The sequence below is a fragment of the Flavobacterium sp. KY-23415 genome, assembly GCF_055384985.1.
The window spans coordinates 922,747-1,038,089 of the sequence record NZ_AP044001.1; the positions used below are offsets into that span (position 1 = coordinate 922,747).

The following is a 115,343-nucleotide window of genomic DNA, read 5'->3' on the forward strand; positions in this document are numbered from 1 at the left end:
AATGAAGGCCGAACCTATTAGCAATAGAAAAACAATTACTAAGTTAATTAGTAATTCAAAATTTATTGCATTTAAATAACTGGAAGGATCTGGATCCAATTTAAAAAAGTATTAGTTAAACATTAAAAAGGTAAATCATCATTCAGACTATCCTCTTTTGAGGCATCAAAATTAGTATTTTTTAGTGACTCTGAACCATCAGATTTAAAATTTTGTTTATTGCTCGATTCTAAATCTTTTTTTGTAGATAGAAATGTAAACTCTGTTACTTGAATCTCCGTAGTATATTTAGTAGATCCATCTTCTGCTTGCCATTGTCTAGACTTAATTCTACCTTCAATATAAATTTTATCGCCTTTAGTGAGATACTTTTCACAAATCTCTGCGGCTTTATTTCGCACCACTATATTGTGCCATTCTGTTGACGTAATTTTTTCTCCAGTTGATTTGTTAATATAAACCTCATTTGTTGCTAAAGGAAATCTACCAATACAGTTACCTCCATCAAAGTAATGCATTTTCACCTCATCTCCCAAATGTCCTATTAAAAGAACCTTATTTAATGTACCGTTCATGGCGTGTATTTTTTTAGTAAATCAAATATACTATTTTTAGACGTATTACAAATAATTTGATTCAATAAAATTATGAATAACGATAGGGAAAGGCAATTTCATCATGTCCTCTAAAGCTACTGCATTCTCTAACACCTCATTAAACTGCAATTCAAAAAAACGAATATATAAATGTTGGTGCGATAATTTATGAATGATTTCGGTATCATTTTTAACAATTAGCATCGAGGGGTTAAACTCAGCCTGCAGGGCCACAACAACTTCATCTATTTTTTTGGGTTGCTCCAGTTCATATAATTTAAACTGATATAGATTTAACCAAATTCCTTTATCTTTTCTTTTCTCTACAAGGAAACGCCCTTGCTTGTCTCGAATTACAAGGTAATTAAAATACCTTTTTTTAACCGCTACTTTCTTTAACTTGACAGGCAAATCGGCTACTTTATTTTTTTGCAATGCAACACATTTGGTATTAAAAATACAAATTGTGCAATCGGGATTTTTAGGCACACATTGCATTGCTCCAAACTCCATTATAGCCTGATTAAAATTGGCCGCTTGATCTAATGGTAATAATTCTTGAGCTAATTCTTGAAATTCTTTTTTTGCATTTGTTGAAGCAATATCGGTAGCAATACCAAAAAAACGAGCTAAAACCCTAAAAACATTTCCATCTACCACCGCTACAGGCTCATCATAGGCAAAAGAAGCAATGGCAGCAGCAGTATAATCTCCTACTCCTTTAAGACGTTGCAACTCCTTATAATTAGGTGGAAAAACGCCATTAAGTTCATTAACTATATATTTCGCTGCCGCATGGAGGTTTCTCGCTCTAGAGTAATACCCCAAACCTTGCCACAATTTTAGCACTTGTTCTTCAGAAGCATTTGCTAAATCAAAAACAGTTTTAAACGCCGAAGTAAATGCCTCAAAATAAGGCAATCCTTGCGCTACTCTAGTTTGTTGAAGGATAATTTCAGACAACCAAATATGATAAGGGTCTTTCGTATTTCTCCAAGGCAAAGAACGTTTATTTTGTAAATACCAATCTATTAAGAGGTTAGAGAAAGTCATTTTTATAAATTAAAAAACAAAAATAAAATATTTAGAGGTTAAAAATTAATTAATTATGATTGATTTATTGTTTTTTAAATTCATATATTTGCAAACTCAAAAAAAGAACACAAAATCATTAATACGAAAGAAAATGACGAAAGCAGACATTGTAGCTAAAATTTCTGAGAAACTAGGTCTTGAAAAAACTGATGTTCAAGCTACTGTAGAGTCTTTTATGGAAGAAGTAAAAAACTCATTAGAAACAGGAGATAATGTTTATTTAAGAGGCTTTGGAAGTTTCATTATCAAAACTAGAGCGGAAAAGACTGGTAGAAACATTTCTAAGAATACAACAATCAAGATTCCGGCTCACAATATTCCGGCTTTTAAACCAGCAAAGATATTTGTTGAGAGCGTTAAAACTAAAACTGAAGTAGCAGTATAAATCATTTATTAATCTAAACCAACAACGTTATGCCAAGTGGTAAAAAGAGAAAAAGACATAAGGTAGCGACTCACAAACGTAAAAAGAGAGCTAGAGCTAACCGTCATAAAAAGAAAAAGTAGTTTTAAACTACTTTTCTTTTTTTAAATGTTCTTTGAAATTAATCAGTAATTTCACTGATTATCGGGTAAAATACCTGTAAAATATTGTTTAATCCATCTGTACTAAAACAGTAATTAGCAACTAGCAACTAGTAATTGACAATTATATTTTTGATTAATTACTAATGGCTAATCACTAATCACTATACAGTATAGATAAAAATGTACAGCGTGAACAAAGAGTTAATTATTAGATCGGGTTCAGAAGCAGTAGATTTTGCCTTATTAAAAGATGGAAAACTAATAGAATTACACAAAGAAGAAGAGAAAGGAAACAATTTTAGTGTGGGCGATATTTTTATTGCCAAGATAAGAAAGCCAGTTGCAGGATTGAATGCTGCATTCGTGAACCTAGGTTACGAAAAAGATGCTTTTTTACATTATCACGATTTAGGCCCTAATCTACCTTCATTGTTAAAATTTATTAAACTTGTAAGCGCAGGTAAACTAAAAGATTATTCACTCAAAAACTTTCCTTTTGAAGCTGAAATCAATAAAGATGGCGTTATTACTGATATTCTTAGTGCCAATCAATCGGTTTTAGTACAAATAGTTAAAGAACCCATTTCTACCAAAGGTCCCAGAATTAGTTCTGAAATTTCCTTAGCAGGAAGATATGTCGTTTTAGTCCCTTTTTCAGACCGTGTTTCAATTTCTCAAAAAATTGAGTCTAAAGAAGAAAAAGACCGACTAAAAAGATTGGTTCAATCTATTAAACCAAAAGGTTTTGGAGTTATTGTGAGAACAGTAGCTGAAGGCAAAAAAGTAGCTGAACTAGACAAAGACCTACAACTATTATTAGACAGATGGTCTGCCATGTGTAAAAGGCTACAAACCGCTCATCATCCCTCTAAAGTATTAGGAGAGCTAAACAAAGCCTCTTCTATTCTAAGAGATGTTTTTAATGATACTTTTACAAGTATTCATATAGATGATGAAGAATTATTTATTCAAACAAAGGACTATTTGCAAGAAATAGCTCCAGACAAAGTGTCTATCGTAAAACACTATCAATCTAAAGATCTTCCCCTTTTTGAGAAATATCATATAGAAAGACAAATTAAAACTTCCTTTGGAAAAACTGTATCCATGAGCAAAGGTGCTTATTTGATTATTGAACACACAGAAGCGCTACATGTTATTGATGTGAATAGCGGAAACCGTTCAAACAAAGCATTAAGCCAAGAAGATACTGCACTAGAAGTAAACTTAATTGCTGCTGGGGAAATAGCAAGACAATTACGTTTGCGTGACATGGGAGGTATTATTGTTATCGATTTTATCGACATGCAAAATGCCGAAAACAGAAAAAAATTATATGATTTCTTAAGAGATGAGATGAGTGACGATAAGGCCAAGCACAAAATCTTGCCTCCTAGCAAATTTGGATTAATTCAAATTACTAGACAACGTGTTAGACCCGAAGTTAATATTAAAACAAGAGAAGAAGATCCTAATGAAAATGGTGAAATTGAAGCTCCTATATTAATTATTGACAAAATAACGGCTGACCTAGAAAGAATTTTAAAAGTCCATAAAAAAGTAGTGTTAAACGCACATCCTTTTGTGGCAGCATACCTTGAGAAAGGTTTTCCATCAATACGTTCAAAATGGTTTTTTGAACATAAAAAATGGGTGAAAATTATACCTCGTGACGCTTACACGTATCTTGAATATCATTTCTATGATAAACAAGGTAATCAAATTAAATAACACTCAACAAGTGTAAAGACAAAAACCGCTAAACTTTACTGATTAGCGGTTTTTTTTGTTTTTAAATATCTTATTTATTCTTTAATAAATTTCTTCACACCTACTTCATTCTGATTTGAAGTTACTTTTATAAGATATAATCCATTTTGCAAATCACTTACATCTATTTTATCCTCATTGGTTTTTAGCACCAATTTCCCTTCTAAAGTATAAATTTCTAACGAAGTTATTCCCTCTGGGGTCACAACATTTATACTATTTATAACAGGATTAGGATAGATTTGAAAATTAGTAAAGTTTTGAAAAGAGGCATTCCCTAAAACGGTAGAGCCAAATTCATATACGCCTCTATCCACTGTTGTATTAAAAATTCTTTGATTCCCTAATAAATCTGTAGTCCCTATCACACTTGCATTATCACCAGAATCAATAGCTGGCGAATTATTATTTAATGTAAAATCTCCGTTTAGTGCATCTACAAATAATGGGTTGCTGTTTAAAACATTTGTTACGCTCCCACTTGGCACATTTGAAAAACTGTCTGGACTAGTTGCGTTTTTAACCGTAATATTTTGACCTAAATTATCTACTACTTGTGCAATTGATTTAGCCGTAGCTCCTCCTGCGGTAGTATTGTTCCAAAAAATACTATTGGCAACAGTTGCATTAAGGACACCACTCGCATATCCTAATCCAACTGTACATCTATTAAAATTATTTAATCCAGACCATGTTCCTGTATCTATATTTCCATAATAGGTATTATTAATTAAAGAAATATTCAGCACAGAAGACGTTCCATAGGCTCTAAACCACCCAGCACTTCCTGCATATCCCAATGAAGAGGCATTGTCCTTTGCTGTGTTATTATTAAAAAGTGAACTTACAATTTCTATAGTTGCATTAATATTATTATCAGTATAACTATATATGCATGTTCCAAATTTTGAAACATTATTAGAAAAAATAGTATTATGTATTCTTAAAGTTCCATTAGAACTAAATCTAGAAAAAATAGCCGAAGCTCCCTCATGAGCAACATTATTTCTGAAAGTACAATTTTTTATTTCTAAATTACCAACTGAAGGTGTTTTATAGATAGCCGCACCTAATTTTTTCTCTATTACTGTACCATTAGCATGTCCGTTTGCTATAGTAAAACCATTTATTTCAGTATTATTTGCATTAATAGTTATAATATTATAGGAATTATCGTTTCTAGTGGTATTTACAAAATCTATTGTTGCGTTATCATTGTTCTGTAAATCACCCGACAAAATAGTTTCATTAGCCAAAACATCTCTTTCACTTCTATTTATTTCGGTTCCTACAAAACCACCATACAATTTAATCGCTTCTTTATTTATTGCAAAAGTAGCCTCTCTTTTGTCGATACTTGGCACATAGACACCAGCTGCAACCCAAATTTCTTCATTCTCATTAGTTGCTATTAATGCATCTTGAAGAGAGTTGTAAGCATTTGCCCAATCCGAACCTATATTAGCTCCACTAGCATTTGCATTAACATAGATAGTCCCTTTAGTTCTGAAATTAAAAGCCGACGACCAATCAGAATCAAAACTTGCAGTACATTCTTTTCTTAGGAAGAACTCATAACTTGTTGAAGACGACAATCCCGTTAAAGGAACAGTTGCTCCAGCCGCTATTGAAAAAATTTGCCCCGTATTAATGGGTTGTCCTTTCTGCACTACTACATATTCAAATGTTCCACTTGCTGTTGCGTTCAAGGTGATTGAAGCTGTCGTTTCTGTAATGCCATTTACAGACAATAATGTATTACTAGGTGCGAAACAATAACTATTTTCTGTTACAATGCTTGCAATATCTGTCGTTGTTAAAACCCTATTATAAATTAAAATATCATCTAAAATATCTTCATATTTATTAATAGAACCCAAATTATAATTACGATTATTTGATACTACAAAACTCCCAACGCTATCAATTAATCGATTGAGATAAAATTGAGGATTATTATTTACACCTGTCGCTTCTAATTGTCCATCAATATAGACCTTAGCGACACATTGATCTAACACCGCAATCACATTATGCCAATTACCATCTGCAATGAAATTGGATTGAGCTGTAGAAGTTTTGTAGCTAGAACCTAGAGATGCAGTATGAGTTAAGGTAATTTTACCGTCTTTAAGATAAATGTGATACCCTACTGGGAAAGTACCTCCATAATCGAAAAAGATAGTTTTTGTATCAGTCGTATTAGTCGCTGTCTTTACCCAAAAACTTATTGAAAAATCGTCATAAGTAGATGCATAATCTATATCTGCTCTGCTTAAATGATCGCCATTTAACTGTATTGCCTGAGATGCAGTATGAAATCGATCATCAACTGCAATTAATGCGCTTCCTGTTTGTGCAAAGTTGATGCCGTTAGCTCCATCAACTAAACTTCCATTGTCAAATCCATATTGAGCCAATAATCCATTAGTTGGAATTTGAGCCATTGCAAAGATTGGTAAAAAAATAAATAGTAGTAATTTTTTCATGATTATAGTGTTTTTTATTGCTACAAAATTGGGAATAAAAAAAAGCCATTCTAAAATGACTTTCTGAAAATGAGATTTGACTTGCTAAAGCTATTAGCCAATATTTTGAACGATGGTTAAAAACTCTTCCTTTTTATCGTTGGCTATAGAAACAGAAACATCATTATCCATAACAATATAACCTCCATCTTTTTTTATATATTCTTTTATAAATTTTAAATTTATCAAATAGGAACGATGCGGTTTATAAAAATTGGGAATATGATGTAGGGCGTCTACAAAATGACGTAACGGTTTACAAACTAAAATTTCAGCCTCATTAATTGTGCTCACTTTAGTGTACATTCCATCGGCTTCGAATAAAATAATAGCATCAAAGTTCACAAACTTGAAACCATCTGCAAAAGGCAGTCCGATTTTATTGAAATTAGCCGATTTTAAACTCTTTTTTAATTCTTCTAGTTTGACACTTATTTCGGATTTACCAATTTGATGAATCGCTTTTTCTATAGCTTCTTTTACAGTTTCGGCTCTCAAAGGTTTTAATAAATAATCTATGGCAGCTAGTTGAAACGCTTTGACGGCAAACTCACTATAAGCAGTTGTAAAAATGATTTCAAAATTTACTTCTTCCTTATTTACAAAATCTAATATTTCCAAACCCGAATGCTCAGGCATTTCAATATCTAAAAATACAATTTGTGGCTGTTCTTCTTTTATTAGTTGCACTCCAGAGAGCAAGTCTTCTGCTTGAAAAATACGATCAATTTTTGTTGTATTCTCTTTAATTAAAATTTCCAAAAGATTCCTCGCTTTTGGCTCATCATCAATTATTATTACTTTCATTTTTTTACCCCATTATAGGAATTAGCAAAGTTACTTGCGTTCCATTTGTTTTATTGTTTTCGTTTTTTAAATCATCAATAGCAACTCCTATCTTCTTTTCTTTACCAAAATTCAATAGCTCTAATCTATTTTGATTGGCTCTTGTTGCAAAAGAACTATGTTTTTTATTTCTTAGCTGAGCTGCTTTTTCCCTTCCAATTCCATTATCTATAATGACACACTGAATCGTTTGTTCTTGAGGCAACTTTACAAAATTTATTTTTAGAACTCTATTATCCTTTTTGTGCAATAAACCGTGTTTAATTGCATTCTCTACATAGGGCTGAATGAGCATCGTAGGAATTTTTATATCTACATTTTGAACATTATTCTGAATGAAATAATTAAACTTATCTTCAAATCGCAACTTTTCTAGTTCTAAATAGGTATTTAAACATTCAATCTCCTCTTTTAAAGAAATATACCCTTTAGAACTGTGCTCTAAATAAGCACGAATTAAATCGGCAAATTTTGCCAAATATGAACTAGCTAGTTGCCTTTGATTCAAAATGATATATTCTTGTATGGAATTTAAAGCGTTAAAAATGAAATGTGGATTCATTTGTGATTTTAAATTTTCTAATTTTAGGATAGCTAACTCGCTTTCAAAATTTGCTTTTTTTAAAGCCAATTCTTTTTCTTTTTCTTGTATGGCCAATTTGTTCCTGTAAAACAACACAATAACACCAAAAAGCGACAAAAAAACAAGCAACAAAAACCACCATCTTTTCCAAAACGGGTGTTGAATTTGAAAATGAATTTTATTTGAAAAGAAAGGGTTCTTACTGGAAGTTTCTGCTTTTATTTGAAATATATATGATTTGGGAGGCAAACTGGCAAAGCTCACTTTATCTGTCTTTGAATCAACAGGAATCCATTCATTACTAAAACCTTCTAATTTATAATAGAATTGTAATTCTCTCTCGGGATAATATCCATTGGTATGAAAAGTGAATTGAATTCTATTTTTATGATAGGGCAAATTATATCTTTCTTGCAGAATAGTATCTTTCTCATTTATAGAAATGGAGGAAAGTATAATATTATTCGGGTGGTATTTTTTAGTTTGAATTGCTTTATCAATTTCATAAATATTTTGAGAACTAATAAACAAAATACTTTTAGGATTTATAATGATATTCTTTATGTTTTTTTCAATATGGGAGGTATTGATTGGGTTTGAATTCATTTTTTTACTTATGGAATTATATTTTTGTATTCCTTTATCAGTAATAATCCATAAATCTTCTCCATCACTTTCAATTCTTTGAATAACATTCGAATGTAATCCCTGAGCTTTGTCAATTGTAGCCACAAGCTTATGGTTCTTAAAACCTAAAACTCCTTCTGTAAAAGTGCTTATCCAAATCGTTTGATCTTTTGTTTGACAAATGTCTTTAGCTGTAATACTTTGGTTTTTATATTTCAATGTTGTGGATTGAAACATTTTATCATAGCAAACAACCTCATCTACAAAAGATATGTATATTTCTCCCTTTTTTTCATCATAAAAAGAATAATAGGCTCTATGATCATTTAATAATTTAACCTCCTTCAATTTTTGATTCACAAATTCATTAACGGTAGCCCTATCAAAACCAGCATAGATGAACTTATTGGAACCTTTAATTTGTTTTATATCTTTTGCATTCGTAAATCCGAAAGATTTTATAAGTTCATGTCGATATAAATCATAGACATACGAATCATTTTCAACGCTAATTAATAATTTTTTTTGTGCAGAAAAATAGAGTAATGAGGCAATTTTTCTCTCGTTCTCTATTTCTATATTCTCTTTTTTACCTGTAATTAAATTGAAAATAAAAACATTACCTTTCGTAGTTCCTATAACTATTTCGTATGGTGTTATTTTTATTGATGCAGAGATTAACTCATCTGTTACAACTTGTTCATAGGATTTGATTTGCAAATTGGGTATGATATAGACTCCATTATTTAAAGTGGAAACCCATACTGATCCATTTTTATCAAAAATAGCATTCGTTATAAAGTTATTTTTTAAAAAAACATCTTGTAATTCAATATTTTCTCCGTTAAAGGTTGCAATGATGATACCGTTAGATGTGCAAAACCATAGTTTCTTTTGATATGATATCACTTTAATAATTCTAACATGTTGTAACACTTCTGGAAATGAAATTTTTTGAAGTTGCTCGTTATTTAACTTAAAGAAATAATTTTCATTTTTCAAATTATCATTTAGCAATAAAAATTGATTGTCTTGAAAATTAAAGAATTTTGGAAAAATCCTATTTCCAAATACTGCTAGTTTTGGCTTTTTAATGGTTACCAAATTTGATTTTGAGAGCGAACAAATAAAATCATTAGCTGTGAATCGAATACTATCTTTCACCAGATATGGAGACCTAATAATACTAGATTTCAAAGAAACAGGCAAATTAATTTCCCTTCTCACTTTGGTTTTCATATTAAAAGAAAAAATAGTATATGTTGAAAAAACATATAAGTTTTCGTCAAGAAAAAAAAATTCAGCCAATTCCCCTTTCAATTCATTTTTTAAATCTAAAAAGAGATGCATCTTTTGATCCTCCAAAAAAAAGAATTGCCCCGATATGGTATTACACCATAATCTATTTTTAGAATCGAATTTCAACCCAAAAACCGAAAAGCCTCTTTTCTCTGGGTGCGTAAACAAGACATATTCCTTTCCGTCAAAGCGATACAAACCCTTATCAGCAGCTAACCAGATATATCCTTTTGCATCTTCTATAATATCATAAAATTCTACATCTGGCAATCCTTCTTTTTCGGTTAACTTTATTGCAATAGGGTCTTGAGCAAACAAGAAGTTAGCTATAAAAAATAAAAAAAACCGATATGTAAACCCTGTTTTCAAGTATTCAAAAATAGAGTTTTGAAATGAGATAGTACTATAGTATTTCTGAAAATCGTTTTTGACTTGCTAAATCCGTTACTTTTGTTTTAGATAAAACATTAACGAATATGAATAACTATTCAATCTATAAAACACCTAACGAAACACTGTTTGAATTGGCTGAAAAGTTTTAAAAAAAATGAGACAAGCAAATCTATTTCTCAATACTAATCTTCCTTTTAATTTCATTACCAAATTCATCAACTACAGTAACAATATAAGTCCCTGTTGAAGCTATAATTTGTTTTTCATGGAATGTTTTTGTACTTCCTAAATATTTATCATTTAAATACCAAAAAACCTCAGCTTCCGAATTAGCATGAGCAACTTTAAAAACTACGGGTTGCACTTCCCCTTCAAAATTCTTAGTCAGAATAATTTTTGCACCTGAATTAGGATATATAAACCCCATCTTTGTTTCTTCATTGACCCCATTGCATCCTTGTTTATAATTTGGCAACGGCAAATAGTTCACATGTTTACTTTTATAATACATTTCCATTACAGGTGGCAATACAAACCAAGATTTTGTAATCATATCGCTTATATTTTCGCAAGTACTATTTACTCTAAATTGTTGGTTTTTATCCAGATGAATTAAAACATGATACGGGCAATTTTCTGTTTTTCTATTGCTCTTAGGAATCCATTGCAACTGTGCATCACAATTTTCCTGTGCTAAATGACCTGATTGTTTGCAAATTAATTTTTCTTCTAAATCATTATACGGAGCTTGAAACCAACTCGTCTTTGGAAATAATCTAAAAACATCAAATAAAATTGGAGCAGCACTTTCTACTCCTGTCAGTAAAGGTCTTCCTTCTCCTGTTGCATTACCCACCCAAACACCAACTACATACTCTTTTGTAGCTCCAACTGCCCAAGCATCTCTTCCTCCAAAACTTGTTCCTGTTTTCCAAGCAATCTTAAGCGAAGAATCATAAAATCGCCAAGCTTCATCCCCTTCAGGTCGGTTCACTTCCTTCATTGCATTAAAAGTGTACCAAATGGCTCCCGCACTAAACACATTTTTTTCTCTCTTTGGTTTTCCAAAATTGGTTACAAAAGCATTATCATAATTTAAATTAGCTAATTCATTACTTCTAAATTCGTCTTGAGTGTTCGTATAATTAGTCAATGTTGCAGACATATAGGCATAGGAACGGCAAAGATCCCATAGGTTTGTTTCTGCTCCTCCAAGAATTAACGAAAGACCATAATTTGAAGGATGACGATTCACATCTCGGAATTTAAGTTTCTGGAGCTGTTCATAAAATTTAGTGACTGAATATTGCTGCAACATCAAAACAGAAGGTATGTTCAACGACCTTGATAACGCGCTACTTGCAGGAACGGCTCCATCAAAACTAAAATCATAATTTTGAGGAGCATATCCAGAAATTTGAGTAGGAATATCTGGGATTAATGTATTTGGAAGTATCTCACCTTCGTCTAACATTGAAGCATAAAGCAAAGGTTTTAAAATACTACCTGTACTTCTTGGAGCTTCAATCACATCGACATCTTTTTGATGATTTTTATCTGTTGGACTATTCCCAACGTATGAAATTATATTTCTCGTTTTCACATCTACAACCAAAACAGCAATATTATATACTTGATTTTGTTTATACAAATTATAATATTGACTAACAATTTCATTTACTCGCTCTTGAATTTCAATTTTAATTGTAGTCTTAACTTTTTTTCCGTTATTTTCTTTAGCTATTTTCTGCAACAAATGAGGTGCGGTTTGAGGTACAGCAAAAGGTTTCTCTGGTAATAATTCTAACAATGAAAGCTCGTAAGTATCTTTGTCGATAGTTTTATCTAAATACAATTTTTTGAGTAATCTATTTCGTTTATCTAATAACAATTGCTGATTTTTACCTGGATATATTAAACTTGGTGCATTTGGCAAAACAGCCAAAGTAGCTGTTTCAGCCCAAGACAATTGATGTGGTTTTAATCCAAAATACCGCCAAGAAGCCATTTCCAAACCGACAACGTTACTCCCATATGGGGCATGAGCTGCATAGAGTTTTAGAATTTTTTCTTTTGAATAACGAAACTCAAGTCTTGTTGCTAAAATTATTTCAATTATTTTTTCAAAATAGGAGCGTTTTTTCCCTTCTCTATGCAATCGAATAACCTGTTGTGTTAATGTGCTGCCCCCTCTAACTACTTTATTCGCTTTTCTATTTTGCAAAAAAGCATGATACATAGACACGGGATTAAAACCAAAATGATAATAAAAATGCTGGTCTTCAAAAGCTAATATGCATTTTTCAAATTTTTTCGGAAGGCTGTCACTTTCTGGAAACCTCCACTGTCCATCATCTGCAATTTTCGCCCCAATAAATTGCCCTTCAGCACTTTCAATTACTGTTGTATAATTGGAGTTAAAAAGCGTTTTGGGGAGTGAAAAATAATAAACAACCATAAGTATAGCACCTATGGTTGTCTTGATTTTATGTTTTTTAAAAAAAACGATTAAAGATTTAAAAAGTTTTTGAAAACTATTAAAACTAAAAAGCTTTACTCTTTTATAATTCTTATCCATTGCCCTTTATCTCTTGCCACATAATTATCATCATACATTGCCTCACATTGAATACCAGGTAAATAATAATCTCCCAAATAAGAAGCATTTAATAGAAATGTAAATACTTTTGTTTCTCCAGCCTTTAAATCAAAATACATATTTGTTCTATCGTCTCGAATATCTATATAATCTGCTTTATTTTCGGCATAGCTACCGAAGTCTGTAAATCTGGAATTCATAATTTCAAATCCAGAAGGCACAATTTGCGTTAAGGCAACATTTTCGATTCTTTCATTAGAAGTATTTCTAATGACTACCTGAGCCACAATCTCTGTTCCTTGCTGCACGGCAGATAAATTTATTGACGCCCCAGTTTTTGCTTTATAAGTTGTAACTAATGATAAGTTTTTAAACAATTCTTTTTCTTCTCCAACTGGAAGTACTCCACTATTCAAAACTCTCACATAAAGCGTATTACTATTATTATTTTTAACTGTTACCGAATAGCTTCCTTTTTTCACAGACAAGTCTTTGTCTATAATTGATTTTTGAGTTGCTAAATTTTCAGTTTTCCCGTTAAAACTAATTTGTGTATTCACTCCTTTTCCACCATTTTTAACAGCAAATTTTGACATTGCATATAAAGAGTAAGCTGTTGTTTGTGTGCTCATGTATTGATTTGAAGATAGTGTTTTTGCCAATTTATTTGCCAACTGAAATGCTTTTGTTTTATCATCTATTAACAAATAGGTTTCAAGAAGCATTGCCTTGCTTCTATCCTCCGATCCATAGTAATAATATTTTCTAGAATTATAATCAAAAGATGAAACCGAGTTAATTATTTTTAAAGCAGCATTTTTTTGACCTATAACTGCGTATGCAGCAGCAAGACGTAACTTCGTTTCGTCTGAAATTCCAACTGTTTCTCTTAATCGATTCATAGAACCTAAATCTGCCGAACCTGCTAAGGCTAATGTATATAAACGATAGGCTTGTGCAAAATCATTTTGATAACTTCCATTAAACCTCCATTGTTTAGATTGATTTTTTTGATAGGACAACCATTTTTGTTTAAAACCTGAAGGCAAAACATATCCTTTTTTCTCTGCTTCAATCATGAAATGTCCTGCATAGGAAGTTCCCCAATCATCTGAATATACATTTCCTTGCCAATATGACAATCCTCCACTTGAGGTTTGAAAAGTATTCAATCTTTGAATTCCGTTGTTTACATTTTTCTGGATTTGCTGTTTTTTTGCATCATCAATGGCAACAACATCTGCCAAATATAATTGAGGAAAAACACTTGAGGTTGTTTGCTCAACACAACCATGAGGATATTGAATTAAGTATTTCAATCTTCTATTAAAATCGATTGTTGGGAATGACGAAATTTCCAATTGTGCTTTATTCGTTCCGTTCATTCCAAACGTTGTCCAATTGATGGATTTGGTTGAATTTGGTTCTAATACTATATCAACAAAGTCAGTTGTTTCAGGATTTGGATTCACAATATCTATTTCTACAGGAAAAGAAGCTTTTTCCGAACCAGAAGTTGCAATTACCTCTATTTTCCCAAGTCCTGTTACATCTCCTACTTCCAAATTAAAATAGATCATTTTTTCATCTGGTGAACTGAAGGTTACTTGCTTCTTAGACGATTCTAAAATTCTTATTCCATTATTTGTTTTTACCTGAACCGTAACATTCTTGATATTTTTCTCCATTGCAAAAACAGTAACTGGTAAGGTTATTTTTTCATTTGGTGAAATTTTTCTTGGCACTGATGCTAAAACCATCAATGGATTTCTTACTGGTGTTGTAACCTCTGTACTTCCATAGGCATTGTTTTTCAGCTCTCCTGCAACAACCATTGTTCGTACCGAACCCACATAGTTTGGCATATTGATAGTGTGCGATTTTGTTTGTCCTTTCTCCAATTTAAATGGACCAAGGTAAATGACTACAGGTTTAAAACGATTGGCTTTTTTAGCATTACTTCCACCCAAATCTTCATCTCCACCTATACTGAAAATTTGATTTATTTTTCCACCATATGCTCCAATAACATCATCATAAACATCCCAAGTTTTAACTCCTAATGCTTGTTTAGAATAAAACTTATCCCAAGCATTTGGAGTTTTAAATCGAGTTAAATCGAGCAAACCTTCATCAACAATTGCAATGGTATAGGTCATTTCTTTACCGTTTTTCTCACTAACCTTAATTGTAGCTTTTTGTTCAGGACGAAGCACACTTGGCATAGTTACTTTAGGTTCTAATACCGTGTTCTTATCAATTACTTCAATTGGAATAATTCCATACATTCTAATTGGAGTATCACTTATTGTACTAGCATGAGGTTTTAACAATGTAATGTTTACGTACACATTAGGAGCCATATCTGACGTTACAGGTATTTCTACTTTTGTTTCTCCTTTTATTGTATTTGTCCATACAGTTTTTACAACTTTTGAACCATTTTCTAAAGATATTAATGCTCTCCCTCCAGCAGTTGAAGGAAAGGAAACGATTGCTTTTTCTCCAACATTATATTTTTCTTTATCTGAAGCAAAAACCAACATATTCGCTGTTGTTCCGTCTCCTGATTTTGTTTTACCAGACCAATAAGGCCAATCAATTATCGATGTAATACTCGTAGCGTGACCATCGTTTGGATCTACCACTCTAATTAGGTAACGGCCCCAATCTCCTTCGGGTACAGAAAATTGGAAACTTCCTTTTCCTGAACTATTTGTGGAAATACTATATTGCTTATAAGCCGACGTGACATTATCTGAATTATATCTTGCTAAATCATCTCCATCTGAATTCCACCACCATCTCCATTCTACTTTATAAACATATACTTTTAGATTACGAACCGATTTTGGTTTGCTATTTTCTGAAAGTGTAACTACATCAAAACGGTTCATTTTATCAGTTTCTAACATTCCATACTTATTAGGCTCAGGGCTTTTTAATCCAACATAAGTTTTATATGGAGAGAAACTTGCCGTTACAACATCAGTACTAAAGTCACCACCATTCTCGTAGGCTTTTGTTTGCATGACAATTTTTAACTTCCCAGGAGCTTGGTTGCTCACCTCTGGAGTTAAATTAACATCTGTTTTTCCATTATCATCAAGCTTCCCAGAAAACACATTCACTTCTTCTGTATAAAATTTTCTAACATCATCATCAAAATCATATTTACTAAATCCTTTAAAAGTAGTTTGTTGTTGCATGAATTTTGCTTGCATTTCAACTTTTAAATTCTTTGCTATAGCACCGTGAAGCCAATTTACCTCTACCTTTCCTCTGTTCGTATTATTCCCAGAAATCTCTGCATCAGCAAAACTATTCTTAATTTTTAACCGATTGGGTTTAACTGTTTCAATCTTAATCGATTTAAAGAAATTCGCCCCTCCTACAGAAACTTTAGCTTCCCAATTACCGGTAATGTCAGTTTCTTTAGTATTTATAGTAAATACATAATGATTGCTTTCTTTATATTTTTGAACAGATTGATACATTAACTTTCCTCTTGGATCAGAAAGTTTTAGTTTTATTGGATGTGTCTTTTCAAGTTTACTTTCGTTATCATTTAACATAAATGCTAGATGCAAGGTGTCTCCAGGTCTCCAAACACCTCTTTCCCCATATATATATCCTTTTAGCCCTTTTTGAAGCACTTCTCCACTTACCTCAAAATTACTTACAGATAACGATTGCCCTTCGTCTAAACGAACGTAGGTAGTATTATTGTCTTTTGATACTATTGCAAAATAGGCGTATTTTTTAACATCTATAGTTGCAACCCCTTCTGCATTGGTTTTTGTTGTTGCCAATTTCTGCTGTTGAAAATCATATAAATCGATAGTAGCATCAGACACTGTATTAGTGGTAACAATATCATTAACCGCAAAGAAATAGGAACCATTTTCTCCTCTTTTTGCTATAACACCTAAATCGGTTGCGATAACATTTGTTGCAATTGTGGTTCTATAATAGTATGAATTGGTACATGGGTCTTCTCTTTCTTGCCAATTATAATCGTCATAATAATAGTAATCATCATAATAGTATCCGTCATTACTTCGCACTTCTTCATCGTCTAAACTTTCCTCTTCTTCGTTATCAATTTCATCGCTACTAGACGCAGGGCATTTGTATAGTGAATATTTCTTTTTAAAATCTATTTCGACTCTATAAATTGCCCCAGGTTCTGGATTAATAATTTTAGATAAATCTAAGGCATAAGCTCCCCACTTGCTATAATTAAATAGATTGTTCTTTTTGAGAACCACTTTTTGTTTTGCAATTGGAGTGGCCACTTTTCTTAAATTTTGATTTCCATTTATTTGATTATCCTGAAGAAATTGCAATATATTATTCTTGTGAATCTTATAAATTTTCACATCAATTGCTTTAAGATTCACCGCTTCGAAATTAATTTTAAGATTATTTGAACTAGGCAAAATAGTACCACTTTTTATAAATCGAATGGCAGGTTTTATTTGTTCAAAAGAAATTTTTTGAGAAAAGTTTTCTTTCATTTTAAATCCATCTTCACTTTGTATTCCTTGAAAAACTTCAACTAATAGTTCTCCTTTTAAAGACTCAGAAAAATAGACTTTTAATAAATTTCCAGCAGTAGAAAACTTTAAATCATTTGCAGATTCAACTGCAACCAACCCATTTAAATCTTGTCCTTTCTTTAAAGGGTCTGAAAAATTCAACAACAACACTTGATTATTATCTTCCTGAACTTCAGCACTTATTACTTTAAAATTATTTTTTCCTGGAATTTCATATTCTAACTCCCCTTTTTGTTCAATTCCTGAACTAGAGCCATCCCATTGAATCGTTATTTTACTATCATCAACAAAACGCTGAATACTATCAATAACAAATTTAAATTCTTTTTCATTACTTAAGCTCTTATCGATTTTCACCTTTAATTTTTTCCCGTTTTGATCAACAGTCACTAATTTTTGAGCTATCCCTATATCTAAAGCATCACTAGTCGAAATTACTCCATTTAAATAGGAATAATCTTTACTATAGGATTGTAAATCTAGAGTTGAAACAATAAAATCTTGTTTTATTGTTTTTATAGTAAAGTTAAATTCTTTCAATTTTTTCGGAACATCATTAATCTCTGAAAGATGCAATGTTACCTGATATTCTTTATTTGATTCCAAAGGTTTTGCAGGAACAAATGCTAAAGTATTGGTAGAGAGCGCAACAACTTTACCATCTACGCTTGGACTAATACTAAACAAATCTTCGTCTAATTCTTTTTTTGCTGCCCAATCAGCATTATCGAAAGCTAAAACCACTCGAACGTCGCTTTTTGCAGAAATTAATCCCGAACTGAAGTTTAATATATACTCTTTAAAAAGAGAATAATCAGAATTAAAATCCTTACTATCTTTTGAACAAGATACAATTAGAACTAAAATTAAAATATTTTTTAAATAGCGAAAAATTTTCATATTGGCAAAATTAAAATGAAATACAGAATATACTTTTGTACAAATATTCCTTAAAGATACTATTATTTTTTAATACTATAATGCTTTTTTTAACGCTTCATTCTAAAGAATGCTTTCATTAACAATGCACATTCTTTTTCTAAAACACCAGAAATCACTTTTGTTTTTGGATGTAATTTCGTTCCCATTGCAAGAAATCCTCTACTCTCGTCTGAGGCACCATAAACTATCTTAGAAATTTGACTCCAATATAAAGCTCCTGCACACATTTGGCAAGGTTCCAGAGTTACATATAATGTACAATCTTTTAAATATTTACCACCTAAATAATTTGCTGCACTTGTGATAGCTTGCATTTCTGCATGAGCTGTTACGTCATTTAGCATTTCTGTTAAATTATGACTTCTTGCTATTATTTTATTATTGACTACAACAAGGGCTCCAACAGGAATTTCTCCTTTTTCAAATGCTGCTTCAGCTTCAAAAAGAGCTTTCTTCATAAAGTACTCATCGGTAAAAATGTTTTCCATTTTTCAAAATTATTAATTATCTAGCTTGCTTCTTATTCTTCATAAAAAAAAACCATTCCAGCTTTAGTGAAATAGTTTTCTTCTTTACAATTTAGATTCAAATTATCATAATGCTTTTTTTTGCTTCTCTACAAACCCATCTGCTTGCAATCTTAATAATTCAATTGCTTTTTGTTTTTTATAATTATATAATTCTTTATCTTCTTTTATATCATCATAAATTCTATCATAAATAGTTGCATCAGTTTTCAGTTGAAGATTACTTTGGTGCTTATTTTGCGACAACATATTCAATAGTGCCATTTCAGAATCTTCAATCTTAAAATCATATTCCCCTTTTGGAGATAATAACTTAGCAATAATGGGGGAAGTTTCTATTGCTAAAAAAAGAAGCATTATAAAAAAAGAAGGCAACCACGGCAGTTTATCTAGTGCATTAATTCTTGCCATTAAACCGTCAAAACCTTCAATAATGGGTTGAGTTTCTAAAACTTTTTTATCTAAGTCAGTTTGCAAAGCTTTCGCTTTTATTTCTAAATCTGCAATCTTTGCTAAGTTAGTTTCTTTTAACAAGGCTAGATCTTTTAATGCAGCATCGTGCTTATCTCGTTTTTCTTTATAAACAGGCCCTTTACCCAATTTCTTTGTTCCTGAAGTTCCTTCTGCCTCTGTTATATAGACCGCATACAAATCATTAACCTCTTTTTCCTTTTTTAAAATATCAGATTTTAAGCTATCAATTTGAGCTTTATTTTTATCTAAATCTGTTTGGAAATAATTTGCCACTTCTTTCTTATTATTCAATGCCATTGCATTCTTTTCTTTTAATAAAACTGTATTTATTTCCTTCTCAAAAATTTTAATTTCTAAGGGTTTCGAAATAACAATCGCAATAATTATTGCTAATAAAATTCTTGGAGAAGCTTGCACCAATTCACTTTTAAAATTATCCCTTTTCTTTATCGTAGAAACAATAAATCGATCAAGATTAAAGATTAGCAAACCCCAAACTAAACCAAAAGCAGTGGCTAAATAAATATTATCAAAAACAGTATATAATGCATAACTTGCCGCGATGAAAGCCATTACTGCTGTAAAAAAAACTGTAGCTCCAATACCTGCATATTTGTTTTGTTCTCCATTAGAACATGATTGGATTAAATCCTTGTCGGCTCCAGAACAAAGAATAAAAAAATGTTTTATCATGATGATTGATTTTTTTACTGAAACAGATTCAGTATGATTGATTGATGATTAGTACAAATATAACACCAAATGTTACTTATTGTTTTAAATTAGTGATAATTAACATAATTTAAAAAAGCTTTATCACATTTTATAGTAATAAAGCTTTTTTAAATTTTATTTTTATTTTTTTTTAAAAAACAATTCCTTTTATAGAATCTCCATTTTTAAGCAAAGTAATAGCAGGTTGTGCAATTTTGTCTTTTTTTGAAAAAGCTTTCTCAAACCCGTCTTCAGTATATAAATTTACTTGGTATTCTTGTGGAAATTTTTTACTTCTTGCATTTTTATATACAAAACTGTTATAAAAACAAACAAAATCTCTCTCACTAAATTCATTTAACTTTGAATTCTTAACATGTTTTCCATCAATCCAAATTGCAAATTTCTTTGAATTTTTATAATCATTAAATTGAGTAAGAGATAGCTTCTCTTTTAGAACTGGTTTCATAGCGATTCTATAATAGAAATCTAATGTTTTCTTATCATTCTCGGTCAATTCAGAAAAACTACATTCTTTTATAATATCTTTTTCTTTATTTTTTATAATAAAAATTGTTTTTTTATAATATTCTTCCAAATCAGTTTTTGAGTAATATTCCTTTGCAGTTACATTCTCTACTTTATTATTTGAAAACTCATTTTTTGTTTTATTTTTTTCTTGAGCTAAGGTTGTTTTAAAACATAAAAAAAATACTAATCCCAAAATCAAAGGTGTAATTGCCATTTTCTTTAAAACTACATTTTTTTTAGATGTGATTTTTGTCATCATAATTAGACGTTTTTTGGTTACTAAATAATTAAAATTACTGGCCAAGTAATATGCTGTGTTGTCATTTACATTCAATAATAAAGATTGATAAAACGTAACATTTTTATATGTTTTTATTACATTTTCATCTGCAATAAATTCATGGTTTAGTTGAATAGCTTTTTTGTAGAAATAAAACATCGGATTAAACCAAAAAATAATTTTAAGAAATTCAATACCTAAAATATCATAAGTATGTTTTTGTTTTACGTGTATTAATTCGTGATAATATAACTCTTTTTCAATAGTTCTATTTAAATAAGATTCTTTATTAATAAAAATATAATTTAAAAACGTGTGGGGAATTATCTTTTCTTCCATCAAAACTAAAGTTGCATTTTTACAACTCACTTTTTCATTATTTTGAATAATCTTCTTGAAAGAATATATATTTTTCAAAAACCTTAGTAATAAAATTAGTAAAACTAAAATGTATAAACACCAAAAAAAGATATAATTATAATTTATCGTCTCTTCTTTTAGAATTATTGAATCAGATTTAATTTCTTCTGTATAATTTATTGGTATGAATACCGTTTCAATTTCTTTAACTACTTCTATGGTAATAAATGGGACTACCAATGAAAATAAAACGGCAAACAGCAAATAAAAACGTTTGAAATGATGCATCTTTTCATTTTCTAATAATAAATAGTAGAAAAACAATAATGCGATTAAACTAATGGTTGATTCTACAAGGAAATTTGTCATTTATTCTTTTTTTGAAGCTCCATATCAATTATTTTTTTCAATTCTTTTAATTCCTTTTCAGACAAGTTTGTTGCTTTTGTAAAAAATGAAGCGAACTGAGAAGCAGAATCATTAAAGAAGTTTTTAATCAAACCATTAACATGTTTTGAGAAATAATCTGACTTTTTAACTAATGGATAATATTCACGTGAATTACCCAATATATTATAACCAATAAACTTTTTATCTGTCATTCGCTTTAATAAGGTCGCAATTGTTGTAGTTGCTGGTTTAGGGTCAGGATATGCGTCTAACAAATCTTTCATGAAAGCTTTTTCGAGTTTCCATAAATGCTCCATTAATTGTTCTTCGGTATTAGACAATCTCATTTGTTTATTTTTAATCATTTCTACAAATGTAGAATAAAAAATAAATTCTACAAATGTAGAAGTGAAATTTAACAAAAAACCCTCACAAATAAATGTAAGGGCTTTTAAAATATTCTAATTTCTGAATTTCAGACTAGTATCTGTAATATTCTGGTTTGAAAGGTCCTTCAACTGGAACACCAATATATTTTGCTTGTTCATCACGTAAAACCTCTAATTCAACTCCTAATTTAGCTAAATGTAAAGCAGCAACTTTTTCATCTAAATGCTTTGGCAACATATAAACTTCATTTTTATAAGCATCTGAATTTGTCCATAATTCAATTTGTGCTAACGTTTGATTAGTAAACGAGTTACTCATCACGAAACTTGGATGCCCTGTAGCACATCCTAAATTCACTAAACGCCCTTCTGCTAAAATGATAATATCGTTACCGTTTACATTGTATTTATCAACTTGAGGTTTGATTTCATTTTTAGTGGCACCGTGGTTTTTATTTAACCAAGCCATGTCAATTTCATTATCAAAGTGACCAATATTACAAACGATAGTTTTATCTTTCATTGCTTCAAAATGGCGACCTACTACAATATCTTTATTTCCTGTAGTCGTAATCACAATATCAGCATTACCAACAACCGTATCTAGTTTTTTAACTTCAAAACCATCCATTGCAGCTTGCAACGCACAAATTGGGTCAATTTCTGTAACCGTTACAATTGAACCTGCACCTCTAAAAGAAGCCGCAGTTCCTTTACCAACATCACCATATCCACATACTACAACTCTTTTACCAGCTAGCATAATATCTGTTGCTCTTCTTACTGCATCGACCGCAGATTCTTTACAACCATATTTATTATCAAATTTAGATTTAGTTACAGAATCATTAACATTGATTGCTGGAATGTGTAATGTTCCGTTTTTCATTCTCTCATATAAACGGTGCACACCTGTCGTAGTTTCTTCAGACAAACCTTTAATATCTTCAATTAATTCTGGAAAACGATCAAACACCATATTTGTTAAATCTCCACCATCATCAAGAATCATATTTAATGGTTTTCTATCTTCACCAAACCACAAAGTTTGCTCTATACACCAATCAAATTCTTCCTCATTTAACCCTTTCCAAGCATAAACAGGAATTCCTGCAGCAGCGATAGCAGCGGCAGCGTGATCTTGAGTAGAGAAAATATTACAAGAACTCCAAGTAACCTCTGCTCCAAGTGCTACTAAAGTTTCAATTAGTACTGCAGTTTGAATTGTCATATGCAAACATCCTGCAATGCGAGCACCCTTTAGTGGTTGACTTGCACCATATTCTGCTCTTAAAGCCATCAAACCTGGCATTTCAGCTTCAGCTAATTCAATTTCTTTTCTTCCCCAATCTGCTAAAGTAATGTCTTTTACTTTATAAGGCACATAAGTTGTCGTATTTGAACTCATCTATTGTATATTTGTATTATTAATTTCAAAAAAGCAAAGGTACAAAAAGGAATTTTAATTATTTAGATTTATCAAGTATTTTATGATTTGTTTACGTATTCAAGCATCTGAATTTCAGCACTGTATTAAATGAGCCTGTTTAAAAAGATTAATTACCTAAAAGACTCAACTCTCTGGATCTGGAAAGTTGACGAAGAATATGACGTTTTATTTCAAAGCGTTACACTAAAAGAAAATTCCTTACAAAGACTCAAAGGCATGAAGTCGGAAAGTCACCAAAAAGGTTTTTTAGCAGTAAGAATGTTGCTCCAAGAAGCAGGATATTCCGATTTGGATTTATATTATGACGAACATGGGAAACCCCATTTAAAAGACGGAAAACAAATTTCAATTAGCCATTCTCATGCTTTTTCTGTAATTATAATAGGAGAAACTAAAATAGGAATAGATTTAGAGATTCTAAAAAGCAAAATCATCACTATAGCTCCGAGATTCATGGATACTAAACATTTAATTAATCTTGGAGAAGAAGACCAAGTTAAAAAGGCAACAGTAATCTGGGGAATTAAAGAGTCCATATTTAAAATAAAAAATGAGAAAGGAATTAGTTTTCCTGATCATATTTTTGAAAAAGAATTTAATTTAAATGATTTTACTGGATTTGCTCAACTAATATTTAACAATACTACAGAAGAATATTGCTTTTCGTTTGAATTTATAGAGAATTATGCTTTAGTTTGTGCTTTTCAAAACAATAAATGACCACAATTTATCAAGAAATAATAAGTGCTAAAATTCATAAAAGAAAACTTTTAGCCCTTCTTATAGATCCAGAAAAAACACAATTATCTACTATTAAGACTTTGTGCTTATCTATAAAAAAAACACCTGCCACACACCTTTTTGTTGGAGGTAGCACTTTTAATGGCCATAATTTAGACACAATTATTCATGAAATAAAAAAACATTGCAACTTACCAATTCTATTATTTCCAGGAGATTACAAGCAAATTTCTAATGAAGCCAATGCGATTCTTTTTTTAAGTTTATTATCTGGAAGAAATCCAGAATACCTCATCGAACATCAAATAAACGCTGTATCAGTTCTAGAAAAAACAAATTTAGAAATCATACCCACCGCCTACATATTAATAGAAAGCGGAACCGTTACAGCAGTAGAAAGAGTGAGTAAAACAAAACCCTTAAAAACAGATGACATAGAAACCATTTGCAAAACTGCAAAAGCAGGTGAATTTCTTGGCAATAAATTAGTTTATTTAGAAGCAGGAAGTGGAGCAAAAAATGCCATTCCCCTAGAAGTTATTAAAGCTGTTTCCAAACGAATTTCCTTACCTTTGATTGTTGGAGGAGGAATTCGTTCATTGACGAATATTGAAAAAACTTTTAGAGCTGGAGCAGATATTGTAGTAATTGGTACTGCATTTGAAAATGATAATACTTTTTTTCAAACATGATAGATTTTCTATTTTCACAATATAAAGAATATTCAACACTATTCATTTGGTTAGAGATAATAGCAGTTACTTTTGGATTGGCTAGTGTTTTTTTTGCCAAAAAAAACAATATACTTGTTTATCCTACAGGAATAATAAGCACGATTTTATATGTGTACCTATTGTTCCAATGGGAATTAATTGGCGACATGCTAATAAATATCTATTATACTTCTATGAGTTTTTACGGATGGTATCTTTGGTCTAAAAAAGAAAAGAACAACGAAATGCTAACAATTACAAAAATGAATACAACAGAAATGAAACAAGGACTAATTGTTTTTTTTATAACAATTCTGTTTGTAGTTGTTATTTATCATTTTTTTAATAAATTTACTACATGGGTAGCCTATATAGATACCTTAACAACAGGAATCTTTTTTTTAGGCATGTGGTTAATGGCGAAGCGTAAAATAGAAAACTGGATATTATGGATTATTGGTGATATTATATCAATACCTCTATATTTCCATAAAGGATATACGTTTACAAGTTTACAATACCTAATTTTTACAATTATTGCATTTTACGCCTACAAAGAATGGAAACAAAACTTAACGAACAAGATTTAATATTTATACAAAAAAAAGGCATTTCAATTGAAAACATTGAGCAACAACTTGATTTTTTCATTCATGGTATTGAGAAAATTCAACTTGAAAAACCAGCCATATTAAATGATGGTATTTGGAACGTTTCTTCAATTGAGCAAGAAAATTTCATTAAAGAGTTTGATGAAAAAAAAGATCAATTTGAAATCGAAAAATTCATTCCTGCATCTGGTGCTGCCAGTAGAATGTTTAAATTTCTATCTGAGTTTTTATCTGAATATAATCCAGAAAACGAAACTATAAATGCCTATATTAACAAAAAAAAGTGTAGTGAATTACCCCTTTTCTTAATTGGTTTAAAAAACTTTCCTTTCTATAATGAATTGCAAAATACTACTTTTTCAATTTACCCAGATTACAAAAATTATGACAGGAACACCAGAGATTACTGCCTAATAAAAACACTTCTCTCGACAGATTATTTGAATTATTCAAACAAACCAAAAGCAATTCTACCTTTTCACAATAGGGATGGCAAAAACTTCACTCCCATTGAAGAACATTTGAAAGAAACTATTTTTTACACAAAAAAAGACAAAAAAACAAAATTACATTTTACTATTTCAGAGGAGCATCTAGAGGATTTTAAAAAAATCACATCAAAAGAACCATCTTTTGATATTACGTTTTCATATCAAAAACAACATACAGACACCATTGCTGTAAACATAGATAACACTTTTTTCAGAGACAAAGACAACTCCCTTGTTTTTAGACCAGGCGGTCATGGTGCCTTGATTGAAAACTTAAACAATCTTAACTCAGACATTATTTTCATCAAAAACATTGATAACGTTTCCAACAATCATATAGACGAAGTAGTCAAGAGCAAGAAGCTACTTGGGGGAATTTTAATACATATTCAAAGCCAAGTTTTTGAATTCATCAAAAAATTAATTCAGCAAACATTTGAAGAATCTGAGTTAATAAAAACTGAATTTTTTGTTACAGAAAAACTTAATCATTTCTTGCCTAAAGATTATCCAAAGTTCGATAAACATCAAAAGAAAGAAATACTGTTAAACATTCTAAATCGTCCCATTAGAATATGTGGCATGGTTAAAAACGAAGGCGAACCAGGTGGAGGTCCTTTCTGGGTTAAAAACACAAATGGCAATCTATCGCTTCAAATTGTTGAAAGTTCTCAAATTGATTTAACAAATGAAAAACAACTAAATATCCTTAAAAATGCCACACATTTTAACCCTGTTGATTTAGTTTGTGGAATAAAAGATTATAAGGGAGACAAATTCAATTTAAACAACTTTATAGATAAAAACACTGGTTTTATTGTGCAAAAAACAAAAGAAGGAAAACCTCTAAAAGCGTTTGAATTACCTGGATTATGGAATGGAGCAATGGCTTTATGGACAACACTTTTTATTGAAATTCCTTTAGTTACCTTCAATCCTGTAAAAACCGTAAATGACCTACTAAAACCAGCACATCAATCTAAAAATGAATAAAGAGATCATTTTATCAGAATTAAAATTTAAAGCTGTTAGAAGCAGCGGTGCAGGAGGGCAAAATGTAAATAAAGTTTCCTCAAAAGTGGTTTTATCATTTGATTTAGTGAGCTCAACAGGATTATCTGAAGAAGAAAAAGAATATTTGAAAGAAAAAATTCCCCATAAACTTACTCAAGATTTTATTTTGATTATCAATTGTGACGAAGACAGAAGTCAGAAAAAAAATAAAGAATTAGCAATTAAACGTTTTATAGATCTGATTATATCTGGACTAAAAAAGCCAAAAGTTAGACAAAAAACAAAAATTCCAAGTGCAATAAAAGAAAAAAGAATTAAATTAAAAAAAAACATTGGAGACATTAAAAAATTAAGAAAGAGGCCTGACTTCTAAATGAAGTAAAATAACACTTTTTATAAGAATTAAATTTTTAATTTCAATAGTTTACTATCTTTGCAGCATCTCAAAGGGGTGCTTTATTTTTTTAATATTTAAGGCTGAGATTATACCCATAGAACCTAGAACAGATAATGCTGTTTAGGGAAAAGATGTAGTAACTATTAACAAATTAATTTTAAATTTCAGAATAATTACCCCTTTTATTCGTAGATTTTAACGAATGAAAAAAATATTCAGCTCAAGAAAAACTAAAAAATTCCTAGGTGTTTTTTTAGTTTTATGTACCACTTCAATTTACGCTCAAGAAAAACAACTAGATACAACAAAAGTAACTCAACTTGATGAAGTATTAGTAGCAGCAGTAAGAGCCAATTCAAAACAACCCGTTAGTTTTACAAATATGTCAAAGACAGAAATTGCTAAACGTAATTTAGGTCAAGATATTCCAGTTCTCTTAAACTACCTTCCTTCCGTTGTTACAACTACCGACGCAGGTAATGGAGTGGGATATACAGGAATAAGAGTAAGAGGTAGCGATGCAACAAGAGTAAACATTACTATTAATGGAATTCCATATAATGACTCCGAATCTCACGGAACTTACTGGGTAAATATGCCTGATTTTGCATCATCATTACAAAACATTCAAATTCAAAGAGGAGTTGGAACTTCAACAAATGGATCTGGTACATTTGGAGCAAGCATAAACATGTTAACTGATTTAGCAGCAGAAGAGGCTAATGGAGAAATTTCAAACTCTTTCGGAAGCTTTAACACAAGAAAACACACCGTTAAATTTAGCACAGGCAAGATGAAAAATGGCTTTGAACTTTCTGGTAGAGTTTCAAATATTCATTCTAATGGCTATATTGACAGAGCCTCTTCAGACTTAAAATCTTATTTCCTACAAGGAGCCTATTTTGAAGGAACGACACTCATTAAAGCATTGGCTTTTGGAGGTAATGAAAGAACATATCAATCGTGGAATGGAATTGACAGAGAAACTTTCAACACTAACCCTACATTCAATTCAGCAGGAATGTTTACTGACGAGTTTGGGAACACACGCTACTATGACAATGAGACCGACAATTACCAACAAGATCATTATCAATTACATTGGAATGAAAAATGGAGCGAAAACTGGAATAGTAATTTAGCAATTCATTATACTAGAGGGAAAGGTTATTATGAAAACTATAAAGAAGATGCAGACTTCTCAGATTATAATTTACAACCTGTTTTTGGAGTAAGCACAACCGATTTAGTACGCCAAAAATGGTTGGATAATGATTTTTACGGTACTACGTTCTCTACAAATTACAACAAAAATAATTTTGATTTAATTTTAGGTGGAGCATGGAACAAATATGAAGGAGACCATTTCGGGAAAGTAATATGGGCACGATATGCCTCTTCTAGCGAACTAGGAGACAAATATTATGATGATTATGGCATAAAAACAGATGGAAATATTTTTGCTAAAGCTAACTACGAATTACCTTTTGGACTTAGCATTTTTGGAGATTTTCAATATAGGACTGTTAATTACAAGGCAAACGGCGTTCAAGCTAACCTTTTAAATGATACTTTTAATTTTTTCAACCCAAAAGCAGGTCTTACCTATAAAATATCCAACAAACAAAAAGTTTTCTTTTCTTATGCAAGAGCTAATAGAGAACCTAACAGAACCGATTATGAAAATGGAAATCCAAAACCTGAACAATTAAATGATTTCGAATTAGGCTGGAAGTTAAATACTGAAAAAACGAAATTAAATATTAACACTTATTTAATGCTCTACAGAGATCAACTAGTTTTAACTGGCGAATTAGATGATGTAGGCGCACCAATTCGCAACAATAGTGGTGACAGTTACAGATTAGGGTTAGAAGTGGAAGCTACAGTAATGCTATCTAAAAACTGGATCATAGCTCCCAATTTCACACTTAGTAAAAATGAAAATTTAGATTTTTACACAGAGAATTCGGGTGCTTTAGAAAACATTGGCAACACAAACATTGCCTATTCTCCTGAAATTATTGTTGGTAATCAACTATTTTATACCGGATTCAAGAATTTTCAATTAGGCTTATTATCTAAATTTGTTAGCGAACAATACCTTAATAATACCAATGACAAAACAGGCATTTTAGCCGATTATTTTGTGAATGATTTCAACTTAATTTACACTCTACCTATAACAAAATTTGCTAAAGAACTTATCTTTATTGTAAATGCAAATAATATTTTCGATAAAAAATATGCTTCCAACGCAGCTGATTATGGTGGAGGTTACGTATATTATTACCCTCAAGCTGGTGCAAATATTATGGCAGGCTTAACTATTAAATTCTAACAAAATAACAACAACTCTAATAAAAAAAATCCGACTCAGGTATGAACTGAGTCGGATTTTTTTATATTCTAATCATTTTTCTACTTCACTAAACCTCTTGAAATTACAATACGTTGAATTTCTGAAGTTCCTTCATAAATTTGTGTAATCTTTGCATCACGCATCATTCTTTCTACGTGATATTCACTTACATAACCATTTCCACCGTGAATTTGCACTGCATCATTAGCCACTTCTAAAGCAATTTCAGAAGCATATAATTTTGCCATTGCACCAGAGTGAGCAATATCTTCTCCTGCATCTTTTTCGGCAGCAGCTTTGTGAATTAACAATCTAGCAGCAGTTATTTTAACATGCATATCTGCTAACTTGAAAGCTATTGCTTGGTGTTGAAAAATTGGTTTTCCAAAAGTAACACGCTCTTGAGCATATTTTAATGCTAATTCATAAGCTCCTTGAGCTATACCTAAAGCTTGAGAAGCAATACCAATTCTTCCACCGTTTAATGTTGACATGGCAAAAGCAAATCCGAATCCATCTGCACCAATTCTATTTTCTTTAGGAACTTTTACATCATTAAATAATAAAGTATGTGTATCAGAACCTCTAATTCCCATTTTCTTTTCTTTAGGTCCAACTTCAAAACCAGGCATTCCTTTTTCTACTATAAGAACATTAATACCTTTGTGACCTTTTGCAGCATCTGTTTGTGCAATTACTAAATAAGTAGATGCTGTTCCACCATTAGTAATCCAGTTTTTTGTTCCATTTAATAAATAATAGTCACCCTTGTCAATTGCAGTGGTTCTTTGAGATGTTGCGTCTGAACCTGCTTCTGGTTCTGATAAACAAAATGCACCAATAACATCTCCTTTGGCAAGTGGTGTTAGATATTTTACTTTTTGTTCTTCTGAACCATATTTTTCTAATCCAGCACACACTAGTGAATTATTAACCGACATAATTACAGCAGCAGAAGCATCAACCTTAGCAATTTCCTCCATTGCTAAAACATAAGAAATACTATCTAAACCAGCACCACCGTATTTTGGGTCAACCATCATTCCTAAGAATCCAAGATCTGCCATCATTTTTACTTGCTCCGCAGGAAATTTAGAGTGTTCATCTCTTTCTATAACCCCTGGTAATAATTCTGTTTGAGCAAAATCTCTAGCAGCCTGCTGAATCATTAATTGCTCTTCTGTTAATTTAAAATCCATATTATGTAAATAAAGTTCTAGTTTTTCTAAAAAAAGTTCCCAAATGTACTTATTTATTAGCAATTTTTCAATAACAAATTGTATTTTTAACCCATGTTTAAAGATAATTATAACGTCGTAGGTGTAATGTCGGGAACTTCACTTGATGGAGTAGATTTAATTTATGTTACACTCTCCTTTTCAAACAAATGGAACTATATCATACATTCAACTGAAACCATCCCTTACTCTGAATATTGGTTTTCAATGTTATCAAAATCAGTGTATTTTTCTAAAGAGGAACTTGAAAAATTAAACGAAGACTACACAAAAGAATTAGCTCGGATAATTACACATTTTATTGACAAAAATAAAATTTCTGACATTGATGCTATCTGCTCTCATGGCCATACTGTTTTGCATCAACCGCAAAACAAAATTACCTTACAAATTGGAAATTTAGAAAAGATTGCTAAGCTATTAAACAAAACGGTAGTTTGCGATTTCAGAGTCCAAGATGTACAACGAGGAGGTCAAGGTGCTCCATTAGTTCCTATAGGTGATCGTTTATTATTCCCTGAGTACAATTATTGTCTAAACCTAGGCGGTTTTTCAAATGTTTCTTTTGAAATGAACAACAGAAGGATTGCTTACGACATTTCACCCGTTAACACTGTTCTTAACTTTTATGCTAACAAAATAAATCTACCTTATGATAATAGAGGTTCAATTGCAAAGAGCGGAAATATTAATGAATCGCTTCTAGAAGATTTAAATTCAATTGACTTTTACAAAAAATCATATCCAAAATCTTTAGGGATAGAATTTGTACACGAAACAATATTTCCAATAATAATGAGATATGATATAGCTATAAAAGACATCTTAAAAACATTCACAGAACATATAGCTATACAAATTAACCATCAAATAACACAAAAAAGCGCATCACTTTTAATTACTGGAGGCGGTGCTTATAATGATTACCTTATTGACCGTATGCGTTTCCATTTGCCAAATATCAACATCGTAATTCCAAACAAAACTATTTTAGAGTTTAAGGAAGCTCTTGTTTTTGCATTACTTGGTGTTTTAAAATTACGCAATGAAAACAACACATTATCATCTGTAACTGGTGCAAATACAGACCATTGCTCAGGAAACATTTTCAACCCTTAAATACACTATACTGAATATCAATACTTTTAAATATTTAACAATTTGTTACATATTAATAAAAAATTTGAAATACACATAATTAATAAGATTATGTATATTTGTAAAATTCAAAACAACCATTTTAAATGAAAGATTTATTAAAAAAATTCGAAAATAAAGAACCTGAAATAGTATTTAATTGGAAAGATCCTGAAACAGATGCAGAGGGATGGACTGTTATAAATTCTCTTCGTGGCGGAGCTGCTGGAGGAGGAACAAGAATGCGAAAAGGATTAGACATGAACGAAGTACTTTCACTAGCAAAAACAATGGAAGTGAAATTTTCTGTTTCTGGCCCAGCAATAGGCGGTGCAAAATCAGGAATTAATTTTGACCCAAATGATCCTCGTAAAAAAGGCGTTCTTGAAAGATGGTATAAAGCCGTTTCTCCATTATTAAAAAATTATTATGGAACAGGAGGAGATTTAAATGTTGATGAAATTCACGAAGTAATACCAATGACCGAAGACTGTGGAGTATGGCACCCACAAGAAGGAGTTTTTAATGGCCATTTCAAACCTACTGAAGCAGACAAAATTAACAGAATTGGCCAATTACGTCAAGGTGTTATAAAAGTAATCGAAAACCCTAACTTTTCACCAGATGTAAACAGAAAATATACTGTAGCCGATATGATTACAGGATATGGCGTTGCTGAAGCTGTTCGTCATTTTTATGACATCTACGGTGGCAATGTGAAAGGCAAAAAAGCAATAGTTCAAGGATTTGGAAATGTAGGATCTGCTGCTGCTTTCTATTTAGCAGAAATGGGTGCTAAAATCGTTGGAATTATTGATAGAGAAGGAGGTCTTATTAACGAAAACGGATTTACTTTTGAAGAAATAACTAAACTATTTTTAAATAAAGACGGAAACAAACTTGTTGCACAAGACATGATTCCTTTTGAAGAAATCAATGAAAAAATATGGTCGATAGATGCACAAATATTTGCTCCATGTGCCGCTTCTAGATTAGTTCAAAAAAGTCAAATTGATCGCATGATTGCTTCTGGACTAGAAGTTATCTCATGTGGTGCCAATGTCCCTTTTGCAGACAAAGAGATTTTCTTTGGTTCCATTATGGAAGAAACAGATTCAAAAGTTAGTTTAATCCCTGATTTTATTTCAAATTGTGGAATGGCTAGAGTTTTTGCCTATTTCATGGAGAAAAAAGTACAAATGACAGACGAATCTATTTTTTCTGACACATCAAACATTATTAAAACTGCAATTCAAAAAACTTACGACTTGAATAGCGAAAAACAAAACATAAGTGCTAGAGCATTTGAAATTGCTTTAAAACAACTTATCAAATAAAAACTATTAATCAATGGAAATTTTATTAATTATCATATTTGTGCTTGGGTATTTAGCTATAGCAATGGAGCATACGTTAAAAATCGACAAATTAATACCTGCACTTGGAATGATGGCTCTTCTTTGGGCAATTATAGCAGTAACACACATGGATGTTTTTGAAGTAGATACTGCTACAAAATCATTAGTTCCACATCACATAGAAGGCATCCTACTGCATCACCTCGGCAAAACTGCCGAGATATTAGTTTTCTTAATGGGAGCAATGACTATCGTTGAAATCATAGATTATTTTGATGGGTTTTCAACCATAAAAGGATACATTAAAACAACGAATAAAGCAAAATTACTTTGGCTTTTTACAACATTAGCCTTTATTTTATCTGCAATTATAGATAACTTAACAGCTACAATTGTATTACTTACAATATTACAGAAAATTATAAAAGAAAGAGAAATCCGTCTATGGTACGCTGGACTTATAGTGATTGCTGCTAATGCGGGCGGAGCATGGTCTCCAATCGGAGACGTAACCACAACAATGTTATGGATTGCGAATAAAGTTTCTGCCTCTCAATTAATAATTCATGTTCTATTGCCATCTATTCTTTGCTTTGCAGTGCCAACATTAATCGCTTCTAGAATGTCCATATTTAAAGGTTTCATAGAACAAGACCTTAATGATGAAAAATCAAAATCAAAATACAGCGCTATAATGTTTTATATGGGATTAGGAGCAATTCTCTTTGTACCAATTTTCAAAACAGCAACACATCTTCCACCTTATGTTGGAATGATGTTATCTTTAGCAATTGTAGCTACTTTTGCCGAATATTTTAGTAACACCAAATTCTCTATGGGTGAAGCGTCAACAGATGGAGGACATCATAGCCCTGTTCATAAATCGCTTTCGAAAATAGAAATGCCTAGTATTTTGTTTTTCTTAGGAATTTTAATGGCTGTAGCCGCACTAGAGTCACTTGGAATGTTATTTAATTTCGCTGGAGTTTTAGAAAACACAATGCCTTGGCTTGGTACTGAGTTAGAATCTACAAAAATATCAGATTTAGTAGTTTTACTTTTAGGAGCTGGTTCTGCTGTTATTGACAACGTACCACTAGTAGCAGCAAGTATAGGAATGTTCTCTATTGGATCAGATGAACCTGCTTGGCATTTTATTGCCTATGCAGCTGGAACAGGTGGAAGCATGTTAATCATTGGCTCAGCAGCTGGTGTAGTTGCTATGGGAATGGAAAAAATAGATTTCTTTTGGTATCTTAAAAAAATTGGATGGCTTGCCCTAGTTGGATTCATAGCAGGAAGTATTGGATTCATTATCCTTAGAGATTTCCTATTAAACGTAGCTCATTAAAACAATTTATTTTCAATTCATTCGTTATATAATAAAATTAAAACATGAGTATATTTCTTCAAGCGGATAGCTTAGCTGTTGCTAATCAAATTTTAACAGAAGAGACACAACCAACCGAACAAACTCTTTCTATTTGGGAATTGTTAACAAGTGGAGGTATTGGTGGTCAAGCAATCATTTTAGTGCTGTTTATATTATTGTTTCTAGCACTTTTTCTCTATTTTGAGAGAATTATGGCTATAAATAAAGCTAGCAAGACAGATTCTAATTTTATGAATAATATAAAAATGAATATCATGTCGGGAAAAATTGATGCTGCAAAAATGCTTTGCGCACAGACAGACTCTCCTGTAGCTCGGTTAATCGAAAAAGGAATTTCTCGCATAGGCAAACCTCTTGAAGATATTAATACTGCCATTGAAAATGCTGGTAATCTTGAATTATATAAATTAGAAAAAAACACCAGTATGCTTGCAACTATTTCAGGAGCAGGCCCAATGATTGGATTCTTAGGAACGGTACTAGGTATGATCCTTGCGTTTCACAAAATGGCTAGTGGTGGCGGACAAATAGAAGTTGGCTCTCTTGCCGAAGGAATTTACACCGCAATGACTACCACTGTTGTTGGACTTATAGTCGGAATTGTAGCATTCATGGGTTACAATCATTTGGTTGTTAAAACCAATAAAGTTGTGAACCAAATGGAAGCTAATGTTGTAGAGTTTTTAGATTTACTAAACGAACCTGTATAATGAAGTTAGGCAAAAACAAAAATAAAGTATCAACAGAATTCAATATGTCTTCTATGACAGACATTGTATTCTTACTATTGATATTTTTCATGCTTACTTCAACCATGGTTACTACTAACGCATTAGATTTAGTATTGCCCAAAGGAAAAGGAAAGACGGACAGTAATAAAAGTATTTCTGTGAGCATAGACAAAGACCTAGTTTTTTATATCGACAAAGATAAAATTGACGAATTACAGCTCGAAACACAACTCTTAGCCTTAATGGCTAATACAGAAAACAAAGCAATTGTTTTGAGAGCTGAAAAATCCGTACCACATGAAAAAGTTGTATATGTTATGGATATAGCTTATAGAAATGGTATTAAAATGGTGGTAGCAGTAAGTCCAAAATAAAAAAGAATGAAATTATTAGAAACTCCAGAAGAAAAAAAATCATTTGTAATAACAAGTGTAATACTTCTAATACTATTACTAATTTGCATTTTTTTCGGATTAACATCGTTAAACCCACCACCTGAAAATGGAATTGCAATAAATTTTGGAACAAGTGATGTAGGCCAAGGAGAAATCCAGCCTACAGAACCTGTCCAATCTGCACCACAAAATTCTCCATCACAACCAGAAACAACCCAAGAAGAAGACCTACTTACAGACGATAATGAATCTCCTGTTGTTGTTCAACCCAAAAAAACACCAACAAAACCTGAAAAACCAACAGAAACAAAACCTAAAACCAAGCCAACTCCCAAACCTTCTCAGCAAACCAATAGTGCTCTAAACAGTATCTTAAATGGCAAACCTTCTGACGGCTCTGCTCAAGGTGGTCACGGAGAGGACGGAATTGCTGGAGACAAAGGAGACCCAAATGGGAGCATCTATGCAAATAGTTTTTATGGAAATGGCTCTGGAAACGGAATTGGCTCTGGAAATGGGACAGGATGGGGATTGGCTGGAAGAAAATTAGCTGGAAACACAAAAAAAGTACAAGATTGTAACGAATCTGGAACAGTAGTTGTAAAGATTTGGGTAAATAGAAACGGTAATGTTATCAAAGCAGAACGATCTCAGGGCACAACAAACACAAACCCTTGCTTGGTTAAACCTGCATTGGAAACCGCAAAAACCTTTAAATGGCAACCCGATTCTAATGCTCCAGAAACTCAAATTGGTTTTGTAGTTATCAACTTCAAATTAGGAGAATAAAATATATAAAGCTTTATGAACTATAAAGAAACTACTGAATGGCTTTTCAGTCAACTACCCATGTTTCAAACTCAAGGAGCCATAGCCTATAAAAATGACTTATCTAACATTACTCTATTAGATAATCATCTAAAAAACCCACATAAAAACTTTAAAACAATTCACGTAGCTGGAACTAACGGTAAAGGATCTACCTCCTCTCTTTTAGCATCCGTTTTACAAGAATCTGGATTAAAAGTAGGATTATACACCTCTCCTCATCTAAAAGACTTTAGAGAGCGTATAAAAATTAACGGAAAATTAATCCCTGAAAAGTTTGTTATCGATTTTACAGCCAACAATAAGCTTTTTTTTGAAGAGAATAGCCTAAGTTTTTTTGAAATGACGGTAGGCATGGCTTTTCAATATTTTTCACAAGAAAAAGTGGATGTTGCAGTCATTGAAGTTGGAATGGGAGGAAGACTGGACGCAACCAATATTATTAGTCCATTGCTTAGCATTATAACAAATATCGGATTAGACCATACTCAATTTTTAGGAAACACCTTAGCACAAATTGCTTTTGAAAAAGGAGGCATTATTAAAGAAAACATCCCTGTTGTTATTGGAGAAAGCACAAAACAAACTAAACCAGTATTTAAAGAACTCGCTAAGGCTAAAAACACGTCTATAATCTTTGCAGAAGATCTAACTCATGAAAACCTACCTTGTGCCTTACTTGGAGATTACCAAATTAAGAATAAAAAGACTGTCCTCACTGCTATTGAAAAATTAGAACCCCATATCAATATTAGTCAAGAAAACATCCTTGACGGGTTTATGAACGTCATTAAAAACACAGGATTGTTAGGTCGTTGGCAACTCTTAAACAAAGAACCCAAAGTTATTTGCGATACTGCACATAATACTCATGGGCTAAAAATTGTTTTAGATCAAATAAAAAAAGAAAAATTCAACACCCTACATTTCGTTTTAGGCTTTGTAAACGACAAAGATATTGACTCGGTTTTGCCTTTATTTCCAAAAAATGCAAAATATTATTTTTGTTCTCCAAATATTTTTAGAGGTTTAGACGCTACCATTCTACAAGAAAAAGCAAGCAAACATCTCCTTAAAGGAAACATATACAGCTCAACAACAGAAGCTTACAACAAAGCAATTCAATCAGCTCAAAAAGAAGATTTCATTTATGTTGGAGGAAGTAATTTTATTGTTGCAGAAATTTTATAATTTTTTTTTCTAAAAAGTTTGCAGATATAAATAATCCTTGTATATTTGCACTCGCAATACGGAACTAACCGCAAGCAAACAAAAAAGGGCGATTAGCTCAGCTGGTTCAGAGCACCTCGTTTACACCGAGGGGGTCGGGGGTTCGAACCCCTCATCGCCCACAAAAAATTAAATCCTACAGCAATGTAGGATTTTTTGTTTTATAATGACTTATTATATTTCCAAATATGAATCAAGGATCAAGTCCAATAGCTTGTAAACCTCTTTGTTTTATGTTTTCACTACTTTATTATGCTGTTTGTGATAAACTCTAAAAAGTCTGGTGGAAGATTTATATTAATATTGTAATACAAAAAATGGAAGTAATATATGTTTTAAATATACTTAGAAGGATTTACTTAATTAGTTTTCGGACTTTATTGTTGAATAAAAAAGCGGTCTAAAGTAATTTACAACTGCTTCTCTACTTGTTATCATTAGATATTTTATGGTTAAGCTGTATTAAATTGCAATATTTATTCAATTTATTAGTAGTTGTTTATGTTTTTTTTTTCAACCACGCAATTAAAGTGTTTAATACTCGAAATGATTGTTACGTTTATTTTTTATTGTTGTAGTAAAAGATGTTCGAAAACACACATTACTGTACTTAAAAACAATTAATACAGCTTTGCTTTTAATTAAGATAGTCTAATATTTAGTTTTTTAACCCTTAGGAACTAATAAAAATCATTAAAAAAAGACGCCAAAAAAATGGAATAATATAACTAGATTCACATGTAACTAAGGATTTCTTTTTTTAAATTGTCGTATTCACCTTGAAGGATTAAGCCATTATCAAGAAGGCGTTTGTAATTTTGCAACTTTTCAAATAACTCATCTTGCGATAACTCACTTAGTTTTCTTTCGATAACGTTATTATTCTTTCCTTGAAATTGAAAAAACTCTTCATTTTTGGAAGATGTGGAAGGTATTATTTCTGTAAAATTAAATACTTCTTCAGTTTGAATTTCTTGTTCTTGGATTATTGTATTGTCTTTTACTTCTTCATTTGGAATTTCTTCTTCAGGAATAACTTCAATAATATTTGAAGAGAGGTCTTTTTGTAAAGATTCTTTTAAAAGTGGATTTTTTATTAAACCCAATTGTTCTTTAGCAAAAGTATATAACTTTCTAGCTTGATTTTTTGGTAAATAATCTATCGTATGTGTAAGCTCAGACTTTGTTGAGAATGTAAATTCGGAACCAAGTATTCCTTCTTTTACAAAAGTTGCAGTGATATCCTGCCAATCATAGTCTATAAATTCCAATGAAAGCCCAAGGTTTTTTGGTTTACATAAAATGACTCTTTTATTAGTTATGATTATACTATCAGGCAAAATTGTTACTGCAGGTTTTTTTTGAACTGCGATATACCCTACAACTTCATTTGTCATTAGAAGGTTTTCTAATTTTGCTGTGATTTTTTCTATTGATTTTGGATCTTGGTCTTCGTTAAGTATTTTTTTTAGATTATCAAACATAGCTTTATGCATAAAATTATTACAACAAAAGTAGTTTGTATTTTTGAAATATTTATTGCATATGCATACTATTTTTTCAAATTTAATTTAAGTGTAATAGGTTTATCTATAGTGTATTGCAATTTGAAATATTTGTCCTAATATTTTTAGAGAATCTCTCATAGATAATTTAGAGCCATCGGCATGTATCCACCTTTTTAAAGGTTGTTCACAGATTAATTCTTTAGCTCTTTTAGTTCCATATACTTTTTTCATTCTCATGAATATCTCAACATCAAATAGCCATTTAGTTAGGAATTTCTCATTGAATGTTTTTTCAATAATTTCTTTTGTCATGATTTTGGCACCACATTGAGTGTCGTTTATTTCCATACCTAAAGTTTTTCTAATTATAAAGTTTATGGTTTTACTTATGATTGCTCTTGCTGACTCTTTCGTAATATTAGCCCCCATTCTACTCATTCTAGAGCCACTTACAATTTGAAAATCCGTTGTGAAAATTGTGGTGGCTAAATCTTGAAAATCATCAAAGTTTGTGGAAAGATCTGCGTCTAAAAATCCGATATAATCATATTCATCTTGCTTTGCTAGATGAAGCATTCCTAGCCTTACTGCTTCTGCCTTACCTCCGTTTTTCTCACAGTCATAGACGCTAATGTAATCTTCATGTCCTTTTCTTAATTCGTGCAAGACCGCTAAAGTATTATCTTTACTACCATCATTCACAAAGCAAATATGATAGCCTAGATTTTTTCTTGCAAAAGCTTTAAATTCATCTCCTAAAAGTCTTTTTTCTTCATTATAACACGGAATTACAATCCCAATACAGCCTTTTTGTATATATCTATTATTGTTTGAATCTATTACTAAGTCTGTATTGTAAGTTCGTGCTGCACCAATTAACCTTTTCACACGTGCTCCGATTTCTAATAGACTAACTGGTTTTTTCATATAATCTATTGCACCAAGTTCAAATCCTCTTGAAATGATTTCTTCAGTTGTGTTTCCAGATAAAAACATAACTGGTATATCATCGTTTTTTTCTTTTTTTATATGTTTTACTATCTCTAAACCTGGAGCGTCTTCAATGAATAATTCTTCATTATTTAAAAAGTTTTTGGTATCAGTCAAAGGCATATTCATATCGGTAATTACCAAGTCGGGAGAAAAAATTTCATACTGAGTAATACCGTCAACAACATTGTTAGCCGTTTGAACTTTGTACCCAAGATCTGTTAGCCATTTTTTAAGAGATAGTAATACTAGTGTTTGGTCGTCAATAATTAATACTTTCATGAGGTTGTTAAGATTAAATTATTTATATGGTTTTCAATGGGTTGATTGTGTCTTTAATATAAAATTACTTCTTTTTTGGATAAGAACATAATATCAAAATGTTTTTTAATTAGGAAATGAATAATTTAGATAAAATTGCTTTTTTATTTTCTTTGAAAGAGTTTCGCCCAAAAAATTGTTTTCAATAGCTAAACATAACCACATACAATATTATAAATAATTATTAGATGTAATGGTGTGTTTTTATTGTATTATTTGTTAAATTTTTAATTTATTACTGATAATTTGTAAAATGTATTGCTGTTTAGTTCACAAATATGGGTTGTGTTATTATATTTACATATATGTTTGGTTTTTAAATTATCGCTGTGAACGAAAAATCTAATAAATATTTGATTGTTGCTTTGTTGATAGGTATCGTATTTCATTCTAGTGCAATTTTTTTTACACTTGAAGAAACATATGATGCTTTAATACATATGTTTTTTGCCAACCACTATGCTAATAGTTGGTTTGAACCTTGGAATTATAGTTGGTACACTGGATTTACAGTTTTAGGATATCCGCCTTTGGTCCATCAAACTATTGGAATTCTTTCATTAATTGGTGATTTAAAATTTGGCCTTTTTACAGTTGCAATAATTGGTGTAGTTCTTTTTATTACAGGAGTTTTTCGTTATACGGTTACAATTACAGGAAATAGAACAGTAGCAGGCTATGCAGCATTAGTAGCTGTTTTTTCTTCATCTTTTGTTGAAACATTACATATTTTTGGACAATTACCTAGTATCATCGGTGTTTCAATTTTAATGCATTCTATCCCTGAAATTTATCTTTGGATTAAAACTGGTCTAAAAAAATATTTATTTACTTCTTTATCACTTCTTGCAGTTACGGTGACATCTCATCATGTTACACCAATTTTCGGAATGGTATTTTTTATTTTTCCTTTAATTGGTATGGTAATTATGGATGCCGCACGTGAAAAAGTTGGGTCATTTGAAAAAATAAGGTTCAGATTATTTCTACAAACCTTTTTTAAACTTTTTAAAAGGATTGTAATATTTGGTGGCGCTTCTTTATTTTTAATTGTTTTTTGTATTCTACCTTATTGGATTAATTCGAAAAAAAACCCAATTACTCAAGTTCCTATTCCACATGGTAGTAGGGATAATTTTTTCGAAGTAACTTCCTCTGGATTAATGTTTTTTGTTATTCCTTGGGGAGTTTTGCTTTTTGTTTTTCCTTATGTTTTATATCGTTATTATAGTAGAAGATACCTGTTTTTTGGGCTATCAATAAGTTTGTTGTTTATTTTAGGGACAGGTGGAACTACACCAATTCCGTTAAAAATACTAGGGGAAAATGCATTTAATATTTTAACTTTAGATAGGTTCACGCTTTGGGCTTCAATAATGTGTTTGCCAATTTTTGGAGAATTTATGTATCGTTTTGTAGAAGGTGATTTAAAATTGGCTATTCAAAATAAATTCGGGTCTGTTTATCATAGAGTTTTAGGATTACTTTTTACTGGTTCTTTTTTATTTGTAGCTGTATTTACTATTACCTTAGGTTATTTTAGACCTTTTCAACCACAAAAAATCAATTTTCTACCAATAGTAAATTTCCTTAATCAAGACCAACACGATCAATGGAGATATTTACCATTAGGATTTGGTGATCAAATGGCTGTTTTATCCTCTCAAACAAAAGCAATGACTGTTGACGGAAATTATCATTCAGCTAGAAGATTGCCCGAATTAACATCTAGGGCGGTTGAACGTTTAGAGAATTCAAAATTCAGAGGATTAGAAGGAATTGGCTCTTTACAACAATTTTTAACTGTGCCTGAAAAGTATAATCTAAAATATGTTTTTTCAAATGATAAGTTCTATGATCCGATATTGTATTTCTGTGGTTGGCATCGATTAACTCAGTTAGAGAATGGGATTATGGTTTGGGAAAAACTAAATGTTTCACCTCTTCCTAAAATATTGCCTAAAGATGATGTCCCTCTTTTTCAGAAGTTAATGTGGGGAATTATTCCTTTTATAACTGTTATAGTTGCATTTGTTCTTAACGTCCAAATGATTTTTTACCAAGCATTGAAGTTAAGGATAATTGTAAAACCAGACTTCTTTAAGTATAGTATTCCATATAATGAATTTAGAAAAAAATTAATGACATTTCTTCATTTTTGGGTTGTAATTGTTTTGAGCGGTATAAGTTTTTTTCTCTATCAATTTTATATCAATAATACAGCACAACTAAGCCCGCAAAATGTTGTGAAATCCTATTATGATGCACTTGATTTTAAATTTTTTGAAAAGGCTCATTCTTATATAGATCCAATGAGTAATTTAAGTTTGCCTCAATATATGTTGGAAATTGCTGTGTTAGACGGTGTACTTAATTCTTACGCAAAATTAGATGCAATAAATATTAAAGTAACACAGAAAACTCCTAAAAAAGCGTTTGTAGTAGCTACTACTAAGTGGGTTACGCCTTTGGAAATAATTGAAAAGGAATATAGACACGAAGTTATTAAAAGAAAGGGAAAGTGGTATATTTTACCTTCAAAACTCGATTTAGATATTCCTCCAGATCAATTTATTTTTAATAGTGGAACAGAATTTTTTAAGCATGGTAGAAGAAAGATTTCGACGCAACAAACCTATCATGATGATGTTTTAAAACAGCCAGAGTTAGAAATTCTTAATGCAACATTAATAAGGAAACATAATGAATACATAATTATTGGTGAGCTCCAAAATATTGATAATTCTCCAGCTGATGTAATTTTAAAAGCTACGTTGTATAATAAAAATGATAAGAAATTAGCTTCATATAATTCAAAATATGTAATTAAACATAAACTAATGCCAAAAGAGATTACTAGTTTTAGAGTGAATTTTGAAGATATTGCTTGGTTAAAAAGTTCAGATGTTAAACCAACGACATTCAATCCCAATGAATTTACACCGTTAAAAATTGAAGAATTACCAAAAACATTTGATATCCAAGCTGCTGGTAACGTTGCTGTTACTGATTTATACACGCAAGTATCATTTTCAGATCTACATTTAAATGATAACCAATTAAAAGGGACTTTATTTAATTTTGGAATACAAGAAGTAACTATTCCTGAATTATTAATTTCTTATTATAATAAGAACAAAGAATTGATATATGTTGATCATTACTTTTTACCTGAGGGTATAAGGGTGCAACGTAAACAATATTTTACATATAATTTGTTAGATTTAACAAATTGTGTTATTTTACAATCTTCCTTAGAAAAATGTTATGTGAATGGTTTACCAAATGGTAATTTGGCTGCAGCAATAGTCCCCAATAGAAAGAAGAACCAGTCGGAAGAACAATTGCAAAAAATAGAAGGAAAAGGATTTGATTTTATTAAAATTGAAGTGAATAACTATATAGGGAATCCAAGATAATGAAAAAGAAGATGTTTTTGCTCTGCCTACTATTTTTCTTCATTTTGATTGCTTTTAAAAAAAGTGTCATTAATGAAGATAAATTAGTTGACTTCTCTTTTGTAACAAAAAAATCTTCATATGTAGCAGGTGAACCAATTGAGTTAAGGTTTAAAATAGATAAAAATCAAGAAAATTTAGAACTATTTCTAACGCATTCCTATAGCAAAACAGTTCTCTGTCCACAAATTAAAGGCAATATGGCTATTTTTAAAATTCCAAATTTGCTTAGCAAAAAATCAGGAATAGTTTCTTGGTACTTAATTCATAATTCTGTTGAAAAGCTTAAAGGTAAGTTTCAAATTTTTCCAAACGATACTACTCCAACACATATTGAGAACTATCTTGGTCCTAGGACAATTTTAACAGGGAATAATCATTTCACAATGCTTGTTGTTGTTCCTACTGATAGTTATGATAACCCAAAAAGAAATAATTCTAAGGTTGAGATCAAATATCAATTTTTAAATTCAATTAGTAGTGTTTCTAAGCTAACAAAAGACTTTATTGCTTGGGAGAATATATATGCGCCTACAAAATCAGGAAAAATGGTAGTTTCTAGTCGTTGTGATAGCACTTCAACTAAAGAGATTGAAACAGAAATTTACCCATCGATACCGACCGATTTCAAAATAGATTATTCTAGAAATCATGAGTACGCAGATGGTAACCAAATTACAACAATATATACTTCAATAATTAAAGATAAATACGACAACATCGTTAGTGATGGGACTTTTGTGAATTTTCACATAACAACCAGTGAAAATATGGTATTAAAGAGCTATGGGACAACTATTAATGGAATTGCTAAAGGGCAAATATTGCATCCAGACCATGCTGAAACCTATAAAGTAAAAGGATATGTTACAGGAATGGCGGAGAGTAATAGTGTTTCAATTAATTATAAACCAATCATTAAGTCGTTTAGCATAAAGTTTATTAATAATAATAGAACAATAGTTGTGGGCCCAATTAAAAGTTTTATGAAACAGTTAGTTCCTGATGGTATTAAAGTAGTTCTTAATGTCTATCATGGAAATAAACTTGTAAAAAATTTACAAGAGGATACTTCAAAAGGGTGTGCAACATTTACTATTTCATCTGAGTTTTATAAAGAAAATAGTTATCAATTTGAAATTATCGCATTAGGAATTGTTCAAAAAACTGAAATTATAAAATATGAATCTAATAAATAATAAAAACATATATAGAGCTGTACTAATTATTTCATTTATTGGACTTAATATTTTATTGCTTTTAGGGCTTAGTAGAATATTGGAATATTTAAATTCTGGAGCAGATCGTTCAACTATGCTTCACTTAGAGAAAGAAACAGTTTCAACATATTTGCCAAAGGTGAATTGGATTTCACTTAAAAATCCTGCTAGAGAGATGGAGAAAAGTACGTTAAATAAAATTGAACGTGATTATCTTTTCGCTTGGTACATTAAAAATAATGCATTTCAAAATAATGATAGTACAGGAATAGACGACTTTTATACTCAGAATACTAGAATAAATTTAAAGAACACTATTGCTTATAATAGAAAAAATAATATCTCAATAGAAAGCACAACATTAAAACACAATCCAAAATTAGAATTTTATAGTGAAGATGGCCAGCAAATTGTATTTACGGATAAAAATGTAATTGAATTTCAGAAAGTATTTAGAAATAAAAAATTAATTGCAACAGTGCAAGATACAGCAACATATAAAGTCTTGATGTTGTTGGAAGATGGATTTTGGAGAATTAGGCATTTTCAAAAAATGGAAAAAGAAAATTGGTATATTGGTGACAAAATATCGAAAAGTGTTTTTACTGTTTCAGAAAAAAAAATAAAAAAAGGAACTGTCGATTTTTTGGTTAAAGGAATAAATTATTATCCTAAGAATTCAGCTTGGGACATGTTTGGTGTTAATTTTGATACCGATACGATTGCTAAGGATTTTGATATCATTACCAAGGCTAATTTAAATACTATTCGTATTTTTCTTCAATATGAAGATTTTGGTAAAGCTGAAGTTTTGAATGACAAATTAAATAAATTAAAAAAAACACTTGATTTAGCCAAGGAAAAGGAACTTGCGGTTATTGTTACTTTGTTTGATTTTTATGGAGATTATTCTCTAAATAGTTGGACTCTTACACATAGGCATGCAGAAAAGATTGTTTCTCATTTCAAAGAGCATGAAGCAATTTTAGCTTGGGATGTTAAGAATGAGCCCAATTTAGATTTTGATACTCGTGGGAAAGATAATGTCTTAAATTGGCTATCTCAAACTATAAATGTGATTCGAGAAAACGATCCAAATCATCTAGTAACAATTGGTTGGTCAAATTCTGAATCGGCAATAAATCTAGAGAAAGACGTAGATTTTGTATCTTATCATTTTTATAATCCAATTGAACAATTTGAGTCCGAATTTACCACTTTGGAAAAGGCAACTCAAAAACCAGTAATGCTTCAAGAATTTGGTTTAGAATCTTATAAAGGTTTTTGGAATTGGTTTGGGAATAATGAAAATGATCAAGCCAATTATCACAAAAAAATGCAAGCAATATTTCAAAAAAATAAATTGGCTTTTCTTTCATGGACATTATATGATTTTCCAAATGTTCCAAATGCGGTTGTTGGGCGTTGGCCATGGCAAAAACAAAAACAAAAGAAATTCGGATTCATTGATGTGAATGGGAAGCAAAAAGAATCATTTAAGTACATTTCAAATTAACACAGTATCAAATACCAATTTCTTTAAAATGATTGATATATAAATCTACAATTTTGTCCATAGACAATGCAGAAGCTGCTTTGTAATTTGTCATTGCAATTTTACGTCTATATTCATCATCATTGAAAATGGTAGCTATAGCTTTTGCCAAAGAATCTGCACTTTCTGGATTAAAAAATTCGCCAGCATATCCTTCTTCTTTTACTAATAGGCTTAAATCACCTAAATCAGGCATAATAACTGCCTTTCCATAACTACCTGCTTGATGTAATACACCAGAACTACCTGTTGTAGCAGTATAAGGAAAAACTACTACTGTGCATTCTGTAAAGATTCTTTCAACATCATTTTCTTCAACATAGCCTGTAAAAATTAATCCTTCCGTTTTTTCATATTTTTCTTTTATAGCTTGCAGGTATCCAGGAGTGTTTGGACTGTCGGTTCCTGCAATTACAATTTCTATTGGCTCTTTGTACTTTTGTTTAACGATAGCAACTGCTTCAATTAAAATTTCCACTTTTTTATATGTTCCAAATTTACCAAATGCCATAACTTGTTTTGGACCAGGTTTGAGATCAAAATTGATAACTTTTGGAGTTTCAAACGTTCCATGTGGAATTAGAACTATATTTTTTGCTTTGTATTTCTCTTCTAAAATGGATACATATTTACTTATCGTTACGGCTACTTTGTTTGCCTTTAATAGAAAACGCGTTAAAGTTGTGCCTATAAAATTATAGATTTTTTTAGCAATTTTGTTAGACGTGAAGCCTGCACTATCGAGATCTACTTGTTCTAGTATATTATGCAATAATACAATGTTTTTATAGCCAAAAAGACGTAATATCATTGGTATCATTAAACCTAAAGCCGCAGGAATTTTTTTGTCTCCAAATTTCATAAATTGAAGATTGAAAAGGATTGCATCTGGTTTTTCTCTAAATACTGTTTTTAGAATTGAAAAAAAGTTTAAATAGCTGTTAAAAGACCAACAGTCTTTAACTTTTACTTTGTCGCTTTTTTCAAAATCTAGCTGTTTGGGTTCCAATGTTCTATCGGATAATAATAATAACACTGAAACATCTTGTTTCAAAACAAAATTTTTGACTAAATGATAGCCATATTCATTTAAGGTTACTTTACTAGGTGGGAATGCTGTTATGATGGCTAGTTTCATAGGCTTGTTTTTAAATTTTTCGATTAGTTAATGGTTAATTAACAGCAGCTTTTCTGTTTTGAAGAAAGAAATAAAATACTTGAAAAAATAATAAAATAACCATAGCAATAATTTGCATGTGAACTACTTCTTCTAATGAATCATGAAATGCAATTATAAGAAATATTTGCGTGCAACCTAAAACGGCAGAAACAACTACAGGGAAATATTGGTTAATAGATAAAAAATAATATGCAAAAATATTTGCAATTGCAAAAAGAGAGGTAGCTAATGCATATTTCCATAATAAAAAAGCAATTGAAATATAGGCATCTCCAAACATGATTTTTATAACAAATTCAGGAAAGAGTGCCGTGAAACAAACAATACTAGAGGATAGAATGCCTATGTAGGTTACATATTTTATAAGAATAGGTAATGTGTCTTTTCCTTCTTTTTTCATTTGAATAACTTTAGGAAGTAATAACATTACAAACATCCAAGCCACAAAATAGACTACACGACCAATTAGTGCTAAAGATGCATATAGACCAGCGTTTGTATTGTTGAAAAAATGTTTTACAAGGATAATGTCGCTATTGTTAATTATAATTTGTGTTAATTCATAAAAAGCAGTGATTGCAAAAAAAGTGATAACCGCTTTTTTATCAATTGAAGTTGTTGTTGGTGAAAGTTTTTGTGTAATGCTTTTCTGAAAAGGATATAATCCAAAAACGAAAGATATAATAATACCTAAGGCAACAATTATAGAAGGAGAAACTTCTGTTACGAATAAAACCGCAAGAATGGTTAGACATAAACGGCTTAACATTTCTGTGGTATATGTTTTCGAAAGTTCGTTAAATTGATTTTTTCCCTGAAATAGCCCTCTGTTAACACTCATTAAGAAATACAAAGGAATACCTAGACCGAATAATAAAAACATAGTAGCAGTTTCTGTATGAAATACTATTTGTAAATGTGCACTAAAAAATGAAATCATCACTCCAAAAAGTAATCCAAATAATAAAGCATATTTTGAAATGAACTTTATAAAAAGAGAAAGTTTATCATTCTCGAAAAGCACTGCATATTTTGCTGTAACAATTTGGAAAGTCATTCCAATAAATGATAAAACTAATAATAAAGTAATTAGAATTGCAGCATCTGCAAACTGTTCTGGCCCTAAAATTCGACCAAGAAGTAAATTGTATGCATAATTGCCTGCATTAACAATTAATATGGTTAACATAAAGAATTGTTCTTGCGTAATTTGTTTGTAATCAAATGAAAGAAGTTTGCTTATCAATTTCATGTTAACATAAATTTTGTATTAAAATTAACACTTTTATTATGATATTTTGCAATTATTTTAAAATATAATTTAGATTTTCTTTGTCAAAAATGGAATTTACTTTTTTATTTTGCTTGCCAATGATATAAAGTATTTTATTGTTTTCAACTGCTTTCTTATATAATAAAGCAATTGTTTTAGCAGCAATACGGTCCATTTCAATAATTTCATTTAATGAAATAGTAATAGTGTTAGATTGGTCAATAAGTGTTTCAAAGTGATTCTTGAAATCTTTTGTGTTTTTTGAATTAAGTGAACCATTAATTTCAAAAACACCTAAACTATATTTAATTTGTAGTGCCATCTGTTTATTAATTTGTTTGATAATAGTATAAAATTCTTAATTAATTCTGTGAAAGCGTAGTGTTTTTCGATGAATAAAGCTTTTCTGTAGATGAATTGTAGTCTAATTATTCTTAAATTGCAGTAACAAACAAATACCAAATAAAGACATGAAGTTTTTAACTAAAAGCACTTTTTTATTATTTCTATTGATGAGTAAATTTTGTTTAGCTCAAGATATGAAAGAGGGGTTTAATTATCTTGAAACTGGAAAATTTGCTAAAGCTGAAGAATTTTTTACTACAATTTTAGTGTCATATTCAGATAATAAAACAGCAAGGTTGTGCTATGCTCGGGCAGTTGGATTAAACAAACAACCAGAGAAAGCATTGTCTCTATTTGTAGATTTAAAAAAAGAATATCCAAATGATTTAGAAATTCAGTTGAATTATGCAGAAGCTTTGCTTTGGAATAATAAATTCACAGAAGCTAAAGGTTATTATTCGGTTTTAGTGGAGCAAAACCCTACTAATTTTGTTGCGCATTTAGGTTTTGCTAATACCCTTTCTAATCTCAAGCAATATGAAGAAGCTTTAGTAAATGTTAACAAAGCATTGTTACTTGATGTAGGGAACAAAGGTGCGTTAGTGTCTAGGAAATATATCAAACTAGGATTTGCAAATGATAAAGTAAAGCAAAAAAAATATGATGAAGCCGAGCAGTTTTATGATGAAATATTAATCGATTTCCCAAACGATAAAGAAACCTTGTTAAACAAGGCTAATTTGTTTTTAATCTCTAAACAAATTGAAAAAGGCAAAGAGGTTTATAGTGTTTTAGAAAAAGATAATCCAAATATTGCTTTAAATGGTTTTTCGTTACTATCGCATTTGAATGATAAAGATAAAGACGCCTTGAACTTTGCTTCGGAATCATTAGAAAAATCAAAATGGATTAGTGATACAGTAGTAATTAAGCAAACAAAGGAAAGACATGTACAGGCATTAATATGGAACAGGAAGTACACCCAAGCCGAATCTCAAATTAAATCTTTATTAGAACAATATCCAAATCAGAATTGGGTCATAGCATTATTAGCAACTTTAAATATTTATAAAAGTGATTTTAAGAAAAGTATTGCTAACTATCAAGATATATTAAAAAATGACAGTGGCTCATTTGATGGCAATTTGGGTATTGCTAATGCTTATTATGCTAGTGGCAAAATTGACAAAGCGATACAAGCAGCAGAAACTACCTTAATGATATTTGAAAATCAAAATGATGCAATTAATTTCTTAAATAAGATTAAATTAGATCATACGCCTTATGTTGAAGAAAAATTAAGTTACTCTTTTGATAACGGAGATAATAAGGCAATTGCTTCAAGAACACAAGTCGTTTTCCCTTATTCAACAAGATTAAGCTTGAATGCTACATATCAATACAGGGAAACAGAAAACACAGTTACTAAAAATTATGCGTCAACGAATGATTTTTTAGGAGGAGCTATGTATAAACTCCATCCAAAAGTTAATTTTAATTTCGAAATTGGGATTTCACAAGCTAAAGCAGTTACTAACTATTCTCAATTGTTAGTTCATTCTTTTTTTAAAATTAAACCAGCTAATCTTCAAGATTTAGAGCTTGGGTATAAAAGAGAGATTCAGAATTTTAATTCAGATTTGATTGGTAAAGAAATTGCAACTAATAATTATTATTTTAATTACAATTTAGGGACTAATATTAATTTTGGTTGGTTTACACAGTACTTTTATACTACCCAGACTGATTATAATACAAGGCATTTGCTTTTTACGTCTTTATATTATAACTTTCTTGTAAAGCCTGTTTTAAAAGGCGGATTTAATTATCAATTTATTTCTTTTAAAAACCAAGTTCCTATCGATTATTTTAGTCCAGAGAAATTTAATGCCATGGAAATTTTTATTGATTTTCTAAAAGATCAAGATGTAATTAAGGACAAAAGTTGGTTTTATAATGTAAATGCTGCCTCCGGTTTTCAGTATATTGAAGACAATGACAAACAATGGACCTATAGAGTGCAAGCAAAATTAGGGTATAAATTCTCAAGGAGGTTGTCTGCAAATTTATATGGAATTAGAAGTAATATCGCTTCTGCTACAGCTGCTGGGTTTACCTATACTGAAGTTGGGGTGCGCTTAAAATGGTATTTGTTTAAAACCCCAATTTTTAAAATTCTTTCTTCTCAATAAAATTGCGTTAATACAAGTGTGTAAATAATACTCATTTTTACACATATAGATACACAGTAATAAACAGTTGTTAATTTTATTTAAATAGTTAAAGTGTTATTTGTCAATACTTTAAATTGATTGCGTTTTTGTTAGTATTAATGGCATGATTATTACTAATAAATATATAGACAAATAGAAACAAGCTTGAACAAGCATGAAGATTTATTAATCACTACATAATGGGTGATTAGATAATTTTTTTGATAGCTAAAAAATAGTCTAAATAATAAACAAGTATTGCTAGGGAAATTTTTCATCAACTAAATTGATAGCATTGCATTAGGTAATGTTTAGTTTAAAAAACATTTTTTAACTAATTCAATAATTAATGAAAAAAGTATTCTTGAAAATGATTTAGAATTGAATAAAAATCTATTTTGAATTCAGCTGGGAATTGAATTTAGTAAAAAGTATTGTAGCTGTTGAAAACTATTGAGTTAGTTAAATAAAAAAAGTATTGGGATTAATTTTATTTATCTAATTAAAAAAGGGAGCTTTTTAGCTCTCTTTTTTTTATTTATTAAACTCGAATTATACATTAGATTTTGTTATGAGGACAATTTAGACGGGCTAGAAAAATAAATTTCTTTTTATTCAAATTGTCTAACATTTTTGGCTAATCCCTAATCTCCAACTTTTGAGATTGATTCGGTTTTGGACTTGATCCCTGAATTTGTCTAACGGAAATAGTATCAAATAAAATAAATAAACGTAACAATCATTTCGAGTATTAAACACTTTAATTGCGTGGTTGAAAAAAAAACATAAACAACTACTAATAAATTGAATAAATATTGCAATTTAATACAGCTTAACCATAAAATATCTAATGATAACAAAATATAGTTTACCCTGTTCAATTTCTTGAACAATTTGTAGTTTTAAAGACATCGGATAGTCTTTTTGCGTTCGCTTTACATAGCGATTTTCTGTAATTATTTTGCAATTTAAAAACAATAATCAATTAAAAAATGTATTTTTTAACAAAATTTAAAAAACAATAAAGCAGATAGTATAGCAGTGCCTTAAAAACAAAAAACCCTAATCAGTTATGATTAGGGTTTTCAAAAGAAAGGCGACGACATACTCTCCCACAAAATTGCAGTACCATCTGCGCTGTCGGGCTTAACTTCTCTGTTCGGAATGGGAAGAGGTGAGCCCCGACGCAATAATCACCTTAAGAGGTTTCATTGCTTTGAGCAATATTTCTAATTAATAAATATTTTTCAACATTGAATAATTAGAACAATATCTTAACATATTGAGACAAGAAAATTTATTTTTTTTAGAAAGTGACTCCCTGCACCTTGCGGTGCAGGAATACGTACATAAGCTTATGGGTTATTAGTACTACTCGACTATGACATTACTGCCTTTACATCTATAGCCTATCAACGTGGTCATCTTCCACGACCCTTAAAAGAAATCTCATCTTATGGTGGGTTTCGCGCTTATATGCTTTCAGCGCTTATCCCTTCCAAACGTAGCTACTCTGCAGTGCTCCTGGCGGAACAACAGATACACCAGAGGTTTGTCCAATTCGGTCCTCTCGTACTAGAATCAGATCCATTCAAATTTCTAACGCCCACAGTAGATAGAGACCGAACTGTCTCACGACGTTCTGAACCCAGCTCGCGTGCCACTTTAATGGGCGAACAGCCCAACCCTTGGGACCTTCTCCAGCCCCAGGATGTGACGAGCCGACATCGAGGTGCCAAACCCCCCCGTCGATATGAGCTCTTGGGGGAGATCAGCCTGTTATCCCCGGCGTACCTTTTATCCTTTGAGCGATGGCCCTTCCATACGGAACCACCGGATCACTATGCTCTACTTTCGTACCTGATCGACCTGTATGTCTCTCAGTCAAGCTCCCTTATACCATTGCACTCTACGCACGGTTACCAAGCGTGCTGAGGGAACCTTTAGAAGCCTCCGTTACTCTTTTGGAGGCGACCACCCCAGTCAAACTACCCACCAAACAATGTCCCCCACTTTTGCGGGGTTAGGCCTCAGACAAGCAAAGGGTGGTATTTCAACAATGACTCCACAACGCCTAGCGACGCCACTTCATAGTCTCCCACCTATCCTACACATCACGTGTCCAAGGTCAATATTAAGCTATAGTAAAGGTGCACAGGGTCTTTTCGTCCCACTGCGGGTAATCGGCATCTTCACCGATACTACAATTTCACCGAGCTCATGGCTGAGACAGTGTCCAGATCGTTACACCATTCGTGCAGGTCGGAACTTACCCGACAAGGAATTTCGCTACCTTAGGACCGTTATAGTTACGGCCGCCGTTTACTGGGGCTTCAATTCAATGCTTCTCCGAAGATAACATCTCCTCTTAACCTTCCAGCACCGGGCAGGTGTCAGGCCCTATACTTCATCTTACGATTTTGCAGAGCCCTGTGTTTTTGATAAACAGTCGCCTGGACCTTTTCACTGCGGCCAGCATTACTGCTGGCGACCTTTCTCCCGAAGTTACAGGTCTATTTTGCCTAATTCCTTAGCCATGAATCTCTCGAGCACCTTAGGATTCTCTCCTCAACTACCTGTGTCGGTTTACGGTACGGGTACTTATAATCTAAGTTTAGAAACTTTTCTTGGAAGCCCTTAGGCACACTATCCCTTTGTCCGAAGACGCCGAGTACTATCGTATATCACCAAAATCTACGGATTTGCCTATAGATCTTATAGCTAAATACTTCAACGAACTATTCCGTCAGTTCGCGGTGCTTTCATCACTCCGTCATTCCATCACAATTATAAGTAGTACGGGAATATTAACCCGTTGGCCATCGACTTCTCCTTTCGGATGCGCCTTAGGACCCGACTAACCCACAGCTGATTAGCATAGCTGTGGAAACCTTAGTTTTTCGGTGTGCGGGTTTCTCGCCCGCATTATCGTTACTTATGCCTACATTTTCTTTTCTAAATAGTCCAGCAATACTCACATATCACCTTCAACCCAATTTAGAATGCTCCCCTACCACTCCGTAGAGTCCATAGCTTCGGTAGTATACTTATGCCCGATTATTATCCATGCTCGTCCGCTCGACTAGTGAGCTGTTACGCACTCTTTAAATGAATGGCTGCTTCCAAGCCAACATCCTAGCTGTCTGGGCAGACAAACCGCGTTTTTTCAACTTAGTATACATTTGGGGACCTTAGCCGATGGTCTGGGTTCTTTCCCTCTCGGACATGGACCTTAGCACCCATGCCCTCACTGCTAAAAATCATTATATAGCATTCGGAGTTTGTCAGGAATTGGTAGGTGGTGAAACCCCCGCATCCAATCAGTAGCTCTACCTCTATATAACTAATTTAGCGCTGCACCTAAATGCATTTCGGGGAGTACGAGCTATTTCCGAGTTTGATTGGCCTTTCACCCCTACCCACAGGTCATCCCAAGACTTTTCAACGTCAACGGGTTCGGACCTCCACTTTGGGTTAACAAAGCTTCATCCTGCCCATGGGTAGATCACACGGTTTCGCGTCTACCATTACTGACTCAGGCGCCCTATTCAGACTCGCTTTCGCTACGGATCCATACCTGAAGTACTTATCCTTGCCAGCAACGGTAACTCGTAGGCTCATTATGCAAAAGGCACGCCGTCACCCCACGAAAGGGCTCCGACCGCTTGTAAGCGTATGGTTTCAGGATCTTTTTCACTCCGTTATTCACGGTTCTTTTCACCTTTCCCTCACGGTACTGGTTCACTATCGGTCTCTCAGGAGTATTTAGCCTTAGCGGATGGTCCCGCCAGTTTCACACAGGGTTTCACGTGCCCCGCGCTACTCAGGATACCACTATCCTTATCTTCTCTTACTTATACGGGACTATCACCCTCTTTGGTTAACCTTTCCAGGTTATTCTAATTCAATCCAAAAGAAATCTCGTGGTCCTACAACCCCAAAATTGCCGTAACAACTCTGGTTTGGGCTAATCCGCGTTCGCTCGCCACTACTTACGGAATCACTTTTGTTTTCTTCTCCTCCGCCTACTTAGATGTTTCAGTTCAGCGGGTTTGCCTCCTATCGGATACTATGTCTTCAACATAGTGGGTTGCCCCATTCGGATATCTACGGATCAATTCGTGTGTGCCAATCCCCGTAGCTTTTCGCAGCTTATCACGTCCTTCTTCGCCTCTGAGAGCCTAGGCATTCCCCATACGCCCTTATTTTGCTTATTGTACTTGTTTTATCAAGTGTTATATACTATACAACACCCGAAATTTGTGCTTTCTATTATATTTTTATTTTTTCTTTTCTCAATATGTCAATGAACGGTTTTCTAATAATTAGTCCTTAGTAATTAGTAACTAGTTTTCACTAATACTTTTCACTATTCACTATTCACTCGAATAGTGGAGAATATCGGAGTCGAACCGATGACCTCCTGCGTGCAAGGCAGGCGCTCTAGCCAGCTGAGCTAATCCCCCGTTTCTTTAGTGATCAGTTAACAGTTTTTAGTTAACACTACTTAAAACGGTTAGCAAACCTCTAGAATTTCCTCTTAAAACTTTAAAATAGTAGTCCCGGGCAGACTCGAACTGCCGACCCCTACATTATCAGTGTAGTACTCTAACCAGCTGAGCTACGAGACTCTGTTTCTTTAAGTTTTATTGTATTATTTGAACCAACAGCGAGAGTAAATGCTATATAAAACACTAATCTATATCTTTCTCTAGAAAGGAGGTGTTCCAGCCGCACCTTCCGGTACGGCTACCTTGTTACGACTTAGCCCCAGTTACTAGTTTTACCCTAGGCAGCTCCTTACGGTCACCGACTTCAGGTACCCCCAGCTTCCATGGCTTGACGGGCGGTGTGTACAAGGCCCGGGAACGTATTCACCGGATCATGGCTGATATCCGATTACTAGCGATTCCAGCTTCACGGAGTCGAGTTGCAGACTCCGATCCGAACTGAGACCGGTTTTGAAGATTCGCATCATGTCACCATGTAGCTGCTCTCTGTACCGGCCATTGTAGCACGTGTGTGGCCCAGGACGTAAGGGCCGTGATGATTTGACGTCATCCCCACCTTCCTCACGGTTTGCACCGGCAGTCTCGTTAGAGTTCCCGACTTCACTCGCTGGCAACTAACGACAGGGGTTGCGCTCGTTATAGGACTTAACCTGACACCTCACGGCACGAGCTGACGACAACCATGCAGCACCTTGAAAGACGTCCGAAGAAATTACTGTTTCCAATAACGTCGTCTTCCATTTAAGCCCTGGTAAGGTTCCTCGCGTATCATCGAATTAAACCACATGCTCCACCGCTTGTGCGGGCCCCCGTCAATTCCTTTGAGTTTCACACTTGCGTGCGTACTCCCCAGGTGGGATACTTATCACTTTCGCTTAGCCACTCAGATAAAATCCGAACAGCTAGTATCCATCGTTTACGGCGTGGACTACCAGGGTATCTAATCCTGTTCGCTACCCACGCTTTCGTCCATCAGCGTCAATCCATTAGTAGTAACCTGCCTTCGCAATTGGTATTCCATGTAATATCTAAGCATTTCACCGCTACACTACATATTCTAGTTACTTCCTAAAAATTCAAGCCCTACAGTATCAATGGCAGTTTCCTAGTTGAGCTAGGAGATTTCACCACTGACTTATAAGGCCGCCTACGGACCCTTTAAACCCAATGATTCCGGATAACGCTTGGATCCTCCGTATTACCGCGGCTGCTGGCACGGAGTTAGCCGATCCTTATTCCTACAGTACCGTCAAGCCTCTACTCGTAGAGGTGTTTCTTCCTGTATAAAAGCAGTTTACAACCCATAGGGCAGTCATCCTGCACGCGGCATGGCTGGATCAGGCTTGCGCCCATTGTCCAATATTCCTCACTGCTGCCTCCCGTAGGAGTCTGGTCCGTGTCTCAGTACCAGTGTGGGGGATCTCCCTCTCAGGACCCCTACCCATCATCGTCTTGGTAAGCCGTTACCTTACCAACTAACTAATGGGACGCATGCTCATCTTGTACCGTTGGAACTTTAATAATCAGAAGATGCCTTCCAATAATACTATGAGGTATTAATCCAAATTTCTCTGGGCTATCCCCCTGTACAAGGTAGATTGCATACGCGTTACGCACCCGTGCGCCGGTCTCAAGGAAGCAAGCTTCCTCTACCCCTCGACTTGCATGTGTTAGGCCTGCCGCTAGCGTTCATCCTGAGCCAGGATCAAACTCTTCATCGTATATTTTTTATATTGTACGATAAAAACTAGTGTATTTAATTCGCCTCTACTCTCTTATTTTTATAATTTAAATCACTCTAAATTATGCTGTCAATTCAATATGTCTATGAACGTGTCTTTCGTATTTTAAACCTCTAACTCCAAAACTTGCGTCTCTGTGTTAGCGGCTGCAAAACTACAACCTTCTTTTTAATCTCACAAGATTTATTTGATATTTTTTTTATCTTAAATCTCACTCAATATGTATCTGAACTTCGCTTGTTTTGCGGGGTGCAAAGATAATTAGTTTTTTAATTCCGACAAGCTTTTTTTTGAAAATATTTTTTTTCTTTTCTTAAAAACCCAAAACTCTCGTTTTATCTTCATTAATCTACCAAAGAACCTCTGCGGTAATGCGGATGCAAAAGTAGTCACTTTTTAGTAGTTTCCTAATGTTTTTGAAACTATTTTTAAATATATTTTTTAGCACTTTAATTTTCAATTACTTACAATAAAAACTTTTTTACTTGTCAATTAAATACTACTATTACCATATTAAGTTATGACATTTTTTATTAATCAAAACGAATTGCTTTTACAGGAGAAATTTTAGTTATAATATAGGATGGAATTATCAAGACAAGAACACAAACACATACTGTACCTAAATTCAATAACAAAATATAAAAAATATTAATATCAACTGGAGCTTGACTTACATAATAATTCTCAGGATCCAATTTTATTACTCCAAAATATTTCTGAATTAACAAAAGTGATATCGCAATAAAATTACCCCATATTAAACCTCTTGTAATAATATGAAAAGCATTATATAAAAAAACCTTCCTTACTAACCAATTATTTGCACCAATAGCTTTTAAAACACCAACCATTTGAGTGCGCTCCAGAATTAAAACAAGCAATGCAACTGTCATGTTAATAGTAGAAACTATTATCATCACTATTAGTATTACTAAAATATTAAAATCGAAGAGTTTTAACCACTCAAATATACTGTAATATTTTTCTTTTATTGTTACACAATTATATATAGGAGGGATTTCTTTATTAATTTCCCTTCCTTGTTGTTCAATTTTTGAAAAATCATTTAAAAAAACCTCAAAAGAACCAACTTCATTGTTTTGCCACTTATTAATGTGTTGAATATGTTTTATATCTCCTAAAACAAAATTAGCATCGAACTCTTCAAACCCTGAGTTAAATATTCCAACTAACTTAAAACTTCTTAGATTATAACCTTTATTGCCTTCCTTCACAAAATAGGTTCTACAAATATCATTTAACTTTAGGCTTAACCTATTTGCAAGATATTGCGACATTATAACTTCATCAGTCCTCTTTTTACTCATTGAAGGCAACACCCCTTCTACTAAGTATTCTTTAATGCTTTCCCAATTATAATCTTCACCCACACCTTTAAAAAGAACACCCTCAACAGTCTCTTCTGTACGAATCATTGCAGCTTTCATTGCAACAGCTTGTATGTGTTTAATCCCCTCTACACTTTCAAATTTTGGATAAAAATTTTGCTCAGTAGAAATAGGCTTAACACTCACTTGAGATTGATTGTCATCATGATTTGTAATTATCACATGACCATTAAATGATGAAATCTTATCTCTTATCTTATTTTGCAAACCAATTCCTGTGGCTATAGAAATAATCATCATTATTATACTAATTGCAATTGCAATAATCGCTATTTTTATAATTGGTGAAGAAACACTACTTTTATGGCTCTTAGCCGATATTAATCTTTTGGCTATAAAATATTCTAAATTCAAATTATTTATGCTTAATAAATTTATGTTCAAAAATACGTTTTTATTTTTTGTGGTAGTTATCTTTTCTTGCGGAAATTCAATAAAGAATAATGGAAGTTCAAAAGAAAAAGAGACAACAAATAATAGAGAGAAAGAATCTTTTGAGCTTTCAAAAAAAATTTTAAATAAAAATGACATAAAAACGGGTGCAGATAATTATATTGAATATTTGCCTTTATTAAAAAACAAAAAAATAGGAGTTATTACTAACCAATCAGGGATATTATCTAATAGCAATCATTTAGTTGATTTTCTTTTATCTAAAAACATTAATGTAAAAACAATATTTGCCCCTGAACATGGCTTTAGAGGCACAGCAGATGCAGGTGAGGTTATAAAAGACGGAAAAGATACCAAAACAAGCTTACCAATTATTTCATTATATGGAAATAACAAAAAACCAAAAAAAGAACAATTAGCAGGTCTTGACATTTTAGTTTTTGACCTACAAGATGTTGGCGCTCGTTTTTATACTTATATTTCATCTTTACATTACATAATGGAGGCTTGTGCTGAAAACAACATCTCTCTTATTATTTTAGACAGACCAAACCCAAACGGGAATATCATTGATGGCCCTGTACTTGAAGAAATTCATCACAGTTTTGTTGGCATGCACAAAATTCCTGTATTACACGGCATGACAATTGGTGAATATGCAAAAATGATAAATGGTGAAAAGTGGCTAAAGAATGGTATTCAATGTACTATTAAAATTGTAAAATGCATAAACTATACTCATGATATGTTTTATGATTTACCTGTAAAGCCATCACCTAATTTACCAAATGCACAAGCAATTAATCTGTATGCAAGTTTGTGTTTTTTTGAAGGAACAAATGTAAGTGTAGGCAGAGGAACCGAGAAGCAATTTCAAATTTATGGTTCGCCAAATTTACCAAAAAGTAATTTTAGTTTTACACCAAAACCAAACGAAGGTGCAAAGGATCCTTTATACAATGGGAAACTATGTTATGGCGAGGATTTAAGTCAAACTCCTAAAGTAAAACAACTGGAATTAAAGTGGTTGATAAAAGCCTATAATGAAACCAGTGATAAGACCAAGTTTTTCAATTCTTTTTTTACTAAACTTGCGGGAACAACAAAACTACAGGAACAAATTGAAAAAGGACTTTCTGAAAAAGAAATAAGAGACTCTTGGAAAAATGAGCTAGACAATTTTAAAACTATGAGAGCAAAATACCTTATATACCAATAAAAAACAAATCATTACTAGAAAGGTATTTTCTCTTTCATTTTCTCCACAATATTATAAGCCGCAGGACATATGGCGATATTCTTTAATGTTAAGCTGGAGATTTGTTGAAATTTTTTTCTATCAGTATGAGGAAATTCTCGACATGCTTTTGGCCTAACATCATATATAAAACATTTATTATCATTATCTAAGAAAACACAAGGTACACTTTGCAATACATAATCGTTATCTTCGTCAATTCTAAGAAACTGCTCTATGAATTGTTGAGGCTTCTGTCTTAAACTTTTAGAAATTCGCTCAATATCTGCTGTAGTAAACAATGGGCCTGTCGTTTTACAACAATTTGCACATTCTAAGCAATCTGTCTTTTTAAACTCTGCATCGTGCAAATCTTGCATGATGTAGTCTAAATTTTTTGGTGTACGTTTTTTTAACTTATCGAAATATTTTTTGTTTTCGTTATGCTTATCTTTGGCAAGTTTTCCGAGTTCGTTTAAATTTGGCTTTAGCATTTTCTATAATTTCTTTTGCAAAGTTAAACAACTTGAAACGTGTAACCCTAAACTTTAGATAAAAAGTAATGAAAGATCTCTTCGGAAAAGCCATTTTGGATTACCAAACCAATAATAAGCCAGAAAACATAATCACAGAGACAACAATTAGTGAAGCTGATGAAATGAGCGTTTCTTATTTGTTTAGAGACTATTCTTCCATGCCTAAACTAGAAAAAAAAGCCTTACAACTTTCAAAAGGTGATGTATTAGATATTGGTTGCGGAGCTGGAAGTCATTCTTTATATCTCAAAAACAAAAAAAAACTAAACGTTTTTGCTATTGATATTTCGGAAAACGCTATTTCTGCTTGTAAATTAAGAGGCTTAAACAATGTTACTGTTGAAAATATTTTAAATTATTCTCCTAATAAAAAATTTGACACCATTCTATTACTAATGAATGGCACTGGTATTTTTGAAAGATTAAATAAAATTAGCACCTACCTCCAAAAACTTAAAAACCTTTTAAATGATGAGGGACAAATATTAATCGATTCTTCAGATATAATTTATATGTTTGACCAAGATGAAGATGGCGCTTATGAAATCCCAGCTAATGGTTATTATGGTGAGTTGCGCTTTGACATTTCTTATAAAGGCGAAAAAGAAATTCCTTTTGACTGGTTATATTTAGATTATAACACATTACAAAATGCCGCACATGCTAATGGTTTCCAGTGTGAATTAATCCTTGAAGGAGATCATTTTGATTATTTGGCCAGATTAACTCATTTATAATTTGAAATTAGCTATTAAAATAATCCCAAACTATAAATATGTTCCTTAATTTTAAATCTACAATTCAATCAAATTGGTTGTTTCAATGATATCTTGTATTGCTTTGTACAAAATATCTAAATCTTCTTGCGAATTATAGACATTCATAGAATATCTTATATAAATGTTATCATTCAAGGGCATTACAGGTATTTGAATTTGATATTTATCATATAATAAATTCTTTAATTCCAAAGGATATTTTGTTCTAACTGGAATACTTGCCATTTGACCTAAAAAATCAGAATGAATGGGGCAAATAGGCTTTGTATTTAACAAATTACAAAAGCGTTGATAATTAGCAATCACTATCTGTTTACATTCTTGCGATTTTTGTTTCCAATTATTTACTTCTAAAAATTCAATTACTTTAGGAGTGCACAAATAAGCCGAATAATCATTTGTCCCTTGTAATTCATGATAATCTAAAAATTGTGTTTCTCCTGCAACAACAGGTTCATAACCCCAACTTACAACCAAAGGAGCTAAATCATTTTGAAGTTTTTCTTTAACATATAAAAATGAACACCCCTTTGGTGCTAACATCCATTTATGTAAAGTTCCTGTATAATAATCCGGGTTTAACTCTTGAATATCTAAATCAATATGTCCTGGAACATGAGCACCATCAATAATTGTTATTAATCCTAATTCCTTTGCTTTGTCGCAAATTTCTTTTACTGGAAAAATCAAAGCTGTAGCACTCGATATTTGATTTAAAAAAATCACTTTTGTTTTACTGGTATATCCTTTCCAAAACTCATCAAGGATTTGCTCCTTAGATATTATTGGCAATGATATTTCTTGCCTTATGTATTTCGTCCCATTTTTTTTGCAACAGAAATTCCAAGTTCTATCCATTGCTCCATATTCATGATTAGTAGTTAAAATTTCATCACCAGCTTGTAACTTTAAACTTCTCATTATGACATTTGCCGCAAATGTAGGATTTGGTGTAAAGAACAAATCTTGTGCTTTACATCCAACATGAACAGACAAACTTTCACGAGCAATCTTTAAATACCCTTTTAATTTATTTTGAACAAAGAATACAGGATCATTTTCTAATTCTAATTGAAATCTTTGATATTCTTCAAAAATAGCTTTTGGACAAGCTCCAAAAGAACCATGATTCAAAAAGGTAATAGCTGGGTTAAGATAAAACTCTGACTTCATAAAAGATATATTTTATGTAAAAATAAAAATCTCAGAACAATAATGTCTGAGATCTTTAAATAAATTATTTCTTAAAAAATTCTATTGCATATATTTCATCATAATACCTTGCAATTCTAAACCCCATTCTTGACCAGCTGCCATATTTTTTTTAACCAATTCTGCTGCATTATCTCCCATTTTTTTTCCAACTGGAGAATTGTAAAACTTCAACATTTCTTTTACTTCCGCATGAGTATAGGTCTCCATATAAATCTTAGCCATTTTATCATACAAGGAAGGTAAAGAGGCATCAAATTCTTTCGAGAAATCGGCTCTTTTTGTTTCAGGGATACTTTGCATAACTTGTTCTTTTGCTAACTCCATTTGAGCACCAGAACCCGAAGCTTTTAAAACTTTTAAAACATCCTCTTTAAACGCATCTTGTGCTATCCCTAATTGAGCAATAAACAGTATTACTACTGTACAAAACATTTTTTTCATATTAAATTTAATTTATAGTTTTTAAGGTATATTCAAATATTTGTGTGTTTGCAAAGAAATCCTCCATTTAGGATTATTCATCACATAATCAATAATTAAAGGAGTCATTTCTTCTTTTTTACTCCATTCTGGCTGTAAAAATAAAATAGCATTTTTATTTACTTTAGCCGCTTGTTCTTCTGCAAATTGAAAATCATGCTTATTATAGATTATTACCTTCAATTCATCTGCAATATCATAGGCACCTTGAACTGGTAATTTCATTTTCTTTGGAGATAAACAAAACCAATCCCAAGATCCCGTAACAGGATAAGCTCCTGAAGTCTCGATATGAACCTTCATTCCATTCGCTTTAAGCTTAGAAGTAATTAAAGACATATCCCAAGTTAGTGGTTCTCCTCCAGTTACAACAACAGTTTCTGCATATTTTTTTGCATTTGCAACAATTATGTCTGTAGCTGTAGGAGGATGCAAATCAGCGTTCCAACTTTCTTTCACATCACACCAATGACAACCCACATCGCAACCACCAATTCTTATAAAATATGCAGCAGTTCCTGTATGATAACCTTCCCCTTGAATTGTATAAAACTCCTCCATTAAAGGCAACATTTCCCCTTTTTCTACTGCTAATTGTATTTCTTTCTGTAACATTTCTAATTAAAATAGTTTGCAAAGATACAATTTGAAGTCAGAAGTTAGACGTTAGAAGTCAGAAATTTAGAGTAACACTAAATTGATGCTTAAAGTAAACTTGAATTTACGATTGGTTCTTGAAATTGTTATTGATATTGATTACTTTTGAATTTAAATATTACTAAAGATGAGCAAAACAGAAGATTTCAGTAAACATATAACAGAAGGATACACTTGTAAAGGAGATTTTATTACGCTCGGTGGTGCAATACTAGAAGGACAACCCGTAGAAAACACTCACGTAAATATACCTCTAAAAACTTTAAATCGTCACGGATTAATTGCTGGAGCAACGGGTACTGGAAAAACAAAAACTATACAAGTTTTGTCGGAACAATTATCGCAAAATGGGATTCCTGTATTAATGATGGACATTAAAGGCGATTTTTCTGGCATTGCTGTTCCTGGAGAAGAGAAACCATTTATAACAGACAGACATGCTAAAATTACTCTTCCATATGAAACAAAAGGATTTCCTGTCGAATTAATGACCATTTCTGAACAAAATGGGGTTCGTTTGCGCGCAACAGTCTCAGAATTTGGCCCTGTTTTATTTTCTAGAATTTTAGATCTTAATGACACACAATCTGGTGTTGTTTCTGTTGTTTTTAAATATTGTGATGATAACAATATTCCTCTTCTTGATTTAAAAGATTTCAAAAAAGTATTACAATATGCTACTGAAGAAGGTAAAGATGAATTTACTGAAAAATATGGAAGAATATCCACCGCATCAACTGGTTCAATTTTAAGAAAAACGATAGAACTTGAGCAGCAAGGTGCGGAATTATTTTTTGGAGAGAAATCTTTTGAAATTGATGATTTAATGCGCATTGATGAAAACGGAAATGGTTATATCAATATCATCCGTTTAACCGATATTCAAGACAGACCTAAACTTTTTTCTACATTCATGTTAAGTTTACTAGCTGAAATTTACAACACGATGCCAGAACAAGGCGATGCTGGAAGACCAGAACTAGTTATTTTTATTGATGAAGCTCATTTGATATTTGACCAAGCTAGCAAAGCATTACAAGATCAAATTGAATCTATTGTAAAATTAATTCGCTCTAAGGGAATTGGAGTTTATTTCATTACACAAAACCCAATGGATGTTCCAAGTAGTGTTTTAGCACAATTGGGATTAAAAATACAACATGCATTACGTGCTTTTACGGCTAATGATAGAAAAGCAATTAAAGAAACTGCTCAAAACTATCCTATCTCTGACTACTACAAAACAGATGAAGTATTGACTTCTCTTGGAATTGGGGAAGCATTTGTGACTGCTTTAAACGAAAAAGGAATTCCAACTCCTTTAGCAGCAACGATGTTGAGAGCTCCAATGAGCAGAATGGATATTTTAACAGAAACAGAAATAAACAACTCTATTGCTAAATCTAAATTAGCCAAAAAATATAATGAAGTTATTGATAGAGAAAGTGCTTATGAAATTTTAAATAAGAAAATTGAAGAAGCGCAAAAAATAGCCGCTAAAGAAGAGGCCAAAAAAGAGGAAGAGAAAGAAAACAAAAAAAGTAGCTCATCCAGAGGTAGTTCTACATCCAATACGATTACAAAAGGAGTTGTAAAAGTATTAACAAGTGCTACTTTTATTAGAGGTGCTATGGGTGTTTTAATGAAAATGTTTAAGAAATAACCCGCTATTAAAAAAATAAAAAAATGCAAAGAGTTAAATTTATTGAATTAGGTTTTAAAAAAAACTTTGACACATTAATAGCCTGCATTGGAATTTTATGTTTGGTTATAGGGGTAACAAGTTTATTCCTATTTCCTTCAAGCAGATTATCAGGTCTGTCTGGATTTTCTGCTGCGTTGATTATGTTTCCTCAATTTAAAAGTTTTTTCTACAAAAGACACATCGTTTGGAATAAAATGGGTGGAAACATAAAGATTAACACCAAGAGTAAACGCTTTCTTTTTTCAGACCTAGAAAATGTAATTTTTACAAATGAAAAATTAGTTCTCAATTACAAAAACAAATCGCAAATGAATTTTTCGCTAAGCAATATTCATAAAGATGACATTCATAAATTAAAAGAAATATTCAACAACAAACAACTGAAGTAGATTTTGAATGCTTCGCCCCTTGCAATGACATCACAATGAAAAAATACTTTATACAAAAAACTCCATTTGTTGTTCCAACGACAGATGGGAAATTAATTGAAGAACATCACGGCATTCCAGCTACTGGAAATGCAGCCATTTCAATCGCACATATGATTGCTCCTCCAAAATGGAGTGAACCCTTTCAAACACCAGAATTTGAAGAATATACCTATATTATTTCTGGCAAGAAGCAGTTTATCATTGAAGGAGAAACTATAATTTTGGAAGCTGGACAATCCATAAAAATTGAAGCAAATACTAGGGTACAATATTCAAACCCTTTTGACTTACCATGCGAATATATAGCAATATGCAAACCCGCTTTTGATTTTACCAAAGTACATCGTGAGAAGTTTTAGTTATCTTTTTTTGTTGTTGGTTCTATGTTAGTAGGTTGAAAAGTTGATTTTTTTAATTACTCCTTCTTCATATCCTTCAGCAATCCAAAAGCAAAATAAGCCACAATTCCGCCTCCCAAAACAATGCAAAACCACATAAACAATTGGGTTTGCCAAAATGGTTTCTCAGTTAATTGTATTTCTTTTTTTTCTACTTTTTTAAAATTGGTTATCGTTGCTTTTGGTATTCCTAGACTAAAACTTTGAACAAAATTAGCTAAATCATAAGATGGTTTTGAATAAGCAGAATCAATAACCACTTCATAATTTCCATTGGCTTTTAATTTTGAAACAATGATAATTGGCTTCTGAAATAATTGAATATCATTGATTGCTAAAGGCTGATTATCTTTATTCTCAATTTCTATAATAAACTTTTTTTCATTCAAATGATCAATGTCGAAGATTGAACTGTTTTTAGAATTAAGCTGAAAAGTTGAAATCACTTCTTCATATTTCTCTATCCTTTTCCTAATCTTTCGTTCTTTATTGACAATTAATTTTGCATCACGAGCATACAAATCTGTATTTATATCAAAGGAAATCGCATCAATCTGATGTTTTTTATCCGCAGAAAATACAATTTGAGTTACTTTTTTTTCATTATCTACAATAATATAATACCTAAACGTTTTTAACGCAATAAGTTCTTCTGGCAAAAGTTGATTTTCATAGATTCCAATATCTTGCACATCTATTGGAAGCGTTTTTTTATCATTAAAATCGATTCGCAAATAATTGTAATTATTAGCTGGAAAATAAACGTTTTTTTCTAGAGTAGTCCCTTGTTGAGACACTAAACCAGACAAGGTTTGATTGGCTACAAGACCAAACCAAGCTATAGTATCATTGCTTCCACTTATAGAATAATTTTTAGTCAAGGTAGTATTTCCAATACTCAAACAGAATTGATTGATTTTATTTCCTGTTTCATTTTGAATTATTATGGATGTGATAGAATCTTTAATGCTTTTTTTTGAAACTATTTTAAACACATTATAATGTTTTAATTTTCGATTAAAATCATAAATCACATAAGGTACTTCTTTTTTGTTTCTATCAAATATTCTAAAATAATCAATATTTTCATTCGCTGCTGCTCGAACTTCTGGTGAAAGTTGAATTTGGTGCAAACCCTCTCCCTTAATATTCTTAATTTCACCTTTATAATTTTGGGCAAACCCAAATAAAAAATTAAACATTAAAAATAAACTACTATACTTCTTCATCTGAACTTGATTTTGGAGTTTCATCAACAACTAATTTTTTTATTTTTTGGTAAACAAACGAGATGATTAAAATTAGAACCCCTAAAAGTATAAAAGCAATAATTTTACCCGTTTCGGAAACATTTTTAATATCGTAGATAAATAATTTTAAAATGGTTATTCCTAATAATGAAAGTGCAATTATTCTTAAGTTTTTCCATTGTTTTTTAATTCCGATAATTAAGAATACAAAAGAAAAAATCCCCCAAAGTATTGGGTAACCAATTTTAATAATTTGACGTTTAACAGTGTCCAATTTTAACGCTATAAACGTTTCTTTTTTATATTGAATTGTATTATCATTTACTGTCTTTGGGAATTTCTCACTCAATTCTGCCAAACTACTATTCGTTGTAGAAAATGACAAACCATGAATCATAATTTCATTACTCAATACATATACAATTGCAAAAACAAATAACCAAGGAACAAATTTGTTTTTTAGAACCTCAATTTTAGGCTCAACAGCTACTCTTTTAAATAGATTATACCCAAGATAAATTAAACATATTAAGACAATATAATGAAAATAAAACGCATAATTAGTATTTGTATTATGCGCTAAATTTTGAATTATTTCGCGATTAGGTAGCCTATAAAAAGACAAGATATAGACTCCGATTGATAAAACAGCAACAGTTGATACAGCAAGTATTAGTAATTCGTGTTTTTTCTTGGTAACAATGAACAATAACAAAGCTACAAACACAAAATGATAGACAACAACAAAAGATTCTGCTGAAGCTGCATTTGCAATTAACTGATAGACTTGATATTGAATTTCTAAAAACCCTAATGCATATGTTAATAAAACAGCACCAACAAGAACAATCTGTTTGTAATGCTTTACACCTAAACCTTCCATTGCATCGTTTTCTTTTTTCAATAAAATATATGTTAAATAAAACGACACACAAACTACGAATCCTGAAATAAACAATGGATTAATAATAATTGACAAAGTTTCATTTGGCAAACTATACTTTGTCCAGTCTAATAATAGACTAATAAAAGTGAGTATTTGTACAACTATTGCGGCTAACTTAAAATGGTTGATCTTAGATTTTTGAGATAACCAGAATAATAAAACTGCTTCTGCTGCCCAAAATATTGTGATTTGATTTCCTTCAAACTGAATTGGAATTGTTAGCGTTACAAAAGTTAGCGCAAGTCCTATTAATAAATAGATGGCGTTTTTATCTAATCCGAATTTTTTATATAAAATTATTGCATAGATTACATTATAGAAAGCCAACAACAAGGTAAACAACCCTTTAAATTCTATTCCCCAATTATGGATTATTCCCATTCCCATTCCAAAGAAAAAGAATGTATTCGCAACAAGAATAAAATATTCAATAATTGAAAAAGTCCCTTTATTTCTAATGTTATTCAACACAATTATTACACTAAAAATGAAATAGAATATAGTAGCAAAAGCAATTGCTCCTACATGAGGCAATTTGTTATCATACAACTCTTTCCCATACCAAGAAGCAAACAATATTGAAGTGAATAAAAAAGCTAAAACAGTAACAACTTTCCATTTTTTAAAATAGGCTATTCCGAGTATCCCCAAATTTAAAATTGCAATATATGTAAACAAAACCAGATAGTTGCCTGATCCTGTACTTACCATAAAAGGAACTGCAAAACCACCAATGAGCGATAAAACAGCTAATTCTTGTCGATTATAAGACACTGAAACCAATGTGCTAAAAGCAGTAATGGCAACCATTATAACAAAAGCAACTGTTTGACTAAACAAATGATAATCGTGAAAAGCAATAGAGATAGTAAAATAGAATATACTTATTGCTCCTGCAACTAGCACTGAGCTAAAAGCAGCATAATTCTTTTTTAGTTTATGAGCAATTGTCATTACTAATGAACCACACAAAATTCCTATTCCAACTCGAGCTGACTCATTAATCCATTCTTTATCAATAGCAAATTTCACAAAGAAACTTATCCCAAGAACAAGAATAAGAATACCAATTTTATTGATAAGGTTTTCTCCAATAAACTTCTCTAAATCAGGATTTTTTTCTTTAAATGTTTCAAACCACGATTTTTGAGGAACTGCAACTGGTCTTGGTCTTACAGGTTTTTCAACAATTGGTCTTTGCCCAATTGAAGCAACAACCTCAATGGGTTTGTCTGCAATGGGTTTTATTATCTCTGGTTGTATCTTTTCAACCTTAGGAATCGGGATTTCTTCACTTGGTTTTTCTACAATAATTGGTTTAACAGGTTTAACAACCTCTTTTTCTACAACTTCATTCCTCTGATGCTGAATAGTATTCCGAGCTATTTCATCTTGAATACCACGTAATTTATCATTCAAACTAGATACAGTCTTCTGTAGGTCTTTAAACTTTATATTTATATTGTTATTTACAATATACAAATACAAAATAACACCAATTAGCAAAATAGTCTCCATAGAAATATCCATTTAAGTAACCTCAAATGTAGCTTTTTATTTCTTCCTATTGAAACTTTATCAATCTATTCTCTTAATAATTGTAGGATTCTTTGCTCAATTGGTTCGGTTTCCCAAATTTCTTCAATGCTTTCCATCGCTAAAATCTCTTGCATTATAGCATCTTGTTTGTCACCTATAGCCAATGCTTCGGAATAAGGTTGATGACTGAATGTTACTCTACTATAGAGAGGAATCCATCTTTCTGGATGTTTTTCGGAAAACCATTTTTCAATTTTCTTTTGTAGTAAAAACTTAGCGTCTGCTGTTTTTGTACTCATTTCTATAAAGTTGCGATAGGATAATTCTGCAATCGCATCTGTATTTGGTTTTCGTGAATTTTGATATTCATTAAAAATAGTTTCCCAATCGTCACCATATTTTTCCATTAGTTCGTTTAGGACTGTAATATCTTCAAAACCTGCATTCATACCATGTCCGTAGAAAGGTACAATTGCATGACAAGCATCTCCAATTAAAGCTACTTTATCATTATGTGTCCAAGGGAAACATTTCATTGTGACTAAGTAACTCTTTGGGTTTTTAAAAAAATCTTCAACCAAATTAGGAATTACTTCTTTTGTTGAAGGAAAGTATTTAGCAAAGAAATCAACAAGCTTTTCTTTTGTGTCTAATTGTTCAAAAGAGTTTTCGCCTTTAAACGGCATGAATAATGTGCATGTAAAACTTCCGTCAAGATTTGGAAGCGCAATAAGCATAAAGTTACCTCTAGGCCAAATGTGTAGAGAACTTTTATCTAATTTATGTGTTCCGTCTGCATTGGCAGGTATATTTAATTCTTTATACCCAATTTCAAGAAAGTCTTGAGAATAATTAAACATACTTTGTCTTTGCATTCTATGACGTACTCTTGAGAAAGCACCGTCAGAACCAAAAATCATATCATATTTATAGGCTGTCCATTCGCCATGTTCTTCTTTACCAATATGCAATGTTGCATCTCCAAGAGTAACATCCCAAACTTTGTGTTCAAAGAAAAATTCTACACCTTTTTCTTCAGCCAAGTCAATCATTTTACGATTTAAAACACCTCGTGATAAAGAATAAATAGATTCGCCTTCTTTTCCATATTTCTGATAATTTAGCGATTGATCCATTAAATGAATAGCTCTTTTATCCATCGGAAGACCAATTTTTCTAATCTCTTGATCCACTCCAATAATTTCCAAGGCTTTCCATCCTCTATTTGACATTGCCAAATTGATACTTCTTCCAGAAAATTGTATTTTTCTAATATCTGGACTTCTGTCATAGACATGAACAATGTGCCCGGCCTTTTTTAGATATATGGCCAACAAAGAACCTACTAATCCTGCTCCAACTACGGCAATCTTTTTTTGGTTTTGCATGAAAAAACGCTATAAATATTGAAATACAAAAATACTAATTAATAAAACTTAACCCTAGAGAAACATACATTTTTATGTTTTAATCATAACATAACATTAAAAACCTTGAATTAACCTCTCAATATCTTCTATTTCAATTGGCATATCAATTGATAAATTAATGCATCCGTTTTTAGTAATTAGATAATCATTTTCCAATCTACAACCAATTCCTTCCTTTCTAATATAGATTCCAGGTTCGCAAGTGAGTATCATTCCTTCTTCAAAAGGTCGAGAGTATAACCCAACATCATGCACGTCTAGTCCCAAATAATGAGCTGTTCCATGCATAAAGTATTTTTTATAGGCTGGAAAATCTGGGTTTTGTTTCTTTATTTCCTCTTCAGTAATTAAACCTAACTGGATTAATTCAAACTCAACAAATTCAGCCATTTTCGCCTCATAATCTTTCGGCAAAAGTCCTGGTTTAAACAATTGCTCTCCTTTTTTAAGACAATTTAAAACCGACTGATACACCGCGCTTTGTCGTTCCGAAAATTTGCCATTTACGGGCACACATCTTGTTGTATCTGAATTATAATTAGCATAACAAACTCCAAAATCTACAAGAACCATTTCGCCATCTTTACAAACCTCTTTATTAAAATTATAATGCAAAGCACATGCGTTTTTCCCAGAAGCTACAATGGGTTTAAATGCATGACGAGTTCCTCCTCCTTTTACCATTTCATAAGTAAGTTCTGCTTCTAGCTCATATTCTTTTACATTTGGTTTTATAGCTTTCAACAAACCTTTAAAGCCTTTGACACTTATTGCAATTGCTTCTTGAATCAACTTAATCTCTTCTGCTGATTTTACTGGTCTTAGTTCACGGGTAATTTTAGCGACTCTATCATACTGATGTAGTGGGTATTTTTGTTTGCACCAAGCAATCATTCTATCTTGACGCGTTTCGATCTCTGAAGTTACTCTTTTAATATGTTCATTGTGTCCTAAATAAAACACATCTGATTCGAAAGCAAATAACTGGATTGTTTTTTCAAACTCATGTATCCATTTTACATTTCTGATTCCTGAAATTTCAACCACTTCTTCTTTGGTTAAGAAATCCCCTTCCCATATTTTGGAATACTCACTTACCTCTTTAACAAATAAAATCGCTCTATTTTCTTTTTTTGTTGCATTAGGAAACAAAACTAAAATTGTTTCATCTTGGTCTATTCCAGACAAATAGAACAAATCATTATTTTGAGCAAATCCCATAACATCGTCTGCATTATTGGGCATTACATCATTTGATGTTATAATAGCCATACTATTGGATTGCATTTTCTCGCAAAACCTTTTTCTGTTTTCTACAAATAATGAATTTGGAATCTTATTATATCTCATAATTATGTTGTGTTTCAGTTGTCGCAAATTTAGTTTTTTAGGATTTACTATCGAGTAATTATTCTTTGTTTTACAAAATTGTTCGTCTTTGTTATAATTATTTAAAAACAAAAAAAGAAGAACATTCAAAAACATTCTTCTTTTCGTTTATAAGTTACTTAAAGATTATGCTATTCATTTATATATTGAATAGCACACTCTAAAACTTCATCTCTACCTTGTCGAATGCCTTCGATTGTAGGTTTAACTTCAATATCAGGGACTATGCCAATACGCTGTGTTTCTGTTTTGTCTGGATAAAAAACTCCTTTACCTGTAAAAGTAGTTGAGAAATGATTGAATATTATCTTTAAAGCTAGATTTGTTCCGTCTGCTCCAGCTGTTTGGCTACCCATTACAATTGCATTATCCGCTACACGCAAACACATAGCTGTCCATTCTGAATGACTTATCGACATTTCATTCACTAAAATAACAACCTTTCCTTTATAATTGTCTGGATTCTCTTCTCCACATATTTGAGGTTTCTCCCAAATAAATCGTCCAGGATAATTTAAATCCGCATAAATTTGTGTAGCATATTCTTTTGGAGTGTCATTTAAAAATTTAGCTAGTTCTTTATGCACATCATGAGGGTAGTTACGAATATCTATAATTAACCCCTTTGTGTTTTTAACTCTAGGTAAAATTGAATCCAGATCTTTTACATAAATATTTTCTAGATTGAGATAACCAATATTCCCTTCTACAATTTTACACTTCTCTTTATTCACTGAATTTTTTAAATCATCAAAAAAAGTATCATTATATAATTCAATGTTTTTTACTTGGTGTACTTTCTCTCTTTCAAATTCAATTTCTATTTCTTTTGATGGAAGTCTCCTTAAATTCATTATAAGATCTCTATTAAAATAAGCTTCATTGGAAGCTGGTATTTTTTTTCTATACTCCTTCTTATAATCTTGCAGCGTTTTATGATTTAATTTGACTATTACATCCCCTATTTGCATATCATTCTTTTCCGCTAAAGCTTCATTTAAGATTTTTGTAATTACAAATTTATCATCAACAATAGATAAAGTTACTGGTAAAAAATAGTGATAAAAAGGAATAGATAAATGACGATTATTTTCTAAAATATAATAATTTGCATGACTATCATTCAAATTAGTAACTAATTCTAATAAGGCATAATTATAGGATAGTTCATCCTTTGGATGTACTATTTTTGGTAAAATATCATATAAACATTGCTCCCATTTTTTATCCGTTTTATATTTATTAGGAGCAAAATATTCTATTATATTCCAATATCTAAAAAGTGTTAATAATCTGTATTTCTTTTCTTTCCATGTAAAATATTCCGGTGTTTTTTCATGCTGAAGATTTAATACTCCACCTCCGTCGGATTTGTCATAAATGTAGTATTGCTCTCCTTGAAATCTATTTTCTTTTATTAAATCTAATGTTTTAGATAACTTATTAGAAAAAAGAGAAGTAGTATTAAACCAAGAAAAATCTAAATTTTTATAAAAATACCTTTCTTCTGGAAGTTTATCTACAATCTTTACTTTAGGCACTTCTCCTAATGTAGCAATCCAATTTTCAATTACAGTTGAAAATTTTTCTTTTGTGTCACTTTTCTCTACTTTTTGCAAAATAGAGAACAATTGTTCATCCCAATCATACTGACCAGCAGCAACATTGGGATGATAATATTTTAAAAAGCCCCAAACTTTACAAACCGCTGTAAACTTTTGAACTTCCGATATTTTTTGTTGAGAAAAAGAAATTTGAAAAATCAGAAAAATGAAAATAAAAGTCTTTTTCATACAACCAATTTACTTCTTAAACTCAATCTTATTCCCCACATTCATTCCTTGCGATTTAGCAAAAACACCACACATTTGGAACAACATTCTTGCACCCACATTACCATCCCAATCATTTTCTCCTTGTGCTACTTCTACTAAATCAAAACCAATAATTTCTTTACCCGATTCTACCAATCTATTTAACAAATAAACTGCTTGTTCATACGAAAATCCTCCTGGAACTGGAGTACCGGTGTTTGGACAGTACAAAGCATTCATTCCATCAATATCAAACGAAACACAAACTTTTTCTGGTAACGAGCCGATAATTGAATCACACAGGTGTTGCCATGTATTCCCTTCAAATAGCTGTTTTTTCATATCCAAATCGGTATGAACCAATACTCTCCCGTTTTGTTTATTCACAACATCTACTTCTTGCTCACAAAAATCTCTAATTCCCACTTGGACAATTTTAGAAATTTGTGGTAACTGCAAAGCATTGTACATAATAGAAGCATGAGAATAAGTAAATCCTTCATAGGCGATTCTTAAATCCATGTGTGCATCTAAATGGAGAATCCCGAAATTGTCATATTTAGAAGACAAAGCCTCATAATAACCTAAAGGAGTGGAATGATCTCCTCCAAGAAGCACAACTTTTTTCCCTTTATCCATCCAATGTTTTACTCTCTCTTTAACTTCTGTATGCAATTCTCTACAGACTTTGTTGATTTTATCTAAATCGGTTTGTAATGCTGGGAAAACAGAAACATCTTCTCCATTCTCTAACGCTTCAATTATTGGTTGCGCTAATTCTTTATATTTTGCTGAATTTTTTGCCCAATGCTCTGGTACTTCATCCATAAAAATTCCTAATTTCCATAATTCTGGAAAATCTTGATGTAATAAATCTACTTGAAAAGAAGCGTCCAAAATAGCTTCTGGTCCTTCTGACGCACCTGCACCATAACTTACTGTAACTTCCCAAGGCACTGGAATCACAATAATTTCAGATTGTTCCGCAGAAAAAGGTAATCCAAAAATTGTAGCATCAGCCAATCCAGGTTGACTCGGATCAAAACTCTCTATAATTTGTTCTTTTGTCATTTTTAAAAAATATTTTAAACAAATATAATTGTTATCTTTTATTTTAAAAGAAAAAAGCCGAAAAGCATTTACTTTTCGGCTTCAATTATTTTTTCACTATTAAATTACTCTTTTACGAATCTAACAGAAACGTTCGAATCAACAAAATTTATTGTATATACTCCACTAGAAAGATTAGCTACATTTAATGTAGTTTCATCCCCAGAAACAATTCCATCCATTACAACTTGACCTAGCATATTATATACCTGAATTTTTTCTAAACTATCAAAAGACCCTTTTATAGTTATTGAAGAAGAAGCTGGGTTAGGATACAAAATAATTTCAGATGCTTTAATTAAGCCTTCATTTCCAAATCCTGCTTCAACTACTAAAGTAAAATTACAATTTACTGTTCCACTTCCTGACATTGTTATAGTATGAACCCCCACACCAACAGTTGTTCCAACAGCAGGACTTTGAGTAACTGTAGCATTACAGTTTGAATTAATTACATTTGTTAAACTTGCAAAACTTGGCAACACATAATTACCAGAACCATCTGCGTTTACTGTTTGATTACTTGGACAATTGATCGTTAAAGGTAATGCAGGCATAGAATAGCCAGCAGCAGAAAATTTCTCGGTCATTACTTTTACATCGGCACAGCTATAATTCATATTTATTGCTGCTTGTCTAACCGCTATAGCTGCTTGATTTTGATTTGTAGAACTATTCGTTAATGCTAAACCTTCTAAAAACGCGGTATCGGTTTTAGTCCTTCCTAGCACATCCCAAATTTTCATTAAAACTGTTGCCCAAATTTGCCCATCTGTATGTATTTGCCCTACTAATCCTCCTGGATAAGTTGCGCCATAATTGGTAGTTCTTCCACCCCAAAATTCATTATGGCCATCCCAGTTGAACATATAATGGTAAGCTGCATTAGAAGAGTTCCATTGATTTAAAGATCTACTGTTAGACTGTGCCCAATAATCACCACAACCTTCGCTTAATCCATTAACTTGTGACAAACCTGAACCACCTGTCATCCAATCATGTAATCCATGACCTAATTCATGCCAAATAACATCGCCATCTTCCCCATCATCAACACCACCTTCACCAAAAGACAAGTCATTACCAGCACCGGAATATCTTGAATTATCAGATCCATTAAATCCAGAAGGATCAAACCACAAAACACCAGAATGCAAATATGGACGACAATTAACACCTAATGTTTCATTGATGTACCTCATATTATTATCTAAATGATAAAAAACATTAGCCGCTTCAAAGCCGTCTTGATTCCTATTAAATAAAAAGTTTGGTGTTGATTGTGTAAAAAGACCTTTATTAGGCGCTTCAATATCTTTAATTTCAACATAGGAACTTTTTAATTTATACGTTCCTGAAATATTTTCAATTTCTGGCAAATTAACTGTAACTCTTGTTGCATCTAAAGAAGCATTTGTAGCATCATTATTATCTACATATTGCCCTCCATAAGAAACTCCTGCAGCAGATAAAGGGTCTGACAAAAAAACCATTGCTGTTCCAGTTGTAAATGCAAAAGCATTATTTTCTTCTACAGCAGAAAATACTTTTTTTTTCTTTTTCTCAAGATTATCTACATTATTTACAAAATCATGTGTATGGTTTTCTTTACATTCTTTACCACATCTAATAGAAACATCTTTAACACTTAGGACTTCCGCGGTTTTAGCATCAATTAAAACTTCCCAACTACCAACTAAATCTTCTGCATGAGTAATGGTTCTATAAACTAATTTAGTTACTCCGTTAAAATCATAAACGTATAAATCAATATTTTGTAATGTTACTGCTCGATTGTAATTTAATTTACTATCTGCAACTTCGATTGCTTTCTCTTTTGTCACAGTAGGCTTTGTGTCAATTATCTGTATGTCTTTTTTATAACTATTCGAAGTAAAAGCAACTTCATTATTGTTATTAAAATTAACTACAAATTCTGATTCAAAAACAGGGACATCATTCAACATTTGCTGAAATCTTAATGTTTCTCCTGCCTTTCCTTTTCTCACAAAACGCAATTTAAATCCATGATTAGGATTTATTTTAAACTCTTCTGCATGCAGTTTAATATATTCTAATGCAGCCTTCTCGTTTTTTGATTCTTGTGCAAGCATTTCAAACAAACCTCCTGCTAGAAACAAAACAACAAATAGCATTTTTACTTTCATAATAATCAAGTGTTTACATTGCAAATATATTCAATTTTTAACACAAAAATTATTTAATTACTATCTTAATCACAAATTCCATTTTTTAATATCTGCCCAAAGTTATACATATCTTCGTAAGACGTATATAATGGAACCGGTGCCAAACGAATAACATTAGGCTCTCTCCAGTCTGTTATTACCCCATTTTTCATTAAATATTGAAATAAATCTTTTCCTTGACCATGAAGGTAAACCGAAAGTTGACAACCTCTTTCTTTTTGATTAGCTGGAGTTATAACTTCAAACTCTGCACGATCAACTTCTTTATCTATTTCGTGAAGAATGAATTCTAAATAACCAGTTATTAAGTTTCTTTTTTTAATTAATTGTTGCATTCCTATTTCTGCAAACATTTCTACAGAAGCCAAATAAGGAGCCATAGACAATACTGGTAAATTACTAATTTGCCATCCATTTGCTCCTTGAACCGGTTCAAATTGAGACTCCATTAAGAATCGCCTCTCTTTATTATGACCATACCATCCTGCAAAACGAGACAATTCTTTATCATTATGATGTTTTTCATGAACAAAATAACCTGAAACATTCCCTGGACCAGAATTCATATATTTATAACTACACCAAGCAGCAAAGTCAACATTCCACTCATGTAATTTTAATTCAATATTTCCAGCTGCATGCGCCAAATCCCAACCTACATAAGCTCCTACTTTTTGCCCCGCTGCTGTTATAGTTTTTATATCAAAAACTTGTCCTGTATAATAATTAACACCTCCAATTAATACTAGTGCTAATTCATCTCCTATTTCTTCAATCGCAGAAAGCACGTCTTCGATTCGAATATTGTGTTCTCCTTCTCTTCTTTTAATCTCTACAATAGCTTCTTTTGGATTAAACCCAATATTTTTCGCATGGAAGGCTACTTGACTTTGAAACATGTATTGATCTGACGGGAAAGCTTTTTCTTCACAAATAATTTTATATTTTTTAAATGTTGGGCGATAGAATGAAACCATCAATAAATGAAGATTTACTGTAAGTGTATTCATCACACCTACTTCTGCGGGTTTCCCTCCAACAATTTCCCCTAAAGGCTGACAAAAACGCTCATGATAATCCCACCAAGGTTTATTAGCATAGAAATGACCTTCCACAGCTAAATTTGCCCAATCATTCATTACTTCATCTACATATTCTCTAGATCTTTTGGATTGCAAACCAAGTGAATTACCTGTGAAATAGATTACATCTTTACCATTGACTTTTGGAAAAATAAATTCATCTCTATATTTTCTAAGTTCATCTTGTGCATCTAATTGCTGTGCAAATTCTTTTGTATTTTGAAAATTCATATTATAGCGTTTTTATAAAAGGTAAAAATACATTTTTTTAGGAAAAGAGAAAATTAGGAGTCATGATGTTAATTAGATCTTCAAAAAAATTAAGACATAAAAAAACTCATCCAAATAGATGAGTTTTTTACAATTATAATCTTTTAGCAATCATTAGATGATTAACATTGCATCACCATAAGAATAGAATCTATATTTTTCTGCTATTGCTTCAGCATAAGCTTTTTTCATTAAGTCATGACCACAAAAAGCCGAAATCATCATTAATAAAGTAGATTTTGGCGTATGAAAATTTGTAATCATAGCATCTGCAATACTAAAGTCATAAGGTGGATAAATAAATTTATTGGTCCAACCGGTAAAAGGATTTAAAGTTCTTTGTGAAGAAACAGAACTTTCCATTGCACGCATTGACGTAGTTCCCACGCAACAAACTTTTTTCTTTGATAATTTTGCTTTATTGACAATATCGCAAGCTTCTTGAGTGATTACCATTTCTTCAGAATCCATTTTATGTTTCGACAGGTCTTCTACTTCAACTGGATTAAAAGTTCCAAGACCTACATGTAATGTTACTTCTGCAAAGTCAACCCCTTTAATTTCTAAACGTTTTAACAAATGCTTAGAAAAATGCAATCCAGCAGTTGGTGCAGCAACCGCTCCTTCTACCTTTGCATATATTGTTTGGTAACGCTCTGCATCTTCTGGAGTTACTTCTCTGTTGATATATTTTGGTATAGGAGTTTCTCCTAATTCTACTAATTTTTCTCTAAATTCTTCATACGAACCATCATATAAAAAACGCAATGTTCTTCCTCTAGATGTAGTATTATCTATAACCTCAGCCACTAAAGAATCATCATCTCCAAAATATAGCTTGTTACCTATTCTTATTTTACGAGCAGGATCTACCAAAACATCCCATAAACGTTGTTCTGCATTTAATTCTCTAAGTAAGAAAACCTCTATACGTGCACCTGTTTTTTCTTTATTACCATATAATCTAGCTGGAAACACTTTCGTATTATTTAAAACCATTACATCACCATCATCGAAATAATCAATAACATCTTTAAACATTTTATGTTCAATAGTTCCAGTTTTACGATTAACAACCATTAATCTAGATTCATCTCTATTTTCAGCTGGAAATTCAGCTAATAATTCTTCAGGTAAATTGAAATTGAAATTGGATAACTTCATAGTTATATTTATAATTTAAAATAGTAGAAATCAGATTTTTTCTGAAATCAAAATGGTTGCAAATATACGATTGCAAAACAGGGGTTGTCAAGTAAATTGAGATTTATTTTTTAAAAACCTTAATTTACTTGACAACCCTAAGGGATTTATTTAAAAAACTTACTTTTTAATGATTTTTTTTGTTACAACTGCATTGTTTTCATCTTGAATTCGTACCATATAGATTCCTGAAACCAAACTAGATAAATTGATTTGATTTTTATTTGACTCAAGTACTTTCTGACCTTGTATATTATAAACCTCAACAGATTTTAAACTTGTTTGCAAATTAACATTTAATATATCTTGAACTGGGTTTGGATACATTTTAACAACTACTTCATTATGATTAAAATCGTTTGTTGACAATGTATTATTATTATATAGATTTGAAATTTGTGTTTGTGTTAATGGATAATTATAAATCTTTAAATCATCAATTGACCCGTTAAATGTATTTGTAGCTCCCCATATACTTGCTAAATAAAAGTAGTTATCATCGAAAGAAGTAAACAAATTAAAAGGTGAAGTTCCCATTAAAACGCCATTTTTATACATTTTCACCTCTACTCCATCATAAGTATATACTAAATGCATCCATGTATTGATTGGATTTGTTTCGTTAACTGTAAATCCGTTACTAAAACTTTGAAATTCTAACGTATTACTATTAATTACACCTATGAAAGATAAATCTTGTAATATCCCTCCGTAACTAAACGGATAATTACTAGAAGCATTAGAGTCTATCTTTGCCCAAAGAGAAACTGTTCTTGTTGAACCATCAATTGGCAAATCTGGAACTTGACCGTTAACCGATGTATTATTTACCACCAAAGCACTATTTGGATTGTTATTTCTGTCATTTCCAAAAGAAGTACCTGCACTCGATGCAAAAGCATTATTTCCTAAAAAATTAGTATAAACATTATCGAAACTATATTCTGCTACAGTTTGTTTTGAACCTGTGGTAAAACTATCTTCTGTAGTTGAAGATGTTCCTTCTGCATTGGTTACTTCTACTCTATAATAATATGTTGTATTCTCTAATAATCCATTGATAATTGTGCCATAGTAACTATTTGGAGATATTCCAATTCCACTTACTTGATTGTTTAAATTCCCAGATGAAGTAGCATATTTCACAACCACATTTGAAATTGAAGACCCATTACCATTTACGTTAGCATAAATTGTAGCATTAATTGCTGCAGGTTTTTTAGTTACTGTACTTATAATAGGTAATTGAGGCACTCCTAATGAGTTGTAATTATATAAATTTGAAATTTCAGTATCAGATAAAACGTAATTATAAATTTTCAAATCATCTATAGCCCCATTAAAGTTCAATTCGCCTCCTACTCCTACACCTAATTTAAATATGTCGTTGTTATTTATTGTATTCAGGTTTAAATTAATAGTATTTAGGACTACACCGTTTTTATAAATTTTCGCTTCATTACCGTTGTATGTATAGGTAAAATAATACCAAGTCCCTGATGAATTTGGGGTTAAACCTGCAAAATTATTATTGAATCCAAAAAATTCAACTCTATCACTTTTAAAAGACCCTCCACACGCGTTACTATTAGACGGTTGTCCATATGAAAAGGTCATATTGTAAGGATTTTGCATTACATTTACTTTAGCCCAAAATGAAATTGTACGAGCTGTATTGCTATAGGGTAAATTAATAATTGTTGCAGATGTTCCTGTGTTGACAATATTTAGTGCTCCATTAGAATTACCGTGCCTATCCATTATAAAAGAAGTACCTGGGTTACTTGAAAAAGGACTATCACCATTAAGGTTATTATACGTGTTATCAAATGAATATTCAGCAACAGCAACATTAGAAGGAGGAGTTCCATCTACATAAATTTGAGAAACTTCTGAATCACTCAATTCTCTATTATAAATTAATAAATCATCCATTGCTCCAATAAAATGAGAAGCTGTCGGGCTATTCAATAAACTCCCTAAATAAAATTGAGTATTAAATGTATTTAGACCTATACTACCTTGATTCACTAAAGCCCCATTAACATAAATTTTAGCAACTGTATTTGAATTATTATAAGTAATTACTACATGCTTCCAAATATCAGTAGCAACCGATGAACTTGCCTCAATATTTGAAGAATAAGTAAAATTATAAATGGTTGTTGCATTAAATGAAGCTCCATAAATTTGACTCCCCGATCCAGTTCCATAAGTAAAAATAATATTATCTACATTTACCGCTGTTGGTTTTATCCAAAGACTAATACTTCTACTTTCGTTCACAGTTGGCAAATTTGTTAAATTAGTATAAATTAGCTGACCATAAGATTTCGCTATAGCCTTGTTTGTATTACCAAATCGATTGCTTGTATAAGTAATTGTCGAATTAGAAGTAAATGTTTCTGTACCTGCCACACTTGTTGGTGAATTATCAAATTTAAAATTATAAATTAGTCCATTTGTTGGAACTTGAGCATTCAAGGCACTGCAAAACAGTACAAATAAAAAAGAAAATAATTTTGTTTTCATACTTGTGTTTTTTAAATTTTTGGTAAAATTAGATTTCATTTTTAACTCAAAATGAATAAATTAACCAAACAGCAATTTGAGTTAACGAAAAGAAGATTTGTAAAAAATCATTTATTCATTAACTGAAACTAGATTTTCATTAACTCATTTTTTTCTGTTTAGATAATATCTTTACATTTGAATAAAATCTATTCTTGAAATATTATTATTACATATTCTTTCTATTTTGGTTCATACAAGAAATCTATGGCCAAAACCCTTATTTTAATACTATAGATAAATCACAAGGTTTACTAACGAATAGTGTCTATGACATGTTTCAAGATAAAGAAGATTTTATGTGGTTTGCGACAGATAAAGGTTTATGTCAATTTAATGGTTACACTTTTCAATATTTTGATCAAGAAGGAATGACTTCTAAAGCTGGAACTTGTATTCAGCAAGACTCTTTTGGAAGGGTATGGTATGAAAATTTTGATGGATATTTATATTTTGTAGAGAAAAACAAATTACACAAGCTCAAACAAAAAAAATCTATAGGCTATTTTAAATTTGGCATCATTGATAATCAACTATACATTGTAAACGAAGGAGCTATTGATGTTTATGATTTAAAAACGCTCATATTTAAGAAGAAAATAGTTTTAAATACTAAAAACATACGATATCTTTTTTTTGCTAATAATACCATTTATGTTTTTACAGATCAATTAGTAGTAGTAAAAGACGATAAAATTCATCTACAAATTGAATATCCAGAAGATTTTTTAGCCAATTTTAATTCTATTCTCGTTGAGAAAACAAATAAAGGGCTTTTAATTGGTTCAAAATTTTCAAATTATTGTTATTTTTTTGAAAATAATCGCTTTACGCGAAAAGAACTTCAACTTGAAAATACTATTTTACAAAATTTAAGTTGGTGTAACGAAAAAAACTGGCTTTGCACAACTACAGGAATAATTGAAATGGACAAAGAATCTGGTTTGAAACAGACTTACTTTAAAGGGACAAATATATCTTACATTTATCAAACTAAAAACAATAATTTTTGGATTTCAACCCTAACAGACGGCCTCTATTATATTGAAGATTTTAACACCCAATTAATTAGTTCTAAAGAGAGTTTAACCTCTTTATGTTTTAAAAATGAACAACTTTTGATTGGTTCCAAAAATGATAAAATTATTACCTTACAAGATAATGAGTTAACAACTTTACATATTGGAAAAGACAATCATCAAATGGGTCAATTATTTTACAATCCATACAGTGATGAATTATTTTTCACATCATCTAAATTTGGCATTTTAAATTCAGCATTTAAACTAACCAACGAATTACCTATTGCAGTAAAAAGCATTTGTTCCATCGACAATAAATACTTAGGCTTTGCAGCTAGCAGTTCGTGCGGTATTTTTAAAACTAATTCATTAGAAAAAAGTGATTGGGATTTTGTTTACGATGCTTTTATTCAATTAAAAAACACCTCTTATAATAATATTATTTTTAATTCAAAAGGAAAATCAGTTGCTTATGACAGTATTTATAAGAAAATCTATTTTGCTACAAATAATGGATTGTTTTTTGTAGGGCAAAATGGTTTACTTAATGAATTAAAATATAAAAATGCATCTATAAATATTACAAAACTTTCATTTAACAGCGATAAGATGTATGCCTCTAATGGAGATTTGATTATATTTCAGATTGAAAAAAATAAAATTTCAGAAATTGAATTCCCCAAAAACATACAAAAAGAAAATGTCGAAAAAACATTTTTAAAAGATGGTTTTTTATATATAATTACCAATAAATATATTTTTGAGTATCAATTGAACTCTAAAAAGACCAAACAAATATTACATATTAATAACAATATCGAAGTAAATGATATTATACTAAAAAATAAATGTTATTACATCTCCACAAATAGAGGATTAATCATAAAAAAAGAAGAGCAATACCATCGTTCAAATCCTTCCTTTTCAATTACCTCATTATATGTTAATAATCAGTTTACAGAAGAAAGTAATTGGGAAAATTTAGCTTATAACGAGAATAATATCCAAATAAATTATCGTTTTTTATCACCTAGTCCTTTTGAAGAACATAATTTATTATATAAAGTAAATGATTCCAAATGGCAAAAAGCAGATGTCCTTCATCCAGAATTAATACTCAACTCTTTAAATCATGGAAAATATGTAGTGGAGTTTATGCTGAATTCAGATTTTAAAAACACTACTAAAATTCATTTTACAATAAATCGCCCTTATTGGTTACAATTGCCTTTTATTCTGCTGGCAAGTTTCTTGTTTTTAGCCTCTATGTTTTGGTTATATCGAATTAACATAAAAAAAATAGAAAAAAGAAATCAACTTGCATTAGACAAAATCAATTTAGAAAAAAACGTAAATCAATCGAAATTAAAAGCAATCAAATCGCAAATGAATCCACATTTTTTTTATAATGCTTTAAATACTTTACAATCCTTTATTTTGTCAAATGAAAAACGTTTAGCCATTGATTATTTATCTAAATTTTCCAATTTAACCCGAACCATTTTAGAAATGACTGAAAAAGATTTCATTTCTATTGCAGACGAAGTCAAAACGTTGCAACTTTATTTAGACATTGAAAAAGGTCGTTTTGATGAAGATTTTAGTTATGAGTTTATAATCCCTAACAAAATAGACCAAGAAAGTATCAAAATACCTACTATGTTATTACAACCTTATGTTGAAAATGCTGTAAAACATGGCTTATTACACAAACAAGGTAACAAAAAAGTAATTATAGTTTTTGAAATCACTAATAATGAGTTATTAATTAAAATCGAAGATAATGGAATTGGTCGACAAAAAAGCAATGAATTAAATCGAATAAAAAATAAAAAACACCAATCTTTTGCTACCCACGCACTGCAAAACAGAATCGATTTATTAAATGAATATAATCATAAAAATATTTCGTTAAAAATAATTGACAAACACAACCTACAAAATCAACCCATTGGAACATTAGTAGAAATTATAATACCATTAGAAACGCTATGAAGGCTATAGTTATAGATGATGAAAAAAGAGCTCGCTTAAATCTTATTCTTCTAGTTGAAGAATATTGTAAAAATGTAGAAATAGTTGCCGAATGTGAAAATTTATCTAGTGGTGTAAAAGCTATTAGAAAATACAAACCCGATTTAGTCCTTCTAGATATTGAAATGCCAGGACATAGTGGTTTAGAACTTCTAGATTTTTTTGATGAAAATGAAGTTAATTTCAAGATCATTTTTACGACAGCTTATCAAGAATATGCATTACAGGCATTTAAATTTTCTGCCATTGATTATTTATTAAAACCGATTAACCCCGAAGAATTATCAAATGCAATAGCGAGAATTGAAAAGCAAAAAATTTCAAATCAAAATTATTCACTTTTAAAAGAAACCATTAAACAAGATACTTTACAACGTATAGCTGTACCTAGTGGCAATAGTATTCTATTTATTGAAACAGAAACTATTATATATATAAAAGGTGAAGGAGCTTATTCAGAAATAAGATGCATAAATGACATAAAATACATTGTAAGCCGGAATTTAAAAAATTTTGAAGACATTTTATGTAATAATCCTAACTTTATTAGAATACATAAGTCTCACATTGTGAATGTTAACTTCATTTCGGCTTACAACAAATCTGATGGAGGAAATGTTTTATTGAAAAATGGTTTGCAATTATCGATTACTGCTGATAAAGTACAAACCATTTTAGATCAAATTCAGATTGTGAAACGATAAAAAATTTTTATCTTTGCCACCATTCGGGATGTAGCGCAGCCTGGTAGCGTACTAGCATGGGGTGCTAGGGGTCGCTGGTTCGAATCCAGTCATCCCGACTTTTATTTTTCTTCTATAGAATAACCAACACTTTGTAAATCTTTCCAAAAATCTGGATATGATTTACTTACTACTTCTGCTTCTTCTATTATTATAGGAACTCGAAGTGCTAAAGGAGCAAATGCCATTGCCATTCTATGATCTTGATAAGTAGCAATTTTTATATTTTCTAAAGGATTTTTATTAGAATTTTTCAAATGCAATGATTCATTCGTAACAGAAATAGCTGCGCCTAATTTAATTAATTCGGCTTTCAATGCTTCTAATCTATCTGTTTCTTTAATTTTTAAAGTATGTAATCCATATAAATCACAACCAATACCTAATCCAAAGCAAGTTACTGCAATGGTTTGAGCAATATCGGGACAATCTTTTAAATTACGATTTAAAGGTAAAAGACTATGTTGTTTTACTTTTGAAATTGTAATTGTTTTATTCTCGTTAAAAATAGTTTCAACTCCAAAATTTTGATAAATTTCAGCCAAGACAGCATCACCTTGTAAACTATTTTTTTTATAACTAGCCAATGTAATTTGTGTGTTAATTTCAGACAAGGCTACAATCGAATACCAATAAGAAGCAGAACTCCAGTCGCTTTCAACTGTTAGTATTTGATTGACAACTTCTGCTTTTGGAAAAACTTTAATTTGATTCTCTTCAAAATGAGTTGTAACACCTAATTCATTCAACAAAGCTAATGTCATTTTTAAATAAGGAACAGAGGTAATTTCTCCTTCCAAAATGAGTTCTAAACCATTTGTTAGCTTAGGTGCGATTAATAATAAAGCCGAAATATATTGACTACTAACATCTGCTTTAAGAATCACTTTTTTAGCTGTTATGTTTTTTCCTTTTATCTTAATTGGAGGGAAACCTTCATTTTTTTGATAGACAACTTCTACGCCTAACTGTCTTAATGCATCAACCAAAATTTTAATAGGTCTTTCTTGCATTCTGTTGGAACCTGTTAAAATTACTTCGCTTGATTCTTGTGTAGCAAAAAAAGCAGTTAGAAAACGCATGGCAGTGCCAGCATGATGAATATCGAAAAGTTGTTCCTTTGCCAAATCTTGTCCTACAGAAGTGGATTGAAAATTATTAAGTACCGTTTTCATCACTTCAGAATCATCGGAATTAGATATATTTTCAACTGTTATGTTTGGATACAGGGCTTGTAAAAGTAACAACCTATTGGTTTCAGACTTTGAACCTGTAATTCTAATAGTCGCTTGTTGATTAACAACCGTTTTTTTTATAATTGCGTTCATAATTGAAAAAAGCTTAATGAGGATTAAAATAATATTCTATTTCAATTTTTCATTATTATGATGACGATCGTGATCCCGTTTTGTTTTTAAATCCATCTTTTTATCAAAAGCAGCTTGCAAATCAACACCTGTTTGGTTCGCTAAACATAAAACAACAAAAACAACATCTGCTAATTCTTCACCTAAATCTTTGTTTTTATCGGATTCTTTTTCAGATTGTTCCCCATATCTTCTTGCTATAATTCTAGCTACTTCACCTACTTCCTCTGTTAGTTGAGCCATATTTGTCAATTCATTAAAATAACGAACTCCATGTTCTTTAATCCAATTATCAACTTCTAACTGTGCATTTTTAATATTCATTGCGTTATTCTTTTATTAAAATTATTTTTTCTCCTTGCTTCTCAATCATCATTTTAAAAAAATCCTTCAAAAACTCATAACTTTTAGATGGAATAATTGAAGTATTTATTTCATAGTTTACAGCTAATTGAATTTTTCCTTGTTTTTCCGAAATAATATAACTGAAGCCTCCATAATTATTTTCTAAAACAATGTTTGCTGCCTCTGGAAGAAAATCGACTTTATATCCTTGAGGTATATTAATTGTAATGATATAAGAATCTTTGAGCGGAAAGTCAAAGTCAATTGGATATTTTCGAGTTTCTAACTTAAATGGATTATCTTTCATTTTAAAGAACAACATGGGTGAAAAATACAATTTACCACCAATATTTTCTATACTCTTATCATCTAGAAAGCTAAATGATTCTGTTATTTTTTGAGACAAATCATCTACATTATGGATTTTATATTCTGAAATATTTATTTCTCCTAAATGATCATTCAACTTTTCAACATAGCTTTCTTTTTCAACATCAGCAAAGGCATCTCTATGAACAAACGCATAATAATCTGACAATTGTTTTCTAACTTTACCTTTTACTTCTCCATTTTCATTTATAGCAGCTACCATCATAATACTATTAATAGACTTTCCTTTTGGCATTAAATCTACCAAATCCGAAGTTTTATTATTTCTTATTAGCCTTCCAAACCAATTTAAATTTCTTATGGGTAAAATATTTGGCAATGCATATTTATTTGTTGCATCTAAAAGCACTAAATTATTTTGCAACTCAACACCAGTAATAACATAATTAAACGCAGTTCTACTAGGGAACATTGGAATTCCGTGTGACCTAGTACTTACTAAGACAGGATTGGAATCTATTCCAGCATATCTCAACATTGATGTGAGCATAAGGTTAATTTCTGCTGCACTTCCCAGTTTATTCTCATATGCTTTCCTTACTCCATTTTCGCACAAATAACCATAATCATTATTCCAATTCATTATTCTTTTCACATACTCAAAGATTAGAATTATTTTTTCTTTTTCATCTGTAATTCCTGCTAACAACTTATCAATATCATCCTTATAATAATCATTTCTTGCTAATTCATTACCAAAATCTTCATGACTCATTATCATTTTTGCTACAGATTCCCAATCGGTAGAATAATTAACTATTGATTCATATGGTAAATTAACAGAGGACAATTCATGATAGATTGCGGAAACATAGTTTTTAATATTATTTACATATTTTTCATCTTTTAATGCAGGCACATTCGACAAAACATAGGATTGATAATACTCTTTATATTCAATTTCATAGCTTTCTCTATCAAAGTTTGAACCTCCAGAATCTCTATTATTCTTAGTATATCTTCCTGAAAAGCTCTTTATTTTCATATCAGAATCAACAAGAGGTTTTAAATCTCCCTTATACTGATTATTGTATATAAAATACTCTGGGATATATGTTTTAAATGAAGAGTATTTTACAGGAATTGAGTATTGAAAATTCCAAACTGGAAAAGTTGTGTAATTAGGCGATTTAATGGTATATTTATACTCTATTATCGACCCAACTTTTACGTTTGGCAATACTATTTTCTTTTGAGACCAATATTTATTTATTTTCTCATCGAATTCCCCTTCACTCTTCAATTTTGTCTTTTCAATTTTACCATTTTCCAAATTATAGGTAACCACTTTAGAAAAAGAAACACGCTCTTCATGCTTCCCTAAAGTATAATAGCTTATTGATTTATTTGCCCATTCAAGACCTTCTTTAGTATAAATCTTAATTTTTGTTTCGACTTCTGTAATTATATTAAAACCAGTATTTGCATCATATTGAAAATATGTTTTCCCATTTTCAAACAGAACAACAGCCTCCGCACTAGAGTCATTAGGATATGTAGTTTCTTGCAATTCTTCTTTTGTAACCTCTCCTAATTCATTTTTTTGAGAAAAAATAAAATTAGAGAAAACCACCAGCCCTAATAAAAATAAAAACTTAAATTTATCAATCTTCATATATCGTTATTTTCTCTTTAGGATTATCTTTTCAGTTTGCTTTTCAACCATCATCTTAAAGAAATTCTTCAATGTTGAATAGTTTTGAGAAGGCACAAAAAATGTATTAACATCAAAATTAACAACCAACTGAATAGTTTTTCCCGTATTCGAAATATTATACTTAAACACTCCATATCCATTTTCCATTAGTAAACTTGAAGCCTCTGGTAAAAACTCAACTTCATAATCCTCTGGAATAGTTAATGAAATATTATAACTATCCTTAAAAGGGAAATGAAAATCTACAGGATACTTTCTTTCATCAACCTTGAATGGATTTTCTTTCAATGCAAAAAACATTAAAGGAGACACATACATTTTATTACCAATAATTTCAACAGAATTTTCCTCTTCAAAGGAATAGGTTTCGATTATAGGTTTTTCTACTTCCTTTAAATTTTCAATTTTATATTCTTCTATTTCTACACTTTCATATTTATTTTCTAACTTTTCAATATAACTTTCTTCCGAAACACCATCATAATTATCACGATGCACTAATGAGTTATAGTCTGTTAACTGTCTTCTCAACTTTCCGTCAATCTTTCCGTCATTATTAATTTTTCCTAAAATAATTATGTTATCTCTAGAATGCTGAATATTTAGAAGATCAACTTCATTAGAACTCCCTCTTTCTCTAACAATTCTTCCATACCAATTAACAGCTCTTAATGGCAATAAACCAACCGTTAAATTTTTGTTTGTAGCATCTAATAGCACTACATCATCTTGAACTTCAATTCCAGCTACTACATAATTAAAGGCTGTACCATTTGGATACAGAGCAATTCCATTTTTTCTAGTACTAATCAAAATAGGGCTAGCCTCTATTCCAGCTTCTTTAAGCATTGCAACTAGAATTAAATTAATCTCTGCTACATTTCCTTTCTTTTCTTTATACGCTTTCTTTACTCCATTTCTAGTATAAACACCATAATTCTCATCCCATGTCATCTTATTTTGAACAAACTTATAAATAGCAACAATCTTCTCTTTATCTGTAGCCAATCCTTCTGTAATAATCTTTAAATCTTCTTCAAAATAGGATTTACTTTTTAATTCACGACCAAACCTCTCGTCTTCATAAATTGTTTTAACAACACCATCCCAATCTAATGCTAAATTATCTACTGGTTCTCCAGGATATGAAATTGATACTAATTCATTTTTTAAAATTGAGGTATAATTTTTTATGTTTGTAACAAAATTCTCCTCTTTCAATGCAGGTACATTTTCTATTGAATAAGTATATTTTTGTTGAGGAAAAATTCCTGTAGAAATAGGAACATCCACTACATTAACACTCTCATAGCCTGTTATAACTGTTCTATATCTGAAATATTTAGGCACATATATATTATATTCTACATGATTAATAGGAATTTCGCTTTGGAAGTACCAATCATCAAATTTTCTTATAAATGGAGACCTTAAAGTGTAAGAATATTCTATTATTGATCCTTCTTTAACTTGCGGCATAGTGATTTTTTTCACTCTGTTTTCATCATTTATCTCATCTTTAAACTCACCATCCGATTTTAACTTTGTTTTTTCAATCTTCCCATCTACTAAATTATAGGTTACAGCATCCTTAAAACGAAGCGTCTCTTCTCTTGCCCCACCCACATAATAATATACCTCCTGATTAGCAAAGTCTAAGCCTTCTTTCTTGTAAATTTTTATTTTATATTCCACATCTGTAACAAGTGTCCATTCTCCTAAATTATTATATTCAAATTTACTCTCTCCTTTTTTAAAGAGAATGGCTGCAGCTGCTGACGAATCAATTGGATGTCGTTTCTCTTTTAACTCTTCGACTGTCACTTTTCCCAATTTGTAATCCTGTGAAAATAATTTTGAACTGAAAACAGTTAACAACAAGATTAATTTTAATAGATTTTGCTTCATTTGTTTATTTTTTTATTAATACGATTTTTGAATTGTCATTTTTTGCTATTTGTTCATAAAATGTTCTATACTCTTCATATTCATCTTTACTAAATCTACCTGCATTAATTTCCAAGAATCTAATTAGTTTCAGTTTATTATTTTCTAATTTTTCTAATTTTAAACTATATTTCCCAAATTTAGTTTCTATTATTACATTTTCAGGTAAAAATTCAATTTCAAAATTGTTTGGCAAATTAATTACTACATCATCTTTATCTTGAAAACCTTTTGAAATTTTGAAAGGATATTTTCTATTTTTATATTTTTTTGGAACATTATCACTTCTATTAAAAACATTAATTGGAAAATACATAGAGTTTCCTGCGGATGTAGTGTAACTAGTTGAGCTTACACCTAATTTTTCTACAAATTCAATCTGTTCCTGATTATCATTTATTTCTAAATCATCTATTTTTAAACCATTAATCCAGCCGAACCTTTCCTTATAGTGTTTATAGAGTTTATTTTTGTCTTTCTCTCTTCCTAAAAAGGCTTTGTCATCATACTGAAGCCCTCCAGATTTAGAGACAAATTCACCTTTCATTTCTCCCGTTTCCGTTATATAATAATCACCAACAATATTTTGATAACTTTCTGAGGTTTTAAATGGATTGGTTTTTAATACAAAAGCTCCATCTTGTTTTATCATTAATGCGTATCTATCGTCTGTAAAATCACCTCCAAAAGCAAATGGGTTTGTTTGACTCGTACATTCTAAAAAATAATTTTTATCCTTGTAAGGTAATGTCAGAATTGCATGATTCCCTTGTAACGACACAAAATCTTTATCTAAATCTCTCTTATTAGAACCGCCATAAATTACTGTATAAAAAGACTTTACACCAACGTTTTCCAGCAAGACTCTAGTGTAGTTAGACAACGCCTTACAATCTCCATATCCTAATCTATCAACATCTTTAGCTGTCATTGGTTTCCATCCACCAATTCCTAATTGAATGCTAACATATCTCGTTTTATTTTGAACGTACTTGTATATTTTTTTTGCTTTTTCAATTGGATCATCGATATTATTTGTAAGTTTATTTATATCATCTATTGTTTCTGGGCTAATTTTGGAATCATCATTTACTAGTTCTTTATACCAAATTCTTCCAAATTCTTCCCAAGACTTAGCATTTCCTTCCACTCCCTCAAGTGAAAACTTTTCTAAACCAAAAATAACATTTGGTACAATTTCTTTAAAGTCGGGCGAATAATCTTCTGGTTTTTCAGCAATAAGATTTTCAACCATAAAATGTATAGTGTTTGATTGCTCTGTCTTTTTTACATTATACCCTTCAAAATTCAGTTCTTTATATTTAAACCCTAATTCTGGAAGATAATTTATTGTAAATTCAGATTTTTGAACACTTTCATAGTAATCATCAATAGGGTACCAACTTGGAATAAATGCGGTATTAGAACTTGTTACTTCACTTTCATACTCTATCGTAAATGGATACTGTGTTGGAACATATTCCAAATAGAGTATTCTATTGTCTGTTAAAATAGAGAAACCGTCAACAACACTTTGGTCTTTAAAATCTTTTCTCTTAATTTTTTTTACTTCATTCCCAATTAAATCATAAATAGTAGCTTGAATCGTATTAACAGTTTCGGAATTACTATAATATTCAATAGCGTCTATATTTTTTAAGCCATATTCATTTAAAACAGTAATTATTTTTCTCTTTTTAATCTTATATTCCTTTTGAGATTTAACTGTTATTTCAATATTTTGATAACGAACTACACTATTCGCTTTTTCTTTTAACTCTTTTGTGACTGTTAATGGACTAAAATCATTTTGTGAAAAAACTTGACTAAAAATGAATAGAAAAAAAAACACTTTGATTTTCATATATTTATTTATTTTCAGCAGGCACATATGATATCACTTTAAATTATTAATAAGTTTACTTATAGTGATTTCATAATGTTTTTGCTATATTGTTTGCTTATTCTTTGTTTTTTGTATCAATTGTAATTGTAACTGGTCCATCATTAACTAAAGATACTTTCATGTCTGCACCAAATTGACCAGTCTGAATTTTTTGTCCTAATTCAAATTCTGTTTTTAGTATAAAACTTTCATATAGTGGAATTGCAATTTCAGGTTTTGCAGCTTTAATATAACTTGGTCTATTTCCTTTTTTCGTTAATGCATGAAGTGTAAATTGGCTTACAACAATTATTTCTCCTTGTATATCTTTTACAGAAAGATTCATAACGTCGTTTTCATCTTCAAAAATTCTTAAGTTTACTATCTTTGAGCACAACCAATTTATATCTTCGAGTGTATCTGATTCTTCTATCCCAACAAGAACCAACAAACCTCTTGCTATTTGTGCTTTAATCCTATTTTCTATGGTCACCGAAGCTTCAGAAACTTTTTGAATTACAACTCTCATTCTTTATGATTTTCTAGTTTCATCACTTGCTTTTCTATCTTCTGCATAGTCATCTGACCTATAATGTTCGTCATCTCCTTCTAAGATTTGAAGATAACTTTTATACCTTGTCCAAGAAATTTGGTCCTTTTCTAATGCTTTCTTAACAGCGCAATGCGGTTCTTCCTTATGCAAACAATTATTAAATTTACAGTCACCTTTTAATGCGAAAAGTTCTGGAAAATAATCTCCAACCTCTTGCTTTTCCATATCAACCACCCCAAAACCACGGATGCCCGGAGTATCTATTATTTTTGCATCAAAAGTTAAATCATACATTTCTGCAAAAGTTGTAGTATGTTGACCTTGGGAGTGTGAATCTGAAATTTGCTTTGTTTTCAAATTTAATGTAGGTTCTAAAGCATTAACCAATGTTGATTTTCCCACTCCAGAATGTCCAGAAAACATAGAAACTCTGCCCTCCATTAACTCTTTTAGTTCTTCCAGACCTTTATTTTCTTTGGCAGATACCCTTACTGTTTTATAACCTATACTTTCATAGGTATATTGCAAAAACAATTGTTCATCTAAAGTAATTTCATCAAAAGTATCGATCTTGTTGAAAACTAAGACCGCTTCTATTCCATAGGCTTCAGCAGTTACTAAAAAGCGATCTATAAAACTTGTTGTTGTTGGTGGGTTATTTATAGTAACTAATAAAAAAACCACATCTATATTAGACGCTATAATATGAGTTTGCTTAGAAAGATTTACAGACTTTCTAACAATATAATTTTTCCTATCATGAATAGCTGTAATCACTCCAGTTGTTTCGTCTGTAGTATTTTCTATATCATAATCCACAATATCTCCCACAGCAATAGGATTGGTGCTTTTAATCCCTTTAATACGGAATTTACCTTTAATACGACAATCTAAAAAGCTATTATCGTTTGTCTTAACGGTGTACCAACTTCCTGTTGATTTATATACAAGTCCAGTCATAAAGCAAAGATATTGTATCTTTTTTTTAATTAAATAAAAAAAGACTGCTTTTAACAGCCTTTTTTTATACTGTAAGTTTAATTATTAACTATTTTCTCTTGATGACTGATACTTTCTTGGTGAATCGCCTTGAACATATGCATTACAAAATCATTACTTAATCCTTTTTCTTCACCTTCAAGAATCATTTTTCCTAAAATTTCGTTCCAACGTTTGTTTTGAAGAATAGCTACGTTCTTTTCTTTTTTAAGCTCTCCAATTTTATCAGCTACCTTCATTCTATTCCCTAAAATTTCGAGTAATTTACCATCAAACTCATCAATTTGAGCTCTTAATTTTGCCATTTTTTGATTAAATTCTCCTTCATCGTCAGAAACCTTTCTAACTCTCAAATCTACAAACATTTTCTTTAAAGTATCTGGAGTTATCTGTTGAGCAGCATCGCTCCATGCATTATCAGGATCGTTATGTGTTTCAACAATCAAACCATCATAATTTAAGTCTAATGCTTGTTGAGAAACTTCATGAATCATCTCTCTTTTTCCTGTAATATGAGACGGATCACATATTAAAGGTAAATCAGGAAAACGATTTTGCAAATCAATAGCTATTTGCCACTCAGGATTATTTCTATATTTAGTTTTATCATACGTTGAAAAACCTCTATGAATAACTCCTAACTTCTGGATATTAGCATTATAAAGTCTTTCTAATCCACCAATCCACAATGATAAATCTGGATTTACCGGATTTTTAAGTAATACTATTTTATCAGTTCCTTGCAAAGCATCTGCAATTTCTTGAATTGCAAAAGGGTTCACAGCTGTTCTAGCCCCAATCCATAAAACATCAATATCATGTTCTAAAGCCAATTGTACATGGTTTGCATTGGCAACTTCTGTAGCCATTAACAATCCTGTTTCGGCTTTTGCTTTTTGCAACCATTTTAAACCAATAGCTCCAACTCCTTCAAAACCTCCTGGCCTTGTTCTTGGTTTCCAAATTCCTGCTCTAAAAATTGAAACGTCAGAGTCTTTTAATTCGCTAGCAATTTGCAAAACTTGTTCTTCTGTCTCTGCACTACAAGGACCTGCAATAACCAAAGGATGATCTAGTTTAAATTCATCTAACCAGGTTCTTAATTCTTTTTTATTTTCCATAATTATTTATTTCTAATTGACTATTTTTTAATTAATATTTCTTTTATTCTATTTGTTTCTTGCATTGTGCTATAAATTTCTTCTAGTTTTTCTTCTTCTAAAAGAAATTTAAAATTTTTTAAATTTTCAATATATTCCGATAATGCTTTCACAACTTGATCTTTATTCTGTTTAAAAATTGGTGTCCACATTGCAGGTGAGCTTTTTGCAAGACGAACTGTACTTTCAAATCCACTACCTGCCATGTCAAAAATATCTCTTTCGTTTCTTTCTTCCTCAATAACTGTCTTTCCTAACATAAATGAACTAATATGTGACAAATGAGACATATAGGCAATGTGTTTGTCATGTGATAATGGATCCATATATCTAATTCTCATTCCTACTTCTTTAAATAACTGAAGTGCTTTTTCTTGAAAAACAAAAGCTGTTTTTTCAACTTCACAAATGATATTCGTTTTTTCTAAAAACAACTCCTTTAAAGCCGCTTCAGGACCTGAAAACTCCGTTCCTGCAATGGGATGTGTGGCTATAAAATTCCTTCTTTTTTCATGATTTTTCAAAGCCTCACAAATTTGATACTTTGTTGAACCAACATCGAAAACAATAGCATTATTATGGATTTTACCTAAAACTTCATTAAGAACAAGAACTGTTTTATCAACAGGAACTGCAACTACTACCCAATCTGCAATTGCTATTTCTTCTAAAGTCGCTTTATGGTCTATTATTCCTAAATCTATTGCTTTTTCTAAATGTTGTTCTTCCTTATCAACTCCATATATTACTGCATTTTTTCGTTTTGTTTTAATATCTATGGCAAAAGAACCGCCTATTAACCCTAACCCTACAATAAAAAAAACTTCTTTATTTTCCATTAAAAACGATTTAAGGCTTCAATAATTTTTTCTTCTGTCACACACAACGAAAAACGAACATACCCTTCACCATTTGTTCCAAAAATATTTCCTGGAGTTATGAATAAATTCTTTTCATACAATATTTCATCAATAAATTCTTCCGAGGATACCCCTTGGGGTAATTTTGCCCAAACAAACATACCAACTTGATTTTTATTTACTGTTACGTTAAGTTTATCACATAAAGAAAAAATCAAATCTCTACGTTTTGCATAAACTTCATTCAATCCGCTAAACCATTCCTTTCCTAATTTTAATGCCTCTATTGCACCTTTTTGAAGACCAAAAAACATCCCGCTATCCATATTACTTTTCACTTTTAAGATAGCTGCAATATTTTTACTACTTCCCATTACCATTCCAATTCTCCAACCAGCCATGTTATATGCCTTACTTAAAGAATTTAACTCTATAGCAATATCTTTAGCTCCTTCCACTTGGAGTATAGACAATGGCTTTTGATTTAAAATCATGCTATAAGGATTATCGTTAACAATCAAAATATGATGTTTTTTCCCGAAAGCAATTAACTTTTCAAAAAGCGCATTTGATGCTTCTGTCCCTGTAGGCATATGGGGGTAGCAAACCCACATTAATTTTACTTTAGACAGATCTTCTTTTTCTAAAGCTTCAAAATCAGGGCACCAATTTTCATTTTCTACTAAATCATATAATAACGTTTTTGCCCCAACAAGATTAGACACTGACTGATAAGTTGGGTAGCCTGGGTTTGGTATCAAAACTGAATCTCCTTCATTTAAAAAAGCCATAGCAATATGCATGATCCCTTCTTTTGATCCCATTAAAGGCAGAACTTCTGAGACCGCATCTATTGTAACATCAAAATTTGATTTATAAAATTCAGCAAAGCCTTTTCTAAGTTCAAAAAGCCCCTGATAACTTTGATACATATGAGCATTTGTTTCTAAAACAGATTGTTGAATCGCTTCAATCACCAACTTATGTGGAGGTAAATCTGGGCTACCAATTCCCATATTTATTATTGGTTTGCCATCAGAAATTAACTGATTAACCTCTTTTAATTTTTTTGAAAAATAGTATTCTTCAACGGTTTGTAGTCTATTAGCTGTAGTTATCATTGCTTTCCTTTTTTATATTCTCCTAATACTTTAAAATGTGTAGTCATAATTTCTATAATCTCTCTTGCTTTCTCATAATCACAATATCGTTCAAACACAACATCAACAAAAAATGAATATTTAAACGGTGTTTCTATAATAGGTAAAGATTGTATTTTAGTTAGATTTAACTTACAATTATTCATTACATTTAGTACAGTTGCTAAACTTCCAGGTGTATCATCTAACTCGAATTTTAATGAAACTTTATTAATCTCTTCTTTTGGAATCTCTTTATTTTGAGCTTTTACAATAACAAACCTTGTTTTATTACTTTTAATTGTATGAATTCCAGCAGCTAAAATATCTAAGTCATACATTTTAGCCGCAATGGGTGCAGCAACAGCTCCAATTCCCTTTAACTTTTGTTGTTGAATTCGCAGTGCCGTTTCTGCTGTATCCACACTTTCAACTAATTTTATATGAGGATATTGATTAAAAAAAACAGTACATTGCAACAATGCGATAGGGTGAGAATGCACCTCTTTTAAGTCTTCAATTTTTTGACCTTTCAAAGCCATTAGATTCATATCAATATCTAAATAATGTTCGCCAATTATATGCAACTCGTTTTGATCAATTAGTGCATAATTTGGTAAAATTGACCCCGCAATTGAGTTTTCTAATGCCATTACAGCTTTATCTGAAACATTCATTTTCAAACTCTTAACCACGTCATTAAAAGACAAACATTCTTGCAAAAGAATTGAATCTCCAAAATATTGGTTTGCCACTTGATGATGGAAAGAACCTTGAACCCCTTGAATTGCAACATTTAATTTCATAATTTTTAAGCAAAAAAAAATCCCGATTAAAAATCGGGATTGAATGTTATTTTTTATATTTTTTTTTACATTTAAATAATAGCATAACAATCCCTACCTCTGCTCCAGAAGTAATAAAAAGAATTGTTAAAATAAATTGCTGTTACCAACATTACCTGCTATGTTATATTTTGAAGTTGCTAAAGTAGCAAAAAAATCTTTTCAAAATACTTTTTTAAAAAAATATTTTTTATTTAAAAAACTTTACTTTTGCTAAAACTTGATTTATTATGTCAATTGAAGTTCAAAACATTTCTAAGAGTTATGGTGAACAAATAGCATTAGATACCATTTCATTCTCAATAAAGAAAGGAGAAATTGTTGGTTTTTTAGGACCAAATGGAGCTGGAAAATCTACATTAATGAAGATTTTAACAACTTACATTGCTCCAGATTTAGGAACAGCAAAAGTAAATTCATTTAATATTGAATCGGAATCAAAATTAGTCCAAAAATCTGTAGGATATCTTCCAGAACACAACCCTCTTTATCTAGATTTATATGTCAGAGAATATCTGTCATTTAATGCAGATGTATACAAAGTAAAAAAAACTAGAATAGAGGAAGTTATTCAACTTACTGGTCTAACTCCTGAAAGCAATAAAAAAATAAGTCAATTATCTAAAGGGTACAGACAAAGAGTGGGAATTGCATGTGCATTATTACATAACCCTGAAGTTTTAATCTTAGACGAACCCACTACTGGTTTGGATCCAAATCAATTGGTTGAAATTAGAACCTTAATTAAAAACATTGGTAAAGACAAAACTGTCTTTTTATCAACTCATATTATGCAAGAGGTTGAAGCAATTTGCGATAGAGTTATCATTATTAATAATGGAAAAATTGTAGAAGACAAAAACCTAAAATCTTTGGTTAAGGAACAAAACAGTCAAATTATTAGTGTTGAATTTGACAAACCAATATTAGCTGAAGACTTGAAAGATTTAAGCAATTTAATCAATATAGATTTCATCAATGAAAAACAATTAGAGCTAACTTTTGATTCAAGAATTGATATGCGTTCTTCGGTTTTTGACTTTGCCAAAGAAAAAGGTTTAAAAATTCTTCAACTAAATCAAAAGAATAAAAATCTAGAGCAAATTTTCAGAGAAAAAACCTCAAAAAAATAAAAAATTGGTTACAACACTAATTCAAAAGTTGTAACCAATTTAACAGAATCTAAGATCCAATTTTAATTTAGAGAATCATATTATTTTCCCTTCAAATTATCTAGGCAAATTCAGAAGTAACAAGATTTTTTGAAAAATACTTTAAATAAAAACCTCAATTCATATTAATATAATTGAGGTTTTTTATTTTGTAGTAAAAATTATATGTTTTTATGATTTTTAAATTTGATATTTCTCAACAAGACGCACTTTTCCTATAAAGTATTTTTTTGAATACTTTACGCTGCTAGTTGTGTTTGATTTTTGTAAATTCTTCTTCCTATTTCTTTAGCATTAGCTGTATGTATTCCGAAAAAAATCCAAAGCATTTCACTTTTCTTGGTTCTAGCTTTTATCTTTCGTAAATTATAGTGCTCTTTTTCTTTGCCAAAACTACCTTCTAATCGAGTAGCTCTTTCTTTTTTAATTTCTGAGGCTAGCTTCTTTCTATGCTCTTCGTGTTTTCCAGCTTTTCCTTTTCTAACAAAGTCTGTTTGTATGTTATTTGTGGACGAAAAAGTTCTGTTTTTATTTGTGGCATAAATAGCATCAGCTCCAGTAATTCTTACTTTAGTTTTAGTTAGATTTTGTGCGCAAAATATACTGTTTTGAAATCGAGTTCCTTCGTTAAAGGCACGGTATTCTATATGTTCTATAAAATTGATTCCATCAATTTGAATTTTATTTACTTTTGCTCCAAATTCTACTTGTTTTACTTCTTTACCACGCACAATTGGGCGAATATAACTTTTATTTATGCTAACAATTCTATCGGGAACGCTTTTTCCTGTTGCAAAAATTTTTGATTGTTGTTGGTAAATAAGACGGATTATTCTGCGTTGTTTGCTGTATTTTGTGGTTGGCTCAAAGGAATATTGATTTTCAATTTTACTCAATTCTCCATTAAGTTTATATAATAATTTCAGAAGACCACGAGTCATTTTTGTTCGTTGCTTTGCTGTTTTTTTTCTTTTTCTAGAATACTCATTGTAGCGTTTACACCAATCAATATATTTGGTTCTTGGAAGTTTTATTTTTAAAATTCCACATAATGATTTCATTTGATTGTAATTCCACACAATACATTCCCAAAGTAGTTTCTCATTGGTAGGAAAACGCAACTCACTCTCATAACAAGTGGCATCTATCAAGACTTTGTCTAAATCATTCATATAAGGTAGCCAGCTTTTAGCTAATGTTTCTTGAACTTTTCGAACATCTAATTTTTTGGCTAATTCCATTCTTATTTGGCTAACTATTTTAAAATTTGTAAGCGGGGAATCTAGAGGTAATACAATATCACAAAAGTATTGCATGTAAACATTTCCGTTTAACAACTCGATTAGTTTAGCATCAGAACAACCATAATAGTTTTTTAGCATCATCAAGGCAATCTTACCTTTAGTACTAAAAATGCAATCTGGACCTTTTTTGCACGCTTTCAATTTAAAACTTTGAGAAAGTTCTGAAAAAGGTGTAGCTAGATGAATTTTACCTAAATCAGACTTTAGAAATTGCTCATAAAAAACATTAAAATCTTCATTGATAATATTTAAAGGCAATTTGTGCTGAAATTCACTTATTCGTATTATTTTTGACATACATATTTAAAAGAAAACCCCGTTTTTGACTCTTTTTGAGCATTCTCGGGGTTTATTTCTTCTAAAATACAAATTAAATAACTGATAAGCAAGTATTTATTTAATTGTGAATGTGCCTATCTAATTCGTCATAGACAACTGACAAAGCATATTTTGATAGCTCTAAATCCAAAACATCATTGTAAATAAAGTCTTGTTCTGAAAAACCGTAGCTTGTTATAGCCTCTTTAATATATTTTACTGCTTCTTGTTTCTTTTCTAATTTAAAATAACAATTAGCTATTTCTACATATACATCTTTCAATTCAACTTCTTTTGTTGATTTTAAATAGATATTATACGTTTTGATTGCTTCCTCATAATTCTTACTTGAACTATACTCTTTTGCTTTCACTAAAAGAGGATCTTCGGTTTTTGCAAAATTTACCTGGAATGCAAATAACAAAACTAAAATTAAGGTAATTTTTTTCATGATTATTTGGGGTTTTTATTTGTAGTAATATTAAAAAATATTTAACACAAAAACAAATGAATTTTACACCAAAAACCATTTTTAAAAATAAAAAAAATAAAAAATTAACATTTAAGAAAAATTATTTTCAAATAAATATGTTTTTATTTTAAAATAGATATTTTAATATTTGATACGGTACCCATCAAATCATTCCAAAAAAATAGTAAACCCCGTTTTCAAGGCTTTTTGCTCAAAAAACAGGGTTAAATTCAGAAGTAAGGAAGCTTCAAGCCTTTATTTATTTGATAAATTTATTCGTGAATATGCCTATTTATAGGTACTCGAAACTTCAATTTCTGTAGCATCTTGTAGGGTAACAAAGCCATAGAAATGAATAAATTATCGCTTCAAAGTAAAATGCCCCTTTACAGTTTTACCATTTTCTAAGGTTATTGCATACCAATAATCTGAAGAAGGTAAAGGTTTGTCATTGAAAAAACCATCCCAACCTGTCCCAAGTGGACTTATTTGTTTTAATAATTTCCCATAACGATCAAAAATATAAATAATTGTTTTGGCATTCAATTGTTCATTTACACCTTGAATATTCCAAGTATCATTATAACCATCACCATTGGGAGTGAAAAATTTTGGCACCCCTAAAACACTAATCTCTTTTGTAGCAATACCACAACCATAAATATCATTCACATAAACTGTATAAATCCCAGCGGGTAAGTTAGTAAACGCATTAGAAGTTTGGTAAACGTTATTATCTAAACTATACTCATAAATACCTTCTCCAGATACTAAAACAAGTATAGAATTATTATCTGATAAATCGGAAACCACAATATCATCTATAGTTGCAATATCCGAAGCGGTAACAGCAATAGTTCTGGTTCTAGAACAATTCGTTGCATTAGTAACTACAACTGAGTAAACACCTTCGTTATTTACCACGAGATTATAATTCGTTTCATTAGGTAAAAGTAAATTATCTAAATACCATTGATAGCTATAATCGTTTTGTGCACTAGGGTCTATTAAACCTGCATCTATATCAAGTGTAAAAACAGCATTGTCACTACACACCAAACCATCACCTTGTAATTCTATTTCTGGAACGGGATAAATTACAAAAGGAATCGTAGTTGTAGCAACACAAGTTGTGTTTATAGGATTAATAACTTCAACCGTCACATTTTGTGTTCTTGTAATAAAAGGATTTGGCAACGGACTTGACAAAACGATTCCATTTTCATCATAATATCTAACTTGCATTCCTGTTTGTGCACCTAAAATAGTATTTTGAAAACCACTAGTGTCAAAAGCATATAAACCATCTTGTAAGTTTGGGTTTGCTTCATCATCACAAACTGTTGTTAAACTTATTGGTAGAGCAAAAGCTTCTGGTAAATCATCTACTGTAAAAGTAACTGTTGTTTCATAATAACAAGCTGTTGGAGTGCTATTGTTTACTCTTGCAGTTAATACTTGTGAAGCAGTTATAAAAGGATTAGTCACGGTTACGGGATTACCCAAAGCATCAAAATAAGCAACAGTAACATTAGTTAACCCATTCAATAAATCACTTTCTAAATTGGTCGTGCTAAAAGCATACAATCCATCTTGGTCATCATCACAATGATTGTAACTTTGGGGTTGCACAATAGGAATAGGTTCAACATGTAATGTAATATGATGGCCTAGACCTAAACAATCATTATTGAGCTGACTATCGACTCTAACATAAATATCTTGTGTGTTTGGATAACCAATATTCGTATAATTAGAGATATCTACAATCGCATTTTGCTCCGCTAAAGCATCTGCAATATTACGATAATAGGTAACATCTAGTAATTGTCCACTAGGATATTGTGCTAAAATTTGCGCATTGGCACTACTAAAATTAAAAGTAGCAATACCATCTGTATTAGAACCCGAAGCCATATCATCACAAACAGTAAACATTTCCTGAATGGTACTTGAAATTTGCGTAGTCGAAACTACTAAGTTTAATTCTGTAATAGTATAACAAGCATTGGTATTAGTTACTTTCACATAAACAATATCCGTACTTACCGTTTGATTCGTATAGACTGTAGTATTAGGAATAGGGTTGTTATTGTTTTGTGCATCAACAAAAGACTCAAAATAAGCAATGGTCAATCCTGTTGTATTCCCGATAATTAAATTTTCAGCTTCTGTGAGGTTAAAAGCACTAAAACCGTCATTGTCATCATCACATTGTTTTAGAGTAACAGGCGAATTGATTATAGGATTGGCATACACCTCAATTTCGAATGATGTTGTAGCTAGACAATTTGGATTGAAATTATTAATAACCTGAACATAAATCGTTTCAACTGCATTAGTGTTTACATAGTTGTTTGGATTTACAATCAAGTTTGCATAGCTCGCATCGGTATAATAATTAACTGTAAAAGCAGTAGTCGATTGCCCATTTAAAATAATACTTTCGTTTTGAGTCAAATCAAACACAATACGATTATCATGGGTTGTACCAAAACTGGAATCGTCACAGGCTCTGATGGTAGGGATATTTGTTGCTGGAGTAGGTGTTTCAAATACTTGAATATCAAAAGTAGTAGTTGCAGTACAATTACTATTTTCCAAGTTATACACTTCTGCTATTATAGTTTCAGATTGGTATGCTACTAAATTTTGATGTGCACTTGGGTTTGCTATAACAATCTTGTTTGCATAATCCGTAGCATTGGCATAATAACGCACACCGAACTCAGTTGTCAATTGTCCATTCAAAATGGCTGTTGTGTTTTGTGTTAAATCGAAAGTATAAAAACCATCGTTGTCATCGTCACAGGCTAATAAGTTATTAGGTTGTGTAGCCGTTGGAACTGCTGAGATGGTGATGTCTCGTGTAGTACTACCACTACCTAATGCGGTAGTTACTTGTACCGAAACGGTATAATATCCAGTAATGGCATAACTATGAACAGGCGAAATAGCTGTAGAGGTAGTTCCATCCCCAAAATCCCACAAGGCACTCAAAACAGGTTGACTACTATTAAACTGAAACTGGATAGTATCACCAACGCAACTGTTATCAAACTGAATGGCTGGAGTAAAGAAAAAAGAGGAAATAAAAGGGGGTAATCCTCTAAAACAATATCGACTACCTAAGTCTATTGCATTCATTTGTAAATTACATCCTGCATTCAAAGTATTAGGATTATTAATAACTCCCAATTTATTAGAAGTTAACTGACCAATATATATTTTGCCATCTGGCCCTAATTGCAAAGCCATAGCTAATGGATTTGAATCTGCATACACAGGTAAAACTGTACTAGAGATATTAGAAGCAGTCAAATCACATTGATAAACTATAGTAGCAGACAACTCCTCGGTAAAATATAATACTTGACTATTAGGTGAAAATTCTAATCCATATAAAAAACTTCCTGTTGGAGCCGTATAAATTGTATTTGCATTGGAAAGAATTCCTGTTGTGGTATTAAAATCAAAAAGTTGTAGTATTCCATCATAATAATGATTTAAAGCCAATTTGCTACCATTTGGCGAAATTCTCATATAACCTATAGCATTATCTGTACTAATTGTAGATACATTTACTCCAATATTTGTCACAACAGGAGTAGTACTCAAACCAGAACCATTCAACAAATAACTATAAAAAGTAGTATTTCCCCATCCATGCGTTACAACCCAAAAATCAGTAGCATTGGCATGTTTCACTATAGCTAATTTTTCACAAGAAGGCGTATAAATCAATACGTTTTTAGCGGTAACCGCTCCATTGCCACCATCTAGAGCCATATCAACTATAGAATAACGAAAACCATTTCCTCCAGCAAAAGCATCTAAAGTGAAAATATAAAACAAAGTAGAAGAACCGGGTAGTGGGACAATTGTTGCAGATTGTGTACTGGTATCTGCTCCTAACAAGCCAGTTCCATTTGGCATTATACCATGGTTTCTATTCCATACTGTAACACCATCTGTATACAATAACAAATCCCCATTACTATCTGCAAGTGTGGCACATCCCTCTAAAGTACTTAATTGCCCATCGGTTAGCGTAGTAATAGTACCATTACTCTCAAACTTTATCCCAGCATTTTGACCAAAATACCAAACACTCGCTTCTTGTTGAGAGAAAGCGAGTGTAACGAACAGTAATAATAAAAAACAATATTTATCTTTCATTTGTTTTCACTATGTAATCATTGCTAAAGACCCAAAAAACAAAAATACAGAAATAAAAAAAACTACATACAGTTTAATAACGTCATTCCTTGTAGGAGTAGTCTTTGGTATCTCATCAATAATTTCTTTTTTCAAAAGAGACACTTTTGCTATAACACTAACAATTAGTAACACAACCAAATAATAATAAGCATTTAGATTATCAATAAAATAGGTGAATAGTGTTATATTCAAGATAAAGTTTATAAAATTAGTATATATAAAAGACACGAAAAAAACAGCATTAATAGGTAAGTTTTTATGTTTTACAACACTAAATTGATAGGATATTTTAAAAAGCCAATAAATAAATTTGTTTATTTTTTTCATTTCCTTAAACTTTTAAAAATAAAAAATATTGCATTTGCATATAAAAGCAAAAGAATTGGCAGATTAATTTTCCATTCATAAAAACAAATTAATAAAGGCAAAACAACTAATATATAACTAAATATCAGACTACTTTTTTATTGTAAATGCAATCTGTTATATCTATTTTTTTCTTATCTAGATCTTTTAAAAACGACTCAAAATCTCTTGATAAATTATCCTTTAAAAGTTTTAATTTAAAACCTTCTTTATTTATCATCAATAAAATTCTTTGAGAGAGATAGTAAGAGGTAAATATTCAACATTTCTGCTTCCTTTTATTACTACATTATTATTATTCAAACATTCTATTTCTTTATAAATTTCCAAAAAATATTCAACACCATTTTTAGCTTTATCTATACTTTTTTTATAAATTATTTTTCCTAATTTTTCTAATGTAAAACTAGAGTGCATATAATCATCTTCAAAATTAATCCAAACAGATGCCTTCAATTGCTCATTATTAATAATGATATCCTTTTCTAATACAGCATAATCAGTATTAAACTCTTTCTCTATACCTTTTAAATATGCATATTCGATGGCTCTTAATAATGCATCATTTTTAATAGATTCTGCTATCCGCCTAATATATTTATACATATTTTCCCAAATATAAGTTACTTGATCACGCCTACTAAATTCATTAAATTGTTCAAAATCAAACTCTCCATAAAACCTTAAATGACCACCATAGCAATAAGGCTCATTTTTAGGTAAAGATGAAAAAATCTGATATGTCTTATTTGTTGAGAAATCAAGATTAATAAAATTAATTTTTTTTCCATCATATTTTTCATTTAATAGTCTATTCAATAAATTTGATAATCCGAAAAAATTCTCGTTTAATTTAATCAACATTTCATCTCCGTCTCTAAACCAAAATAATGTTCTCTCAATTTTCATAATATTAATAGTTAAAATTTAATCAAGTTATTTAATAGGTAAACCTGTATTAAAATCTCTTGGATATGGTATCTTCATACCTGATTATAAAAAATATTCTCAACTAAGGCATCATTGAAATTGCCATAATATTTTAATAAATTTTCAATCATAATTTCAACTGATTATATTAAAAAATAATTTATTCAAATTCGGGATAAAAAAAACTATATCTTCCTGTTTTCATTCTTTCGACTATATCATAAGGATTAACAACAATTCCTATTTCAGCATTTCTATTTTCTTCTTTTAATTTTCCAACACGTGTAAAACCATTATCGTTTACACGCCAAATAAACCAATTTTCGGAAACTTTAATAGGCTCATTATTAACCCACAATCCATAATCATTAGTGTCTCTAAATAATATTTGTCCTAAATCTCCAATTTCTTCAATTGTGCCAACCTTTTCCCAAAGATTCATCTTTAATCCTGCTTTTGCTATACAATGTGCGTAAAATTCAACTTCTTCTTTTATAATATCAGATAAATTAGGTTCTTCACCTAACTTATAAACTTTTTTAAAAGCTCTAATAACATCGCTATTTAATTGAGTTAAATCAAATGTTATCAGTTGAAAATATTTCTTTTCATTTTCATTTATTTTAACAGAAAAAACATCTCCTATTTTTGTACGCATATTTATTACCTTATTATTCCATGAATTGACCAGTACTTTGGAGAAATTGAATTTATTTTAATGATAATTCATATTCTTTTGGAGAATTTTCATTTGTGACTAAACGCCAACCATTAATTAATTTTTCTTCTGCATATCTACCTACATAAAAATCTTCAACTTTTTTAAATTTCTCTTTTATTATAGTTGAAAATTTTTTAAATATTTCTAAACTAAAATCACTCAAAAACAATGTCCCACATGTTCCCGCAAGTAAAACCCCTTCTCTAACAATCCCTCCAAATTGAAAACAAATACTTATTTGATTTTCTAGTGGATCAATTGCAAATTTCAATCCTCCCTTTTTTTGAGGAACTTCTCTAATATTTAAAACCTTGTCTTTTGGAAGAACTATTAATCTTACATCCTTATTCCAATCTGCAAACAAAGGTTTGCCAAACTCTTGAACTTCAAAAACAGAATTATATGACACGCTCTTTTTTTCATCAAACAAACCCATTCGAAAATATTTGAAAGAAAATTCATTCTCTAAATCAACAATAATAGGTTCTAAATCTTCTTTTGTTCCATAAAACATTATTTTTTTACTTTTCATTTTTACAATTTATCTTTTTGGAATTAATAATAAATGTTCATTTGGTGAAATTTGCGTTCTAATTCTTATAGCATTATTTAATTCCAAAAATTTTGTAGATACTTGTGTATTGATTAAATAACTATACCTTTTGATTTTGGTAAATTTAATGTTGCTTCTAAATATTTAACTTTTTTTTTTCTGACTTCGAGTCTCAAAATCTCCAATATATTTATTCAATAAAACTAATTCATCATCAGTAATTAATCCTTCTTGTCGGTAAGGAACTAAAACATCTATAACAAAATCATACTCAATATCATCTTTAATCTTCTTTCGTTTTAATATTTTACCCAATCTGTTTTCTCTTTTGTAAGGCAAATTACTTTCTTTAATTTTATCCCAAAAAAAATTAACATCGTCACCTGTACTTTCTTGAAAGTAGGTTAATGCGTCGTTTATGGCATAACTTAAACTTTTTAAATTTCTATATTTTGGTTCTGGATTTAAAGCATTTTCTTTCCACTCTTTATAACAATTTTCAACATGATTAATTGTTTTATTATCCCAAATTTTTGGGGGATATTTATACAATGACTCAATAGCTATGTCTATTGCTTTTGCTAAATTTAACGATGCTTCTAAATATTTATCTTCTTTCATTGTTAATTAATTCATGACAAAATTAATATCTTTAAATTAAAATTCAAATAGTGTACGAGCCCATTCTATATATTTTGACCTTTTCCCATTACTTGTACTTATTCCATTTCTATCATTTCCAGAAATTCCTAATTCTCTATATGCATCAATTTGTAATTGCTCACTTCCACGAATTCCCCAATAAGCAGAATCTAAAAATCTTTTACCATATCCACCATCAATTGTTGCTGGAATAACAGTTGACAATGTAGCTGGTCCATAACCCTGTTTATTCATGTGATGTTTATAATCTCTATTTTTAACAATTTGTTCAGGAGTTCCATAACCACTGGATCTACCTACATATACTAATCCTTCAGCATTAGTTTTAGTATAAGTTACGTATTTAAACCCTTTAGGGTCTAAAGAATTTTCAACATATTCATAAGCTCCAACAACACTTCCTACAATAGCAGGGATATTTTGGACGGTCCAATAAGCGGCCGCACCTGCCCATACAAAAGGTATCAATACATCATCAACAGCCCCAATGACGGTTACATCATCACCAACCAAAACTCCAGTCGTAACAATAGCAAAGCTAAATGCTTCATGATTATATTGAATGTGATTATAATTTTCAATATTATTAGTAGAAAATGAATTTTCTACACCTAAATTATTTTTCTGATTACCATAAATATAATTTTCAGAATAATAAGTTGCCCCTTTAGAAGCGGCATATGATACCGCACCAAGACCAGCATTTGTCCACCCTGTACTATCCCATTTAATAGGATTAAGTTCTCCACCACTGGCTTGCACTCCACTCGCATAAGAAGAAAATATTGCTCCAAAGATATAGCCCCAAATATTTTCTCCGCTAGGATCGGTATATTTAGTAGGATTGTTCATTACATAGCCATAACGATTAAAGTTTTGGGTATTATAGGGATCTTGAATATTATTATCAGGCTGCAGAAAACGATGCAACTTGTCATCATAAATTCTACCGTTCATGTTTATAATATTTACGCCCAACAAATGCTCATGTCCTGTATATCCTCTATCTAGTAGCATTGCAGTACTCACTGTAGGCACAGTACTAACACCGCTACTATTCGCATAGCGAATCAAAGAACCCCAAACATCAAACCAACGTTTTTCTACAAGCACACCTGTACTATTAGACACTCCAACAATAGTACCCTGATAATCTCTGTGCAAATAGAGGAATTCCTTTGTTGCACCGTCACTTTTTAATACAACAGGAGCAGTATAGGCATCTCCTCCAATATAAGTAACAAACTCTACTGTATTATTAGTTATGTTGCGTTTAATTTCCATCGTACCGTCTGCAGAATAACACTTTCGATACGGTCTGTTTGTTTTTAAAGGCTGCAATCCTCCATAATACATGGTGGCTCTATTATCAAAAGCATTATATTCAAAATCAATGTTTTCTGCATTCAATTCCTGTATACTAATAGGGTTGTTAGACACATTATAAGCAATATTCTGCATTCTATTAGCATAATAATCATAGGTAGCAGAAGGCACTACAGGTGTAATAGTAGAAACCTGATAGGGTTTCTGATTAATTGTATAAGCATACGCTCCAACCTTATTTGAAGCAATACTCCCATTATCATTATACAACTGATTCTGAACACCTGTTCCGTCTTTCCAACTTGTCAATCGATCTAAGGCATCATAAGTCAAATCCTCTGTCCAAGCTCCAAATAAATTAGTAGAACGCTTTTTTAAATTACCATAGATAGGATCAAATTCAGTATCTAAAGTCAATACATTCAAACTGCTTTTGTCATATTTTATTTTTGCTGGCAGTCCTTGGTTGTCATAAGTTTTTGTTAATTTTATACCATTACCCAATAGTGCTTCTGTAATTTGCCCAGACGGGTTAACCGTGTTGGCTTGCCAAAGGACAGCCCCTAAAGTGCCAAAGGATGGCATATCATGAATTTTCCACAAACTACCATTTTTATAAACATTCTTAACCCATTTATCCGACCTTTTTAAGTCTGAGGTATTTATAGCAGTATACAATTCATTTTCGCGTCTCCCAAAAGCATCATATTGAATAGCTTGTTGATAATAAGCCTGCAAACCGCTTTCGTCTTTAAAATTCAAACGTTTAAAATTATCATAACCATAATTATAAATAGTAAAGCTTGCATTGGTATAATCATCAAAACGAATCTGTTTCAATTGTTTTGTAGTAGAGTCATAAGTGTAAGTATTTTTAGTTACTAAATTAGTTCCCTCTTTAATTCTCTTTTCCAAAACCTTACCATAATCATCCAAATCATATTCTGTTATCCCTCTTCCAACAATTTCTTCAGAAAGTAATTCTCCAAAAGCACTATAAGAATAATTATGAATCCCTGCAGATGGGTCATCTAAAGATTTTCTTCTACCCCAAGCATCTTGAGTAATTGCGGTTGTAGCGCCACTAGTATGTGTAGCTTTCAGCCCTCCATTAGCAAAATATTCATACTGAATCTGTACCCCCGGAGTTTCTTCCAATGAAACGACATTGCCTAAAGCATTTTTTACAGTAGTTTTTGTTTTCTGTCCATCATGCTCTGTTGTAGTCAAACCAGTATAACCATAAGTAATTACCTTACCTGTTGAACTTCCTGTTTTTAATTGATTTACTTTAGTTAGCCTACCATACAAATCATATTCCATTTCATTCCATGCATTAAAATTACCGCCTTCTAAGTAAGGCTGAGTAACTTTAATGGGCTGATCATTTATATTATATGTTGTGGCAACAACAGACCATAGACCTTCAATTGTTTTTGTTGCTTCATGTATTATTCGCCCTAATTTATCATGATTAATTTCAGTTACACTTCCATCATCACCTGAAATATTAATCAATACACCATCACTAGAATAGCCATATTTAAATGTTTTCTTTTTTCCTAAATAGTCAATTTCCTCAATTTTCTTGCCCCATAAATCATAATTATAAGTAGTTTTTAAAGGATAATTCAAATTAGAAGGCAATAATTCCGAGGTTATAAGACCAGTACTTTGGTTATAAGTATATTCTGTAACAAGTCCATCTATACCTGTTTTTTTTGTAATAAAACGATGGGTAGCAGTATCATATTCAAACTTGGTCACCCTATCTGCTAATCCAGGCGTGGCAATGTTTTTCTGTGTGATATTCCCATAGGCATCATAGATATTTGTCTCCGTAATATAATCAGAAG

The 115,343-nt window shown here is 31.1% G+C and carries 81 protein-coding genes, 4 tRNA genes and 3 rRNA genes (2 of these 88 only partly in view); 29 read left to right on the forward strand and 59 right to left on the reverse strand.

Going from position 1 to position 115,343, the window contains the following annotated elements:
- The 3 genes in view from gldE to mutY are tightly spaced (at most 45 nt apart) and all read right to left on the reverse strand, a layout consistent with a single transcriptional unit that may run on beyond the window.
- Window positions 1–99, reverse strand: the 5' end (the start) of a protein-coding gene (gldE, locus tag ACZ49Z_RS04315) for a gliding motility-associated protein GldE (protein WP_464306966.1). Its footprint begins 1,194 nt before the window's first position; only the first 99 of its 1,293 coding nucleotides appear in the window; the start codon lies at window positions 97–99; the stop codon falls past the left edge of the window.
- Window positions 100–122: 23 nt separating this feature from the next.
- The gene (locus ACZ49Z_RS04320) at window positions 123–575 is read right to left on the reverse strand and encodes a single-stranded DNA-binding protein (protein ID WP_464306967.1); all 453 of its coding nucleotides are present in this window, start codon (window positions 573–575) and stop codon (window positions 123–125) included.
- Window positions 576–620: 45 nt separating this feature from the next.
- Window positions 621–1,649 (reverse strand): A/G-specific adenine glycosylase, encoded by a 1,029-nt coding sequence (gene mutY / locus ACZ49Z_RS04325; protein ID WP_464306968.1) that lies wholly within the window; start codon window positions 1,647–1,649, stop codon window positions 621–623.
- Between the two features lie 55 nt (window positions 1,650–1,704).
- On the opposite strand from mutY, the gene ACZ49Z_RS04330 reads away from it, so the two are divergent.
- Window positions 1,705–2,076 carry an HU family DNA-binding protein gene (locus tag ACZ49Z_RS04330; RefSeq protein WP_464306969.1) on the forward strand — a complete coding sequence of 124 codons (372 nt, stop codon included), beginning with the start codon at window positions 1,705–1,707 and terminating at the stop codon, window positions 2,074–2,076.
- A 323-nt stretch (window positions 2,077–2,399) separates the two neighbouring features.
- Entirely contained in the window at window positions 2,400–3,950 is a 1,551-nt protein-coding gene (locus ACZ49Z_RS04335) for an Rne/Rng family ribonuclease (RefSeq protein WP_464306970.1), read from the forward strand.
- 74 nt (window positions 3,951–4,024) lie between these two features.
- Here the strand turns inward: ACZ49Z_RS04335 and ACZ49Z_RS04340 are convergent, their stop codons facing one another.
- From ACZ49Z_RS04340 to ahcY, 10 genes are all read right to left on the reverse strand, one after another.
- Complete coding sequence (locus ACZ49Z_RS04340) at window positions 4,025–6,478, reverse strand: LamG-like jellyroll fold domain-containing protein (protein WP_464306971.1); 2,454 nt, start codon at window positions 6,476–6,478, stop codon at window positions 4,025–4,027.
- Window positions 6,479–6,571: 93 nt separating this feature from the next.
- Window positions 6,572–7,324 carry a LytR/AlgR family response regulator transcription factor gene (locus ACZ49Z_RS04345; protein ID WP_464306972.1) on the reverse strand — a complete coding sequence of 251 codons (753 nt, stop codon included), beginning with the start codon at window positions 7,322–7,324 and terminating at the stop codon, window positions 6,572–6,574.
- Between the two features lie 4 nt (window positions 7,325–7,328).
- Entirely contained in the window at window positions 7,329–10,190 is a 2,862-nt protein-coding gene (locus ACZ49Z_RS04350; protein WP_464306973.1) for a sensor histidine kinase, read from the reverse strand.
- A gap of 244 nt (window positions 10,191–10,434) precedes the next feature.
- Window positions 10,435–12,843: a penicillin-binding protein 1C gene (gene pbpC, locus ACZ49Z_RS04355; RefSeq protein WP_464306974.1), complete on the reverse strand. Its 2,409-nt coding sequence runs from the start codon at window positions 12,841–12,843 to the stop codon at window positions 10,435–10,437.
- Window positions 12,819–18,326, reverse strand: a complete 5,508-nt coding sequence (locus ACZ49Z_RS04360; RefSeq protein ID WP_464306975.1) for an alpha-2-macroglobulin family protein — start codon at window positions 18,324–18,326, stop codon at window positions 12,819–12,821. Before ACZ49Z_RS04360 ends, pbpC begins: the two co-directional genes overlap by 25 nt.
- A gap of 89 nt (window positions 18,327–18,415) precedes the next feature.
- The gene (locus tag ACZ49Z_RS04365) at window positions 18,416–18,856 is read right to left on the reverse strand and encodes a nucleoside deaminase (RefSeq protein WP_464306976.1); all 441 of its coding nucleotides are present in this window, start codon (window positions 18,854–18,856) and stop codon (window positions 18,416–18,418) included.
- 105 nt (window positions 18,857–18,961) lie between these two features.
- Window positions 18,962–20,062: a DUF4407 domain-containing protein gene (locus ACZ49Z_RS04370; RefSeq protein WP_464306977.1), complete on the reverse strand. Its 1,101-nt coding sequence runs from the start codon at window positions 20,060–20,062 to the stop codon at window positions 18,962–18,964.
- A gap of 172 nt (window positions 20,063–20,234) precedes the next feature.
- Window positions 20,235–21,623 (reverse strand): M56 family metallopeptidase, encoded by a 1,389-nt coding sequence (locus ACZ49Z_RS04375; protein ID WP_464306978.1) that lies wholly within the window; start codon window positions 21,621–21,623, stop codon window positions 20,235–20,237.
- Window positions 21,620–21,991, reverse strand: coding sequence for a BlaI/MecI/CopY family transcriptional regulator (locus tag ACZ49Z_RS04380; RefSeq protein ID WP_464308043.1), 372 nt, complete (start codon window positions 21,989–21,991; stop codon window positions 21,620–21,622). Before ACZ49Z_RS04380 ends, ACZ49Z_RS04375 begins: the two co-directional genes overlap by 4 nt.
- Before the next feature lie 133 nt (window positions 21,992–22,124).
- Entirely contained in the window at window positions 22,125–23,441 is a 1,317-nt protein-coding gene (gene ahcY, locus ACZ49Z_RS04385; protein WP_464306979.1) for an adenosylhomocysteinase, read from the reverse strand.
- Between the two features lie 258 nt (window positions 23,442–23,699).
- On the opposite strand from ahcY, the gene ACZ49Z_RS04390 reads away from it, so the two are divergent.
- From ACZ49Z_RS04390 to ACZ49Z_RS04415, 6 genes are all read left to right on the forward strand, one after another.
- The gene (locus ACZ49Z_RS04390; RefSeq protein WP_464306980.1) at window positions 23,700–24,203 is read left to right on the forward strand and encodes a 4'-phosphopantetheinyl transferase family protein; all 504 of its coding nucleotides are present in this window, start codon (window positions 23,700–23,702) and stop codon (window positions 24,201–24,203) included.
- On the forward strand, window positions 24,200–24,916 hold the full coding sequence (locus ACZ49Z_RS04395) for a phosphoglycerol geranylgeranyltransferase (RefSeq protein WP_464306981.1): 717 nt from the start codon (window positions 24,200–24,202) through the stop codon (window positions 24,914–24,916). Before ACZ49Z_RS04390 ends, ACZ49Z_RS04395 begins: the two co-directional genes overlap by 4 nt.
- Window positions 24,913–25,527 (forward strand): nicotinamide riboside transporter PnuC, encoded by a 615-nt coding sequence (pnuC, locus tag ACZ49Z_RS04400; RefSeq protein WP_464306982.1) that lies wholly within the window; start codon window positions 24,913–24,915, stop codon window positions 25,525–25,527. The genes ACZ49Z_RS04395 and pnuC overlap by 4 nt, the downstream gene beginning before the upstream one ends.
- Window positions 25,497–27,032, forward strand: a complete 1,536-nt coding sequence (locus tag ACZ49Z_RS04405; protein WP_464306983.1) for a DUF4301 family protein — start codon at window positions 25,497–25,499, stop codon at window positions 27,030–27,032. The genes pnuC and ACZ49Z_RS04405 overlap by 31 nt, the downstream gene beginning before the upstream one ends.
- On the forward strand, window positions 27,025–27,426 hold the full coding sequence (gene arfB, locus ACZ49Z_RS04410) for an alternative ribosome rescue aminoacyl-tRNA hydrolase ArfB (RefSeq protein WP_464306984.1): 402 nt from the start codon (window positions 27,025–27,027) through the stop codon (window positions 27,424–27,426). Before ACZ49Z_RS04405 ends, arfB begins: the two co-directional genes overlap by 8 nt.
- 226 nt (window positions 27,427–27,652) lie before the next feature.
- Window positions 27,653–29,791 (forward strand): TonB-dependent receptor, encoded by a 2,139-nt coding sequence (locus ACZ49Z_RS04415; protein WP_464306985.1) that lies wholly within the window; start codon window positions 27,653–27,655, stop codon window positions 29,789–29,791.
- Window positions 29,792–29,871: 80 nt separating this feature from the next.
- On the opposite strand, the gene ACZ49Z_RS04420 is transcribed toward ACZ49Z_RS04415, so the two are convergent.
- A complete protein-coding gene (locus ACZ49Z_RS04420; protein ID WP_464306986.1) occupies window positions 29,872–31,011 on the reverse strand; it encodes an acyl-CoA dehydrogenase in 1,140 nt (379 codons plus the stop codon).
- A 93-nt stretch (window positions 31,012–31,104) separates the two neighbouring features.
- Between ACZ49Z_RS04420 and ACZ49Z_RS04425 the strand changes: the two genes are divergently transcribed.
- The 8 genes from ACZ49Z_RS04425 (at window position 31,105) to ACZ49Z_RS04460 (ending at window position 38,244) form a co-directional block, all read left to right on the forward strand.
- On the forward strand, window positions 31,105–32,169 hold the full coding sequence (locus ACZ49Z_RS04425; protein ID WP_464306987.1) for an anhydro-N-acetylmuramic acid kinase: 1,065 nt from the start codon (window positions 31,105–31,107) through the stop codon (window positions 32,167–32,169).
- Between the two features lie 125 nt (window positions 32,170–32,294).
- On the forward strand, window positions 32,295–33,524 hold the full coding sequence (locus tag ACZ49Z_RS04430) for a Glu/Leu/Phe/Val dehydrogenase dimerization domain-containing protein (RefSeq protein ID WP_464306988.1): 1,230 nt from the start codon (window positions 32,295–32,297) through the stop codon (window positions 33,522–33,524).
- Window positions 33,525–33,537: 13 nt separating this feature from the next.
- On the forward strand, window positions 33,538–34,896 hold the full coding sequence (nhaD, locus tag ACZ49Z_RS04435; RefSeq protein WP_464306989.1) for a sodium:proton antiporter NhaD: 1,359 nt from the start codon (window positions 33,538–33,540) through the stop codon (window positions 34,894–34,896).
- A 44-nt stretch (window positions 34,897–34,940) separates the two neighbouring features.
- On the forward strand, window positions 34,941–35,648 hold the full coding sequence (locus ACZ49Z_RS04440; RefSeq protein ID WP_464306990.1) for a MotA/TolQ/ExbB proton channel family protein: 708 nt from the start codon (window positions 34,941–34,943) through the stop codon (window positions 35,646–35,648).
- Entirely contained in the window at window positions 35,648–36,043 is a 396-nt protein-coding gene (locus ACZ49Z_RS04445; protein WP_464306991.1) for an ExbD/TolR family protein, read from the forward strand. Before ACZ49Z_RS04440 ends, ACZ49Z_RS04445 begins: the two co-directional genes overlap by 1 nt.
- Before the next feature lie 6 nt (window positions 36,044–36,049).
- Complete coding sequence (locus ACZ49Z_RS04450) at window positions 36,050–36,853, forward strand: energy transducer TonB (RefSeq protein WP_464306992.1); 804 nt, start codon at window positions 36,050–36,052, stop codon at window positions 36,851–36,853.
- A 15-nt stretch (window positions 36,854–36,868) separates the two neighbouring features.
- Window positions 36,869–38,083, forward strand: coding sequence for a bifunctional folylpolyglutamate synthase/dihydrofolate synthase (locus tag ACZ49Z_RS04455; protein WP_464306993.1), 1,215 nt, complete (start codon window positions 36,869–36,871; stop codon window positions 38,081–38,083).
- 86 nt (window positions 38,084–38,169) lie between these two features.
- Window positions 38,170–38,244, forward strand: a tRNA-Val gene (locus tag ACZ49Z_RS04460).
- A 612-nt stretch (window positions 38,245–38,856) separates the two neighbouring features.
- Here ACZ49Z_RS04460 and ACZ49Z_RS04465 read toward each other — a convergent pair.
- Window positions 38,857–39,606 (reverse strand): PH domain-containing protein, encoded by a 750-nt coding sequence (locus tag ACZ49Z_RS04465; protein WP_464306994.1) that lies wholly within the window; start codon window positions 39,604–39,606, stop codon window positions 38,857–38,859.
- 102 nt (window positions 39,607–39,708) lie between these two features.
- Entirely contained in the window at window positions 39,709–40,902 is a 1,194-nt protein-coding gene (locus ACZ49Z_RS04470; protein WP_464306995.1) for a glycosyltransferase, read from the reverse strand.
- 368 nt (window positions 40,903–41,270) lie between these two features.
- On the opposite strand from ACZ49Z_RS04470, the gene ACZ49Z_RS04475 reads away from it, so the two are divergent.
- From ACZ49Z_RS04475 to ACZ49Z_RS04485, 3 genes are read left to right on the forward strand one after another with little or no spacing between them, the layout of a single operon-like run.
- Window positions 41,271–44,360, forward strand: a complete 3,090-nt coding sequence (locus ACZ49Z_RS04475) for a hypothetical protein (RefSeq protein ID WP_464306996.1) — start codon at window positions 41,271–41,273, stop codon at window positions 44,358–44,360.
- Window positions 44,360–45,598, forward strand: a complete 1,239-nt coding sequence (locus ACZ49Z_RS04480; RefSeq protein WP_464306997.1) for a hypothetical protein — start codon at window positions 44,360–44,362, stop codon at window positions 45,596–45,598. Before ACZ49Z_RS04475 ends, ACZ49Z_RS04480 begins: the two co-directional genes overlap by 1 nt.
- Entirely contained in the window at window positions 45,582–47,135 is a 1,554-nt protein-coding gene (locus tag ACZ49Z_RS04485) for a glycoside hydrolase family 2 TIM barrel-domain containing protein (RefSeq protein ID WP_464306998.1), read from the forward strand. The genes ACZ49Z_RS04480 and ACZ49Z_RS04485 overlap by 17 nt, the downstream gene beginning before the upstream one ends.
- Window positions 47,136–47,142: 7 nt before the next feature.
- Here the strand turns inward: ACZ49Z_RS04485 and ACZ49Z_RS04490 are convergent, their stop codons facing one another.
- From ACZ49Z_RS04490 to ACZ49Z_RS04500, 3 genes are read right to left on the reverse strand one after another with little or no spacing between them, the layout of a single operon-like run.
- Window positions 47,143–48,312 (reverse strand): glycosyltransferase, encoded by a 1,170-nt coding sequence (locus tag ACZ49Z_RS04490; RefSeq protein WP_464306999.1) that lies wholly within the window; start codon window positions 48,310–48,312, stop codon window positions 47,143–47,145.
- A 34-nt stretch (window positions 48,313–48,346) separates the two neighbouring features.
- Window positions 48,347–49,606, reverse strand: coding sequence for an oligosaccharide flippase family protein (locus ACZ49Z_RS04495; RefSeq protein WP_464307000.1), 1,260 nt, complete (start codon window positions 49,604–49,606; stop codon window positions 48,347–48,349).
- Window positions 49,607–49,658: 52 nt separating this feature from the next.
- A complete protein-coding gene (locus ACZ49Z_RS04500) occupies window positions 49,659–49,949 on the reverse strand; it encodes an STAS domain-containing protein (RefSeq protein WP_464307001.1) in 291 nt (96 codons plus the stop codon).
- A 190-nt stretch (window positions 49,950–50,139) separates the two neighbouring features.
- Between ACZ49Z_RS04500 and ACZ49Z_RS04505 the strand changes: the two genes are divergently transcribed.
- Window positions 50,140–52,164 carry a tetratricopeptide repeat protein gene (locus ACZ49Z_RS04505; protein ID WP_464307002.1) on the forward strand — a complete coding sequence of 675 codons (2,025 nt, stop codon included), beginning with the start codon at window positions 50,140–50,142 and terminating at the stop codon, window positions 52,162–52,164.
- A gap of 1,112 nt (window positions 52,165–53,276) precedes the next feature.
- On the opposite strand, the gene rrf is transcribed toward ACZ49Z_RS04505, so the two are convergent.
- From rrf to ACZ49Z_RS04535, 6 genes are all read right to left on the reverse strand, one after another.
- Window positions 53,277–53,386, reverse strand: a 5S ribosomal RNA gene (rrf, locus tag ACZ49Z_RS04510).
- A gap of 144 nt (window positions 53,387–53,530) precedes the next feature.
- Window positions 53,531–56,402: ribosomal RNA gene (locus ACZ49Z_RS04515) — 23S ribosomal RNA — on the reverse strand.
- A gap of 175 nt (window positions 56,403–56,577) precedes the next feature.
- Window positions 56,578–56,651 (reverse strand) — tRNA-Ala (locus tag ACZ49Z_RS04520).
- A gap of 91 nt (window positions 56,652–56,742) precedes the next feature.
- Window positions 56,743–56,816 (reverse strand) — tRNA-Ile (locus tag ACZ49Z_RS04525).
- Between the two features lie 84 nt (window positions 56,817–56,900).
- A 16S ribosomal RNA gene (locus ACZ49Z_RS04530) occupies window positions 56,901–58,417 on the reverse strand.
- The 16S, 23S and 5S rRNA genes sit together here with 2 tRNA genes alongside, the layout of an rRNA operon.
- A gap of 554 nt (window positions 58,418–58,971) precedes the next feature.
- Window positions 58,972–60,204, reverse strand: coding sequence for an ABC transporter permease (locus ACZ49Z_RS04535; protein WP_464308044.1), 1,233 nt, complete (start codon window positions 60,202–60,204; stop codon window positions 58,972–58,974).
- A 22-nt stretch (window positions 60,205–60,226) separates the two neighbouring features.
- Between ACZ49Z_RS04535 and ACZ49Z_RS04540 the strand changes: the two genes are divergently transcribed.
- Entirely contained in the window at window positions 60,227–61,462 is a 1,236-nt protein-coding gene (locus ACZ49Z_RS04540) for an exo-beta-N-acetylmuramidase NamZ family protein (RefSeq protein ID WP_464307003.1), read from the forward strand.
- Window positions 61,463–61,476: 14 nt separating this feature from the next.
- On the opposite strand, the gene ACZ49Z_RS04545 is transcribed toward ACZ49Z_RS04540, so the two are convergent.
- Entirely contained in the window at window positions 61,477–61,974 is a 498-nt protein-coding gene (locus ACZ49Z_RS04545) for a YkgJ family cysteine cluster protein (protein WP_464307004.1), read from the reverse strand.
- Window positions 61,975–62,042: 68 nt separating this feature from the next.
- Between ACZ49Z_RS04545 and ACZ49Z_RS04550 the strand changes: the two genes are divergently transcribed.
- Complete coding sequence (locus ACZ49Z_RS04550; protein WP_464307005.1) at window positions 62,043–62,753, forward strand: SAM-dependent methyltransferase; 711 nt, start codon at window positions 62,043–62,045, stop codon at window positions 62,751–62,753.
- A 57-nt stretch (window positions 62,754–62,810) separates the two neighbouring features.
- Here ACZ49Z_RS04550 and ACZ49Z_RS04555 read toward each other — a convergent pair whose 3' ends face one another.
- From ACZ49Z_RS04555 to ACZ49Z_RS04565, 3 genes are all read right to left on the reverse strand, one after another.
- Window positions 62,811–63,968, reverse strand: coding sequence for an aminotransferase class V-fold PLP-dependent enzyme (locus ACZ49Z_RS04555; RefSeq protein WP_464307006.1), 1,158 nt, complete (start codon window positions 63,966–63,968; stop codon window positions 62,811–62,813).
- Between the two features lie 81 nt (window positions 63,969–64,049).
- On the reverse strand, window positions 64,050–64,451 hold the full coding sequence (locus tag ACZ49Z_RS04560) for a DUF2059 domain-containing protein (protein WP_464307007.1): 402 nt from the start codon (window positions 64,449–64,451) through the stop codon (window positions 64,050–64,052).
- Between the two features lie 21 nt (window positions 64,452–64,472).
- Complete coding sequence (locus ACZ49Z_RS04565) at window positions 64,473–65,105, reverse strand: 7-carboxy-7-deazaguanine synthase QueE (RefSeq protein ID WP_464307008.1); 633 nt, start codon at window positions 65,103–65,105, stop codon at window positions 64,473–64,475.
- Between the two features lie 169 nt (window positions 65,106–65,274).
- Between ACZ49Z_RS04565 and ACZ49Z_RS04570 the strand changes: the two genes are divergently transcribed.
- From ACZ49Z_RS04570 to ACZ49Z_RS04580, 3 genes are read left to right on the forward strand one after another with little or no spacing between them, the layout of a single operon-like run.
- A complete protein-coding gene (locus ACZ49Z_RS04570) occupies window positions 65,275–66,810 on the forward strand; it encodes a helicase HerA-like domain-containing protein (RefSeq protein WP_464307009.1) in 1,536 nt (511 codons plus the stop codon).
- Between the two features lie 23 nt (window positions 66,811–66,833).
- Entirely contained in the window at window positions 66,834–67,241 is a 408-nt protein-coding gene (locus tag ACZ49Z_RS04575; protein WP_464307010.1) for a hypothetical protein, read from the forward strand.
- Between the two features lie 35 nt (window positions 67,242–67,276).
- Entirely contained in the window at window positions 67,277–67,642 is a 366-nt protein-coding gene (locus ACZ49Z_RS04580) for a cupin domain-containing protein (protein WP_464307011.1), read from the forward strand.
- Window positions 67,643–67,698: 56 nt separating this feature from the next.
- On the opposite strand, the gene ACZ49Z_RS04585 is transcribed toward ACZ49Z_RS04580, so the two are convergent.
- The 10 genes from ACZ49Z_RS04585 to ACZ49Z_RS04630 form a co-directional block, all read right to left on the reverse strand.
- Window positions 67,699–68,910, reverse strand: coding sequence for a hypothetical protein (locus ACZ49Z_RS04585; protein WP_464307012.1), 1,212 nt, complete (start codon window positions 68,908–68,910; stop codon window positions 67,699–67,701).
- The gene (locus ACZ49Z_RS04590) at window positions 68,897–71,395 is read right to left on the reverse strand and encodes a DUF2339 domain-containing protein (protein WP_464307013.1); all 2,499 of its coding nucleotides are present in this window, start codon (window positions 71,393–71,395) and stop codon (window positions 68,897–68,899) included. The genes ACZ49Z_RS04585 and ACZ49Z_RS04590 overlap by 14 nt, the downstream gene beginning before the upstream one ends.
- Window positions 71,396–71,460: 65 nt before the next feature.
- On the reverse strand, window positions 71,461–72,804 hold the full coding sequence (locus tag ACZ49Z_RS04595) for an FAD-dependent oxidoreductase (protein ID WP_464307014.1): 1,344 nt from the start codon (window positions 72,802–72,804) through the stop codon (window positions 71,461–71,463).
- A gap of 96 nt (window positions 72,805–72,900) precedes the next feature.
- Window positions 72,901–74,196 (reverse strand): aminopeptidase P N-terminal domain-containing protein, encoded by a 1,296-nt coding sequence (locus ACZ49Z_RS04600; RefSeq protein WP_464307015.1) that lies wholly within the window; start codon window positions 74,194–74,196, stop codon window positions 72,901–72,903.
- 170 nt (window positions 74,197–74,366) lie between these two features.
- Complete coding sequence (locus tag ACZ49Z_RS04605; protein WP_464307016.1) at window positions 74,367–76,028, reverse strand: S41 family peptidase; 1,662 nt, start codon at window positions 76,026–76,028, stop codon at window positions 74,367–74,369.
- Between the two features lie 9 nt (window positions 76,029–76,037).
- Entirely contained in the window at window positions 76,038–77,120 is a 1,083-nt protein-coding gene (locus tag ACZ49Z_RS04610) for an agmatinase family protein (RefSeq protein WP_464307017.1), read from the reverse strand.
- Between the two features lie 104 nt (window positions 77,121–77,224).
- Window positions 77,225–79,327 (reverse strand): T9SS type A sorting domain-containing protein, encoded by a 2,103-nt coding sequence (locus ACZ49Z_RS04615; protein ID WP_464307018.1) that lies wholly within the window; start codon window positions 79,325–79,327, stop codon window positions 77,225–77,227.
- A gap of 65 nt (window positions 79,328–79,392) precedes the next feature.
- Complete coding sequence (gene kynU, locus ACZ49Z_RS04620) at window positions 79,393–80,682, reverse strand: kynureninase (protein WP_464307019.1); 1,290 nt, start codon at window positions 80,680–80,682, stop codon at window positions 79,393–79,395.
- A gap of 153 nt (window positions 80,683–80,835) precedes the next feature.
- Entirely contained in the window at window positions 80,836–81,885 is a 1,050-nt protein-coding gene (gene queA / locus ACZ49Z_RS04625) for a tRNA preQ1(34) S-adenosylmethionine ribosyltransferase-isomerase QueA (protein WP_464307020.1), read from the reverse strand.
- Between the two features lie 159 nt (window positions 81,886–82,044).
- Window positions 82,045–84,456, reverse strand: coding sequence for a LamG-like jellyroll fold domain-containing protein (locus ACZ49Z_RS04630; RefSeq protein ID WP_464307021.1), 2,412 nt, complete (start codon window positions 84,454–84,456; stop codon window positions 82,045–82,047).
- Window positions 84,457–84,650: 194 nt separating this feature from the next.
- Here ACZ49Z_RS04630 and ACZ49Z_RS04635 point away from each other — a divergent pair, with 194 nt between their 5' ends.
- From ACZ49Z_RS04635 to ACZ49Z_RS04645, 3 genes are all read left to right on the forward strand, one after another.
- On the forward strand, window positions 84,651–87,512 hold the full coding sequence (locus ACZ49Z_RS04635; RefSeq protein WP_464307022.1) for a sensor histidine kinase: 2,862 nt from the start codon (window positions 84,651–84,653) through the stop codon (window positions 87,510–87,512).
- Window positions 87,509–88,255, forward strand: a complete 747-nt coding sequence (locus ACZ49Z_RS04640) for a LytR/AlgR family response regulator transcription factor (protein ID WP_464307023.1) — start codon at window positions 87,509–87,511, stop codon at window positions 88,253–88,255. Before ACZ49Z_RS04635 ends, ACZ49Z_RS04640 begins: the two co-directional genes overlap by 4 nt.
- Before the next feature lie 24 nt (window positions 88,256–88,279).
- A tRNA-Pro gene (locus ACZ49Z_RS04645) sits at window positions 88,280–88,353 on the forward strand.
- 3 nt (window positions 88,354–88,356) lie between these two features.
- On the opposite strand, the gene aroA is transcribed toward ACZ49Z_RS04645, so the two are convergent.
- The 11 genes from aroA to ACZ49Z_RS04700 all read right to left on the reverse strand — a co-directional run bounded on the left by aroA (window position 88,357) and on the right by ACZ49Z_RS04700 (window position 101,402).
- Window positions 88,357–89,622, reverse strand: a complete 1,266-nt coding sequence (gene aroA, locus ACZ49Z_RS04650) for a 3-phosphoshikimate 1-carboxyvinyltransferase (protein WP_464307024.1) — start codon at window positions 89,620–89,622, stop codon at window positions 88,357–88,359.
- A gap of 36 nt (window positions 89,623–89,658) precedes the next feature.
- Window positions 89,659–89,985, reverse strand: a complete 327-nt coding sequence (locus tag ACZ49Z_RS04655; RefSeq protein WP_159780445.1) for a nucleotide pyrophosphohydrolase — start codon at window positions 89,983–89,985, stop codon at window positions 89,659–89,661.
- Between the two features lie 4 nt (window positions 89,986–89,989).
- Window positions 89,990–92,011: a DUF3857 and transglutaminase domain-containing protein gene (locus ACZ49Z_RS04660; protein ID WP_464307025.1), complete on the reverse strand. Its 2,022-nt coding sequence runs from the start codon at window positions 92,009–92,011 to the stop codon at window positions 89,990–89,992.
- Between the two features lie 6 nt (window positions 92,012–92,017).
- On the reverse strand, window positions 92,018–93,961 hold the full coding sequence (locus tag ACZ49Z_RS04665) for a DUF3857 and transglutaminase domain-containing protein (RefSeq protein ID WP_464307026.1): 1,944 nt from the start codon (window positions 93,959–93,961) through the stop codon (window positions 92,018–92,020).
- A gap of 4 nt (window positions 93,962–93,965) precedes the next feature.
- Window positions 93,966–95,864, reverse strand: coding sequence for a DUF3857 domain-containing protein (locus ACZ49Z_RS04670; protein ID WP_464307027.1), 1,899 nt, complete (start codon window positions 95,862–95,864; stop codon window positions 93,966–93,968).
- A 97-nt stretch (window positions 95,865–95,961) separates the two neighbouring features.
- Window positions 95,962–96,414, reverse strand: coding sequence for a D-aminoacyl-tRNA deacylase (dtd, locus tag ACZ49Z_RS04675; RefSeq protein WP_464307028.1), 453 nt, complete (start codon window positions 96,412–96,414; stop codon window positions 95,962–95,964).
- A gap of 3 nt (window positions 96,415–96,417) precedes the next feature.
- Window positions 96,418–97,398 (reverse strand): ribosome small subunit-dependent GTPase A, encoded by a 981-nt coding sequence (gene rsgA, locus ACZ49Z_RS04680; protein WP_464307029.1) that lies wholly within the window; start codon window positions 97,396–97,398, stop codon window positions 96,418–96,420.
- Window positions 97,399–97,475: 77 nt separating this feature from the next.
- Window positions 97,476–98,558, reverse strand: a complete 1,083-nt coding sequence (locus ACZ49Z_RS04685; protein ID WP_464307030.1) for a chorismate mutase — start codon at window positions 98,556–98,558, stop codon at window positions 97,476–97,478.
- A 20-nt stretch (window positions 98,559–98,578) separates the two neighbouring features.
- Window positions 98,579–99,436 carry a prephenate dehydrogenase gene (locus ACZ49Z_RS04690; RefSeq protein ID WP_464307031.1) on the reverse strand — a complete coding sequence of 286 codons (858 nt, stop codon included), beginning with the start codon at window positions 99,434–99,436 and terminating at the stop codon, window positions 98,579–98,581.
- On the reverse strand, window positions 99,436–100,578 hold the full coding sequence (locus tag ACZ49Z_RS04695; RefSeq protein ID WP_464307032.1) for a pyridoxal phosphate-dependent aminotransferase: 1,143 nt from the start codon (window positions 100,576–100,578) through the stop codon (window positions 99,436–99,438). The genes ACZ49Z_RS04690 and ACZ49Z_RS04695 overlap by 1 nt, the downstream gene beginning before the upstream one ends.
- Complete coding sequence (locus ACZ49Z_RS04700; protein ID WP_464307033.1) at window positions 100,575–101,402, reverse strand: prephenate dehydratase; 828 nt, start codon at window positions 101,400–101,402, stop codon at window positions 100,575–100,577. The genes ACZ49Z_RS04695 and ACZ49Z_RS04700 overlap by 4 nt, the downstream gene beginning before the upstream one ends.
- A gap of 269 nt (window positions 101,403–101,671) precedes the next feature.
- Between ACZ49Z_RS04700 and gldA the strand changes: the two genes are divergently transcribed.
- Window positions 101,672–102,574, forward strand: coding sequence for a gliding motility-associated ABC transporter ATP-binding subunit GldA (gldA, locus tag ACZ49Z_RS04705; protein ID WP_464307034.1), 903 nt, complete (start codon window positions 101,672–101,674; stop codon window positions 102,572–102,574).
- A gap of 278 nt (window positions 102,575–102,852) precedes the next feature.
- Here the strand turns inward: gldA and ACZ49Z_RS04710 are convergent, their stop codons facing one another.
- From ACZ49Z_RS04710 to ACZ49Z_RS04750, 9 genes are all read right to left on the reverse strand, one after another.
- Window positions 102,853–104,214: a transposase family protein gene (locus ACZ49Z_RS04710; RefSeq protein ID WP_464304430.1), complete on the reverse strand. Its 1,362-nt coding sequence runs from the start codon at window positions 104,212–104,214 to the stop codon at window positions 102,853–102,855.
- A 100-nt stretch (window positions 104,215–104,314) separates the two neighbouring features.
- A complete protein-coding gene (locus ACZ49Z_RS04715; protein ID WP_464307035.1) occupies window positions 104,315–104,686 on the reverse strand; it encodes a hypothetical protein in 372 nt (123 codons plus the stop codon).
- Between the two features lie 381 nt (window positions 104,687–105,067).
- Window positions 105,068–108,886 carry a T9SS type B sorting domain-containing protein gene (locus tag ACZ49Z_RS04720; protein WP_464307036.1) on the reverse strand — a complete coding sequence of 1,273 codons (3,819 nt, stop codon included), beginning with the start codon at window positions 108,884–108,886 and terminating at the stop codon, window positions 105,068–105,070.
- Window positions 108,887–108,895: 9 nt separating this feature from the next.
- Window positions 108,896–109,255, reverse strand: a complete 360-nt coding sequence (locus ACZ49Z_RS04725; RefSeq protein WP_464307037.1) for a hypothetical protein — start codon at window positions 109,253–109,255, stop codon at window positions 108,896–108,898.
- A gap of 258 nt (window positions 109,256–109,513) precedes the next feature.
- A complete protein-coding gene (locus ACZ49Z_RS04730; RefSeq protein ID WP_464307038.1) occupies window positions 109,514–110,203 on the reverse strand; it encodes a hypothetical protein in 690 nt (229 codons plus the stop codon).
- Window positions 110,204–110,384: 181 nt separating this feature from the next.
- The gene (locus tag ACZ49Z_RS04735) at window positions 110,385–110,882 is read right to left on the reverse strand and encodes a hypothetical protein (protein ID WP_464307039.1); all 498 of its coding nucleotides are present in this window, start codon (window positions 110,880–110,882) and stop codon (window positions 110,385–110,387) included.
- A gap of 52 nt (window positions 110,883–110,934) precedes the next feature.
- Window positions 110,935–111,477: a hypothetical protein gene (locus tag ACZ49Z_RS04740; RefSeq protein WP_464307040.1), complete on the reverse strand. Its 543-nt coding sequence runs from the start codon at window positions 111,475–111,477 to the stop codon at window positions 110,935–110,937.
- A gap of 165 nt (window positions 111,478–111,642) precedes the next feature.
- Complete coding sequence (locus tag ACZ49Z_RS04745) at window positions 111,643–112,119, reverse strand: hypothetical protein (RefSeq protein WP_464307041.1); 477 nt, start codon at window positions 112,117–112,119, stop codon at window positions 111,643–111,645.
- Between the two features lie 36 nt (window positions 112,120–112,155).
- Window positions 112,156–115,343, reverse strand: the 3' portion of a protein-coding gene (locus ACZ49Z_RS04750; RefSeq protein WP_464307042.1) for an RHS repeat-associated core domain-containing protein. Its footprint extends 3,178 nt past the window's final position; the window shows 3,188 of its 6,366 coding nt (coding positions 3,179–6,366); its start codon lies off the right edge, out of view — the gene reads right to left on this strand; the stop codon is at window positions 112,156–112,158.

Bases quoted from the DNA above. Each gene is read 5' to 3' on its own strand.
- ACZ49Z_RS04320 (WP_464306967.1), bottom strand. From the start codon at position 575: ATGAACGGTACATTAAATAAGGTTCTTTTAATAGGACATTTGGGAGAT.
- mutY (WP_464306968.1), bottom strand. From the start codon at position 1,649: ATGACTTTCTCTAACCTCTTAATAGATTGGTATTTACAAAATAAACGT.
- ACZ49Z_RS04330 (WP_464306969.1), top strand. From the start codon at position 1,705: ATGATTGATTTATTGTTTTTTAAATTCATATATTTGCAAACTCAAAAA.
- ACZ49Z_RS04335 (WP_464306970.1), top strand. From the start codon at position 2,400: ATGTACAGCGTGAACAAAGAGTTAATTATTAGATCGGGTTCAGAAGCA.
- ACZ49Z_RS04340 (WP_464306971.1), bottom strand. From the start codon at position 6,478: ATGAAAAAATTACTACTATTTATTTTTTTACCAATCTTTGCAATGGCT.
- ACZ49Z_RS04345 (WP_464306972.1), bottom strand. From the start codon at position 7,324: ATGAAAGTAATAATAATTGATGATGAGCCAAAAGCGAGGAATCTTTTG.
- pbpC (WP_464306974.1), bottom strand. From the start codon at position 12,843: ATGGATAAGAATTATAAAAGAGTAAAGCTTTTTAGTTTTAATAGTTTT.
- ACZ49Z_RS04360 (WP_464306975.1), bottom strand. From the start codon at position 18,326: ATGAAAATTTTTCGCTATTTAAAAAATATTTTAATTTTAGTTCTAATT.
- ACZ49Z_RS04365 (WP_464306976.1), bottom strand. From the start codon at position 18,856: ATGGAAAACATTTTTACCGATGAGTACTTTATGAAGAAAGCTCTTTTT.
- ACZ49Z_RS04370 (WP_464306977.1), bottom strand. From the start codon at position 20,062: ATGATAAAACATTTTTTTATTCTTTGTTCTGGAGCCGACAAGGATTTA.
- ACZ49Z_RS04375 (WP_464306978.1), bottom strand. From the start codon at position 21,623: ATGACAAATTTCCTTGTAGAATCAACCATTAGTTTAATCGCATTATTG.
- ACZ49Z_RS04380 (WP_464308043.1), bottom strand. From the start codon at position 21,991: ATGAGATTGTCTAATACCGAAGAACAATTAATGGAGCATTTATGGAAA.
- ahcY (WP_464306979.1), bottom strand. From the start codon at position 23,441: ATGAGTTCAAATACGACAACTTATGTGCCTTATAAAGTAAAAGACATT.
- ACZ49Z_RS04390 (WP_464306980.1), top strand. From the start codon at position 23,700: ATGAAGTCGGAAAGTCACCAAAAAGGTTTTTTAGCAGTAAGAATGTTG.
- ACZ49Z_RS04395 (WP_464306981.1), top strand. From the start codon at position 24,200: ATGACCACAATTTATCAAGAAATAATAAGTGCTAAAATTCATAAAAGA.
- pnuC (WP_464306982.1), top strand. From the start codon at position 24,913: ATGATAGATTTTCTATTTTCACAATATAAAGAATATTCAACACTATTC.
- ACZ49Z_RS04405 (WP_464306983.1), top strand. From the start codon at position 25,497: ATGGAAACAAAACTTAACGAACAAGATTTAATATTTATACAAAAAAAA.
- arfB (WP_464306984.1), top strand. From the start codon at position 27,025: ATGAATAAAGAGATCATTTTATCAGAATTAAAATTTAAAGCTGTTAGA.
- ACZ49Z_RS04415 (WP_464306985.1), top strand. From the start codon at position 27,653: ATGAAAAAAATATTCAGCTCAAGAAAAACTAAAAAATTCCTAGGTGTT.
- ACZ49Z_RS04420 (WP_464306986.1), bottom strand. From the start codon at position 31,011: ATGGATTTTAAATTAACAGAAGAGCAATTAATGATTCAGCAGGCTGCT.
- ACZ49Z_RS04425 (WP_464306987.1), top strand. From the start codon at position 31,105: ATGTTTAAAGATAATTATAACGTCGTAGGTGTAATGTCGGGAACTTCA.
- ACZ49Z_RS04430 (WP_464306988.1), top strand. From the start codon at position 32,295: ATGAAAGATTTATTAAAAAAATTCGAAAATAAAGAACCTGAAATAGTA.
- nhaD (WP_464306989.1), top strand. From the start codon at position 33,538: ATGGAAATTTTATTAATTATCATATTTGTGCTTGGGTATTTAGCTATA.
- ACZ49Z_RS04440 (WP_464306990.1), top strand. From the start codon at position 34,941: ATGAGTATATTTCTTCAAGCGGATAGCTTAGCTGTTGCTAATCAAATT.
- ACZ49Z_RS04445 (WP_464306991.1), top strand. From the start codon at position 35,648: ATGAAGTTAGGCAAAAACAAAAATAAAGTATCAACAGAATTCAATATG.
- ACZ49Z_RS04450 (WP_464306992.1), top strand. From the start codon at position 36,050: ATGAAATTATTAGAAACTCCAGAAGAAAAAAAATCATTTGTAATAACA.
- ACZ49Z_RS04455 (WP_464306993.1), top strand. From the start codon at position 36,869: ATGAACTATAAAGAAACTACTGAATGGCTTTTCAGTCAACTACCCATG.
- ACZ49Z_RS04465 (WP_464306994.1), bottom strand. From the start codon at position 39,606: ATGTTTGATAATCTAAAAAAAATACTTAACGAAGACCAAGATCCAAAA.
- ACZ49Z_RS04470 (WP_464306995.1), bottom strand. From the start codon at position 40,902: ATGAAAGTATTAATTATTGACGACCAAACACTAGTATTACTATCTCTT.
- ACZ49Z_RS04480 (WP_464306997.1), top strand. From the start codon at position 44,360: ATGAAAAAGAAGATGTTTTTGCTCTGCCTACTATTTTTCTTCATTTTG.
- ACZ49Z_RS04485 (WP_464306998.1), top strand. From the start codon at position 45,582: ATGAATCTAATAAATAATAAAAACATATATAGAGCTGTACTAATTATT.
- ACZ49Z_RS04490 (WP_464306999.1), bottom strand. From the start codon at position 48,312: ATGAAACTAGCCATCATAACAGCATTCCCACCTAGTAAAGTAACCTTA.
- ACZ49Z_RS04495 (WP_464307000.1), bottom strand. From the start codon at position 49,606: ATGAAATTGATAAGCAAACTTCTTTCATTTGATTACAAACAAATTACG.
- ACZ49Z_RS04500 (WP_464307001.1), bottom strand. From the start codon at position 49,949: ATGGCACTACAAATTAAATATAGTTTAGGTGTTTTTGAAATTAATGGT.
- ACZ49Z_RS04505 (WP_464307002.1), top strand. From the start codon at position 50,140: ATGAGTAAATTTTGTTTAGCTCAAGATATGAAAGAGGGGTTTAATTAT.
- ACZ49Z_RS04540 (WP_464307003.1), top strand. From the start codon at position 60,227: ATGTTCAAAAATACGTTTTTATTTTTTGTGGTAGTTATCTTTTCTTGC.
- ACZ49Z_RS04545 (WP_464307004.1), bottom strand. From the start codon at position 61,974: ATGCTAAAGCCAAATTTAAACGAACTCGGAAAACTTGCCAAAGATAAG.
- ACZ49Z_RS04550 (WP_464307005.1), top strand. From the start codon at position 62,043: ATGAAAGATCTCTTCGGAAAAGCCATTTTGGATTACCAAACCAATAAT.
- ACZ49Z_RS04555 (WP_464307006.1), bottom strand. From the start codon at position 63,968: ATGAAGTCAGAGTTTTATCTTAACCCAGCTATTACCTTTTTGAATCAT.
- ACZ49Z_RS04560 (WP_464307007.1), bottom strand. From the start codon at position 64,451: ATGAAAAAAATGTTTTGTACAGTAGTAATACTGTTTATTGCTCAATTA.
- ACZ49Z_RS04565 (WP_464307008.1), bottom strand. From the start codon at position 65,105: ATGTTACAGAAAGAAATACAATTAGCAGTAGAAAAAGGGGAAATGTTG.
- ACZ49Z_RS04570 (WP_464307009.1), top strand. From the start codon at position 65,275: ATGAGCAAAACAGAAGATTTCAGTAAACATATAACAGAAGGATACACT.
- ACZ49Z_RS04575 (WP_464307010.1), top strand. From the start codon at position 66,834: ATGCAAAGAGTTAAATTTATTGAATTAGGTTTTAAAAAAAACTTTGAC.
- ACZ49Z_RS04580 (WP_464307011.1), top strand. From the start codon at position 67,277: ATGAAAAAATACTTTATACAAAAAACTCCATTTGTTGTTCCAACGACA.
- ACZ49Z_RS04585 (WP_464307012.1), bottom strand. From the start codon at position 68,910: ATGAAGAAGTATAGTAGTTTATTTTTAATGTTTAATTTTTTATTTGGG.
- ACZ49Z_RS04590 (WP_464307013.1), bottom strand. From the start codon at position 71,395: ATGGAGACTATTTTGCTAATTGGTGTTATTTTGTATTTGTATATTGTA.
- ACZ49Z_RS04595 (WP_464307014.1), bottom strand. From the start codon at position 72,804: ATGCAAAACCAAAAAAAGATTGCCGTAGTTGGAGCAGGATTAGTAGGT.
- ACZ49Z_RS04600 (WP_464307015.1), bottom strand. From the start codon at position 74,196: ATGAGATATAATAAGATTCCAAATTCATTATTTGTAGAAAACAGAAAA.
- ACZ49Z_RS04605 (WP_464307016.1), bottom strand. From the start codon at position 76,028: ATGAAAAAGACTTTTATTTTCATTTTTCTGATTTTTCAAATTTCTTTT.
- ACZ49Z_RS04610 (WP_464307017.1), bottom strand. From the start codon at position 77,120: ATGACAAAAGAACAAATTATAGAGAGTTTTGATCCGAGTCAACCTGGA.
- ACZ49Z_RS04615 (WP_464307018.1), bottom strand. From the start codon at position 79,327: ATGAAAGTAAAAATGCTATTTGTTGTTTTGTTTCTAGCAGGAGGTTTG.
- kynU (WP_464307019.1), bottom strand. From the start codon at position 80,682: ATGAATTTTCAAAATACAAAAGAATTTGCACAGCAATTAGATGCACAA.
- queA (WP_464307020.1), bottom strand. From the start codon at position 81,885: ATGAAGTTATCCAATTTCAATTTCAATTTACCTGAAGAATTATTAGCT.
- ACZ49Z_RS04630 (WP_464307021.1), bottom strand. From the start codon at position 84,456: ATGAAAACAAAATTATTTTCTTTTTTATTTGTACTGTTTTGCAGTGCC.
- ACZ49Z_RS04640 (WP_464307023.1), top strand. From the start codon at position 87,509: ATGAAGGCTATAGTTATAGATGATGAAAAAAGAGCTCGCTTAAATCTT.
- aroA (WP_464307024.1), bottom strand. From the start codon at position 89,622: ATGAACGCAATTATAAAAAAAACGGTTGTTAATCAACAAGCGACTATT.
- ACZ49Z_RS04655 (WP_159780445.1), bottom strand. From the start codon at position 89,985: ATGAATATTAAAAATGCACAGTTAGAAGTTGATAATTGGATTAAAGAA.
- ACZ49Z_RS04660 (WP_464307025.1), bottom strand. From the start codon at position 92,011: ATGAAGATTGATAAATTTAAGTTTTTATTTTTATTAGGGCTGGTGGTT.
- ACZ49Z_RS04665 (WP_464307026.1), bottom strand. From the start codon at position 93,961: ATGAAGCAAAATCTATTAAAATTAATCTTGTTGTTAACTGTTTTCAGT.
- ACZ49Z_RS04670 (WP_464307027.1), bottom strand. From the start codon at position 95,864: ATGAAAATCAAAGTGTTTTTTTTTCTATTCATTTTTAGTCAAGTTTTT.
- dtd (WP_464307028.1), bottom strand. From the start codon at position 96,414: ATGAGAGTTGTAATTCAAAAAGTTTCTGAAGCTTCGGTGACCATAGAA.
- rsgA (WP_464307029.1), bottom strand. From the start codon at position 97,398: ATGACTGGACTTGTATATAAATCAACAGGAAGTTGGTACACCGTTAAG.
- ACZ49Z_RS04685 (WP_464307030.1), bottom strand. From the start codon at position 98,558: ATGGAAAATAAAAAAGAATTAAGAACCTGGTTAGATGAATTTAAACTA.
- ACZ49Z_RS04690 (WP_464307031.1), bottom strand. From the start codon at position 99,436: ATGGAAAATAAAGAAGTTTTTTTTATTGTAGGGTTAGGGTTAATAGGC.
- ACZ49Z_RS04695 (WP_464307032.1), bottom strand. From the start codon at position 100,578: ATGATAACTACAGCTAATAGACTACAAACCGTTGAAGAATACTATTTT.
- ACZ49Z_RS04700 (WP_464307033.1), bottom strand. From the start codon at position 101,402: ATGAAATTAAATGTTGCAATTCAAGGGGTTCAAGGTTCTTTCCATCAT.
- gldA (WP_464307034.1), top strand. From the start codon at position 101,672: ATGTCAATTGAAGTTCAAAACATTTCTAAGAGTTATGGTGAACAAATA.
- ACZ49Z_RS04710 (WP_464304430.1), bottom strand. From the start codon at position 104,214: ATGTCAAAAATAATACGAATAAGTGAATTTCAGCACAAATTGCCTTTA.
- ACZ49Z_RS04715 (WP_464307035.1), bottom strand. From the start codon at position 104,686: ATGAAAAAAATTACCTTAATTTTAGTTTTGTTATTTGCATTCCAGGTA.
- ACZ49Z_RS04720 (WP_464307036.1), bottom strand. From the start codon at position 108,886: ATGAAAGATAAATATTGTTTTTTATTATTACTGTTCGTTACACTCGCT.
- ACZ49Z_RS04725 (WP_464307037.1), bottom strand. From the start codon at position 109,255: ATGAAAAAAATAAACAAATTTATTTATTGGCTTTTTAAAATATCCTAT.
- ACZ49Z_RS04730 (WP_464307038.1), bottom strand. From the start codon at position 110,203: ATGAAAATTGAGAGAACATTATTTTGGTTTAGAGACGGAGATGAAATG.
- ACZ49Z_RS04735 (WP_464307039.1), bottom strand. From the start codon at position 110,882: ATGCGTACAAAAATAGGAGATGTTTTTTCTGTTAAAATAAATGAAAAT.
- ACZ49Z_RS04740 (WP_464307040.1), bottom strand. From the start codon at position 111,477: ATGAAAAGTAAAAAAATAATGTTTTATGGAACAAAAGAAGATTTAGAA.
- ACZ49Z_RS04745 (WP_464307041.1), bottom strand. From the start codon at position 112,119: ATGAAAGAAGATAAATATTTAGAAGCATCGTTAAATTTAGCAAAAGCA.